The sequence below is a fragment of the uncultured Brevundimonas sp. genome (assembly GCF_963977465.1).
Taxonomy (GTDB): Bacteria; Pseudomonadota; Alphaproteobacteria; order Caulobacterales; family Caulobacteraceae; genus Brevundimonas.
In genome coordinates this window covers 111153-223581 of sequence record NZ_CAXBOQ010000004.1, presented here as the reverse complement: position 1 = coordinate 223581, position 112429 = coordinate 111153, and the positions used below count along the sequence as shown (strand labels likewise).

The 112429-nt window shown below is 66.7% G+C and carries 110 protein-coding genes, 1 tRNA gene and 2 pseudogenes (2 of these 113 only partly in view); 66 read left to right on the top strand and 47 right to left on the bottom strand.

Annotated features, from left to right (window positions below; genetic code table 11):
• The 3 genes in view from AAC067_RS10220 to AAC067_RS10210 are tightly spaced (at most 47 nt apart) and all read left to right on the top strand, a layout consistent with a single transcriptional unit that may run on beyond the window.
• Positions 1–1430 carry the 3' portion of a gamma-glutamyltransferase family protein gene (locus AAC067_RS10220; protein ID WP_339932143.1) on the top strand. 406 nt of this gene lie to the left of the window's left edge, so only the last 1430 of its 1836 coding nucleotides appear in the window; its start codon lies off the left edge, out of view; the stop codon is at positions 1428–1430.
• A gap of 47 nt (positions 1431–1477) precedes the next feature.
• Positions 1478–1768, top strand: a complete 291-nt coding sequence (locus AAC067_RS10215) for an AbrB/MazE/SpoVT family DNA-binding domain-containing protein (protein WP_339932141.1) — start codon at positions 1478–1480, stop codon at positions 1766–1768.
• Positions 1765–2178, top strand: coding sequence for a PIN domain-containing protein (locus AAC067_RS10210; RefSeq protein ID WP_339932139.1), 414 nt, complete (start codon positions 1765–1767; stop codon positions 2176–2178). The genes AAC067_RS10215 and AAC067_RS10210 overlap by 4 nt, the downstream gene beginning before the upstream one ends.
• A gap of 4 nt (positions 2179–2182) precedes the next feature.
• On the opposite strand, the gene AAC067_RS10205 is transcribed toward AAC067_RS10210, so the two are convergent.
• A complete protein-coding gene (locus tag AAC067_RS10205) occupies positions 2183–3100 on the bottom strand; it encodes an Hsp33 family molecular chaperone (protein WP_339932137.1) in 918 nt (305 codons plus the stop codon).
• 85 nt (positions 3101–3185) lie between these two features.
• On the opposite strand from AAC067_RS10205, the gene AAC067_RS10200 reads away from it, so the two are divergent.
• The 7 genes and pseudogenes from AAC067_RS10200 (at position 3186) to AAC067_RS10170 (ending at position 11048) form a co-directional block, all read left to right on the top strand.
• A complete protein-coding gene (locus AAC067_RS10200) occupies positions 3186–3830 on the top strand; it encodes a hypothetical protein (protein WP_339932135.1) in 645 nt (214 codons plus the stop codon).
• 47 nt (positions 3831–3877) lie between these two features.
• Positions 3878–4405, top strand: a pseudogene (locus tag AAC067_RS10195) (HAD-IB family phosphatase); the annotation flags it as partial.
• Between the two features lie 135 nt (positions 4406–4540).
• Positions 4541–5770 carry a phosphoglycerate dehydrogenase gene (gene serA / locus AAC067_RS10190; RefSeq protein ID WP_339932469.1) on the top strand — a complete coding sequence of 410 codons (1230 nt, stop codon included), beginning with the start codon at positions 4541–4543 and terminating at the stop codon, positions 5768–5770.
• Between the two features lie 91 nt (positions 5771–5861).
• Positions 5862–7679, top strand: a complete 1818-nt coding sequence (locus tag AAC067_RS10185; RefSeq protein WP_339932133.1) for an autotransporter domain-containing protein — start codon at positions 5862–5864, stop codon at positions 7677–7679.
• A 220-nt stretch (positions 7680–7899) separates the two neighbouring features.
• A complete protein-coding gene (locus AAC067_RS10180) occupies positions 7900–8526 on the top strand; it encodes a M23 family metallopeptidase (RefSeq protein ID WP_339932131.1) in 627 nt (208 codons plus the stop codon).
• A 138-nt stretch (positions 8527–8664) separates the two neighbouring features.
• Positions 8665–9627 carry an ATP-binding cassette domain-containing protein gene (locus AAC067_RS10175; RefSeq protein ID WP_339932129.1) on the top strand — a complete coding sequence of 321 codons (963 nt, stop codon included), beginning with the start codon at positions 8665–8667 and terminating at the stop codon, positions 9625–9627.
• Positions 9624–11048 (top strand): ABC transporter permease, encoded by a 1425-nt coding sequence (locus tag AAC067_RS10170; protein ID WP_339932126.1) that lies wholly within the window; start codon positions 9624–9626, stop codon positions 11046–11048. The genes AAC067_RS10175 and AAC067_RS10170 overlap by 4 nt, the downstream gene beginning before the upstream one ends.
• A gap of 224 nt (positions 11049–11272) precedes the next feature.
• Here the strand turns inward: AAC067_RS10170 and rpsU are convergent, their stop codons facing one another.
• Positions 11273–11539 (bottom strand): 30S ribosomal protein S21, encoded by a 267-nt coding sequence (gene rpsU, locus AAC067_RS10165; RefSeq protein ID WP_201104539.1) that lies wholly within the window; start codon positions 11537–11539, stop codon positions 11273–11275.
• Positions 11540–11772: 233 nt separating this feature from the next.
• Here rpsU and AAC067_RS10160 point away from each other — a divergent pair, with 233 nt between their 5' ends.
• A complete protein-coding gene (locus AAC067_RS10160) occupies positions 11773–12441 on the top strand; it encodes a COQ9 family protein (RefSeq protein WP_339932124.1) in 669 nt (222 codons plus the stop codon).
• Here AAC067_RS10160 and AAC067_RS10155 read toward each other — a convergent pair.
• From AAC067_RS10155 to purE, 3 genes are read right to left on the bottom strand one after another with little or no spacing between them, the layout of a single operon-like run.
• Entirely contained in the window at positions 12438–13193 is a 756-nt protein-coding gene (locus tag AAC067_RS10155) for a hypothetical protein (protein ID WP_339932122.1), read from the bottom strand. The two genes, AAC067_RS10160 and AAC067_RS10155, sit on opposite strands and share 4 nt — an antisense overlap.
• A gap of 57 nt (positions 13194–13250) precedes the next feature.
• The gene (locus tag AAC067_RS10150; RefSeq protein WP_339932120.1) at positions 13251–14324 is read right to left on the bottom strand and encodes a 5-(carboxyamino)imidazole ribonucleotide synthase; all 1074 of its coding nucleotides are present in this window, start codon (positions 14322–14324) and stop codon (positions 13251–13253) included.
• A complete protein-coding gene (gene purE / locus AAC067_RS10145) occupies positions 14325–14813 on the bottom strand; it encodes a 5-(carboxyamino)imidazole ribonucleotide mutase (protein ID WP_339932118.1) in 489 nt (162 codons plus the stop codon). It abuts the gene before it with no gap.
• 190 nt (positions 14814–15003) lie between these two features.
• On the opposite strand from purE, the gene AAC067_RS10140 reads away from it, so the two are divergent.
• Positions 15004–15579 (top strand): GGDEF domain-containing protein, encoded by a 576-nt coding sequence (locus AAC067_RS10140; protein ID WP_339932116.1) that lies wholly within the window; start codon positions 15004–15006, stop codon positions 15577–15579.
• A 17-nt stretch (positions 15580–15596) separates the two neighbouring features.
• On the opposite strand, the gene AAC067_RS10135 is transcribed toward AAC067_RS10140, so the two are convergent.
• Genes AAC067_RS10135 through AAC067_RS10125 form a run of 3 tightly spaced genes read right to left on the bottom strand, consistent with a single transcriptional unit; the run spans position 15597 to position 16924 of the window.
• Positions 15597–15821: a DUF465 domain-containing protein gene (locus AAC067_RS10135; protein WP_339932114.1), complete on the bottom strand. Its 225-nt coding sequence runs from the start codon at positions 15819–15821 to the stop codon at positions 15597–15599.
• Between the two features lie 39 nt (positions 15822–15860).
• Positions 15861–16325 (bottom strand): TIGR02444 family protein, encoded by a 465-nt coding sequence (locus AAC067_RS10130; protein ID WP_339932112.1) that lies wholly within the window; start codon positions 16323–16325, stop codon positions 15861–15863.
• Positions 16322–16924: a UbiX family flavin prenyltransferase gene (locus AAC067_RS10125; protein WP_339932467.1), complete on the bottom strand. Its 603-nt coding sequence runs from the start codon at positions 16922–16924 to the stop codon at positions 16322–16324. The genes AAC067_RS10130 and AAC067_RS10125 overlap by 4 nt, the downstream gene beginning before the upstream one ends.
• Before the next feature lie 129 nt (positions 16925–17053).
• Here AAC067_RS10125 and AAC067_RS10120 point away from each other — a divergent pair, with 129 nt between their 5' ends.
• Positions 17054–17227 carry a DUF465 domain-containing protein gene (locus AAC067_RS10120; RefSeq protein WP_339932110.1) on the top strand — a complete coding sequence of 58 codons (174 nt, stop codon included), beginning with the start codon at positions 17054–17056 and terminating at the stop codon, positions 17225–17227.
• 166 nt (positions 17228–17393) lie between these two features.
• On the opposite strand, the gene AAC067_RS10115 is transcribed toward AAC067_RS10120, so the two are convergent.
• Positions 17394–18059 carry a cell cycle transcriptional regulator TrcR gene (locus AAC067_RS10115; RefSeq protein WP_339932108.1) on the bottom strand — a complete coding sequence of 222 codons (666 nt, stop codon included), beginning with the start codon at positions 18057–18059 and terminating at the stop codon, positions 17394–17396.
• Positions 18060–18273: 214 nt separating this feature from the next.
• Here AAC067_RS10115 and AAC067_RS10110 point away from each other — a divergent pair, with 214 nt between their 5' ends.
• Positions 18274–18891 carry a beta/gamma crystallin-related protein gene (locus tag AAC067_RS10110; RefSeq protein WP_339932106.1) on the top strand — a complete coding sequence of 206 codons (618 nt, stop codon included), beginning with the start codon at positions 18274–18276 and terminating at the stop codon, positions 18889–18891.
• 15 nt (positions 18892–18906) lie between these two features.
• Here AAC067_RS10110 and AAC067_RS10105 read toward each other — a convergent pair whose 3' ends face one another.
• Positions 18907–19881 (bottom strand): NAD(P)H-quinone oxidoreductase, encoded by a 975-nt coding sequence (locus AAC067_RS10105; protein ID WP_339932104.1) that lies wholly within the window; start codon positions 19879–19881, stop codon positions 18907–18909.
• A gap of 81 nt (positions 19882–19962) precedes the next feature.
• On the opposite strand from AAC067_RS10105, the gene AAC067_RS10100 reads away from it, so the two are divergent.
• Positions 19963–20169, top strand: a complete 207-nt coding sequence (locus AAC067_RS10100; RefSeq protein WP_339932102.1) for a DUF1192 family protein — start codon at positions 19963–19965, stop codon at positions 20167–20169.
• 88 nt (positions 20170–20257) lie between these two features.
• Entirely contained in the window at positions 20258–20791 is a 534-nt protein-coding gene (locus tag AAC067_RS10095) for a DUF1465 family protein (RefSeq protein ID WP_339932100.1), read from the top strand.
• Between the two features lie 72 nt (positions 20792–20863).
• Here the strand turns inward: AAC067_RS10095 and AAC067_RS10090 are convergent, their stop codons facing one another.
• Positions 20864–22432 (bottom strand): L,D-transpeptidase family protein, encoded by a 1569-nt coding sequence (locus tag AAC067_RS10090; RefSeq protein ID WP_339932098.1) that lies wholly within the window; start codon positions 22430–22432, stop codon positions 20864–20866.
• A 142-nt stretch (positions 22433–22574) separates the two neighbouring features.
• Entirely contained in the window at positions 22575–22799 is a 225-nt protein-coding gene (rpmE, locus tag AAC067_RS10085; protein ID WP_339932096.1) for a 50S ribosomal protein L31, read from the bottom strand.
• Between the two features lie 134 nt (positions 22800–22933).
• Here rpmE and AAC067_RS10080 point away from each other — a divergent pair, with 134 nt between their 5' ends.
• Positions 22934–24784, top strand: coding sequence for an ABC transporter transmembrane domain-containing protein (locus tag AAC067_RS10080; RefSeq protein ID WP_339932094.1), 1851 nt, complete (start codon positions 22934–22936; stop codon positions 24782–24784).
• Positions 24785–24829: 45 nt separating this feature from the next.
• On the top strand, positions 24830–25180 hold the full coding sequence (locus tag AAC067_RS10075) for a hypothetical protein (RefSeq protein WP_339932092.1): 351 nt from the start codon (positions 24830–24832) through the stop codon (positions 25178–25180).
• Here the strand turns inward: AAC067_RS10075 and AAC067_RS10070 are convergent.
• The 4 genes from AAC067_RS10070 to AAC067_RS10055 form a co-directional block, all read right to left on the bottom strand.
• Positions 25177–26121 carry a glycerophosphodiester phosphodiesterase family protein gene (locus AAC067_RS10070; RefSeq protein WP_339932090.1) on the bottom strand — a complete coding sequence of 315 codons (945 nt, stop codon included), beginning with the start codon at positions 26119–26121 and terminating at the stop codon, positions 25177–25179. The genes AAC067_RS10075 and AAC067_RS10070 overlap by 4 nt on opposite strands.
• 7 nt (positions 26122–26128) lie before the next feature.
• A complete protein-coding gene (locus AAC067_RS10065; RefSeq protein WP_339932088.1) occupies positions 26129–26935 on the bottom strand; it encodes an inositol monophosphatase family protein in 807 nt (268 codons plus the stop codon).
• A gap of 121 nt (positions 26936–27056) precedes the next feature.
• Positions 27057–27623: an elongation factor P gene (efp, locus tag AAC067_RS10060; protein WP_339932086.1), complete on the bottom strand. Its 567-nt coding sequence runs from the start codon at positions 27621–27623 to the stop codon at positions 27057–27059.
• A 105-nt stretch (positions 27624–27728) separates the two neighbouring features.
• Entirely contained in the window at positions 27729–28283 is a 555-nt protein-coding gene (locus AAC067_RS10055) for a TspO protein (RefSeq protein ID WP_339932084.1), read from the bottom strand.
• A 196-nt stretch (positions 28284–28479) separates the two neighbouring features.
• Between AAC067_RS10055 and AAC067_RS10050 the strand changes: the two genes are divergently transcribed.
• Positions 28480–29361 carry a CPBP family intramembrane glutamic endopeptidase gene (locus AAC067_RS10050; protein ID WP_339932082.1) on the top strand — a complete coding sequence of 294 codons (882 nt, stop codon included), beginning with the start codon at positions 28480–28482 and terminating at the stop codon, positions 29359–29361.
• Positions 29362–29395: 34 nt separating this feature from the next.
• Here AAC067_RS10050 and bfr read toward each other — a convergent pair whose 3' ends face one another.
• Both bfr and AAC067_RS10040 read right to left on the bottom strand, forming a co-directional pair.
• Complete coding sequence (gene bfr / locus AAC067_RS10045) at positions 29396–29896, bottom strand: bacterioferritin (RefSeq protein WP_339932080.1); 501 nt, start codon at positions 29894–29896, stop codon at positions 29396–29398.
• A 141-nt stretch (positions 29897–30037) separates the two neighbouring features.
• Positions 30038–30223 carry a (2Fe-2S)-binding protein gene (locus AAC067_RS10040; protein ID WP_339932079.1) on the bottom strand — a complete coding sequence of 62 codons (186 nt, stop codon included), beginning with the start codon at positions 30221–30223 and terminating at the stop codon, positions 30038–30040.
• 121 nt (positions 30224–30344) lie between these two features.
• Here AAC067_RS10040 and thiE point away from each other — a divergent pair, with 121 nt between their 5' ends.
• From thiE to AAC067_RS10025, 3 genes are all read left to right on the top strand, one after another.
• Positions 30345–31004: a thiamine phosphate synthase gene (gene thiE / locus AAC067_RS10035; protein ID WP_339932078.1), complete on the top strand. Its 660-nt coding sequence runs from the start codon at positions 30345–30347 to the stop codon at positions 31002–31004.
• Positions 31005–31072: 68 nt separating this feature from the next.
• Positions 31073–32758 (top strand): ATP-binding protein, encoded by a 1686-nt coding sequence (locus AAC067_RS10030; RefSeq protein ID WP_339932077.1) that lies wholly within the window; start codon positions 31073–31075, stop codon positions 32756–32758.
• Between the two features lie 58 nt (positions 32759–32816).
• Positions 32817–33581: a hypothetical protein gene (locus tag AAC067_RS10025; protein WP_339932076.1), complete on the top strand. Its 765-nt coding sequence runs from the start codon at positions 32817–32819 to the stop codon at positions 33579–33581.
• Positions 33582–33849: 268 nt separating this feature from the next.
• Here AAC067_RS10025 and AAC067_RS10020 read toward each other — a convergent pair whose 3' ends face one another.
• On the bottom strand, positions 33850–35040 hold the full coding sequence (locus AAC067_RS10020; protein ID WP_339932075.1) for an acetyl-CoA C-acyltransferase: 1191 nt from the start codon (positions 35038–35040) through the stop codon (positions 33850–33852).
• Positions 35041–35226: 186 nt separating this feature from the next.
• Here AAC067_RS10020 and AAC067_RS10015 point away from each other — a divergent pair, with 186 nt between their 5' ends.
• On the top strand, positions 35227–36759 hold the full coding sequence (locus tag AAC067_RS10015) for a CHASE domain-containing protein (RefSeq protein ID WP_339932073.1): 1533 nt from the start codon (positions 35227–35229) through the stop codon (positions 36757–36759).
• Here AAC067_RS10015 and AAC067_RS10010 read toward each other — a convergent pair whose 3' ends face one another.
• Positions 36760–37596, bottom strand: a complete 837-nt coding sequence (locus AAC067_RS10010) for a thioesterase family protein (RefSeq protein ID WP_339932071.1) — start codon at positions 37594–37596, stop codon at positions 36760–36762.
• A gap of 202 nt (positions 37597–37798) precedes the next feature.
• Between AAC067_RS10010 and AAC067_RS10005 the strand changes: the two genes are divergently transcribed.
• Both AAC067_RS10005 and AAC067_RS10000 read left to right on the top strand, forming a co-directional pair.
• The gene (locus AAC067_RS10005; RefSeq protein ID WP_339932069.1) at positions 37799–38290 is read left to right on the top strand and encodes a helix-turn-helix domain-containing protein; all 492 of its coding nucleotides are present in this window, start codon (positions 37799–37801) and stop codon (positions 38288–38290) included.
• Between the two features lie 73 nt (positions 38291–38363).
• Positions 38364–39512: a zinc-binding dehydrogenase gene (locus tag AAC067_RS10000; RefSeq protein WP_339932067.1), complete on the top strand. Its 1149-nt coding sequence runs from the start codon at positions 38364–38366 to the stop codon at positions 39510–39512.
• 49 nt (positions 39513–39561) lie between these two features.
• On the opposite strand, the gene AAC067_RS09995 is transcribed toward AAC067_RS10000, so the two are convergent.
• The 7 genes from AAC067_RS09995 to AAC067_RS09965 form a co-directional block, all read right to left on the bottom strand.
• Positions 39562–41496: a S9 family peptidase gene (locus AAC067_RS09995; RefSeq protein WP_339932065.1), complete on the bottom strand. Its 1935-nt coding sequence runs from the start codon at positions 41494–41496 to the stop codon at positions 39562–39564.
• Between the two features lie 100 nt (positions 41497–41596).
• Complete coding sequence (locus tag AAC067_RS09990) at positions 41597–42169, bottom strand: hemerythrin domain-containing protein (RefSeq protein ID WP_339932063.1); 573 nt, start codon at positions 42167–42169, stop codon at positions 41597–41599.
• Positions 42162–43364: a tRNA 2-thiouridine(34) synthase MnmA gene (mnmA, locus tag AAC067_RS09985; protein WP_339932061.1), complete on the bottom strand. Its 1203-nt coding sequence runs from the start codon at positions 43362–43364 to the stop codon at positions 42162–42164. Before mnmA ends, AAC067_RS09990 begins: the two co-directional genes overlap by 8 nt.
• Before the next feature lie 123 nt (positions 43365–43487).
• On the bottom strand, positions 43488–43772 hold the full coding sequence (locus AAC067_RS09980; protein ID WP_300443519.1) for a DUF1153 domain-containing protein: 285 nt from the start codon (positions 43770–43772) through the stop codon (positions 43488–43490).
• Positions 43773–43946: 174 nt separating this feature from the next.
• Positions 43947–45404 carry a flagellar hook protein FlgE gene (gene flgE / locus AAC067_RS09975; protein ID WP_339932059.1) on the bottom strand — a complete coding sequence of 486 codons (1458 nt, stop codon included), beginning with the start codon at positions 45402–45404 and terminating at the stop codon, positions 43947–43949.
• Between the two features lie 73 nt (positions 45405–45477).
• On the bottom strand, positions 45478–46161 hold the full coding sequence (locus tag AAC067_RS09970) for a flagellar hook capping FlgD N-terminal domain-containing protein (protein WP_339932057.1): 684 nt from the start codon (positions 46159–46161) through the stop codon (positions 45478–45480).
• A 3-nt stretch (positions 46162–46164) separates the two neighbouring features.
• The gene (locus AAC067_RS09965) at positions 46165–47850 is read right to left on the bottom strand and encodes a flagellar hook-length control protein FliK (protein WP_339932055.1); all 1686 of its coding nucleotides are present in this window, start codon (positions 47848–47850) and stop codon (positions 46165–46167) included.
• A 390-nt stretch (positions 47851–48240) separates the two neighbouring features.
• On the opposite strand from AAC067_RS09965, the gene flgK reads away from it, so the two are divergent.
• From flgK to AAC067_RS09935, 6 genes are all read left to right on the top strand, one after another.
• Entirely contained in the window at positions 48241–50358 is a 2118-nt protein-coding gene (gene flgK, locus AAC067_RS09960) for a flagellar hook-associated protein FlgK (RefSeq protein ID WP_339932053.1), read from the top strand.
• Positions 50358–51278 carry a flagellin gene (locus AAC067_RS09955; RefSeq protein ID WP_339932051.1) on the top strand — a complete coding sequence of 307 codons (921 nt, stop codon included), beginning with the start codon at positions 50358–50360 and terminating at the stop codon, positions 51276–51278. Before flgK ends, AAC067_RS09955 begins: the two co-directional genes overlap by 1 nt.
• 142 nt (positions 51279–51420) lie before the next feature.
• A complete protein-coding gene (locus AAC067_RS09950) occupies positions 51421–52536 on the top strand; it encodes an ABC transporter permease (RefSeq protein WP_339932049.1) in 1116 nt (371 codons plus the stop codon).
• On the top strand, positions 52533–53336 hold the full coding sequence (locus AAC067_RS09945) for an ABC transporter ATP-binding protein (protein WP_339932047.1): 804 nt from the start codon (positions 52533–52535) through the stop codon (positions 53334–53336). The genes AAC067_RS09950 and AAC067_RS09945 overlap by 4 nt, the downstream gene beginning before the upstream one ends.
• A gap of 13 nt (positions 53337–53349) precedes the next feature.
• Positions 53350–54288 (top strand): MlaD family protein, encoded by a 939-nt coding sequence (locus tag AAC067_RS09940; protein WP_339932045.1) that lies wholly within the window; start codon positions 53350–53352, stop codon positions 54286–54288.
• Positions 54285–54899, top strand: coding sequence for an ABC-type transport auxiliary lipoprotein family protein (locus tag AAC067_RS09935; RefSeq protein ID WP_339932043.1), 615 nt, complete (start codon positions 54285–54287; stop codon positions 54897–54899). The genes AAC067_RS09940 and AAC067_RS09935 overlap by 4 nt, the downstream gene beginning before the upstream one ends.
• A gap of 18 nt (positions 54900–54917) precedes the next feature.
• Here AAC067_RS09935 and AAC067_RS09930 read toward each other — a convergent pair whose 3' ends face one another.
• The 6 genes from AAC067_RS09930 to AAC067_RS09905 all read right to left on the bottom strand — a co-directional run bounded on the left by AAC067_RS09930 (position 54918) and on the right by AAC067_RS09905 (position 60220).
• The gene (locus AAC067_RS09930; protein ID WP_339932041.1) at positions 54918–55760 is read right to left on the bottom strand and encodes a hypothetical protein; all 843 of its coding nucleotides are present in this window, start codon (positions 55758–55760) and stop codon (positions 54918–54920) included.
• 41 nt (positions 55761–55801) lie between these two features.
• Complete coding sequence (locus AAC067_RS09925; protein ID WP_339932039.1) at positions 55802–56461, bottom strand: 3-oxoacid CoA-transferase subunit B; 660 nt, start codon at positions 56459–56461, stop codon at positions 55802–55804.
• A gap of 5 nt (positions 56462–56466) precedes the next feature.
• On the bottom strand, positions 56467–57099 hold the full coding sequence (locus AAC067_RS09920; protein WP_339932037.1) for a transposase: 633 nt from the start codon (positions 57097–57099) through the stop codon (positions 56467–56469).
• Positions 57100–57170: 71 nt separating this feature from the next.
• Positions 57171–57875: a CoA transferase subunit A gene (locus AAC067_RS09915; protein WP_339932035.1), complete on the bottom strand. Its 705-nt coding sequence runs from the start codon at positions 57873–57875 to the stop codon at positions 57171–57173.
• Between the two features lie 180 nt (positions 57876–58055).
• Positions 58056–58838 carry a DUF1365 family protein gene (locus AAC067_RS09910; protein ID WP_339932033.1) on the bottom strand — a complete coding sequence of 261 codons (783 nt, stop codon included), beginning with the start codon at positions 58836–58838 and terminating at the stop codon, positions 58056–58058.
• Positions 58835–60220, bottom strand: a complete 1386-nt coding sequence (locus AAC067_RS09905; RefSeq protein WP_339932031.1) for an FAD-dependent oxidoreductase — start codon at positions 60218–60220, stop codon at positions 58835–58837. The genes AAC067_RS09910 and AAC067_RS09905 overlap by 4 nt, the downstream gene beginning before the upstream one ends.
• A 180-nt stretch (positions 60221–60400) precedes the next feature.
• On the opposite strand from AAC067_RS09905, the gene AAC067_RS09900 reads away from it, so the two are divergent.
• The 10 genes from AAC067_RS09900 (at position 60401) to AAC067_RS09855 (ending at position 71433) form a co-directional block, all read left to right on the top strand.
• Positions 60401–61438 (top strand): cyclopropane-fatty-acyl-phospholipid synthase family protein, encoded by a 1038-nt coding sequence (locus tag AAC067_RS09900; protein WP_339932029.1) that lies wholly within the window; start codon positions 60401–60403, stop codon positions 61436–61438.
• Between the two features lie 21 nt (positions 61439–61459).
• Positions 61460–61891 carry a DUF2177 family protein gene (locus AAC067_RS09895; RefSeq protein ID WP_339932027.1) on the top strand — a complete coding sequence of 144 codons (432 nt, stop codon included), beginning with the start codon at positions 61460–61462 and terminating at the stop codon, positions 61889–61891.
• Positions 61892–62003: 112 nt separating this feature from the next.
• Positions 62004–62924 carry a DUF459 domain-containing protein gene (locus AAC067_RS09890; RefSeq protein ID WP_339932025.1) on the top strand — a complete coding sequence of 307 codons (921 nt, stop codon included), beginning with the start codon at positions 62004–62006 and terminating at the stop codon, positions 62922–62924.
• 2 nt (positions 62925–62926) lie between these two features.
• Positions 62927–64201 carry a GDSL-type esterase/lipase family protein gene (locus tag AAC067_RS09885; RefSeq protein ID WP_339932023.1) on the top strand — a complete coding sequence of 425 codons (1275 nt, stop codon included), beginning with the start codon at positions 62927–62929 and terminating at the stop codon, positions 64199–64201.
• Positions 64202–65608 carry an MBOAT family protein gene (locus AAC067_RS09880; protein ID WP_339932021.1) on the top strand — a complete coding sequence of 469 codons (1407 nt, stop codon included), beginning with the start codon at positions 64202–64204 and terminating at the stop codon, positions 65606–65608.
• Between the two features lie 15 nt (positions 65609–65623).
• A complete protein-coding gene (locus AAC067_RS09875; protein WP_339932019.1) occupies positions 65624–66214 on the top strand; it encodes a hypothetical protein in 591 nt (196 codons plus the stop codon).
• A 63-nt stretch (positions 66215–66277) separates the two neighbouring features.
• The gene (locus tag AAC067_RS09870) at positions 66278–68749 is read left to right on the top strand and encodes a prolyl oligopeptidase family serine peptidase (RefSeq protein WP_339932017.1); all 2472 of its coding nucleotides are present in this window, start codon (positions 66278–66280) and stop codon (positions 68747–68749) included.
• 94 nt (positions 68750–68843) lie between these two features.
• Positions 68844–69314, top strand: coding sequence for a hypothetical protein (locus AAC067_RS09865; protein WP_339932015.1), 471 nt, complete (start codon positions 68844–68846; stop codon positions 69312–69314).
• Positions 69315–69458: 144 nt separating this feature from the next.
• Positions 69459–70163, top strand: a complete 705-nt coding sequence (locus AAC067_RS09860; RefSeq protein ID WP_339932013.1) for an NAD(P)H-dependent oxidoreductase — start codon at positions 69459–69461, stop codon at positions 70161–70163.
• A gap of 4 nt (positions 70164–70167) precedes the next feature.
• Positions 70168–71433 (top strand): alpha/beta fold hydrolase, encoded by a 1266-nt coding sequence (locus AAC067_RS09855; RefSeq protein ID WP_339932011.1) that lies wholly within the window; start codon positions 70168–70170, stop codon positions 71431–71433.
• 23 nt (positions 71434–71456) lie between these two features.
• Here the strand turns inward: AAC067_RS09855 and AAC067_RS09850 are convergent, their stop codons facing one another.
• The 5 genes from AAC067_RS09850 to AAC067_RS09830 form a co-directional block, all read right to left on the bottom strand.
• On the bottom strand, positions 71457–71924 hold the full coding sequence (locus AAC067_RS09850; RefSeq protein WP_339932009.1) for a DoxX family protein: 468 nt from the start codon (positions 71922–71924) through the stop codon (positions 71457–71459).
• Positions 71917–72708: a DNA-binding domain-containing protein gene (locus AAC067_RS09845; RefSeq protein WP_339932007.1), complete on the bottom strand. Its 792-nt coding sequence runs from the start codon at positions 72706–72708 to the stop codon at positions 71917–71919. The genes AAC067_RS09850 and AAC067_RS09845 overlap by 8 nt, the downstream gene beginning before the upstream one ends.
• Positions 72701–73597, bottom strand: a complete 897-nt coding sequence (locus tag AAC067_RS09840) for a DUF692 domain-containing protein (protein WP_339932005.1) — start codon at positions 73595–73597, stop codon at positions 72701–72703. Before AAC067_RS09840 ends, AAC067_RS09845 begins: the two co-directional genes overlap by 8 nt.
• A gap of 13 nt (positions 73598–73610) precedes the next feature.
• Positions 73611–73901, bottom strand: coding sequence for a DUF2282 domain-containing protein (locus tag AAC067_RS09835; protein WP_339932003.1), 291 nt, complete (start codon positions 73899–73901; stop codon positions 73611–73613).
• A 134-nt stretch (positions 73902–74035) separates the two neighbouring features.
• A tRNA-Lys gene (locus AAC067_RS09830) sits at positions 74036–74111 on the bottom strand.
• A gap of 194 nt (positions 74112–74305) precedes the next feature.
• Between AAC067_RS09830 and AAC067_RS09825 the strand changes: the two genes are divergently transcribed.
• Entirely contained in the window at positions 74306–74659 is a 354-nt protein-coding gene (locus AAC067_RS09825) for an Hpt domain-containing protein (protein ID WP_339932001.1), read from the top strand.
• On the opposite strand, the gene AAC067_RS09820 is transcribed toward AAC067_RS09825, so the two are convergent.
• Positions 74656–75000 (bottom strand): chorismate mutase, encoded by a 345-nt coding sequence (locus AAC067_RS09820; RefSeq protein WP_339931999.1) that lies wholly within the window; start codon positions 74998–75000, stop codon positions 74656–74658. The two genes, AAC067_RS09825 and AAC067_RS09820, sit on opposite strands and share 4 nt — an antisense overlap.
• Positions 74972–75787: a ferredoxin--NADP reductase gene (locus tag AAC067_RS09815; RefSeq protein WP_339931997.1), complete on the bottom strand. Its 816-nt coding sequence runs from the start codon at positions 75785–75787 to the stop codon at positions 74972–74974. Before AAC067_RS09815 ends, AAC067_RS09820 begins: the two co-directional genes overlap by 29 nt.
• Before the next feature lie 114 nt (positions 75788–75901).
• Here AAC067_RS09815 and AAC067_RS09810 point away from each other — a divergent pair, with 114 nt between their 5' ends.
• On the top strand, positions 75902–78151 hold the full coding sequence (locus AAC067_RS09810) for a S9 family peptidase (RefSeq protein ID WP_339931995.1): 2250 nt from the start codon (positions 75902–75904) through the stop codon (positions 78149–78151).
• A 416-nt stretch (positions 78152–78567) separates the two neighbouring features.
• Positions 78568–79836 (top strand): annotated as a pseudogene (locus tag AAC067_RS09805) (amidase); the annotation flags it as partial.
• A gap of 67 nt (positions 79837–79903) precedes the next feature.
• Here AAC067_RS09805 and AAC067_RS09800 read toward each other — a convergent pair.
• Positions 79904–80557, bottom strand: coding sequence for a peroxiredoxin (locus tag AAC067_RS09800; protein ID WP_339931993.1), 654 nt, complete (start codon positions 80555–80557; stop codon positions 79904–79906).
• 120 nt (positions 80558–80677) lie between these two features.
• Between AAC067_RS09800 and AAC067_RS09795 the strand changes: the two genes are divergently transcribed.
• The 3 genes from AAC067_RS09795 (at position 80678) to AAC067_RS09785 (ending at position 83532) form a co-directional block, all read left to right on the top strand.
• Positions 80678–81097, top strand: a complete 420-nt coding sequence (locus AAC067_RS09795) for a low affinity iron permease family protein (protein ID WP_339931991.1) — start codon at positions 80678–80680, stop codon at positions 81095–81097.
• Between the two features lie 114 nt (positions 81098–81211).
• Entirely contained in the window at positions 81212–82522 is a 1311-nt protein-coding gene (locus AAC067_RS09790; RefSeq protein WP_339931989.1) for an MFS transporter, read from the top strand.
• Between the two features lie 23 nt (positions 82523–82545).
• Positions 82546–83532 carry a helix-turn-helix domain-containing protein gene (locus tag AAC067_RS09785; protein WP_339931987.1) on the top strand — a complete coding sequence of 329 codons (987 nt, stop codon included), beginning with the start codon at positions 82546–82548 and terminating at the stop codon, positions 83530–83532.
• Positions 83533–83545: 13 nt separating this feature from the next.
• On the opposite strand, the gene AAC067_RS09780 is transcribed toward AAC067_RS09785, so the two are convergent.
• Positions 83546–84244, bottom strand: a complete 699-nt coding sequence (locus AAC067_RS09780) for a hypothetical protein (RefSeq protein ID WP_339931985.1) — start codon at positions 84242–84244, stop codon at positions 83546–83548.
• Positions 84245–84463: 219 nt separating this feature from the next.
• On the opposite strand from AAC067_RS09780, the gene AAC067_RS09775 reads away from it, so the two are divergent.
• The 8 genes from AAC067_RS09775 (at position 84464) to AAC067_RS09740 (ending at position 98297) form a co-directional block, all read left to right on the top strand.
• A complete protein-coding gene (locus tag AAC067_RS09775) occupies positions 84464–87085 on the top strand; it encodes a hypothetical protein (RefSeq protein WP_339931983.1) in 2622 nt (873 codons plus the stop codon).
• Positions 87082–87975, top strand: a complete 894-nt coding sequence (locus AAC067_RS09770) for a mechanosensitive ion channel domain-containing protein (protein ID WP_339931981.1) — start codon at positions 87082–87084, stop codon at positions 87973–87975. Before AAC067_RS09775 ends, AAC067_RS09770 begins: the two co-directional genes overlap by 4 nt.
• Positions 87976–88281: 306 nt before the next feature.
• Positions 88282–89595 carry an aspartate aminotransferase family protein gene (locus AAC067_RS09765; protein WP_339931979.1) on the top strand — a complete coding sequence of 438 codons (1314 nt, stop codon included), beginning with the start codon at positions 88282–88284 and terminating at the stop codon, positions 89593–89595.
• A 31-nt stretch (positions 89596–89626) separates the two neighbouring features.
• Complete coding sequence (locus tag AAC067_RS09760) at positions 89627–91837, top strand: TonB-dependent receptor (RefSeq protein WP_339931977.1); 2211 nt, start codon at positions 89627–89629, stop codon at positions 91835–91837.
• A 115-nt stretch (positions 91838–91952) separates the two neighbouring features.
• Positions 91953–94613, top strand: coding sequence for an ABC transporter substrate-binding protein (locus AAC067_RS09755; RefSeq protein ID WP_339931975.1), 2661 nt, complete (start codon positions 91953–91955; stop codon positions 94611–94613).
• Positions 94613–95491 carry an ABC transporter permease gene (locus tag AAC067_RS09750; RefSeq protein WP_339931973.1) on the top strand — a complete coding sequence of 293 codons (879 nt, stop codon included), beginning with the start codon at positions 94613–94615 and terminating at the stop codon, positions 95489–95491. Before AAC067_RS09755 ends, AAC067_RS09750 begins: the two co-directional genes overlap by 1 nt.
• Entirely contained in the window at positions 95488–97161 is a 1674-nt protein-coding gene (locus tag AAC067_RS09745; RefSeq protein ID WP_339931971.1) for a dipeptide ABC transporter ATP-binding protein, read from the top strand. The genes AAC067_RS09750 and AAC067_RS09745 overlap by 4 nt, the downstream gene beginning before the upstream one ends.
• Positions 97158–98297, top strand: a complete 1140-nt coding sequence (locus AAC067_RS09740) for a P1 family peptidase (protein ID WP_339931969.1) — start codon at positions 97158–97160, stop codon at positions 98295–98297. The genes AAC067_RS09745 and AAC067_RS09740 overlap by 4 nt, the downstream gene beginning before the upstream one ends.
• Positions 98298–98322: 25 nt before the next feature.
• Here the strand turns inward: AAC067_RS09740 and AAC067_RS09735 are convergent, their stop codons facing one another.
• A complete protein-coding gene (locus tag AAC067_RS09735; RefSeq protein ID WP_339931967.1) occupies positions 98323–98871 on the bottom strand; it encodes a cupin domain-containing protein in 549 nt (182 codons plus the stop codon).
• 131 nt (positions 98872–99002) lie between these two features.
• Here AAC067_RS09735 and AAC067_RS09730 point away from each other — a divergent pair, with 131 nt between their 5' ends.
• From AAC067_RS09730 to mtnP, 6 genes are all read left to right on the top strand, one after another.
• Complete coding sequence (locus tag AAC067_RS09730) at positions 99003–100451, top strand: aldehyde dehydrogenase family protein (protein WP_339931965.1); 1449 nt, start codon at positions 99003–99005, stop codon at positions 100449–100451.
• A 7-nt stretch (positions 100452–100458) separates the two neighbouring features.
• The gene (locus AAC067_RS09725) at positions 100459–101205 is read left to right on the top strand and encodes an SDR family oxidoreductase (RefSeq protein ID WP_339931963.1); all 747 of its coding nucleotides are present in this window, start codon (positions 100459–100461) and stop codon (positions 101203–101205) included.
• A complete protein-coding gene (gene leuB, locus AAC067_RS09720) occupies positions 101189–102325 on the top strand; it encodes a 3-isopropylmalate dehydrogenase (RefSeq protein ID WP_339931961.1) in 1137 nt (378 codons plus the stop codon). Before AAC067_RS09725 ends, leuB begins: the two co-directional genes overlap by 17 nt.
• Before the next feature lie 10 nt (positions 102326–102335).
• The gene (locus AAC067_RS09715; protein WP_339931959.1) at positions 102336–103619 is read left to right on the top strand and encodes an acetylornithine deacetylase/succinyl-diaminopimelate desuccinylase family protein; all 1284 of its coding nucleotides are present in this window, start codon (positions 102336–102338) and stop codon (positions 103617–103619) included.
• 11 nt (positions 103620–103630) lie between these two features.
• On the top strand, positions 103631–104185 hold the full coding sequence (locus AAC067_RS09710) for a cupin domain-containing protein (protein WP_339931957.1): 555 nt from the start codon (positions 103631–103633) through the stop codon (positions 104183–104185).
• A 163-nt stretch (positions 104186–104348) separates the two neighbouring features.
• A complete protein-coding gene (gene mtnP / locus AAC067_RS09705; protein WP_339931955.1) occupies positions 104349–105230 on the top strand; it encodes an S-methyl-5'-thioadenosine phosphorylase in 882 nt (293 codons plus the stop codon).
• On the opposite strand, the gene AAC067_RS09700 is transcribed toward mtnP, so the two are convergent.
• Genes AAC067_RS09700 through AAC067_RS09690 form a run of 3 tightly spaced genes read right to left on the bottom strand, consistent with a single transcriptional unit; the run spans position 105208 to position 107460 of the window.
• Positions 105208–105810 carry a TIGR04282 family arsenosugar biosynthesis glycosyltransferase gene (locus AAC067_RS09700; RefSeq protein ID WP_339931953.1) on the bottom strand — a complete coding sequence of 201 codons (603 nt, stop codon included), beginning with the start codon at positions 105808–105810 and terminating at the stop codon, positions 105208–105210. The genes mtnP and AAC067_RS09700 overlap by 23 nt on opposite strands.
• Entirely contained in the window at positions 105800–106492 is a 693-nt protein-coding gene (locus tag AAC067_RS09695) for a TIGR04283 family arsenosugar biosynthesis glycosyltransferase (protein ID WP_339931951.1), read from the bottom strand. The genes AAC067_RS09700 and AAC067_RS09695 overlap by 11 nt, the downstream gene beginning before the upstream one ends.
• Positions 106489–107460: a radical SAM protein gene (locus AAC067_RS09690; protein WP_339931949.1), complete on the bottom strand. Its 972-nt coding sequence runs from the start codon at positions 107458–107460 to the stop codon at positions 106489–106491. The genes AAC067_RS09695 and AAC067_RS09690 overlap by 4 nt, the downstream gene beginning before the upstream one ends.
• A gap of 155 nt (positions 107461–107615) precedes the next feature.
• On the opposite strand from AAC067_RS09690, the gene AAC067_RS09685 reads away from it, so the two are divergent.
• From AAC067_RS09685 to AAC067_RS09665, 5 genes are all read left to right on the top strand, one after another.
• A complete protein-coding gene (locus tag AAC067_RS09685; RefSeq protein ID WP_339931947.1) occupies positions 107616–108431 on the top strand; it encodes a DUF1499 domain-containing protein in 816 nt (271 codons plus the stop codon).
• Between the two features lie 88 nt (positions 108432–108519).
• A complete protein-coding gene (locus tag AAC067_RS09680) occupies positions 108520–108948 on the top strand; it encodes a hypothetical protein (RefSeq protein ID WP_339931945.1) in 429 nt (142 codons plus the stop codon).
• Positions 108945–109466 (top strand): redoxin domain-containing protein, encoded by a 522-nt coding sequence (locus AAC067_RS09675; protein WP_339931943.1) that lies wholly within the window; start codon positions 108945–108947, stop codon positions 109464–109466. The genes AAC067_RS09680 and AAC067_RS09675 overlap by 4 nt, the downstream gene beginning before the upstream one ends.
• Entirely contained in the window at positions 109467–110594 is a 1128-nt protein-coding gene (locus tag AAC067_RS09670) for an FAD-dependent oxidoreductase (RefSeq protein ID WP_339931941.1), read from the top strand. It begins immediately after the preceding gene.
• Positions 110595–110667: 73 nt separating this feature from the next.
• On the top strand, positions 110668–111216 hold the full coding sequence (locus tag AAC067_RS09665) for a peroxidase-related enzyme (RefSeq protein WP_339931940.1): 549 nt from the start codon (positions 110668–110670) through the stop codon (positions 111214–111216).
• Here the strand turns inward: AAC067_RS09665 and AAC067_RS09660 are convergent, their stop codons facing one another.
• Positions 111217–112429, bottom strand: the 3' portion of a protein-coding gene (locus tag AAC067_RS09660) for an FAD-dependent oxidoreductase (protein ID WP_339931938.1). The gene runs 209 nt beyond the window's last position; 1213 of the gene's 1422 nt are visible here — the last part of the coding sequence; the start codon falls outside the window, past its right edge; the stop codon is at positions 111217–111219.

The following is a 112429-nucleotide window of genomic DNA, read 5'->3' as shown; positions in this document are numbered from 1 at the left end:
CGGGCAACAGTCCGCGCGGCCTGTCGCTGGCGACAGCGCGGTCCAAGGCCGGGGCCGACGGCTACCTGCCCAAATACGGGGCGGTGACGGTCAATGTGCCCGGCACGGTCGACGCCTGGTGGAGCGCGCACCAGCGCTACGGCAAGCTGCCGTGGAAGGATGTGCTGCTGCCCGTCGCCGAGCTGTGCGAGGAGGGGGTGCCCATGCCCCAGCTGATCGCCTGGTATCTGCAGCGCAACATGGCCGGGTTCGATGCCTCGAGTGGGATCATCGAGGAGAACGACAACCGAAAGAAGGTCTATGCCGCCATCGGCCGGACTCCCGCCGTCGGCGAGGTGTTCGCCAATCCGCATCTGGGTCGCACGCTGCGGCTGATCGCCGAGGGCGGGCGTGATGCCTTTTATGAGGGCGAGATCGCCGATCATATCGAGCGCTATTTCCGTCGCATCGGCGGCTGGATGACCAAGGCCGATCTGGCCGCCCACAACAGCGAATGGGTCGAGCCGATCCGCACCGACTATCGCGGCGTCGACGTCTATGGCCTGGGCCCCAACACCCAGGGCCTGTCGACCAACCAGATCCTCAATGTCTGCGAACAGTTTGACCTGAAGGGTATGGGATTCCAGTCGGCCGCCTCGATCCATCATCAGGCCGAGGCCAAGCGGCTGGCGTTCGAGGACCGGGCCAGATGGTTCGCCGACGACCGCTTCAGCCGCACGCCGGTCGCGCATCTGAATTCCAAGGCCTATGCCGCCGACCGCGCGCGGCTGATCCGGCCGGACCGGGTCATGGACCGGGTCTTCCCCGGCGACGCGCCGACCCAGGGCGACACCACCTATTTCAGCGTCGCCGACAAGGACGGGATGATGGTCAGCTGGATCCAGTCCAACTATCGCGGCATGGGCTCGGGTCTGGTCGCCGATGACCGGCAGGGCAACCCGCTGGGCTTCATGTTCCAGGACCGGGGCGAGCTGTTCAACCTGACCGACGGCCATCCCAACGTCTATGCGCCGGGCAAGCGGCCCTTCCACACCATCATCCCCGGTTTCGCCTGCAAGGGCGGCGAGCCGTGGATGGCCTATGGCGTGATGGGCGGCGGCATGCAGCCGCAGGGGCAGGCCCAGATCATCATCAATATGGTCGACTACGGCCTCGACCCGCAGGAGGCCGGGGACAGTCCGCGCTGGCAGCATGAGGGCTCGTCCGAACCGACCGGCCAGCCGGCCGAGGGTGTCGGGGTGCTGTATCTGGAGACCGGCGTGCCGGCGGCGACGAAGGCGCAGTTGGAAGCGATGGGCTGGGTGCTGGGCGGTCCCAACGGCGGCTTCGGCGGCTACCAGAACGTCGTGCGTCAGCTGAACGCGCACGGGCCGTGGACCTATGGCGCGGCCACCGAGATGCGCAAGGACGGGATCGCGCTGGCGTACTGACCGGGCGTCGGCTTCAAAAGTCTTACTTTCTGTGGTAAGACTTACGCATGCGCATCACCTCAAAAGGCCAGGTCACCATCCCCATCGACATCCGCGAGCGGGCCGGCCTGCTGCCGCATACCGAGGTGGAATGGGTCATGGAGGGCGGCAAGGTGGTGCTCAGGCCAGCCGACGGACTGACACGGGGCGAGCGGATCGTGGCGCGGCTTAGCGGAGCGGCGACGGACAGGTCGATGACCGCCGATGAGATCATGGAAATGACCCGCGGCCCCTACGATGACCTGGAAGGCGGGGCCGCTGCCGGGCTGCACGAAGCACCAAAGCGGTTCGACCGGTGAGCCCCGTTCTGGTCGACAGCAATGTCATTCTGGACATCGCCATCGCTGACAGTCCCTGGCGCGGGTGGTCAGCATCGGCGTTGAGCCGGAGCGCCGAGAACCGATCGCTCATCATCAACCCGATCATCTACGCCGAGGTGTCGGTTGGTTTTCTCGAGATCGCGGACGTCGAGGCCCTGGTAGACGAAGCCGGGCTGGCCCGCGAGGACCTGCCGTGGGGCGCAGCGTTTCTGGCTGGAAAGGCTTTCAAGCGTTACCGGCGCGGGGGCGGCGAGCGGCGTTCACCCCTGCCGGATTTCTTCATCGGGGCCCACGCAGCGGTACGGCGCTATACCTTGCTGACCCGCGACGCGCGGCGCTATCGCACCTATTTTCCGAGCGTCGACCTGATCTGCCCCGACAGCGACTGAGCGCCTAAGTCGCCGCAACCTCTTCTGGGTTCAGCGCATAGACCGTCGAACAGTATTCGCAGGTGACCCGGATCTTGCCGTCGTCCTCGACCATGTCGGCCAGTTCGGCCGGGTCGAACGAGGCGAGGACCGAGCCGATGCGGTCTTTCGAACAGCGACAGACCGCCTTCAGGGGGCGGGCGTCCTCGAGCCGGACGCCATCCTCGTGGAACAGACGGAACAGCAGGGTCTCGGGCGTGATCGTCGGGTCCAGCATTTCATCGTCGGCCAGGGTCTGGAACAGGGCGCGTGAGCGGTCCCAGATCTCCTCGGTCGAGCCGCGGGCGTCGTCTGCGGCGATGATCTGGATCATGGCCCCGCCGGCGCGCCAGTGGGTGCCGGTCGCGTCCGTGATCGCACCGACCGCGAGTTTCACCTTGGTCGGGACCTGTTCGGACTGCTGGAAATAGTGTTCGGCGCACAGCGACAGGCTCTCGCCCTCGATCGGGGTGATGCCCTGGGTGCGTTCGAAGTCCGGGCCGCGGTCCAGCGTCATGATGAAGAGGCCCTTGCCCAGCAGGGTCTGGGCCCCCGGGCGGGCAAAGCCGGCCGAAGCCGCCGCGACCTCGTCCGGGTCAAAGCGGCAGAACCCGCGCATGGTGCCGTTGGTGTCATAGTCGGCGACGACGTAGCGCACCGGCCCGTCGCCCTGGGCCTGGACGATCAGCCGGCCCTCGAATTTCAGGCTCGAGCCGACGAGCGCGGCCAGGGCGCAGGCTTCGCCCAGCAAGGCCGCGACCGGCTCGGGATAGGTGTGGGTGGACAGGATAGAGTCGATCGTCTGACCGAGTCGAACCAGCCGCCCGCGCACCGGCCAGCCTTCGATCTGGAAGGCCGCAGCGATGTCGTCGACAGGAGCGGATGCGGGCGCATGATCGGTCACGGAGGGTCCTTGCAGGCGGGGTGTGGGAAGGGATGCAAGATAGGTACCTGTCTCGCCGATGATAAGGGGCACATGATATGGTGCCATGCTTGGCCGGGCGGAACCTCTGTTCGCCCGGTTCGCTCCCAGTCTCATGCGGGACCGCGGTCCCACCTACCAGCCGTATGAGGTCGGGCTCGATGAGTCCGCCGGAGACGGCCTCGATGAAGAGGTTCACTATCCAATGGTTCGACAAATCAGTGCCCTGGACGAAATTCGCAAACATCCCGGCATCACCAGCGCCGTCGTTGCGGTGCTGGCGGGGGTCGGGCTCGCCACCCTGTTGCTGAACCAGCGCTCGGGACCGACCCGGTTCGAGCAGCTGCGTGGCCGGATCAATCCGCGCGGCTGGGTCGACACCGGTGCCCTGCGCGATCAATTCGGCCATCTGGCGCGCAGCGTCCGGCAGGGGCTCGACGACGCGGGTGAACGGGCCGGTGATCTGGGTGAAGAGACCCGCGACCGGGCGGACCGCTGGTATCGCGATGCGCGACGCAGCTCGCGCAAGACGCTCAAGCGGCACGGCAAGACGGCGCGGCGCTATGCCGACCAGGCCGACGGCTATGCGCGCAGTCACGCCCGGGAGGGTGGGGCCATTCTGGCGATCATTACGATTGCGGCAGCGGTCGGGGCCGCGGCGCTGGAATCCCGCCGGTCGAACGCACCGACACGCAGTTCAACCCGGTACTGACCGCATAGACCATTGCTGCAAGTGCGAAGGTGGGTCAGGTTGACGGCATGACCAACCGACCGACCTTCGTGTTTGACTTCGATTCGACGCTCGTCGCGTTCGAATCCCTCGATGTTCTGGCCGAACTGGCGCTTGCCGGAACGACGGACGGCGAGCGGATCAGCACGGAGATCGCCACCCTGACCGACCGGGCCATGACCGGTGACATCGCCTTTGGTGAGGCCCTGCGGCAGCGACTGGCCCTGCTGCCGCTCACCCGCGAGCATGTCGCCGCGGTGGCGGAGCGCGCGACGGAGTCGATGACACCGTCGATCGGCCGGAACCTCGCGTTCTTCCGCCGCCATGCGGGACGGGTCGTCATCGTCTCGGGCGGCTTTCGCGAAATCATCGCTCCGGTGGCGGAGGCCCTGGGCGTGCCGGCGGACCGGATACTGGCCAATGACCTCGTCTATGACGCCGAGGGACGGGTGACGGGCGTGGACCCGGGCAATCCGCTGGCCGGGGCGGGTGGCAAGGTCGAGGCGTTGAACCGGCTGGGCCTGAGCGGGCCCGTCGTGATGGTCGGTGACGGCTGGACCGACGCCGAGGTCCGGCTGGGCGGGGTCGCCGACCGGTTCTATGCCTTCACCGAAGTGGTGCGGCGCGAGACGGTCGTGGCCGCGGCCGACCGCGAGGCCACGTCGCTGGACGAGGTTCTGCACGCCGAGGGTATTGCCGGTCGCTGGTCCTATCCGCGCAAGCGGATCCGCATGTTATTGCTGGAGAACATTCATCCGGCGGCGGTCGAGCGTCTGGAAGAGGCAGGCTATTCCGTCGAGAGTCTGAAGGGCGCGCTGGACGAGGAGGCGCTGATCGCCCGGCTGAAGGGGGTTCATGTTCTGGGCGTCCGCTCCAAGACGCAGGTCAGTGCCCGGGTGCTGGACGCGGCGGATCGACTGATGGCGGTCGCCGCCTTCTGCATCGGCACCAACCAGATCGATCTGGACGCCGCCGCCGACCGGGGGGTGGCCGTGTTCAATGCTCCCTATTCGAACACGCGCTCGGTGGTGGAACTGGCCGTGGGTCTGATGATCGTGCTGATGCGCGACGTGGCGGACAAGAGCGCAGCCATGCATCGCGGCGAATGGAACAAGTCGGCGACCGGCTCGCGCGAGCTGCGCGGCAAGACGCTGGGCATCGTCGGCTACGGGGCGATCGGATCGCAACTGTCGGTTCTGGCCGAAGGACTGGGCATGCGGGTGGTATTTCATGACCTGTCTGAGCGAATGGCCCTGGGCAACGCCCGGCGGATGCGGTCGCTGGACGCCCTGCTGGCCGAGAGCGACGTGGTCAGCCTGCATGTCGACGGCCGGACCGAGAACAGCGCGCTGATCGGGGCGGCCGAGCTGGGGCGGATGAAGCCCGGGGTTCTGTTGCTGAACCTGTCGCGGGGACATGTGCTGGATGTCGGGGCCCTGGCCCAGGCGCTGGGATCGGGGCGGATCGGCGGCGCGGCGGTCGACGTCTTCCCCGAGGAACCGGCGACCAATGCCGAGCCGTTCGACAGTCCGCTCAGAGGATTGGCGAATGTGATCCTGACGCCACACGTGGGTGGATCGACCGAGGAGGCGCAGGAGGCGATCGCCGAATTCGCGGCGGACCGGCTGCTGGGATATCTCAACCGCGGCGACACGACCTTCTGCGTCAACCTGCCGAATGTGCAGCTATCAGAAGTGACCGGCGCACACCGGATTCTCCATATACACCGGAACCAGCCGGGGGTTCTGGCCGACCTGAACCGGGCGCTGGCCGGGGCGGGACTCAACATTCTGGGCCAGCATCTGAAGACCGATGAGCGGACCGGTTATGTGATCACCGACGTTGATCGGGACTACGAACCTCGGGCCCTTGAGGCGGTCAAAGAAGTCACCGGAACCCTGAAGTTCCGCATGTTGCACTAGCAAGCTTACCCAACGGCATCTTGCACTGCGCGTAAAGCGGCGCAGAGTGTGTCCCAATGACCGCGTACCGACGGTTGAGGGAGGGTATTTGATGTCTCGTTTCCTGAGTGGCGCTGCGATTGCAGCCCTTACGGTGGCAGCCGCCTGTGCGGTGGCCGGTGCCGCCAATGCCCAGAGTTATGGCCGACTGGTCGTGTTCGGCGACAGCCTGAGCGACAACGGCAACCTGTATGCCGCCACCGGCAATACGACGCCGACCTCGCCCCCCTACTACCTGGGTCGATTCTCGAACGGCCCGGTCTTCACCGAGCTGCTCGGCTTCACCGCGGGTCGTTACACCGCCGGAGCACCGGTGACCGGCAGCGTCAATTACGCCTTCGGCGGGGCACGTTCGGATAGCCAGTTCTCTCCGCTCGGAATGCGCAACCAGCTGCTGGCCTATACGGGCGGCGGCGGGACCTTCGGGTCCAATGACCTGGTCAGCATCCTGGGCGGGGCCAACAATCTGCTCCAGGGCGTCGGCCCGGCGGCGGTGTCCGCCAACCCGACCGGGACCATGGGCGCGATCGCGGTCAGCGCGGCGACCGACATCACCTTCATCACCAATAGCGTGGCCGCGGGCGGCGCGGGGACCATCCTGGTCTCCAACCTGCCCCGGCTGAGCGTGACGCCGCAGTTCAACCAGGGTGCAGGCCTGCCGGCGGCACCGCTGGCCGACTACGGTGCATCGACCTTCAACGGGGCGCTGCTGACCGGCCTGATGACCACGGCGGCGGCCAATCCGAACACCAACATCATCATGATGGACCTGTTCAAGGTCGGCGCTGTGATCAGTGCCGACCCTGCCGCCTTCGGCCTGACCAATGTCCGGGACACCTGCTTCAACGGGACCGTCTGCGCCAATCCGGACTCGTATTTCTACTGGGATACAGTGCACCCGACGGCGGCCGGACATCGGATGCTGGCGGCCCTGTCGAACGACTATCTCTACTATGGCGATATCGGTGCCCAATCGACGGTGCAGGGCGAGACCGCCTTCCGCCAGCGCGAGGACATGCTGGACCTGTCCAGCGAGGCCGTTTCGGGGCACGGGGCATGGGAACCCGGAACCCGGCTGATCGTCGGAGCCCTGACCGACAGCGTGACCACGGACGCCCGGGGTTCGGTGGCCGAGGCCGAGGCTGACGGCTGGGGTGTTCGTCTGGGCCTCGACCATGTGTCCAGCCCCAACTGGCGCGTCGGCCTGGCCGGCTCGTACCGCTCGTCCGACGTTCAGGCGGGGACGATGTCGTTCGAACAGCTGAGCTACGGCTTTGACGTCTATGCCGGCTGGCGCTCGGACAATATGTTCGTCAACGCCACCGCCGGTGGTGCCATCGAGCAATACGATGATATCGAGCGGATCACCTCGCTGGCCCCGATCGTCCATACGGGCGAGACTGACGGTGGCAGCCTGGGCGCGCGCGTCCAGACCGGCGTCTGGTATGACATGGGCGGTATCGCCATATCGCCGCGTGTGGCCGTGACCTGGGTCAAGACCACCGTCAACGCCTACAACGAGACCGGTGCCGCCGCGGAATACGCCTATCAGAAGCGGGAACTGCAGGGCGTCAGCGGCGAGGTCTCGGTCCGGGCCGAAGGCGGCGGGGAGGGCATGTCCTTCTATGTCGAGGGCGGCTATCGCGATGGTCTGTCGGACAGCTTCGACCCGGTCCGGGTCGGCATCGCCGGCAATCCGGCCCAGATTCAGTCGCGTCAGTTCGAGGATCCGTTCGGCGGCTCCTTCCTGGCCTCGGCCGGGCTGGAAACCCACATGGGACCGGTCAGGATTTCGGCCGGTTATCGCGGACGTTTCGGCGACAAGGCCGAGAGCCACAGCGGGGCCCTGACCTTCAGTCTGCCGCTCTAGAGTCGACGGAATCGCAAGACCGGGGGGCGCGTCACCGCAGGGTGGCGTGCCCCTTCGTTTGTTCCACCCCTGCGACGACCTGACGCTGCTGATGCCCAAAAGTCGCCCCATGGAGTCTTAGAAGGGCGGTCTTACCGGCGTCGTTCGCCCCGGTGCGCCGCTGGCGGACCCGACGACGTCCCACCCCGCTCCCTGAGCCGAAGCCGGAGACGATGCCTCCATGCGAAGCCTGTTGCCGACCGCACGGTCGATCCTGATCCATACCGGCCAGACCGCCATCCTTGCCGGTATGGCTGTTCTGGCCATGGCCGCCGCCCCAATGAGCGCCCCCGTGGGCGATGCTGCGGCTATCGCTACCGAGACTCCGGCGCTTGCGCCCATTCAGGCCGTGGCCGAACCGGCGGGGCCGGTGACGCGCAAGCTGCTGTTCAGTGCCCCGGTGCGCGGCTACGGGGTCAATTCGCCGTTCGGCCTGCGCAAGCTGGCCGGGGAGGCCCGGGCCCGGGCTCACAAGGGCGTCGATATCGCCGCCCCCAAGGGCACCGGCGTTCAGGTCGCGGCCGAGGGTCGGGTCCTGCGCACCGGCTATGACGCCAGCGGTTTTGGCAACTTCATCGAGGTCAGCCACCCGAACGGCATGACTAGCCTGTACGGCCATCTGAGCCGCATCGACGTAGCCTCGGGCATGACGGTTGAGCAGGGTCAGCGCATCGGCCTGGTTGGTTCGACCGGCTATTCGACCGGTCCGCACCTGCATTTCCAGATCGAGCGCAGTGGCCGGATGGTCGATCCGTCCCGCGTCGTCGGGCGGTCGTTCGACGTGGTCGTCAAGGCCGCCAAGGCTTGATCACGGCCGGTGCCTGTCTCCGCCTTGCCCTCGTGGCGGGATCAACCCGACGTATCAATCTGACGTTGCAGGGTCCTTTCCGGTAGCGATATGCGTGCCGGGCTTGCTAGGTTGGCCGTCACGTTCCCTGGAGGCGATATGACGGCGGCACTGACGCTCGACGGACTGAGCAAGCGATACGGCGATTTTCACGCGGTGCGCGATCTCAGCTTCCAGGTCGAGAAGGGTACGATCTGTGGCTTTTTGGGCCCCAACGGGGCGGGCAAGACCTCGACCATCCGCATGATCCTGGGCCTGCAGTCGGCCAGTGCCGGGCGGATCGACATCCTGGGCTCGAACGACGGGCGCAAGGTGCGGGATCGGATCGGTTTCCTGCCGGAGGAGCGCGGTCTCTACAAGAAGATGACGCCGGTCGAGGCGATCGCTTTCTTCGGTTCACTGAAGGGGCTGCCGACCGGCGAGGGCCGCAGGCGCGCCCGCGAGATGCTGGACGCCCAGGGATTGGGCGAGTCCAAGCGCAAGAAGATGAAGGAGCTGTCCAAGGGTATGTCCCAGAAGGTGCAGCTGATCGCCGCCGTGGTGCATCGCCCCGAGTTCGTGATCCTGGACGAGCCCTTCTCGGGACTGGACCCGGTCAACCAGCAGGGGCTGGAGAGCATCATTCGCGATCTGGCCGCCAACGGGGCCACGGTCCTGTTTTCGACCCATGTGATGCAGCACGCCGAACGGCTGTGCGACAAGGTCGTGCTGATGGCCCGGGGCCAGAAGGCGTTCGAGGGCTCGGTGACCGAGGCGCGGGCGACCTCGCGCCGGTTTCTGGAGCTGGAGGGGGCGATCGCGCCGCATCAGGCCGCCGCCCTGCCGGGCGTGGCTCATGTCGACACGGTTTCGGACGTTGACGGGGTTCGGGTGCTGAAGGCGCAGCTGACGCCGGGCGGCCAGGGTCAGGATGCGCTGAAGGCGGCGTTCCTCGGCGGGCTGGACGTGCGCCGCTTCGAGTTGCGCGAACCCAGTCTGCATGACGCCTTTATCGATCTGACCGGTGACAATCCCGACCAGGACCAGTCGGTGAAGGCCGACGGGGTGGAGTTCAGCCGATGAAACGCATCCTGTTGATCGCGCGCCGGGAATACGGCGCCTATGCCCGCACCGTCGGCTTCTGGCTATCGCTGCTGGCCTTTCCGATGTTCGCCGTACTGGGCGGGGGCATTCCCCTGCTGATCAAGTCGTCCGAACCGGTCAACGAGGTGGTGCTGATCGAGGAGGGGCCGGCGGCGACCGGTCTGGCCGCGGCGGTGCGCGAGGCCCTGCAGGCTGACGTCGACCGACGCGCCGCCCAGGCCGAGGAGGCGGCGCAGGCTGCCCGGGCCATGGTCCCGGCGGGTACCGAGACCGGGCCGGAGGCCGCAGCGGCCAGTCCGATGATGAACAGCGCCGGGGCCAGCGCCGTGGCGGCCCTGGGCCGGTCGCGTATCCGGCTGGTCGAAACCCCCGCCGACCTGGCGGCCGCGCCGCCTGGACCCGAGCAGGACGCCGTGATGAATCGCTATCTCGGCGATGACACTCCCAAGGCCGAGCGGCTGGATGGGGTCGTCTTCCTGACCCGGGTAGACGGGCAACCCGCCGCCCGGGTGTGGACCGCCCGGACGACGAACAACACGATCGAGAGCTTCGTGAAGCGATCGCTGCGTACGGCCAACAGCCGCCAGGTGTTTGAGGCCGCCGGCATCGACCCGGCCGTGGTGGCCGAGACCGAGCGGTTCGAGCCCAAGGTCACGGCCTTTTCGCCCCGATCGGTCGGGGGCGGCGAAGTCTCGTTCCGTGACCGCGCCCCCGCCTTCATCGGCCTGGCCTCCGGCTTTATCCTGTGGTCGCTGATCATCACCGGGGCCTCGATCCTGCTGAACAGCGTGATGGAGGAGAAGTCGAACCGAATCCTGGAGGTCCTGCTGTCCTCGGCCTCGGCCACGGAAATCCTGACCGGCAAGGTGCTGGGTGTGGCCCTGCTGACCCTGACGGTGATGGCGGCCTGGGGCGGAATCGGCGCGGTCAGCCTGATATCGTTTACCCCGGACCGGGCGGGTGACATTGGCCAGGTGCTGCTGCACGGCGGTCTGCTGGGCTATTTCGCGGCCTATATGGTCGGCGGCTATCTGATGTACGCGGTGCTGTTCGCCGCCATCGGGGCCTTCTGCGAGACGCCGCGCGACGCCCAGACCCTGATGGCCCCGATCATGATGATCCTGGTGGTACCGATTCTGGTCATGCAGATGGCCCTGAACACGCCCGATGCCCCGGTGGTCCAGATTCTGTCGTGGGTGCCGTTCTTCACCCCGTTCCTGATGCTGGCCCGACTGCATGCCGATCCACCGATGATCGAGATCATCGGCACCATGGGCGGCATGTTCGTCACCGCCCTGTTCATGGTCTGGGTCGCCGGTCGCGCCTTCCGCGCCGGAGCCCTGTCGGACATCAAGCTGAGCTGGAAGAGTTTCGCCGGGGCGGTGAAGGGAGGACGGTAGGTCCTTCCGTCTCCTCCCCATCCTTGATGGGGAGGGGGACCGCGAAGCGGTGGAGGGGCTGTTGAAGTCGCTCGATCGCGTCTGAAGCGACATCCCCTCCGTCACGGCGCAAGCGCGCCGCGCCACCTCCCCATCGCTTCGCGACAGGGAGGAGACAAGCGCACAAGGAAAAGGCCGCTCCGGTTGCCCGGGGCGGCCCTTGAAATCCTTGGGTGGCGTTCGCTCTAGGAGCGGTTGCCGCCGCCGGCAGCACCGGGACCCGGCACGCGGGGCTTCGGAGGCGGCAGGAGGCCTTCGCGCTGCATACGCTTGCGCGCCAGCTTGCGGGCACGACGGACAGCCTCGGCCTTTTGACGGGCGCGCTTCTCCGACGGCTTCTCATAATGCACGTGGCGCTTCATTTCGCGGAAGCTGCCTTCGCGTTGCATCTTCTTCTTGAGGGCTTTGAGCGCTTGATCGACGTTATTATCGCGAACGAAAATCTGTACCAGGGTTATCTCTCCTTTGGCCGCCCGCCGCGTCCTTTCGAAGGGAGACGGGCAGACAAATAAAATCGTGTACCGTCGAGCATGGCCCACGGGTGAAGGCGGGCTGATACACGAGCGGGTCCACACTGTCCAGATCGTCGCGGCGGGATATCGTGGCTCGCGAACCACGCCCGGACGGCCTATTCTGTGGGCTGGAGACCGTGAATTCATTCTAGTCGAAGGCCGTTGGGCGCGCCATGACCGCATCGCAGACATTGCCCCCCGAGGGCAACTGGGCCGACCGGATGGAGCAGGCGGTGCTGGACTCCGCCGTCCGTCTGGCCCCGAAACAGGGATGGAATGCGGCCATGGTGCGGGCCGCCTGTGCCGCCGAGGGCCTGTCGCGCGGGGACGAGGAACTGCTGCTGCCCAATGGCGCGCGCGATCTGGCCGTCCTGTTGTCGCGCCGCCACGACGCCCGGGCCCTGGCCGAACTGGCCACGGTCGAGGCCAAATCCCTGAAGATGCGCGAGCGAATCGCCCGGGCCGTGTCGGCGCGGATGGAGGCCGGGGCCGCTGATCTGGAGGCCACGCGCCGCTGCGCCGCGTTCCTGGCCCTGCCGATGAACGCGGACCTCGGGCTGAAGCTGGCGTGGGAGAGCGCCGACCACCTGTGGCACTGGGCCGGAGACACGGCCACCGACTGGAACCACTATTCCAAACGGACGATCCTGTCGGGCATTCTTATTCCTGCGCTGACCATGCGCTGGTTCGACGGACGCGAGGCGGCAGAGGCGTTCGTGGCGCGCCGCATCGAGAACGTCATGAGCTTCGAGAAATGGAAGGCCGGCAAGGATTTCGACGCCCCGATGAAGCGGGTGACCGAGATGCTGAGCCGGATGCGCTACGGGGCGAAGGTCGACTAAAGTCGAGAAATGGCTCGTTCGATCGGATCATAGCCGAGCTTCCCGTCGATAAAATTCCAACCGGCAAACATCTCCCATATCAGGGAGCAGAGTGGTTTGCTTTCATCGTATCCAGCGCCGTAGCGCTCGATACGCGCGATGAAAGCGCTCGACCGGACAAAGAAATTGTACGTCTGAACGTCATCGAGCCGATGGCTATCTACGATCCTCTCAAGCGCTCGGGAGATGATCTTCAGATTGAAAACGATCTCCTCATACTCGGGTGTGCGATAGCTCATTTCGTTCTGGAACGCGTAGAATCCCTCATCTGCTTGCGAGCCATCCTCGAACATCGCTCTGAATCCCTCGATTGTTAGGGCTAGGTCCACCGTAGCGGAATCGGCTTGGAGGTCTTTTCGTCCTCCCTTTTGGCTTGCGTGCACTACGGCGAATGCAATGTTTCGCTTGGCTTCGGAATACGTGCTTTTCAGGCCATCTCGTAGCAACCTGCGACGCCGACGTTCAACGCGCTCTGTCATAACGTAATAGAATACAAGTGATGTAAGGCCCCCTGTGCCAATTGACAGGGCCGCACTCAAACCATGCTCATACTGGGGCGCGGCGAACTCATGCTGCCACAGCGGAAATATTAAAGCGCCAATCGTCAACGTGAGGAACGTACCAAGCAACGCCCACTCTGGAGCTTTGTTGGCAATGACTCTGACGACGGCTTTCCAGTTACGTTGAAATGCCTTGGGTATGTGCTTCCACATGCTGCGTCCCACGATCAAATGACGTTCCGCCGCGAGCTTATGGAAAATTCGGCTTGGTCACAGCGGCTTGACCCGGTTCACGTGCGCCATCTTGCGGCCGGGGCGGGCCTCGGCCTTGCCGTACAGGTGCAGGCGGGCGTCGGGTTCGGCGGCCAGGGCCGGCCAGGCATTGACGGCCTCGCCCAGCAGATTGGTCATCTCGACGCGGGCGTGGGCCGTGGTCGGGCCCAGCGGCCAGCCGGCGACGGCGCGGATATGCTGTTCGAATTGATCGCAGACACAGCCGTCCTGGGTCCAGTGGCCGGTGTTGTGCACGCGCGGGGCGATCTCGTTGACCAGCAGGGTGCCGTCACCGTGGTCGAACAGCTCGATGCCGATGACCCCGACATAGTCGAGGCCCTCCAACACGGCAGTGGCGATGGCGCGGGCGCGGGCGTCGGTTTTCGCATCGACCGAGGCCGGGGCGACGGTGGTGGCGAGCACGCCACCGGCATGGTGGTTTTCGCCCAGCGGATAGACGGCGACGCTTCCGTCGCGGCCACGGGCGGCGATGATCGACAGTTCGCGGGTGAAGTCGGCCTTCGCCTCGAGGATGGCGGGGACCTCGCCGATGTCCTTCCAGGCGGCGGCGGCCTGTTTGGCGGTGCGGATCCAGGCCTGGCCCTTGCCGTCATAGCCGTCGCGGCGCGTCTTGAGCAGGGCGGGCAGGCCCAGCCGGGTCACGGCGTCGTTCAGGTCGTCGAGGCTGTCGACGGCGGCGAAGGCGACGGTGGTGGCCCCGACCCTGTTGAGGAAGGTCTTTTCCACGACCCGGTCCTGGGCCGTGGACAGGGCCGTGGGGCCGGGCGCGACCAGGGCACCGCCGCCGGCCAGAACCTCGACCGAGGCGGCGGGGACGTTCTCGAACTCGAAGGTCACCAGATCGCAGACGCGGCCCATGACATTGAGGGCCGTGGGATCGTCATAGGCGGCGACGATCTGGCCGCGCGAGACGCGTCCGGCCGGACTGTTCTCTTCCGGGTCCAGAATCACGACGTCGAAGCCGAGGCGGGCGGCGGCCTGGGACAGCATCCGGCCCAGCTGGCCGCCGCCGAGAATGCCGAGGGTGGAGCCGGGCGGAAGCGGGGCCACTCAGTCCTCGACCGTCTCGTGGACGGATTCGGTCAGGGCCTCGCGGTAGCTGGCGAGGCGACCGGCCAGGGTGTCGTCCGACAGGGCAAGGATCTGGGCGGCGAGGATGCCGGCGTTGGTGGCACCGGCCTCGCCGATGGCCAGGGTGGCCACGGGCACGCCGCCGGGCATCTGGACGATGGACAGCAGGCTGTCGAGGCCGCTGAGGGCTTTCGACTGGACCGGTACACCCAGCACCGGCAGTTCGGTCATCGCGGCGGCCATGCCGGGCAGGTGGGCGGCCCCGCCGGCCCCGGCGATGATGACCTTGAAGCCCGCGGCTTTTGCCCCCGCGGCGAAGTCGAACAGGCGTTTTGGGGTGCGGTGGGCGCTGACGACCTTCGCCTCCCAAGCCACGCCGAGGCGGTCGAGGGTTTCGGCGGCGCGCTTCATCGTCGGCCAGTCCGAGCGGCTGCCCATGATGATCGCCACGGGCGCTGTCGTCGCCATATCGCCATTCTCCCCGGGCCCGCCGGGGGCGGACCAGACTGCGGAAGGGGGCGCGAGGGGGTCGGAACCCCCGGGCTCACGCTCCGGGAAAGAGGCCGGTTACAGCACACGCGTTGCGCCCGCAACCGAGCGCGATAGCATGGGGGTCGGTCGCGGCCACTGAGTCGCGCCCCCGGGAGTTCTTCTGACCGTGAGCCAGACGGCCGCCAAACTGTCCGACGGGGACCTGAATACCGAGATCGCGCGCCTGCGCGCGGAGGTCGAGGCCCTGCGTCTGCGGGCCGAGGCGGCCGAGGCGGCGGCGGACACCGACGTGCTGACGCCGGTGCTGAACCGGCGCGGGTTCGTCGGGGCGATGAACCGGACCATGGCCTATTGCCAGCGCCACGGGGTGCCGGCGGTGCTGCTGTATCTCGATCTCGACGGCTTCAAACGGGTCAATGACGAGCTGGGTCACGCCGCCGGGGACGCCGCCCTGGTGCAGGTGGCCGAGCTGATGCTGACCAATCTGCGCGAATCAGACGCCGTCGGACGGCTGGGTGGCGACGAGTTCGGTCTGCTGATGCTGAACGCCGGGGTCGAGGAGGGGCGTGAGAAGGCCCGCAAGCTGGCCGCGGCGATGGCGGACAAGGGCTTTACCTGGGACGGGACCCGGGTCGACCTGGGTGGCTCGTTCGGGGTGCGCGGCTGGACCGATCACAGCGACGCAGAGGTGTGGCTGGCCGAGGCCGACGCCGCCATGTGGCTGCGCAAAAAGGCGCGCTGAGCCCCGCCAGCGGCGGCTCAGGCGATGATGTCGGGCAAGATGCGGTTCTCGACCTTGGCGATCTCGTCACGCAGCAGCAGCTTCTTGCGCTTGAGGCGGGCGATGCGCAGCTGATCGGGAATCGGTAGATGGCCGAGGGCTTCGATCGAGGCGTCGAGGTCGGCGTGTTCCGTCTGCAGGGTCTTGAGCCGCGCCAGCAGGGCGAGCTGCTCCTCGTTCAGATAGGGTAGGTCATCGTTCATGGTTCGGCCCCGGCGTCGTTGCTTATAACCGAGCACGGCTCAAGCCGGAAGCCGCTCGGCCAAACGGACCAGGGCCGGACGCGGCGTGACGGTGCCCCAGGCCCGGGCAGCCGCGGCGAGCGCGGCGATCGGCGGCTGCGGCGCGGCGTCCGGTGCGGGGGCGAGGGCTTCCAGTGCCGCCAGCAGCTGTCGTTCGGCATCGAGCTCGACAGCCTTGACCTGGGTACGAATGGCCTCGCGGGCCGGGTTGTCGATGTCGGGGATTGCGGCCTTGAGCGTACGCCGCACGGCGCGCAGCGGGGCCACGGCGGCGAGGTCCCAGGCCCGGGCGGTGTCGGCGGCGGCCTCGACCGTCTCCTCATCCGGGCGGCGGCCGGTGGCGGCGGTCCAGGCGGCCCACAGCAGCAGGGGGACGTTCTGTTCGTGGACGTCCTGCAGGGTCAGGCAGGTCTCGGATACGCCCTCGGTGCCGTAGGCGCGCACGGCCCAGTCCCACAGGCTCATGCCGGGGTCGGGCCCTTGAGGCCGTCCCAGCGCCGCACGGGGGCCCAGTCGAGGCCGAACAGGTCCAGCGCGCGACCCACCGACTGGTCGACCATCTCGGCGATCGATTCGGGACGGGTGTAGAAGGCGGGCAGGGGCGGGGCGATGATTGCGCCCATTTCGGCCAGGGCGGTCATGGTGCGCAGATGGCCCAGGTGCAGCGGCGTCTCGCGCACCATCAGCACCAGCGGGCGGCGCTCTTTCAGGGTCACGTCGGCGGCGCGGGTCAGCAGGGTCGAGGTCACGCCGGTGGCGATCTCGCCCATGGTGCGCACCGAACAGGGGGCGATGATCATGCCCAGGGTGCGGAACGAGCCCGAGGCGATGCTGGCCCCGACGTCGGTCAATTTGTGCACGACGGTGGCCTTGGCCGACAGGGCGTCGGCGCTGAGGTCGGTTTCCTGGGACAGGGTCAGCAGGGCGGCCCGGGTCACGACAAGGTGACTTTCAACCCCGAGTTCGGCCAGGGCGTCGAGCACCCGCGCGCCATGGATCACGCCCGATGCGCCGGAAATCCCGACCACGATGCGCGGCGGGTCGGTTTGTATGGCTCCGTTCACATCTTCGGCCAATTCGGGGTCCACGGTTTGTGTGTCTGGAGGGTCGGCGGAGTCACCCATTTGTGATTCCACACCCGTCTCCGTCAGGCGTTGATTGTGTGTGATCCCTTAGACATGGAGGCGCAAGCCATGACGATTGAGGCTCGTATTCGCGAACTGGGAAATCGGCACCGTTCACTGGATGAGATTATCCAGCGCGAACGGATCCACCCGTCGGTGGATTCACTACAGATACGGGAACTCAAGACGCGGAAACTGAAGCTCAAGGAACAGATCACCAGTCTGGAGGCGCGAACGGGTTAGGCCCCCGCATCTCCGGAAAACAAAAACGGCCCCGGGAGCGATCCCGGGGCCGTTGTTTTGTCCTCCCCGATGGGGGAGGCGGATTGTCGGCGGAGCCGGCGAGACGGAGGGGGCAGCCCCCTCCACCGCTACGCGGTCCCCCTCCCCCGATGGGGGAGGAACAAAGTCAGTCCTTGGGGCCGAACACCGAAGCGGCGGTCGGCTCGGCACCGCGACGCTCGCGCGCCTCGGGCACGAACTCGGGCTCGGCCGGTTCGGCCTCGACCGGCTGCATGGTGGCCCCGCCCTTCTTGGCGTCGTCCTTGGCCTTCTTATCGGCGGCCTTCTTGACCAGTTCGTCGAGCGCCAGCTGGCCGACGAGGCCGAGCGTCACCGGGTCGACCGGCTTGATGTTGGCGCTGTTCCAGTGCGTGCGGTTGCGCACGCTGTCGATGGTCGACTTGGTTGTGCCGAGCAGTTTGGAGATCTGGGCGTCGGTGACTTCCGGATGGTTGCGCACGAACCACGAAATGGCGTCCGGACGGTCCTGACGGCGTGAGACCGGGGTATATTTCGGGGCCTTCTTGCCCCCCTTCATCAGTTCGGCATGGCGGCTGACCACAGCGCTCATCCGATAGGTGTCGTCGGCCTGGGCCTTGTCGAGCTCTTCGCGGCTCAGCTGGCCGTTGACGAGCGGGTCGGCTCCACGGATGTCACGCGCCACGTCGCCGTCAGCGATGCCACGAACCTCGAGCGGGTGCAGGCCGCAGAAGTCGGCAATCTGGTCGAACGAGAGGGAGGTGTTGTCCACCAGCCAGACCGCGGTGGCCTTGGGCATCAGGATATCGGTCATGAACGCGTTCCGGTTCTTGTCTTTTCAGCCCGGTCGCCGGGCTCTGGATACGACGGCGCCCGGCCTTTCGACCGGGCGTGTATGCTCATGATATAGGCTGTTTCGCGGGAAAAGAAAACGAAGACCGACAGGATCATACAGCCAAGGTTCATCTCAGGGGCCTGATGTTGGTCTGACCGCCGCGATCCGTGGCCGCAAACAGATGGAGGACCCAATGTTGATCTCGAGCCTCGCCGCCCTGGCAGCCATGGTTGCCGTGCCCCAACAGGCCGCGCCGTATAACTATCAGGAGCCGCAGCGGGTCTCGCCGCGCGGCAGCTACAGCCGCAGCTGCAGCGGCGACTACGTCAATCAGGGCCGGCTGTATGCCGACTGCCGCGACCGTCGCGGCAATGTGCGCGGGACCTCGATCGAGTTGAACCGCTGTTCCAGCCACGACATCAGCAACGACGACGGCCGGCTGGTTTGCGGCCCGGTCCGGGGCGAGTACGAGGACCGTCGTGGCGGCGGTCGGGGCGATCGCCGGGATGACCGTAATGACCGCGACAATGGCGGTGGCTGGGGGCGCGGCGGCCAGAGTTCGATCACCGTCTATCGCGACGCTGATTTCCGCGGGGCCTCCTACAGCTTCAACGGTGAGGTCGTGAACCTGGGCAATACCGAGTTCAACGACGTCATCAGTTCGATGCGGTTCCGCGGCGAATGGGAGGTCTGTACCGACGCCTATTTCCGTGGCCAGTGCCAGACCTTCAGCGACGATGTGCGCAACCTCGATCGCTGGGGCATGAATGACCGGATCTCGTCGCTGCGCCCGGTGCGCGGCCGCCGCTGATTCCGGGCAGCGCCTCTAGCTGACTGTCAGCACCACCTTGCCGACGTGCTCGCCCGTCTCCAGCCGGAGGTGGGCGAGAGCGGCCTCGGCCAGGGGGAAGGTGGCCTCGACCGGCGGGCGAACCGCGCCCGAGGCGATCCACGGCCAAACTGTAGCCTCCACAGCAGCGATCAGCCGGGCCTTTTCGTCGGCGGGACGGGCGCGCAGGGTCGAGCCGGTCAGGACGATCCGTTTCATCATCACCCGGGCCAGATCGATCTCGGCCCGGTTGCCGGACAGGGTGGCGATGGCCACCCAGCGCCCGAACGGCTTGAGCGCCTCGAGATTGAGGGCGGCATAGTCGGCCCCGACCATGTCCAGAACCACATCGACCCCGCCGAAACCGGCGATGGCGGCGGCCATGTCGTCGCTGCGGGCGTCGAGGCTGAGGTCGGCCCCGAGGGCGCGGGCGGCGGCGGCCTTGGCCGGTCCACGCGAGGTGGCGATGACGCGGGCCCCGGCCGCCCTGGCCATCTGGATGGCGGTGACGCCGATGCCGCTGGTCGCGCCGTGGATCAGCAGGGTCTCATCCGCCTTGAGGCCGCCGGACTCGAACACATTGGCGAACACGGTGCAGACGGTTTCGGGCAGGGCCGCGGCCTGGATCCAGTCCAGAGCGTCGGGGACGGGCAGTGCGTGACGGGCGTCGACCGCCGCATATTCAGCATAGCCACCACCGCCCAGCAGGGCGCAGACGCGATCCCCGACCGACCAGCGCGAGACGCCGTCGCCGACCTGATCCACCTCACCGGCGACCTCGAGGCCGAGAATGTCCGAGGCCCCGGGCGGGGCCGGATAGCGACCGAGCCGCTGCAGGATGTCGGGACGATTGACGCCGGCGGCACGGACGCGGATGCGAATCTGGCCCGCGCCGGCGACCGGATCGGGCCGATCGACCATGATCAGGGCGGTCGCGGGGCCCGATCCACCGGTGATTTCCACTGCCTTCATCTGAACCGTCCCGCTCTTGCAATCGTTCGTGTGTCAGCGTTCAGATAGGGGTTCGCGCGGTCCATGGCCAAGGAGGCGACGATGAGTCTGGAAGAATTGGAGCCCCGTCCGCAGCGTGGGGCAACCCTGACGGCGCTGGCGCGCGAGGATCTGGACCTGTTCTCGGTCGAGGAGCTGGGCGAGCGGGTCGAGGCGCTGGAGGCGGAGATCGCCCGGGCGCGCGCGGCCATGGAGGGCAAGTCCTCACGCAAGAGTGCCGCCGACGCCCTTTTCAACTTCCGCTCGTAGCCGCGCGTGCCCCGTGGCATGACCATTGCTGGTCTGACATTGATGGCCCCGATATGGGCCGACAGTGATACGGACGCCTGTGCTTTCCATGAGTGTATTTGAGTTGATGGCCAGCGACGACAACATCCTTTCGACCTCGGGCCGCAGCCGCGCTGCGGTTGTCGACGGATTCGCGCGTTCGGAACTGTTCGACCGAACGTTCCGTGAAGGCATGGAGCTGGTCGAGGAGACCGCCGCCTATCTGGACGGCGACGGACGGCGGGAATCCAAGATGCTGTCGCGAGCGGTGGCCCTGGCCTATGCGGGCGAGAGCATGAAACTGACCACCCGGCTGATGCAGATCGCCTCGTGGCTGTTGATCCAGCGCGCCGTGCGTGAGGGCGACATGGCCTCCGAGGCCGCCTGCGAGCCGCGCTACCGGCTGAACGAGCCTAAGGCCGAGATCGACCCGACCCATCCCGAACTGCCGATCGCCCTGATCGAGTATCTGGTCCGGGCCGAGAAACTGTTCGGCCGCGTCCTGTATCTGGACCGCCGCATGTATCTGGACGGCCCCGAGGAAGAGGCCGAGAACGCCGTGCTGAGCCAGATGGGCAAGCTGGAAGCGGCGTTCAGGCTTTAGGCTAAAACCCGGTCGTCGCTGATCAGACCGTCATCCTCGGGCTTGTCCCGAGGATGACGGGCAGTCAGGGCTCTACGGCCCGACGTCGTTGGCTATGCGGGCCCCGTCATTGACCGGCTTGGGCAGGCTGACGGCGATGCCGAGGGCGGCGGCCAGCTTTTCGTCGCGGCCGTAGACGTCCTCGCGGAAGGCGACGCGACCCTGGCCGTCGACGAAGGCAGTCCAGTACAGCAGGCGGACGGTGATCTCGCGGCCGGTCTGGATGCGTTTGGTATCGCGGCTGTCCTGGGCGGCGTCGAATTCCGCCAGCAGCATCGGATCGGGCGACAGCAGCAGGCGGGCGAATTCGACCGCGCCCTGAACCCGAACACAGCCGTGGCTGCGCTGACGCATCGACAGGTTGAAGGCCGATTTGGACGGCGTGTCGTGCAGGAAGATGGCGTAGCTGTCGCGCAGCTCGAACTTCACATAGCCGAGTGCGGCCGTGGGTCCGGCGCGCTGGATCACTGTGCCGTTGGACATATACATGTTGTTGGCGGCCAGATAGCCGGGGCCGCGCGGCAGGATCTCGTTGCGGGCGATCGAGGCCGGGACATACCAAGGCGGGTTGGCCACGACCGAGGCGAACGGCTTTTCAAGGCTGGGCGTCTGGTTGGCCGGCGAGCCGACGACGACGCGGTTGGAGTGAACCGGCTTGCCGTCCTTCCAGTAGACCATGATGGCGGCGGCGGTGTTGACCTCGATCCGCTCGGGCGCGAGGTCGCGCTTGAGCCAGCGGCGGCGTTCCAGGTTCAGGGCGATCTGGCGGGCCCGATCCTCGGCCGAGGCCGACAGGGAGCGTTGGGTTCCGGTACCGATGCGGGCGTCGGCTGCCAGGCCGTGCCGGGTCTGGAAACTGCGCACGGCTTCCTGGAGCTCAGGGCCGTAGAAACCTCCGGCCAGGGCCAGGCGGGCACCGGCGGCGGCGCTGAGGTCACCTTCGGCCACCAGGCGGCGGATCAGCGGCTGGATGCGGGCGTCGCTGGTGTCAGGCTCAATTGTCGGCCCGGCGCTGAACACGGGCCAGCCCCCGTCGAGGATCAGGCGGCGGTAGCGGACATAGCCGGCGGACAGGTTGGTATAGCCGATGTCGGTCGGGGCCAGACCCGCGTACCAGTCGACCAGCGTGTTGCGAGTGATCGAATCGGCCATACCGCCGGGCAGGTCGACCCGGTTCTTCTGCATTTCCCACAGATCCTCGACCGTCTCGGGCCGGACACGGCCTTCGGACAGGACGCGGGCGTAACCGAGGGCGGCAACGGTGGTGCGCATCTCGGCCGTGGCCGGATCGGCGGCTAGGGCGGGGAAGTTGAAGAAGTCCGCCGGCGACAGGCCGTGTCGTTCGGCCCGGCTCGCGGCGGTCTGCAGGGCACGCAGGCGCTCGGCATTCCAGACCGGACGCCAGCCGGTGCGCTCGTAGAAGGCGCGGACGTCGCCCTGGAAGGCGGCGGGCAGGCGGGCCAGCTGATCGTTGAAACTGTCGTAGAAGGCATTGGTGCCGGGGGTGAACGGCTGCATCGGCACCTGTGCCAGCGCTGCCGTGCCTGCCGCCGTGCTCATGGCGGTTGCCGCCACGCCAAGTCCCAATTGCCGTCGATTCATTTCAGTCGCTCTGGTTCGATCCGGCGTTGGACACGGTGTCCACGCCCCAGGATCGAACGGGTCCATGCTATCGACGTTCCGGACAAACAAAAAGCGCCGGTCCCGAGACCGGCGCTTTTCGTGGCCCTGAAGCCGCAGTCCGCTACTTCTTGATGAAGCCGCCGAACTTGTTGTTGAAGCGCGAGACGCGACCGCCGCGGTCCAGCAGGTGCTGATTGCCGCCGGTCCAGGCCGGATGGGTCGAGGGATCGATGTCCAGGTTCAGCGTCGCGCCTTCCTTCTGGTAGGTCGACCGGGTCTGGTAGGTCGAGCCGTCGGTCATCACCACAGTGATGAAATGGTAGTCGGGGTGCGTGTCCGCTTTCATGGTCGTCGTCCGGTCTCTGCGCGATGACGATGCCGACCGTCGGTGCGCGTCAATGAGAAAACCCGCCGAAGGCTCCAGCGGGAAGAAGGGGCGGCGTTTACACCGGGGGGCGTTCCGGGGCAAGAGGCGGGCGCATGACCCAGTCTCCGCCACCCATCGCCCCGTCGTTTGAAGCCGAGGGACGGCCCGGGGCCGGAGCGCTGCTGGTCGAGCAGATCGGGGAGGCTGCGGGCAAACGGGCCAAGGCCCGGAGCGTGCGGCCACTGGGGCGGTTGCTGCCCTATCTGATGCGGCACAAGGCCCATGCCGCCATCGCCGTGTTCTGGCTGCTGCTGTCCACGGCCGGGTCCCTGGCTCTGACCGGGACAGCCCGGGGGGCCATCGACAACGGCTTCGAGAATGCCGGTCGCGACCTGAACCTGTGGTTCCTGGTGCTGGGGGCCAACGCCCTGTTCCTGGGGCTGGCGACGGCGTTTCGCTATTTCTACGTGACCAAGACCGGTGAGCGGGTCATCGCCGACCTGCGCACCGGCCTGTTCGACCGCATCCTGACGCTGGACCCGTCCTTTTACGCCCGGATGCGTACGGGCGAGGTGCTGTCGCGGCTGACGACGGACATCGCCCTGGTCGAGACCCTGTTGACCACCTCGGTGTCGTTTGCGCTGCGCAACGCCCTGACCATGGTGGGCGGGACCATCCTGCTGTCGGTGGTTAGTCTGAAGCTGACCGGGCTGGTGCTGCTGACCGTGCCCTTCCTGCTGGGGCCGTTGTTCCTTTTCGGGCGGCGGGTGCGCAAGCTGACGGTCCGGGCCCAGGACGAGTTCGCCGGGGCCGTGGGCTTCGCCGGCGAAAGCGTTGACGCCATCGAAACCGTCCAGGCCTTCGGGCGCGAGGCCAGTGCCATCGCCCGCTTCGGCGCGGCGGTGGAACGGGCCTTCGACGTCTCGCTGATCCGGATCAAGGCCCGGGCCCTGATGACGGCGATGATCATCGTGGTGATGTTTGGGGGGGTGACCCTGGTGCTGTGGCTGGGGGCCCAGGACGTGATCGCCGGGCGGATGACACCGGGGGCGTTGCTGCAGTTCGTGCTGCTGTCGGTGTTCGTCGCCGGGGCCGTGGGGGCGCTGGGCGAGAGCTGGGGCGATGTGCAAAAGGCCGCCGGGGCGATGGAGCGGATCGACGAACTGATGCGGGCCGTGCCCGAAATCGCCGCTCCGGCACAGCCGCGGGTCCTGCCTGAGCCACCGCGCGGCGAGGTGTCGATGTCTGCGGTCGATTTCGCCTATCCGGGGCGGCCGGACCTGGCGGCGTTGAAGGGCTTCAGCCTGACGGTACGGCCGGGCGAGACGGTGGCCCTGGTGGGGCCGTCGGGCGCGGGCAAGAGCACCGTGTTTCGCCTGTTGCTGCGCTTCTACGATCCGCAGACGGGCACCGTCTCGGTCGACGGGGTCGATGTGCGCGAGGCCGATCCGGTGGCCGTGCGTCGCCGCTTTGCCTGGGTGTCGCAGGAAGCGCCGCTGTTCTCGGGCTCGGCGCTGGAGAATATCCGCTTCGGGCGTGAGGCCGCGACCGAGGACGAGGTCCGGGCCGTGGCCGACAAGGCCCAGGCCCTGGGGTTCATCGACGCCCTGCCGGAAGGATTCGGCACACCGCTGGGCGAGCGCGGCAAGAGCCTGTCCGGCGGGCAGCGGCAGCGGCTGGCCATCGCCCGGGCCCTGGTGCGCAACGCCCCGATCCTGCTGCTGGACGAGGCCACCAGCGCGCTGGACGCGGGCAATGAACAGCTGGTGCAGCAGGCGCTGGATGCGGCCATGGAAGAGCGCACCACCCTGGTCATCGCCCACCGTCTGGCCACGGTGCTGCGCGCCGACCGGATTGTGGTGATGGAGGACGGAGCCGTGGTCGATCAGGGTACCCACCTTGAACTGATCGCCCGGGGCGGCTTGTATGCGCGTCTGGCGGAGCTGCAGTTCCGCTCGGACTGAACCTGGCTTGCCACGATCATTGGCGAGCCCAGCCTGAGGATACTGATGTCTGCCCTGATCCTGATGAGTCTGATGCTGTCCGTGCAGTCGCCGGCCAGTGCTTCCGACCTGCAGGCCGCGTTCTCGAACACGCTGGTGTCGACCTATCCCGACGGGCGCACAGCGCGGTTGTGGCTGGCCGAAGGCGGTCGGTTCGAAGGGCAGGACCGGCGCGGCGGGCGTAATTCCGGTGTCTGGCGGGTGCGTGACGGTAAGCTGTGCCTAAGTCAGCGGCGGCCCCTGCCGATGCCGGGCCAATTCTGTACGCCGATCGTGCGCGTTGCGGTGGGCGGCAGCTGGACCGCCCGGGCCATGACGGGCGAGACGATCCGCGTCACCCTGGTGGCGGGTCGCTAGCGGCCCGCGACAGCCACCGCAGTGGCCGGGAAGTCGCTGAAGGCGGCGTCGAGGCCGTAGTCGCGAAAGGCGGTCAGCCAAGCCGTCAGGTCGGCGGCACCCGGCGGCAGGAACAGCGGTTCGGCGCGGAAGGTCCAGGCGGCCACCTTGAGGCCGACAGCATGGGCGTCGGCGATCAGAGAGGTCTGCGACCGGTCCAGATCCGGTGCGATCATCGCCGTCTCGACCCCGATCCAGCCCGCATAGTCGGAGATGGTCGCCAGACCGTCGGGCGTAGCCATGGCGGCATAGGTCAGGTCCGGGCGGTCCACCGGTCCACCGGCGACGCTCATCAGTTGCAGCAGGGGGGCGTCGATGCGCGCGGCGAGGCGCTGCAGCGGGCCGACCTCGAAACACTGGATCAGGATGGGCGCATCGGTGCCGGTCAGGGCGTTGGCGTCCAGCACGGCGACGAAAAGGTCCTCCATCGCCAGACCGGCGGCGGCAAAATGCGTCGGGTGCTTCAACTCGGGGCAGACGCCGATCGTACGGCCGGTGCGCAGCGATCCGGAACGGGCGATGTCGATGACCTGCTGGAAGGTCAGGATCGGTTCCTGACCGTCGAAGGCAGAATTGGCCGGGCGCAGGGCGGGCAGACGTTCGCGGGCACGCAGGCTCTGCAACTCGGCGAGGGTAAAGTCCTCGGTGAACCAGCCGGTGACGGTCTGACCGTCGACGGTGCGGGTCGTGAGGTGATCGGCGAATTGCGGGCGGTCGGCGACGTCGGTGGTGCCGCCGATCTCGTTCTCGTGGCGGACGATCAGAACGCCGTCGCGCGACACGACCAGATCGGGCTCGATAAAGTCGGCCCCCTGGTCGATGGCCAAATCATAGGCGGCACGGGTGTGTTCGGGCCGTTCGCCCGAGGTGCCGCGATGGGCGATGACCAGTGGCGACGCCATCCGCCGGTCAGGTGGCCTGGAGGATCTTCCGCAGCTGCGGATGGATCTCGCTGTTGGAAGCGATGATCTGCTTGCCGGACATCGGGTCGCCATCGCTGTCGATGGTGGAGACGATGCCGCCCGCCTCGGTGACGAACAGGATACCCGCAGCCACGTCCCAGCGCTGCAGGTTGCGCTCATAGTAGGCGTCGAAACGGCCGGCGGCGACCCAGGCCAGGTCGAGCGCCGATGAGCCGAGGCGGCGAATGCCGGCGACGCGCTGGCCGACGGCGTGGATGTCCTTGATGGCCTGGCCGTGGCCGGTCTTGCCGATGAAGGGCAGGCCGGTGGCGATCAGGCTCTCGGTCATGTCGCGACGACCCGAGCAGCGAATGCGCTGGTCATTGAGGTAGCAGCCCTTGCCCTTCTCGGCCCAGAACAGCTCGTTGGCGACGGGGTTGTAGGTGACGCCGGCGACGATCTCGGATGTGCCGTCCGGCGCGCGCCGTTCCAGCCCGACCGTGATGGCGAAATGAGGAATGGCGTGCATGAAATTGGTGGTGCCGTCGATCGGATCGACCACCCAGGTGTGGCTCTTGTCGGTGCCCTCCATCATGCCGCGCTCCTCGCCGAGGAAGCCGTAACCGGGGCGGGCCTTCATCAGCAGTTCGTAGAGGGTGTCCTCGGCCTTGACGTCGGCGGCGGTGACAAAGTCGCCCGGTCCCTTGCGCGAGATCTGCAGCTGCGAGACCTCGCCGAAATCGCGCAGCATCGGGCGGGCGGTCTTGCGGACCGCATCGAGCATGACCGAGACGAGGGCGGAGGCGAGAGCCATGGGGAATCTCCTGGTCCGAAGGTCCTGAAAAGGCGGTCAGCCCGGACAGACGGAGAAGTTCAGGGGACGCGCGGCGGCGTCCCCGGGACCCCGGCCTGTGGCCGGGGGTAGCGGGTCGGGATCAGTCGGCGCGGCGGACGTATTCGCCGGTCGAGGTGTCGACGACGATCTTCTCGCCGACGCCCATATAGGGCGGGATCATGATGCGCACGCCATTGTTGGCGATGGCCGGCTTGTAGGAGGACGAAGCGGTCTGGCCCTTTACGGTGGGCTCGGTCTCGACGACTTCAAGATTGACCTGATCGGGCAGGGACAGGCCGATGGGCCGGTCCTCGTGCATTTCGATGGTCACCTTCATGCCGTCCTGCAGGTAGGCGATGCGATCCTCGCCGACCCAGTCCTTCTGCAGTTCGATCTGTTCGTAGTTCACGTCGTCCATGAACACGAGGGCGTCGCCCTGGGCGTACAGATAGGAGAACTCTTTCTGCTCGAGCGTGACGCGTTCGACCTTGTCTTCCGAACGGAAGCGTTCGTTCAGCTTGTTGCCGGTCTCGAGGTTCTTGGCCTCAACGTTGGCGAAGGCCCCGCCCTTGCCGGGCTTGACGTGGCTGGCCTTGGTCACGACCCACAGACCGCCGTTGTGCTGCAGGACCATGCCGGGCTTGATGGTGTTGCCGTTGATTTTCATGGGGTCTCAAATAGGGCTGGGCGCGGCGACCAGACCGTCCGGCGCGCGCGATAATCGAGCGCTGTCCCTAGAGGAAGCGGCACCATCCGGCAAGGCGGCGGACGTTCAGTTCGCGGTTCGGTTCTCATCTCCCGATCGGCCCTGCAGCTTGTTGGCGAGGCGGACCCGGCCGCCGATCGGTGACGCCAGCTTTCCGGCACCGACGTCGAGTTTACGCGCTTCGTGGGCGAAGGCGGCGGCGAGACCGGCCGAGGACATGGCGGCGGCGATCTGGAGGCCGCGTCCCGCCGGGCGCAGGGCAATCCACACCGCATTGACCGCCTGGGCCGCGGCCCAGAGGCCAAGCGCTTGTTTGCGGCCGGGGCGGGACGGCGCGTTCCAGACCCTGAGTGCCGACAGGGTCGTGACCGAAAATACCGCCGGCAGCACCAGACTGATCGGGCCGCGCGGCCGTTCGGTGACCGGACCGTCCTGATGGTCGTTTGCCGGGTCACGCCGCAGGGGACGCAAGGCACCGGTGGCGAAGGCGGTGGCCAGCAGGGCAAAACCGGCCGTGACGGCGATCCCCAGGGCGACATGGCCGGGACCCCGATGTTCGGCGTTGAGAAAATCGGTGGCGGCGTCGCGGACGTCGTCCAGCGTTTCGTCGATCGTGGTCATCACTCGTCCTTCAGCATTTGATCGAGGAATGAGCGGGAGCGGGCGTCAGTTCCCGGATTCAGCCCGGATCTCCGTTGGGACCAGCCCGCCTCGACGTCGGGCAGCGACTCTGGCCGCCGTAAGCGGAGCCTGCTTACATCAGGTTGTGAGTCGGGGGGTGTGCACGTTGCCGAGCCCTCTATCGTCGGACACGTCCATGACCTTGCGCAGACTCTCGCAGTTCGTCGCCATCGCTCTGGCGGCGCTCACTTGGTGGGCCTTGGTGTCGCGAACGGGAGCCGTGGAGCCCGAATCTGCGATGGAAATCAACGCCACGTTGGCCGCGGTGGTAGCGGCCGTCTTTGGCTTGTCGTTCGTCGCCCTGCGTTTCGCGACCGCCGGCTCGGCGATCTACTGGAGCGGAGACGCGGGGCCCCGGCAGGTCGGGCGGATCGGACTCATGATCGCAGCCGTAGTGGGGCTTCAGTTGGGTGCGGGTAGGGTTCTCAACATGTTCGGCATGCTCGATCCATTGTCGGCGATTGCCATCTATCTTCTGGCCTGGACGATGGTCCCCGCAGCCTTTTTGCAGTTCGGTCTCGTCAAATGGCCAACGCGCCTGCGCTCCGCGTCGAAACTCAGACTGTTCCTGGCCGGCGTGGTGGGTGTCGGTGTCGCCGCGGCTTGGAGCTACGCAGCCTACTCCGCCGAGGCTGTTGCCCCGATTAGCTCGCCGGTCGGGGAGCTGGCCGTCACATTGGCGGCGCTGGTCGTCGGTGCCACGGCCGAGGAAGTCGTCTTCAGGGTGCTGTTTCTGACCGCCTTGCTGCACCTGCCCGTATCACGCTTTCAGGCCGTCTTCCTGTCGAGCGTCGCCTTCGGGTTGATGCACGTTCCCTTTGCCCTGGCGGAGCCGATCGTTCACGCGGACTGGCCCAGGCTTCAGGTCGTGGCCTTCGAATATGCGCCCAAGTTCCTGATGCAGACGTCGCTTGGCCTGTTTCTGGGCGTGCTCTGGTTGCGAACCGGGTCGCTCGTCCTCATCGCGCTGAGTCACTTCATTTGGAACGTCGGAGTCACGTTGGCCACCGGCTTGTAGAGTAGCGGCGGCACCCCGCCGATCTCGACGCCGACTACTGCCCCGTGGCGCTCTTGTCCGGGGCGATCTCGGTCATGGCCGACTGCAGATAGTTCTGCTCGCCCAGCTGTTCGATCAGCTTGTGCTGGGCCTCGAGGAAGTCGATGTGCTCCTCGGTGTCGTTGAGGATGCGCATCAGCAGGTCGCGGCTGACATAGTCCCTGGCCGCCTCACACTGGGTCACGCCGGCCATGGTGGTCTCACGACCGGCCAGTTCCAGCTTCAGATCGGCGGCGAGGCATTCGAAGGCGGTCTCGCCGATCTTCAGCTTGTGCAGGTCCTGCAGATTGGGCAGGCCGTCGAGGAACAGCACCCGCTTGATCAGCATGTCGGCGTGCTTCATCTCGCCGATCGATTCATCGTAGATGATTTGGCCGAGGTGTTTCAGGCCCCAGGCCTCGAACATCCGGGCGTGCAGGAAATACTGGTTCACCGACGTCAGCTCGTTGGTGAGGACCGCATTGAGCGTGCGGATGATCGCGGGGTCGCCCTGCATGGCTCGGCTCCTGTTGGCGGCGGCGATGAGTCGTCGCGTTTCGCCGTTTCATAACACGGCAAAAGGCCTTGTGTTCACTTGCGAACACTTATCGCTGACATTGAAATTGCGAGTAAAAATCGCCCGCAACTGGGCCCAGGCCTATTCGGCCGCCATGGCGAAGGCCTGCCGGCTGTCCTGGATCATTTCGCGCATTTCGCAGACGCATCTGGCGCACTGAACGGCACACTGGTTGTTGGCGAAGATGTCGCGTGGGCGGGTGGCCCCCGCCTCGATGGCGAAGGCGACGTCACGCTGGCGCAGGCCGTTGCAGTTACAGACATACACGGAAGGCGAATCCCGTCGGGTGTTGATAATGGTTCTCTATAGCACAAATAGAGGCGACTGCAACTCGTTCGCATCGCACGGCAGGCGTTGACGCGCGCCGCCGATTGTCCCAGCGAGACCCATGGCCCGCACTCCCCAGATTCCGTCCCGTCCGCCCTGTCGCCTGTACCTGATCACCCCGCCGGCGATCCTTGATCTCGATGCCTTCGCGAACGCGCTGGAGGCGGCTCTGGGCGGCGGAGACGTTGCGGCGCTGCAGCTTCGGCTCAAGGACGCCGACGACGCGACGGTGCTGGCGGCGGTGGAGCGGTTGGGGCCGGTGGTCCGGGCCCACGGCGTGGCCTTGATCCTCAATGACCGGCCTGACCTGGCCCAGCGCAGCGGCTGCGACGGGGTTCATCTCGGCCAGGGTGACGCGTCGGTGGCCGAGGCCCGTCGTCTGATGGGGCCGGACGCCATGATCGGCGCCACCTGTCACGATAGCCGCGAACTGGCCATGGACGCGGCCGAGGCGGGGGCGGACTATGTCGCCTTCGGGGCCTTCTTCCCGACCGCGACCAAGGCGACGACCCATCGTCCCGACCCGGAAATCCTGACCATCTGGCAGGAGACCGTCGAAATTCCCTGTGTGGCCATCGGCGGGATCACCGCCGCCAATGCGGGAGACCTGGCGCGGGCCGGTGCGGATTTTGTGGCGGTCAGTGCGGCGGTCTGGAGCCATCCGCAGGGACCGGCGCATTCGGTCGGGGAATTTGTGGCGGCCCTGGCGGCGGACGCCTGAATTTCAGGGGATATTAGTGAAGCTTGTGCATGGTTGCAGGCTGAATTGGTGTGCCGAGACCTGACCTGATGACTGCGAGCCCCGCGGCCCCATCCGCTGACCCTGCCGGAAAGGTGCCGGTCGCCCCCCGATCGGCCATTGCCGGGCGCAGCAGCGCAGCTGCGTTCTTCGCCGAGCCGCTGGCCCCGATCTTCGCGGCCGTTGGTGTGGTCATTCTGGTGGTTCTGGCGATCGAGTTCTCGCGCTCGGCGGGTCTGGTTGCGGCCCTCTGGGGGGCTGGGGGCCTCGCCGTGGTCGTGTGGCTGCGCAATGCCCGGGGACCGATGTATGACCTGTGCTTCGGCAGCCTGATCACGGTCGGCGTCATGGCGGGCGAGTTGCTGGCCGGCAATTCGACCTCGCTGGTCATCATGTTCACCGTGGCCAACATGATCGAGATCGTCGGGGCGGTGTTGCTGGCACGACGCTTCGCGCCCAGCCTGAATCTGTCCAGTGTCGAGGGCACGAGCCGTTTTCTGATCAGCGCCGCCGTGGTGGCACCGATCCCCGCGGGTCTGTTTGCCGCGGGTATGCTGGAGCTGATGTCCGGGCCCGGATTCGCCTATGCCTTCGGCACCTGGTGGCTGGGCCACGCAATGGGGATCGCGGTTATCGGGTCCTTCGGCCTGGCGCTGACCCGTCGCAACCTCGTGCTTATCGCCCGCCCGATGAAGATGCTGGAGACGCTGGTTCTTCTGGGTGTGTTGACCGGGGTCAGCGTCGCCATCTTCTCGCATCTGAGCCTGCCGCTGGGGTTCATTGTCCTGCCGATCCTGCTGGTGATCGCTGTGCGCCTGAGGGTGCTGGGCGTGACGGCGGCCTTGCTGATCGTGACCATTCTAGCGGTCGGCGGCAGTATGGCGGGCTTCGGGCCCTATGCGGCGCGGTTCCAGGGGGCCGACCGGGCCCTGATGGCGCAGATGTTGGTGCTGCTGGGCTATATGCCGGTTCTGCTGGTCGCCGCCCTGCTGGAGGAACGCGACCGGCTGGCCGACCGCGCCAGGGCGGGCCAGGCGCGGGCCGAGCGGGCGTCCGAGGCCAAGTCGCGGCTGCTGGCCAATGTCGCCCATGAGGTCAAGAGTCCGGTCGGCGGCATCATCGGTATCGGTGAGCTGTGGCAGACCGGTCAGCTGGGTCCGATCACGCCGGTTCAGGCCGAAATGGCCGAGATGCTGGTCAAGACCGCGCGTCAGGTCGAGGCCCTGTCCCACGATCTGCTGGATGTGGCCCGGGCCGAGTCCGGCGCGGTCAAGGTCGAGTTGCGGCCCACCGATGTGCGCGGGGTTCTGGAGGATGTGCGCCGTGCCGTGGCCCTGCGACCGGAGTCGCGCGACATGCAGCTGGAGCTGGACTGTGTGGGCGACGGCCTGGTGGCGCTGGCCGATTCCCAGCGTCTGGCCCAGGTGGTCGCCAATCTGGCATCCAATGCCGTCAAATATGGCGCGACGGCCGGGACGGTGATCTTCCGGGCCAGCCGGGTCCACGATCTGGTCCGCATCGAGATCATCGACAACGGACCGGGGTTGTCGGTCGAGAAACAGGCGCAGCTGTTCGAGCCGTTCAACCGGCTGGGGCTGGAGCGGTCGACCGTCGAGGGGCACGGCATTGGCCTGGCCCTGGCCAAGCGGCTGACCGAACTGCAGGGCGGCACCATCGGTGTGACGTCGCAGCCGGGTGAAGGGGCCACCTTCTGGATTGAGTTGCCGACGGCCTGACCGGGTCCGGACGCGCCGGGGCCTTGCGATCGCCCCGATCCGGAGCGAAGGTCGGGTCATGAAAATTCTCGCTTCCGCCACCGTCCTGTTGTTGCTCGCCACCCCGGTGGCCGCCCGGTCCCAGGATGCGACCGTATCGTCGCCTCAGACGCCTTCGGCCTCCGACCTGACCCGGGCCCTGAACGGCGGGCCGCCGTTGGCTACCCCGACACCGACACCGACACCGACACCGACACCGGAGCCGGTTCCTGTGCCGGTTTCGGCTCCGGTTCCGGCCCCTGCGGCGACTCCTGCGCCCGTTGCCATCCCGGCTGTCGTGCCGACGGCCGCCCGGATGACGACCACGCCGGCTCCAGCGGTGACCCGGCCGGCGGTCCCCGCCACCGCGCCGGCCCCGTCCGTGCCGGCCCCCTCTGTTCCGGATGTCGTGGCGCCCGCTGAACCGGCAGTCCCGACCTATCGTCCGCTCGACGCGGCGGCGCGCGCGGCCCTGCCGTTCCGCCTCGACCTGCCCCAGGGATTCGAGCTCGACACCGGCCGCCCGGGCCCGGACTTCACCATCTATTCGGTGCGGCACGACGGTACGCCGTTCGTGATGATCTATGCCGGCCCGGCGTCGCAGTTTCCGATCTATGACGGCCAGATGGCCGAGGTGGCGGGTCGGGCGTCGGTGGTGGTGACCGAGGCCGACGGACGCCATGCGCTGGAGCATCTGTTCCAGCGCGCCACCGCGCCGCGCGAGATCCATGTCTGGGTCGCCAGTCTCGATCCGGCTGATCGCGCTGTGGCCGAGCGCATCGCCCAGTCGGTCGACCTGCGCTAGACGGCCAAGTCACTTTCCGGCTTGCCGGATACGTGACCAGCTGTAAGTTTGCGACTCATTCGCATTTGCGGGGAGTCTGCGATGATCCTGTTGTTTACCGGCTGTCGGGCCATGGCCCGGTTGATGGCTTCGGACTCCGTCAGGGGGCCGCGCCCTCGCAGTCAGGCCCCTTCGCCGCGGCATCTCGCCAGCGTCCGTGACCCTGCACCCAAGCGAGTGCGGCCGGATTGATGTCCCCGGTCCGTACAGGTTCACACCACGAGTGGGCTCAGACCAGTTCGACGGCCACGGCTGTGGCCTCACCGCCGCCGATGCACAGGGCGGCCATGCCCTTCTTGCCGCCACGGGCCTGGAGGGCCGAGAGCAGGGTGGCCAGGATGCGCGCGCCCGAGGCCCCGATCGGGTGACCCAGGGCGGTCGCGCCGCCGTTCACATTCAGCCTGTCGTGCGGGATGTTCAGCTCCTGCATGGCGATCATGGCCACGACGGCGAAGGCCTCATTGACTTCCCACAGGTCGACGTCCTCGACCGACCAGCCAGCCTTGGCCAGCGCCTTCTTCATGGCCGGGACCGGAGCGGTGGTGAACAGGCCCGGCTCGTGGGCGTGGGCGGCGTGGGCGACGATGCGGGCGACGACCGGCAGGCCGAGGGTTTTGGCGGTGGATTCCCGCATCATCACCAGGGCGGCGGCTCCATCGGAGATGGAGGAGGCGTTGGCAGCGGTGATGGTGCCGTCCTTCGAAAAGGCGGGCTTCAGATTGGGGATCTTGGCCGGATCGGCCTTGCCGGGCTGTTCGTCGACGCTGACCGTCTCGCTGCCCTTGCGGGTCTTGACCTCGACCGGGGTGATCTCGGCCTCGAAGGCTCCGCTTTCGATAGCGGCGCGGGCGCGGGTCAGGCTCTCGATGGCATAGGCGTCCTGGGCTTCGCGGGTGAACTGGTACTGGCCGGCGGTGTCCTCGGCAAAGGCTCCCATCAGCTTGCCGGGCTCATAGGCGTCTTCCAGACCATCGAGGAACATACTGTCGGAAATGACGTCGTGCCCGATGCGTGAGCCGCCGCGGTGTTTGGCCATCACGTAGGGCGCGCCGGTCATCGACTCCATGCCGCCGGCGACGATGACCTGGGCCGTGCCGGCCAGCAGGGCGTCGTGGGCCATCATCGTGGCCTGCATCCCCGAGCCGCACATCTTGTTGACGGTCGTGGCCTCGACATGAAGACCGAGCCCGGCCCCGATGGCGGCCTGTCGGGCGGGGGCCTGGCCGAGACCGGCGGGCAGGACGCAGCCCATGAAGATCTGTTCGATCTTCGCCGGATCGATTCCGGCGCGCTCGACTGCGGCGCGCACGGCAGTGGCCCCCAGTTCCGTCGCCTTGACGCCGGACAGGGCCCCCTGAAAGCCGCCCATCGGGGTGCGGGCGAAGGAACAGATGACGACGGGATCAGTGGCTTGGGTCATGGGGGTCCTGAGAATACGGATCGCAGCGGGTTAGCGCCTCACCGGTATCCGGGCAAGCGCGTGAACGGTGACGCGGGCTTCTGGTGCGAGGCCGGGCTGATGCTGTAGAGGTAGGCGGCGGGGGGAACATCGCAAGTGCCATCGAACACGCGTAGATTTCGGCCGACTCCCGCATTGTGGATCGCGGTGCTCGGCATTGGTCTGACGCTGGCCCTCGCCGCATGGGCGGAACACAGTGGTTCAATCCGTCAACATGAGCGTTTCGAGCGCCAGGCGGATGTCATTCTCGCCGCTGTCGAGAGCCGCCTCGATACCCATGTTGCCTTGCTGCGGGCCACCGTGGGCCTGTTTTCCGCCAGTGAGGACGTCACGCCGGAAGAGTTCCGGGATTTCGTCGGGTCCCTGACGCTGGCCGAACGCTACCCCGGTGTTCAGGGGATCGGTTATTCTGCCTGGCTCGACGGACCGGACGTCCGGGCCCAGGTTCAACGCTTTCTGCCGGCCGATGTTCACCCTTGGCCGAAGGCCGAAGATGCCGAAAGTGTCATTCTGCTCCTGGAACCCCAGGGACGACGCAACCATGCGGCGCTGGGCTTTGACATGTATTCGGAGCCGGTCCGTCGCGAAGCGATGCAGCGGGCGCGGGCGCAGCGCGTACCGGCGGCCACTTCGGCGGTGACTTTGGTGCAGGAATTGGACGCTGTAAGGCAGCCGGGTTTCCTCGTCTACCTGCCCTTGTTCGACGCGAGCGGCGCATTCCGCGGCTGGATCTACGCGCCGTTCCGGGCCCAGGACTTCTTCGACAACATCTTCGTCGGGCCGGGCGCTCTTGAAGGTCTGGAGGTCATCATCCGGGACGGCCGCGCCGACGGTGCCGTGTTGTGGCCCGGGGGGACAGCCCAAAGGCCCGTTCAGGCTTCGGGTCAGCGTCTATCGACCGTTCAGGAGCTGCCGTTCGGTGGGCAGAGCTGGCACATGGAGATTTCCGCACCCATGGGCCTGGGACACCGCCTGGTTCCATTCGGAATCCTCGCGGCGGGGCTTTTTCTCACGACCTTGCTGAGTCTGGCGTGGCATTGGCAGGAACGGCTGCTGCTGGCGGCTCAGCAAGCGCGCATGCGTTCGGATCTGCTGCTGAAAGAAGTGAACCATCGCGCCGCCAACAGTCTGCAGCTGGTCGCGTCCTTCGTCTATCTGCAGGCCCATGCGATGACGGATCAGAAGGCGCGGGCGGCGCTGGTTGAGACCCGTGCCCGTATCCTCGCGGTCGCCCGTGTGCATCAACGCCTTTACTCGGATGACTCGGTCGAGGGCGTAGAGCTCAAAGCCTATATCGAGACCCTGACCGAGGGGCTGGGCGATGTCTTTGAGGCCGGTGGCCGATCCCTGAGTGTTGAGGCGACGGAGGCCCGGGTCGACACTGATCGCGCGATTTCGGTCGGTGTGGCGCTGGTAGAACTGGTCAGCAACGCGGCCAAATACGCCTATTCTGAAGATGCACCGGGCGCGATCCGGGTGCGGTTGCTCCGGGAGCAGCAGTGTTTGCGGCTCGAGGTCGAGGACGATGGGGTCGGGTTCGATCCGGCCACCGAGGCCAAGGGGTCCGGCCTTGGCATGAAGATCGTTCACGCGATGGTCGAGAAGCTCGACGGGGAGCTGGTGATCAAGCCGCGGTCGCCGGGCACGCAAGTGTCCGTGATCTTTCCGGCAACGGTGTAGTCAGCGGCCTGGCATCAGTTTCCGGCGCTGGCGCACAGCCGCCAGGGGCCGGCCGTCAGGCGCGAAGGCGACCCCGTCTTCGACCGCCCAGCCGCCGCCCAGGTCCATGGTACGAAACTCGAAGAAGGCCCAGCCGTCGGGTGAGGTTTCCGGCGTCAGGTCCCCGAACAGGTCGGCGCGCAGGTCGACACTGGCCGAGATGGTCGGTGGGCCGGGCAGGGCGGTCCAGTAGGTCGGATAGACCCCGTCCAGCAGGAACAGCAGCCGCGCCTCATCCAGAGGGGCGGCGTCTGCGGTGCGCATCCACACGCGCAGCACCGGGCTTTCGGGCGGGTTGAGGCCGAACAGGCGCGGCCCGGATTCAAACCTGTGCTCGATGTACCGGGTGAACCAGGGACCGAACATGGGATTCAGCGGGGTCGGTTCGATCCGGTCGACCGGCACGGCGGCGGCGACCAGCGGCGTCAACTCGGGGCCGGCGACGTCACGGCCGAAGGTGGCCAGGGCCTGCAAGGCCGGCCGGTCCGGCTGACCGGCGGCGACGCTGGCATAGGCGATGTTGCGCCCCCCGCGCAGCAGGGTCGGGACGAAGGCAATGGGTTCGAAGCGGGCTGCGGCCAGATACTGGACCGTCAGGCTGCGCAACGGGGTTTCGATACCCAATCCCTGTCGAGTCGCAGCCGCCGCCAGAGCCGCCATCAGGCCGCCGAACGGTGCCCCTTTTTCCGGCGGCATCGCCTGGGAGGCGTTGGAGAAGGCACCAGTGAGTGCCGCGACCAGCCTGCCGTCGTCATCGGGCGTCAGGGCCAGGGCTTGGGACAGGGTCTGGTCAGTCATGGAATCCGCGGGGCAGGAGAGGCGAAAGGCGGGCGGAAGGCCGGCGGAGGATCGGCAGGCTTCCGCCCGAAGTCGAGGGATACAGCAAACACGTTCAATGCCGGAACAGCGAAGATGTGTCCGTACTTAAAGAAAACTGTCATAGTGAGTTTAGATTGGCAACCCTCTTGCCAAAAGGATGACGCGGGGTCACCTTCCCTGCATGGGCCGTACCGCAGACTATTCCCGACAGAGCTGTTCCATCGCTGCCACCCTGGAGGTGATCGGTGATCCGTGGACGCTGCTGGTCATTCGCGACGCCTTTCAGGGCGTCAGTCGTTTCGAACAATGGCAGGAGCGGCTGGGCGTCGCCCGCAACGTTCTGGCCGCGCGGCTGAAGACGCTGGTGCAGCATGGGGTGCTGGAGCCGAAACTCTATTCCGAACGTCCGCCACGCAATGAATATGTGCTGACCGCCAAGGGCAAGGACCTGTACGCCGTACTGGTGACCCTGCACGCCTGGGGCAGCAAACATGTCTATGGCGACACCGATTCCGGCATCGACCTGGTTCACAAGACCTGCAGCCAGTCGCTGGACCCGAAGATCGCCTGCGGCTGTTGCGGCGAGATCGTCAAGCCGCGCGACGTCGTTCTGACCCGGGTCGAGAACTGCGCCACCGTGGGCGACGTCATGCCTCGCGAAGACGCGGCCTGACCACGCCCTGACCGGCTGCGGCCGGTTCCATCATCCCGACCACCCTGCCGGTTTGCCCGGCCAAGGAGCTCCCATGACCAATTCCCTTTCAAGCTACGGCCTTCAACTGCGCAGCCTCGTGCGCAAGTCCGGTGAGCTGGAACTGTCGCTGGCCACGGTCGAGGTGGCACCGCCGGGTCCGGACGAGGTTGTCGTGCGCATCGAGGCGGCACCGATCAATCCGTCGGACCTGGCCCTGCTGGTCGGGGCGGCCGATATGGACACGGCGACGATGTCAGGCCCGGCCGGCAATCCCGTGACCACGGCTCAAATTCCGGCCGCCGGCATGCGAGCCATGGGCGGACGGCTCGACGAGTCGATGACCGTCGGCAATGAAGGCGCGGGCACGGTGGTCGCCGCCGGCAGCTCGGAAACGGCCCAGGGCCTGATGGGCCGGACGGTCGCCCTGTTCGGCGGGTCGATGTTCGGCCAGTACCGCACGGTTCGGGCCGATACCTGCCTGCCGCTGCCGGCCGATACGACGGCGGCAGAGGGGGCCTCGTGCTTCGTCAATCCGCTGACCAGTCTGTGCATGCTCGAAACCATGCGGCTGGAGGGACACACGGCCCTGGTGCATACGGCGGCGGCCTCGAACCTCGGCCAGATGCTGAACAAGGTCTGTCAGGCCGATCGCGTCGATCTGGTCAATATCGTGCGCAGCGAGGCCCAGGCGGAGCTCCTGCGCGGGATCGGCGCGCGCCACATCTGCGACTCGACCAGCCCGACCTTCATGGCAGACCTGATCGCGGCGCTGGTCGAGACCGGGGCGACGCTGGCCTTTGACGCCATCGGTGGCGGCACCCTGGCCGGGCAGATCCTGACGGCGATGGAGGTGGCGGCCAACAAGACGGCCACGACCTACAGCCGCTACGGCTCCACCGTGCACAAGCAGGTCTACATCTACGGCATGCTGGACTCGGGCCCGACGACGCTGAACCGCGCCTTCGGCATGTCCTGGGGGGTCGGCGGCTGGCTGCTGCCGCCCTGTCTGGCCCGGATCGGCGGCGAGCGGGCCCAGGCCCTGCGACTGCGGGTGGCGTCCGAGCTGAAGACCACCTTCGCCAGCCACTATGTGGCGGAAATCTCGCTGGCCGACACCCTGAACCCCGAGATCATCGCCCGCTACAACAAGCGGGCCACGGGCGAGAAATACCTGATCAACCCGAGCCTCGACGCCGGGTAGGGACTGTCGGCCGACCGGGCAGCCGATGGCTACCCGGTCGGTCGAACGTCTATTTGCGCACGTAGCGGTCGAGGAAGGTCAGATAGGCCTCCTGGGCCGTGATGCGGTTGTCGCGGCGGCGGAAGCCGTGGCCCTCGTCCGGGAACAGGACGTATTCAACCGGTACGGCGTTGGCGCGGACGGCGGCGACCAGCTCGTCGCTCTCGACCTGCAGTACGCGCGGGTCGTTGGCCCCCTGGACCACCAGCATCGGTCGCCGGATCTTGTCGGCGTGGAACAGGGGCGAGATGGCGCGATGACGTTCGGCATCGGTGGCGGGGTCACCCATCTCGTCGAACAGGGCGTCACGCTGTGGTCCCCACCAGGCCGGAATCGACTCCAGCGTCCGCACCCAGTTGGTGACGCCGAAGATGTTGATCCCCGCCTCGAAGGCGTCCGGATGGAAGGCCAGGGCTGCCGCGGTCATATAGCCACCGTAGGAGCCACCCATCACCGCCACCTGGTCGTCGGCGACCCAGTCCTGGTCGCGAAGCCACTGGCCGCCGGCGACGATGTCGCGGAGATCGGCCTCGCCATGGGCCTTGTCGTCGAGATGGAAGAAGGTCTTGCCGTAGCCTGACGAGCCACGGTTGTTGGCCGCCAGCACCGCATAGCCGTTGTTGACCAGGTGCTGGATCATGGCCGAATAGCCGCGTCGGCTCTGACCGCCGGGACCGCCGTGAACCAGGACGATCGCCGGCACCGGATGGGCGGCATCGGCCCGGTGCGGGCGATACAGGACGCCGGGCACCTGAACCCCGCCCTCACCGGCGTAGCGGACGATGGTGGCCTCGACCAGATCGGCCTCGTCGATGGCGGGGTTGAGTGCCCGGGTCAGACGGCGCGTCTGGCCGGTGGCCAGATCGGCGACGAACACGTCGCTGGGTGAGGTGTCGGACGCGACGGTAAAGGCCATCCGGGTTTCGTCGGCATTGAAGCGGACGCCGCCGACATCGCCGTCCGGTCGCCCGGTCAGGCGGACCGGCCGTCCGGTCGTGGTGTCCAGTATGGTCAGTTCGGTCGAGGCGTCGGCGTTCAGGGCGGAGACGCGATAGCGGCCCGACGGGGAATAGCTGACATAGGCCACGTCCCAGTCGGCCTGGATCAGCGCCGTACGCTCACCCGTGGCCAGGTCGTGGGCCCACGCCTGGGTCCACTCCCCCCGCTCGTCGCTGGCCATGACCAGGGTCCGGCTGTCGCGGGTGAAATCATAGACGTCATAGGCGACATTGCCGGTGTGGGCGGTGATCAACACCGGCTCGCCGCCGGTCTGGAGATCGGCCAGATAGATGTCGGAGTCGGCGCTTGTGACCGGCTTGGCCATGGCCACCCAGCGGCCGTCCGGCGATACGGCGGCGATGATCATGCCCGGGTTTTCGAAGATCAGGCGGTTCTCATAGGTGGCGGTGTCATAGGCGTGGAGGTCGAATACCTCGGGATCGCGTGCGTTGGAGGTGATCCAGAAGGTGGCCCCGTCGCCGCTGAAGCCCATCAGGTCGGCCTTGACCTTGTCGCCCGGCGTCAGATCCCGGACCGATCCGTCCAGTTCGCGCACGAAAACATGGGTCAGTTCGTCCCCGCCACCGTCAGCGGTCAGCAGCACGCGACCGTCATTCGGAAAATAACTCTCGGCATAGGTGGCCGATCCGGTCGAGGCGCTGAGCGCGACCGACTCGCCGCCGTTGATCGGCAGGGCATAGGCATTGAAGACACCGGTCGCGTCCGAGGAGATCAGAATCGACTGACCGTCGGCCGAAAACGCCAGACCGGACGGACTGGCCATGCCGTAGCTGGTCGTCTGATAGAACTGGGCGGCGCTGTAGGTTGGTGTGGTCTGGCTGGCGGTGGCCACGGCAGCCGTCTGGGCCTGGGCAGGATGGGCGGCCAATGGCGCGGACAGAACAAGTGTCAGCACGGACGCCATACAGGCGGTAGTTGGTGTCATCGGAAATCCCTTTTGAACGATGGCGTTAACGGTCTGAGGGCGGCGGACGTCCGTATGGATGCGACCTGTCCGGAATTTAATCAAACCGAGGTCGGCGAAATCAGCCTGCGGGATCGCCGTGCAGGGCGATCAGGGGGATGACGATGTCCTCCTCGTCGTCGAGGTGGCGCAGCAGAGGCGAGGTAATGACGTCGAGAACATCCGCCAGCCGGTCCGCTTGGTCGGCGACATCGAGAGCTTTGCCGCTGACGGCTTGGTGAAAGCCCAGGCCGCTCTGGAACAGGGTCTCCAGATGACCGTGGATGTCATCGTGGTCGCGGTCCAGCAGATCGAGGCCGGGGATGATGCGGGGCTCGAGCTTTCGCATGGCCGGGAAATAGTGGCCGGTTTCAATGCGGTGATGGCCGTCGAGATGCTGGAGGAAGGCCTGCAGGGCCGGGATCAAGACGCGGTGCAGCCCGGCAGGGTCGAGCGTGCGATTGCGCCACTGTCCCGCCAGACCGGTCATATGGGCCTGATGCTCACGGAAACCGGCGTGCATCTGCAGCCAGTGGGCCGCCGTCGGGTGCAGGGCCGTGGTCCAGCGGTCGCGGGGAAAGCCCTCGCGGAGGTACAGCAGGTCAGACGGCAGGCCGGTGCGCTCGGCCAACGTCTGGCCGGGTGTCTCAGACAACGGCGGTGGTGGTCTGGATGAAGCCGCCGCCCAACAGGCGATCGGGATCGGCCGGATCATAGAGGGCGCAGGCCTGGCCGGGAGCCACGCCTTCCTCGCCCTCAGCAAACATGACCGAAATGACGCCGTCGACCAGCGCCAGTCGGGCCAGTGACGGTGGTCGGGTCGAGCGGACGCGGGCCAGTACCGGGGCCCCGGTCGCGGCGGCGGCCTCGATCGTCGGCTCGTCACCGAGCCAGTTGGTTTCGTCCAGCGTCAGGGCCGCGGTCAGCAGGGCTTCGCGCGGGCCGACGATGACACGGCGGTTGTCCGGATCCAGCTTCGTCACGAACAGGGGTTCGCCCACCGCGACGTTAAGGCCGCGGCGCTGGCCGATCGTATAGTCGGTGATCCCGGCGTGGGTGCCCAGCACCCGACCGTCCATATGCACGATGTCCCCGGCCTCACGGCCCTGCGGCCGCAGCTTGTCGATCAGGGTGCGGTAATCACCCGACGGCACGAAGCAGATGTCCTGGCTGTCCGGCTTGGCGGCGATCTTCAGCCCCAGTTCGGCGGCGACGCCGCGCACCTGGGGTTTTTCGAGGTCGGCCAGCGGGAAGCGCAGATAGTCGAGCTGCGTCGGTGTGGTGGCGAACAGGAAATAGGACTGGTCACGCGAATGGTCGATCGCCTTGCGCATCTGGGCCCGACCGTCCGGGCCCACGGCGCGACGCACATAGTGGCCGGTGGCCATGGCCTCGGCCCCAAGATCGCGGGCGACGTCGAGCAGATCGCGGAATTTGACCGTCTGGTTGCAGCGAATGCAGGGCACCGGCGTCTGGCCGGCCAGATAGGCATCGGCGAACTGGTCGATCACGGCGTCGCGGAAACGGCTTTCGTAATCCAGCACATAGTGGGGAATGCCCATGGATTCGGCGGCCAGACGCGCGTCATGGATATCCTGACCGGCGCAGCAGGCCCCCTTTTTCTTCAGGGCCGCGCCGTGGTCATAGAGCTGCAAGGTGACACCGACCACATCATAGCCGGCCTTGTGCAGCAGGGCCGCGACTACGGTGGAGTCGACGCCGCCGGACATGGCCGCGACGATACGCGCACCGACCGGCAGGCCAACCGCCGCGCGTGCAGCCTCGATCGCCCCGTCCATGTCGGCGGGGGCGAAGGTCGGGACCGGGCAGGTAGGCTCAAGCAACGTCATGGGCCCCATTTAGGATGAAAGCGGTGCGAATTCGAGGCCGGGGCGAGATCCGGCCCGGAAACGGCAACGACCGCCCCCGTTTCCGGGAGCGGCCGCTGTCTTCGGGGGAGAGTTGGGCGGGGACTAGCCCCGGTAGTGCTGGATGCGCGTGGTGCGCAGACCCTGCATGCCCCATTTGTCGATCGCTTTCTGCCAGGCGAGGAATTCCTCGGCCGTCAGACGGTATTGCGTCAGGGCATCGTCAAGGCTGAGCAGCCCGCCGCGAACGGCAGCCACCACTTCGGCCTTGCGCCGGATCACCCACCGGTCGGTGGATGGCGGCGGCAGATCACCCAATGTAAGGGGCGTACCCGTTGGTCCGACCACGTATTGTTCGCCTTTACTGTTAAGGCGTCGCTCTTGCAGCATGGGCTTAAGCCTCATTCACCAATCACCATCTGAGATGTGAATGTAGCCCGGCTCAGCTAAAGGCCGTTTAAGGGTCGTGGTGAAGGAAAGAATAAAATCCTTTCCTCCACTGATGACTGTGCGGCCAAAGGTAAAGCGACGATTCATTGAATCTAACGATCAGTTACTTGCGGATCAGCGTTTGATGCTGATCAGTTCGGCGAGCATCTCGTCGGCGGTGGTGATGATTTTCGAGGATGCCGAATAGGCCCGCTGGGTGGTGATCAGGCCGGTGAATTCGGCCGAGAGATCGACCGTAGAGGCTTCCAGCTGCGAAGCCCCGATCAGGCCCGCGCCGCCGCTGCCGGCCCCCTTCAGGTTGAACGTGCCCGAGCTCTGGGTCACCCGGAAGGCGTTGCCGCTGACCTGAGACAAGGTGTCGGGGCTGGTGAAGGTGGCGAGGGCGACCAAGGCGATTTGCCGGGTCACGCCGTTGTCGAAGATGGCAGTGACATAGCCCTTCTCGTCGATCTTGATCTCCGACAGGTTGCCGAAGGCGGTGCCGTTGGTCAGCGTGGCCTGGACGACCGAGGCGCTGTCGTACTGGGTCAGGCCGCCAGCCGAGTTGGCGAGCTCAAAAGCCACGGTTTGATTGTCAATGCCCAGAGTGGGGGACCAGTTGAAGGCACCGGCACCGGGCGCGGGCCCGTCCGACGCTCCGAAATTCAGGGAGGCCACCGAGGCGTCGGGGAACAGGGCTTCGCCCGGGGCCATGGCCAGCATGGCGTTGACGTCGAGACGACCGTCCTGGGTAAAGGCGACCAGACCGGATTTGAGCTGACCGTTCGACAGGCCGGCACCGGTGACGACGTCGCTGGCAGGGATGGCGCGGATTTCGGCGTACCACTGGTTCGGCACATCGCTCTTCAGGAACGACAGGGCGACAGTTCTCTGACCACCCTTGGAGTCGGAGACCGGAATGGTCAGTTCGAAATCGGCCTTGACGCCGGTGCCGGTGTCCGGATCCCACATCGACATGGAGTTGGTGGCCGGATCATAGGCGTTCGGGCCCGCGGGTGAGAGCGCGGCGTCCGATGCCGCGACCGAGATCGGCTGGCTGGAGCGCAGGTTGGCGTTCAGTTCGATACGGGTGGTGGCCTCGGCGGTACCGCCGACCGAACCGACGTTGATCGTCTTGAGCCGGGTCAGGTCGGAAGGGTCGAGGTTGATATTACCGCTGCTGTCGATCGGCCAGCCCTGCAGATACAGGCCGGCGGTGTTCTTCAGAAAACCGTTGTTGTCGACCCGGAAGGCCCCGGCACGGGTGAACAGGCGGGTGTCGGCCGGGGTCAGGTCCTCGGCCTTTTCGGTGACCACAAAGAAGCCCTGACCGGCGATGCCCAGGTCAGTCGAGGAGGTCGTACGCTGCAGCTGGCCATTCTGGCTGGTGAAGTGCCGGGCACTGGCCATGACGCCACCGGCAGAATAGCCGGCCCCGCTGCTCTGGCTGTTGACCACGGTCGCGAACTCACCGGACGTGCGTTTGTAGCCGATCGTGTTCACATTCGCGATATTCTGGGAAATGGCCGCAAGCGCGGCGGCGTTGGCAGTCAGGCCGGACACGCCGGCCAGCAGGGCGCTATTGATGCTCATGACTTGGAACTCCGGAAAGTAGCGATTTCAACTGGGTGAGAGGAAGGGCACGTTGAGTTGACAGGGGACTGGCTCATGACGTGCCGACCGGTGTGGCAGCACGCTCCTGGAGCGCGATCACGGAGGACAGCGGCAGGATGGAGTTGCCGACGGTCAGATAGGGTTCGCCGTTGTAGAGTTCGACGCCGGTGATGCGACCGCGGACCAGGGTTTGGCTGGTGACCGTCTCGTCGGATCCGGTCTTGGCGGTGACCCTGAGGGTATAGACGCCGCCATCGGGCAGCTGCCCCCCGGCGGTGGTCTTTCCGTCCCAGACGAAGTCGTGGGTTCCCTCGGTGCGGTCCGGGGCCGGTCCGCTCCAGACGACCCGGCCGCCACCGTCGAGGACATCCAGCTTGGCGGTCGCGGCGTCGGTGGCCAGTTCATAGCTCCAGGTCGCCTTGCCGGCGTCCAGTTTCATCGCGGACCAGGCGGCGGTGGTGTCCTTGCCAATATAGTTGGCGGCACCGGACAGGCCCCCGCTTTGCTGGGCGGCCAACAGGCTGGTGAGTAGGTCGTTGGTCAGCAGTTGTTGCTCGACGCCCGACATCTGGGTCAGCTGGCTGGTGAACTCATTGGAATCCACTGGTGACAGCGGGTCCTGGTTCTTCAACTGCGCGGTGAGCAGGGTAAGGAACGTCTCGAAATTGGTGGCCATGGCGGTCCGACCGGCGTCCGTGCGGTCGGTGGCTGAGGCGGCGGTGACGGCACCTACCATCGGTCAGACTTTCATATCGACGCGGTCAGGCGTCAGGGAGAGGGACATCCAACGCGGTGCCGTAACCGGGGCGGCCGCGTCGGTTTCATCGGAAAGGCGGGAGGCAGCGGCAAAGGCACGACCCTGGCGGCGGTCGAAGGCCTCGCCGGACGAGCGGTCGCGCTCAGCGAACTGGAACGCGTCGTCGGCAAGATGGAAACCGGCCTCTTCGAGCTGGCGGCGCAACTCGTCGACGCGGCCCTTCATGTCGAGGGCGGCGGCCGGATTGTCGAAGGCGAGTCGGGCGGCAAGACGGCCGTGCTCATCGATGTCGAGGCTGACATCGACCCGCCCGAGCTTGTCGGGGGTCAGGGCCATTTCGAACCGGGTCGAACGGGCGTCCAGTCGGCGAATGATCTGGGCCGCCAACTGGGCTGTGGCCTCGACCGCGGCGTTGGAGAGGTTGGACAGACTGTAGGTCTGCGATGCGGTGCCGGCCTGGGTGACCGGAGCGGGCGGGGCCTCGACCGGCGGTTGGTCGACGGGTGACTTCACTGTGACGTCAGGCGCATTGGCGACCGGGATCACCGGGGCGGCGATGGCTGATGCCGGCGGCCGATCCGACAGCGACGCGACCTCGGACACGGTCGACGTCCCGCTCACTGAAGGCGCAGCGGCGACCGTTGCCGTGCCGGTTGCCGTGACGGCGGAGGTGGGGGACGAATTCGAGGGTCGGTCACCGGTCGCCCGGACGCTGTTGGATACGGTTCCGGTCCGGTCGGTGAGGGGACGGACGGGCGGCGGGGTGACGGCCGGTGCCAGCGCAGCCATGGCCGCTGCTGTGGCCTTGGCTCCGGCGGCTGTAACTGCGGGCGTGGCCGGTTCAGCGGCTGTACCGGCGGTGGACGCGGTTTCCGTACCCGGCAGTATCTGACGATCGGCGGTCTTGCCCGAGGGCGGCACGGGGACGGTGCCCGGCAGGATTTGCGGTCCGTCGGTCTTGGCAGAAAGGCCCGGCAGAACCTGTGGTCCGTCGGTCTTGGCGGAAGGACCCGGCAGAACCTGCGGCCCCTCGGACTTGGCGGAAACGCCGGGCAGAACCTGGGCGACGTCGGTTCCTTTGGCAGAGGCGACCGGTTCCGGTGCGGGAGCGGTGTCGACCGGGCCAGGCAGGACCTGGGGCCCGGCTGTGCCCTTGTCGGCGGTCTGCGGACGTTCCGCCGGTGTCTCGACCTGCGGCGCGACCGTAACGGGTGGCGAGCCGGGCAGGACCTGGGGCACATCAGCCCCCTTGTCGGTCGGGGTGGCCGGCAGCACCTGGGCATCGTCGGCGGTCTTGACGTCGACATCCACGAGCAGCGGCAACGCTTCTTCGGAAGTTTTGGCCGTGGCGGATGAGGTCGTTTCCGAGGCCTTTTCGACTGCGATCGCGACGACCGTGGCCTCTACGGCGGGGGGCGTGTCGTCCATGGCAGGGGTAGTGAGCGCGGTGGCGGCCATCGCGCCTGACGACGACGGGGGCGAACCGGCCCCGGTCCGGGTCAGCGATGTGTCGTTCTTGCCGGTGGCGCGGACCTGTTCCGGGTCGCTTTTCATCGCCTGCCCCAGCATCCGGTCGAAGCCGGAGTCACCATGGGCGTCGACCGCTTTCGAGGCGGAACCCGGCGCGGGGGCCGGGGAGACAATGGAAAGGAGACTTTCAGCGGACATGGGTGCCAGTGGCCTGGATACGTCGGCGCCTGCTGCGCCCAAAGGTTCGGAGGGTGGGTCGCAAGTCGCGGGCCACCTCGAAAAAACGCCCTAACCAACGGAAAATGCTGTGAAAGCATGTTTGTGTGGTGCCCGGCAATCCAAGGTCCCGCAGTCAAATCTTGCCGCGCCGTGACGTTTTTTGCCCGGCTGGCCCGGCCAGCGATCCGGGGGTGGGCGACTGGCCCGTCCCTTGCGCTCCATATCGGGTATGAACGCGGTAACAATCGTGATGCCCAATGTATTCAATGAACTAGCTGGATCGTCGCGCGATCTGGCCGGGCAAAAAGCGCACGTCGGCTGGCAGGGATTGCCGAGTGGCGTGGCCGTCATGTCATCGGGAGTGCTCTGATGTCACTGAACGCCATCATGAACACGGCCTCGTCGGGCCTGACTGCGGCGCAGGCCCAGTTGCGTGTGGTCTCGGACAACGTCTCGAACGTCAACACGCCCGGCTATGTGCGCAAGATCGCCGACCAGGTCGCCGTTTCGAACCAGGGAATCGGGGCGGGCGTCGATGTGGCCCGGATTCGTCTCGCCACGGACCGCTTCCTGCAGGCTGCGAGCCTGAACTCGGGGTCGGACGCGGCGCGCCAGGGCGTACGTTACGAACTGTACGACCGGATACAGTCCCTGTTCGGCGATCCCGGTGGAGCGGGTTTCTTCTCCCAGGTCGATGACATCTTTTCAGCCTTCGCCGCCGGTGCCGAGGATCCGGTGTCGTCGCCGCGTCGCCAGGAGGCCCTGTTCAAGGTCCAGGCGCTGTTCGACGAGGCCAATCGCATCTCGGGGCAGATCCAGTCCGTGCGCGAGGATGCCGATGGCCGGATCAAGAGCGCGGTCGAAACCGGCAACTCGCTGCTGGAACAGATTGAGGCGCTGAATATCGAGATCTCGCGGGCTGCCGCGGTTTCCGGGGATTCCTCAGGGGCCGAGACCGCCCAGGCCGCGCTGATCACCCAGCTGTCGTCGCTGATGGATATCCGGGTTTCGGTCCGGGCGGTCGGCGGGGTCTCGATCCGCACCGGCAGCGGTGTCCTGCTGGCCGGACAGGGTCATGCGAAGCTGGAATACAGCCGGGCCGGCTCGGTCAATGCCGAGACCGCCTTCAGTGAGATCTGGGTAACCGAGCCGGGCGGCCAGAAGCGCCCCCTGCTCGACAGTGTGGTGTCCGGCGAGATCAAGGGCCTGGTTGAACTTCGCGACACCGAAGCCCCCGAGACGGCGGCGCGGCTGGGCGAGATGATGACCCGGATCGCGGATGAGCTGAACCGTGCCCACAATGCCAACAGCGCCGTTCCGCCGCCGTCGACCCTGACGGGCCGCAACGTCGGTCAGTCGCTGGAAACGGCTCTGACCGGATTTACCGGCAACACGACCATCGCCGTAACCAACGCCGCCGGAGTCATTCAGGCGCGGGCCGACATCGTGTTCTCGGGCGCGTCCATGACCATCAACGGGTCGGCGGCGACGCCGGCCAACTTTCTGGCCGTGCTGAATACGGAACTGGGTGGTGCGGCCACGGCCAGCTTCAACGGCGGCGTTCTGAGCGTCTCGACCACGAGCCCGAACGGCGTCGCCATCGCCGATGATGCCGCAGCGCCCAGCGACAAGGCGGGTCGAGGCTTTTCCCATTATTTCGGGCTCAATGACCTCGTCACCAGTGATCGCGTGGCCCTGTACGATACCGGGCTGACGACGGCGTCGCTGCACGGCTTCACGGCCGGCGAGACGGTGGACTTCCGCTTTGTGGACCCCAACGGCTCCAAGCTGCGGGACCTGACGGTAACGGTCCCGGGCGGAGCCGGAACGGTGGCCGACCTGCTTACGGCCCTGAATGATTCCGCGACCGGCGTCGGACGGTACGGGACCTTTACGCTGGATCCGACCTCCGGTGCCCTGACCTTCAAGGGACTGGGCAGCCCGCCACCGGCGATGTCGGTGATCAATGACAAGACGACCCAGGTGCCGTCGGGCGTGTCCCTGACCGAACTGTTCGGGATCGGCACCGGGGTTCGGACCTCGCGCGCAGACGGTTTCACGCTGAGGACCGATATCAACAGGGACCCGTCGAAACTGGCCCTGGCCCAGCTGAACCTGTCCGCCGCGCCGGGGTCGGCTGCCCTGGCGAGCGGTGATGGGCGCGGGGCCCTGCTGCTGGCCGACGCCGGTCAGCGGACGGCCCGGTTCGAGGCAGCGGGCAGTTCGTCCGGTGGGTCGATCAGTGTGTCGCGCTACACCTCTGAACTGGCCGGCGAGATCGGGGGCAAGGCCAAGCTGTCGAAAAGTCGGTCCGATAGTGCCTCGGCGCTGCAGAACGAGGCGACGGCGCGCCAGATCGCTTTCGAAGGGGTCAATCTCGACGAGGAACTGGTGCTGATGACGACGTATCAGCAAGCCTTTAACGCTTCGGCGCGCCTGATCCAGGCCGTCAAGGACATGTATGACGTCTTGCTGGGGATGGTGTGATGACGAGGGTATCGACCGCCGGAAACTACCATTCAGCCCTGGCGGAGCTGATGAACACCCAAGTGCGCGCCCAGGACGCGCAGAAACGCATCTCAACCCAGAAGGTGGCGACGGACCTGACCGGGTTCGGCCGCAGTTCGGAAACCCTGACCGCCCTGAAATCGATGCAAAGCCGCATCCAGGGTTTCATCAACACCGGCGAAACCGTTTCGGCGCGACTGGGTGCCCAGGATCTGGCCTTCGGGCGGATTGCGGACGGGGCCGGCGGCGGTCGGCAGGCGATTGCCGACGCTCTGGCGTCCGGCCGCATCGACGGCCTGATGCAACAGCTGCAGAACGAGTTTCAGGTCGCCCAGGACGGTCTGAACGTCAAGCACCAGGGCCGCTACCTGTTCGCCGGGGGCAGTGTCGAGACGGTTCCGGTCGTGTCCATGACGTTGGCTGACCTGGCCGCCGCCCCCTCGGTCGCAGACAGTTTCGTCAACGACAGCCTGAAACAGACCTCGCGCCTCGACGAGGGCTCGCGCATGGAAACCAGCTTCCTTGCCAACGAGATCGGTACCGACATGTTCCAGATTTTCCGCGACATCCAGACCTATCACGGGACCACGCCCATCACCGATCCGATGAGTGATGCGACACGGGACTTTCTGACCAGTCAACTGACCCGGTTCGACAGCGCCCGGTCGAAGATTACCGATATGGCCGCGCGCAACGGGGCGATGCAGAACCGTGTCGACGGCATCCTGAAATCGCAGAACGAGCAAAAGACGTCGCTTGACGAGTTGCTGTCGACCAAGACCGACGCGGACATGGCCCAGGCGATCACCGATCTGCAGCTGTCGCAGGTGGCGATCCAGGCCTCGGCCCAGGTCATCAGCCAGCTGAGCCAGGTCTCATTGCTGAACTATCTGAACTGAACGTGGCGGCGGTTCCGCACCCGGCAGGCGGGCCGCAGGTACCACCGGGGGTCGTGGCCGAACGGTAACGCCCGGCGAGCGTTCATGTCTCGCCCGCAGCAAAGAGCATGGGCAAAGCCCGAAGCCCCGTCTAGTGAGAGACATGGCCAGCGCGGATTTCCAGATCGACGACGACGAGGGCGGACCGGTGCTTCGCCTGAGCGGTGACTGGACCACGGCTGGTCTGGGCCGGGCCTCGCGGCGTCTGGCGAACGCCCTGAAAGACCGGACGCCGTCGCGCCTGGACCTCGACGAAATGGGACGTTTCGATACCGCCGGGGCGCTTGCGATCGTCCAGGCCACCGGATCTCTGCTCCCCGGTTCCGTCTGGGCCACACGCCCGGAGGCCGGCCGCATCTATGCGATGGTGGAGCGGCTGGAACGCGAAAGCGTCGAGCCGCGCAAGCGCGCCGATGGATTTACCCGGGCCTTTGCCAAGATTGGCCGAGGGGTAGAGGACATCGGCCACGAGGCGGTGATGTCGCTGGCCTTTCTGGGCCGGCTGATGGTCGCCACGGGGGCCGCCCTCAGCAATCCGGGCCGTATCCGCTGGCCCGCCTGGTTCAGCCAGGGCGAGCGCGCCGGACTGGACGCCCTGCCGATCATCGCCACCACCAATTTCTTCGTCGGGGCCGTGATCGCCTTCCTCGGGGCGGACCTGCTGACCCAGTTCGGGGCCGGCGTGTTCACCGTGCAGCTGATCGGGGTTTCGGTGCTGCGGGAATTCGCGGTGGTTATCACGGCGGTGCTGCTGGCGGGCCGTTCGGCCTCGTCCTTCGCGGCCGAGATCGGCTCAATGCGGATGAACCAGGAAATCGACGCCATGCAGGTGATGGGCGTCAATCCGTTTCAGGCCCTGGTTATTCCCCGACTCGCGGCCATGCTGGTGATGCTGCCGATCCTGACGTTTGTCGGCATGGTCTCAGGCCTGTTCGGGGGGATGCTGGTGACATGGACCCAGCTGGGGCTGGGCCCATCCTTCTTCCTGCAGCGACTCGCCGACACCCCCGACATCGGCACCCATATGGGCGTGGCGATGATCAAGGCTCCGGTGTTCGCGATCGTCGTGGCGGCGATTGGCTGCCGTCAGGGCATGTCTGTCGATGGCGATGTCGAATCCCTGGGGCGGCGGGTCACGGCTGCGGTGGTGCAGGCCATTTTCGCCATCATCGTGCTGGATGCCGTCTTCGCGATGATCTTTATCGAGTTGGGTTGGTGACCGTGCCCGTCAACAAACCGCCTGCCGCGGACAGGTCGCCGGAAGTCCTGATCGAGGTTCGCGGCCTGTTGAGCCAGTTCGGCGAGCGGGTCATTCATGAGAACCTCGACCTCGATGTGATCAAGGGTGAGGTTCTTGGCGTCGTCGGCGGATCGGGGGCAGGCAAGACGGTGCTGCTGAACACCATCCTCGGGCTCAAGGAGCCGGACGGCGGCACTATCCGCATCTTCGATCATGACATCACCCAGATGACCAAGGGCCAGGCCGCCGAGATCGAACAGCGGACCGGCACCCTGTTCCAGCAAGGTGCCTTGTTCTCGGCCCTCACCGTGCTGGAGAACGTGGCCTCGCCCCTGGTCGAGCACACGCGACTGCCGCGGGAAATGATCCGGGAACTGGCGGAGATGAAGATCGCCATGGCTGGATTGGGGCCGGAAGCCCACCATCTGAAGCCTGCGGAACTGTCGGGCGGGATGCGCAAGCGGGTCGGCCTGGCGCGCGCCCTGGCGCTGGACCCCGAGATCCTGTTCCTTGACGAGCCGACGGCCGGGCTGGACCCGATCGGTGCCGCGGCGTTCGATGCCCTGATCCGGAACCTTTCGGACGATCTGGGCCTGACCGTCTTCATGATTACCCACGATCTCGATAGCCTTTACGCCATCTGTGACAAGGTGGCGGTGCTGGCCGACAAGCGTGTGATAGAAAAGGCCACGGTGGCGGAGCTGGAAGGTTCCGATCATCCCTGGATCAAAGAGTACTTCCTTGGGCCGCGCGGACGCGCCGCCACGAAGGCCGCCTGAGGAGAGCGGAGCGATGGAACGAGACGCCCACTACGCCGCCGTCGGCATTGCCACGATCGCCCTGCTGGCGGCGCTGGCGGTGTTCGCCATCTGGCTGGCCCGCCTGCAGTTCAACAATGACTACGACGTCTATGACATCGTCTTCTATGGCCCCGTACGCGGGCTGACGGAGGGCGGCGACGTCAATTTCAATGGCATCCGTGTCGGCGAGGTCACCGACCTGAATCTGGATCCCAAAAACAGCGACGAGGTCATCGCCCGCATTCGCATCGATGCCACCACGCCGGTGCGGGTGACGTCGCGCGCGCAGCTCGAGCCGCAGGGCATCACAGGCCTGAACTACATCCAGATCACCGCCGGAACCCCGGCCAGCGCCCTGTTGAAGACCCAGTATCCGGACAATGTTGTACCGCTGCTGCAGAGCCAGCCGTCACCGATTGCCGAACTGCTGTCAGGATCGGGTACGGTCCTGGCCCAGACCGTGGATGCGCTGAACCGTATCAACCGGGTGCTGTCCGACGACAATATCCGCTCGTTCTCGACCAGCCTGAAGAACGTCGAGTCGCTGAGCACCGAGCTGGAAGCCCGCAAGGGAATGATCGAGCAGCTGGAACAGTCGCTGACGAAGGCCAATGCCGCGATTGACGAGTACCAGAAGCTGGGGGCCAGCCTGCGCGTCCTGGTCGACGGCGATGGTCGCGAGGCCGTCGGCAACATCAACCGGGCTACCGCGGACGCGCGGACGGCCCTGGCGTCGATCAACCGCACCGCCAATGCCCTCGAGGGCCCGCTGGGCGATGTCGCCAGCGAAGGCGTGCCGCAGCTGATGCAGGCGATTCAGGGGCTCGAGGATGCGACGGACTCGCTGCAGAGCCTGATCGACGAGGTTCGTGCCAGTCCGCGTGACTTCATCGGGCGTCCCCCCTCCACCGAAATTGAGGTCCGGCCATGATCGGCATGTTTGTTCGTCTGTCGGCCGTCACGGCCGTGATCGCGGCGTTGGCCGGCTGTTCGCTGCTGTCGACGCCGGATCCGGTGCAGCTCTACCGCTTCGGAGCCGGTGCCGAGGTCGGCGAGGGGCCGGCTCTGGCCGCACCGGTACAGGTGTCGCTGCGGCGGATCGAATTCCCGGCGGCGTCGAAGGGCGACCGGATGCTGGGCATTACCGGGTCTGAGGCGGCCTACATCGCCGGGGCTCGCTGGGTTTCGCCGGCCGAGGATCTTTACGCCCAGAGCCTGCACGAAGCCTTCCTGTCGCAGGCGACCCGGGTGCGGTTGATCGCCCGCCGCGAACTGACCCCGACCACGCGAACCCTGGACATCGACGTCCGCACCTTCGAGTCCCGCTACGAGCAGCCGGGAGCCGCGCCGCTGGTCGTGATCTCGGCGACGGCGCGCATGCTGCGCCTGCCGGAGCGCACGGTTGTGTCGGAGCGGACCTTCACGGTCTCGCAACGGGCGTCCGAGAACCGGGTGTCCAGCATCGTCGCGGCCTTCGACATCGCCACGCGCGACCTGAACACCCAGATCGTCGGCTGGACCGAGGCTTCCGTCGGCGGCTAGGTCGCGCCGCACCTTGGTCTAGAGCGGGCGGCGCAGCGCCTCGATACGGGCGGCGATCTCGACCCGTCGGGACCGGGCCGTGTCCAGTTCGGTCAGGGCGCTGTCGATCCGGGCCAGCAGGGCGTCACGCGTGCGCGCCAGCCGCGTCTGATCGGGCCGGACCCGTTTCGGGCGTCGTCCTGCCAGACCCAGTCCGTCCTTCCAGTCGTCGCGCCAGCTGTCGATACCCTGACGGCACAGCGCCAGACTCTCGACCAGCCGGGCATCGGTGTTTTGAACCCGGCGGATCAGGGGCAGGGTCCGCAGGGCGGCCTCACGTCCGGCAGCCAGGGCGGTGCCGCGCTGCTGCAGTGGTGACGGCTCCCCTGCCGGCGCGGCCGGAGTGAGGCGGCCAAAGACAGCGCTGAGGTGTGTATCCAGATCGCCGACAGCCTCGCGCAGACCGTCCCAGGCGTTGTCCAGAGCGCCGTTGCGTCGGGTCACGCCCTCAATCCGCTCGGCCATATCCTTGGCCACATCGGCGAGGCCGGCGGTCGCGGCGGCGAAACGGCCGCGGAAATTCTTGAGCCGACGACCCCGGCTGTCGAATAGACCGCCCAGACCCTTGCGTGTTTCCAGGGCCGCGGGGGTGAGGTCCTGCAGAACCGAGCGGGCATGGGTCAGCTGGGCCGCAGCCTCGGTCAGGTCGCCGGTACGCACCGCGCCGAGCGCGCGCTCCAGCCGATCGAGGGCGGCGGCGCGCGCCGGCTCGGCGAAGGCCTCGGGGGGATCGGTGTCCAGCGTCGCGGCGGCCGCCGCCACGCGGGCGGGATCGGGCAGGGGCGCGCCGCCCGTTACGCGGTATGAGCCGTCAGCCGCCATTGTCACCCTCCCTTGTCCGACCTCGAGGTCGGTCGGGAAGACTATGCCAGCGACTTCAGCTTTTCGGAAATGGTATAGCTTGCCTCGGTCTTCGCCTCGACCTCGTCCAGGGTCACGCCGTCAACCAGTTCAACCAGTTCCAGCCCCGCGCCGTCCGGCTTGACGTCGAACACGCACAGGTCGGTGATGATGCGGCTGACCACCCCCGTGCCGGTCAGCGGCAGGGTGCAGGCCTTCAGCACCTTGGACTGGCCGTGCTTGTTGGCGTGATCCATCACCACGACCACGCGCTTGACGCCGGCGACCAGATCCATGGCCCCGCCCATGCCCTTGACCAGCTTGCCGGGGATCATCCAGTTGGCGATGTCGCCGTTCTGGGCCACTTCCATGGCCCCGAGGATCGACAGGTTGATGTGGCCGCCGCGGATCATGGCGAAACTGTCGGCCGAGCTGAAATAGGCGCTCTCGTCGATTTCGGTGATGGTCTGCTTGCCGGCGTTGATCAGGTCGGCGTCGACCTCGTCGTCATAGGGGAAGGGCCCCATGCCGAGCATACCGTTCTCGGACTGGAGCGTGACCTCCATGCCCTCGGGAATGTAGTTGGCGACCAGCGTCGGAATGCCGATGCCGAGGTTGACGTAGAAGCCGTCCTGCAGCTCTTGCGCGGCGCGTTCGGCCAGTTGTTCGCGGGTGCGGGGCATGGGGGTTACCTGTCCGAGTGAAAAGGATCGCGGACCTTCAGGTCCGCGGGTTGCCTGGTGGACGCCAGCGGACCTGAAGGTCCGCGGTCCTGTGCGGCGCTGCTGAAAGGCCAGTCTTCCGGCTGGCGGCAGAGACGGGCCTTGACGGGATTGGCTTCGATGTAACGGATCGTGCCGATCAGCTGCGCTTCGTTGCGGGTGTAGCGGTCGAAATAGTCAGCAGCCCAGAACGGGCCGCTCCGGTCGAGCCGCCGGTTGATCATTCGTGCGGTGTAGGCCTTCCAGGACTTCACGACCGCTCCAAGCGGCCAGCCTTCCCTCTGCCTGATGAGGACATGGACATGGTTTGGCATCACACACCATGCGAGCAGGTCGTAGCGCTCGCCGTCGAACTGGCGCAGCGCGTCGGCGACAATGGCTGCACAGTCGGGGATCGCCAACCAACGCGGGCCTGCCCCGCTGTCGAGTTGCTCATCGACGGCCGCCTGATAGTCAGCGCCGCCGGTATCGGCCTTGAGCCGTCGGATGACCGACGCGGGCAGGGTCCCATGCAGGCGGAACGTGACATGCTGGACCACGGCCGCCGCATCCAGATGCGGCAGGTAGCGCCGTTGGTGCCATCCCTTGTGTTCGTTCATAAGACCTTCGCCTTGCGGACCTGAAGGTCCGCGCTCCTTGCTATCCTGCGGACCTGAAGATCCGCGGTCTGTCAGACGGCCTCCCGCTGGCGGACGGTGCGCTGTTCGATGCGCTTTTCGGACACGGTCTGGACGATGCGGTCGATATAGATGCCGGGGGTGTGGATGCCGTCCGGATCCAGTGAGCCGGTGGGCACGATCTCCTCGACCTCGACCACGGTGACCTTGCCGGCCGTCGCCATCATCGGATTGAAGTTGCGGGCGGTCTTGCGGAACACCAGATTGCCGCGCTCGTCGGCCTTCCACGCCTTGATGATCGACAGGTCGGCGAGCAGCCCCGTCTCCATGATGTAGCGCTCACCACCGAACATGCGCTCTTCCTTGCCCTCGGCCACCAGCGTGCCGACACCGGTCTTGACGAAGAAGGCCGGGATGCCGGCTCCACCGGCGCGGATGCGTTCCGCCAGCGTGCCCTGGGGGTTGAACTCCAGCTGCAGCTCACCGGCCAGATACTGGCGCTCGAACTCCTTGTTCTCGCCGACGTAGGACGAGATCATCTTGGCGATCTGTTTGGTCTCCAGCAGCTGGCCGAGGCCGAAGCCGTCGACGCCGGCGTTGTTGGAGATGACGGTCAGACCCTTGGTGCCGCTGTCACGCAAGGCGGCGATCAACTTCTCGGGGATGCCGCACAGGCCGAAACCGCCGGACATGACGGTCATGCCGTCGAAGGTCAGGCCTTCGAGAGCGGACGCCGCGTCGGGGAAGATCTTCCGCATCGCTTCCTCATATTTTCACCGCTCGATGAATATCGGCGGCCCTAGTCCGTCCGTAACGCGGGGGGCGGCCCGGAGCAAGGCGGTCCGGTCGCGAAAAACAGGGTCCACTGAGTCCACTGGGTCCACATTGGCCGGGCCGCTGCCCTGAACGATCTGGCGCGATCCTAGCGGGGGACTGCGTCAGGAGCGGGCGTGGCCCACGGTCACCGGTTGTTTCGGTGGCGGACCACGGTCGCGATAGCGGGCCCCCTTGAGCATCATTTTCGCCGCTTCCCAGTGGATGCCGACGGTGACCTTCCAGGTCAGCAGGGGGTGGGTCAGGAAGGCGCGCAGCAACTGGTCGTCGGTCAGGGGGCGCCGTCCTCCGGCGAAACTGGCCGTCAGGACCGGCGTGTCGCCGCGACGGACCGCGACAACCACCGATACGCCCTCGGCCGGAGGGCGGACCGTGAAATCATAGGTCAGGTCCATGTCCATGAAGGGCGAGACGAAGAAGGCCTTGTCGGCCGTCTGGTGGATCGGGCCCGGCGTATCGACGGGCCGGGCCACGAGATAGCTGTGGCGTTCACCGAAGGTGTTGGTGACTTCGTACAGCAGGGCCGCCACCCCGCCGTCGGGCCGATGGCAGAAATAGACGCTGATCGGATTGAAGCCATAGCCCAGGATACGCGGCATGGTCAGCATGCGGATCGGGCCACCGTCGATCTCAATCCCGGCCGCGGCCAGATGCGCCTCCACCTGCTGGCGCAGGGGACGACCTGAGCGGTCACCGTGGTCGGCGGCGCGCCAGCTCATCAATCCGAACCGGCCCCGGGTCAGCAGGCGCAGGCGGGCCAGGCGGGTCTCGACGTGGTCGAGGTCCAGCAGCAGCATATAGACGCGGTAGCCGAGGGCGTGGCGGATGGTGCGGACCCGGGTGTGTTCGACCCGGCCGACATAGAGGGCGCTGTGATCCGCCGTCACGCCACCCGGTCCAACAGCCGGTCGATCGCGAGCGGTGAGGCCGCGATGCTCTGCAGGGGAATGCGACCGCTTTCATTGGCGACGGTCCAGGGGCGACGGACACCGCCCAGTTGCTCGGCCACGGCCAGACCGGCCTGGAGACCATCCTCGTGGAAACCCGAACCGAACCACGCCCCGGCGAACCAGACGTTCCGGCGACCTTGCAATGACCAGAGCTCGGCCTGGGCGGTGACGGCAGCAGCGTCGAACACGGGGTGCTCGTAGTCCCATTCGCCGATGATCAGGCCGGGGTCGGGTTCGCGCGCCGGGTTCAGGCTGACGAACAGGGGCGGGCCAGGCAGGCTCTGCAACTCGTTCATCCAGTAGGTGACCCCGCCCTCGCCGGCGCGGTCCGAATAGCCGAGATGGGTCCAGGCGGCCCAGGCCTTGCGCCGTTTCGGCATCAGGCTGGTGTCGCGGTGCAGGATCACCCGGTTGGGACGATATGGAATGGCCCCCAGCAGGCGGCGGTCGTCGGCCGAGGGAGCGTCCAGCAGGGCAAGGGCCTGGTTGGAATGGGTGGCGATGACCACGGCGTCGAACCGTTCCAGGCGGCCGTCGTCGAAGCGCAGCGCGGCTCCGTCCAGCCCGCGCACGACCCCGGCGATGTCGGCGCCGGTAACGACCTGTCCGGTGAAGGCGTCGGCGAGACGGTTTACATATTCGCGACTGCCCCCGTCGACCGTGCGCCAGGTCGGCTTGAGATCAAGCTTGAGCAGGTTGTGGTTCATGTAGAAGCGGATGAAGGAGGCCGCGGGATAACCGGCCATCTGCCCCATCGAGCAGGACCAGATCGCCGCCGCCTGGGGCAGCAGATGGGCCTCACGAAACAGGGCCCCATAGCCACCGCGGGCCAGATACGCTTCCAGGGTCATGCCGCTGAGTTCGAGGGCGGGCAGGTCGCGCGGGGCCTCCTTCTGGAAGCGCAGCAGGTCGCCGATCATGCGCCAGAATTTGGGGCTGGCGTAGTTGCGCTTCTGGGCGAACAGGGCGCGCAGGCCGTGGCTGGAATATTCGAAGGCCCCGTCGTCGATGGAGACGGCGAAGGACATATGGGCCGGTTTTGTCGGCACCCCCAGATGCTCGAATAAGGCGGTCAGATTGGGATAATTGGCCTCGTTGTAGACGATGAAGCCGGTATCGACCGCGATCGGACCCGCTGGAGAGGGGGCCTCGACCGTGTGCGAGTGGCCGCCCAGCCGATCGGCGGATTCAAACAGGGTCACCGTGTGCTTCTGTGACAGCAGCCAGGCCGCCGAGAGGCCTGAGATGCCGGAGCCGATCACGGCGATCCGTTGGCCGGGAGCGGCGACGGGGGTTTCGGCGACGAGATGAGGGCTCATGGGGGCTCCGTGGCGGTCAGATCCACAGCTACGGGGCCAGAGCCGACACGGATGTCATCCGTCCGACCTTCAGCTTCGTATTTGCAAAGGTTCAACCGATGCAACGGCGGAGTCCCCCGGGACGTTCCGCAGGCCCGGGCGATCATGACGTCTCCTCAGGCCCCTTATTCCGGAATGCCCATGTCCCTCGCCAATGCCGCCATTCGCAAACTCCAGGACGCGCCCTTTCCCGACTTCATCGCCCGCCCCGCCATCGACAGTCTGGTCAGTGAAGCGCGGCGGCGGCTGGATAGGGAGGGGCCTCATAACGAGGCGGCCTTCGCGGCGGGGATGGGCCAGCGGGCCATCGCCGAACACACGACGGCGGCCAATGAACAGCATTATGAGCTGCCGCCCGAGTTCTTCGAGATCTGCCTCGGCAGCCGGTTGAAATATTCCTGCGGCCTCTATCCGGAGCCGGAGACGACCCTGGACGAGGCCGAGGAGGAAGCTCTGGCGGAGACCTGTGCCCACGCCGCTCTGGCCGACGGCCAGAGGATTCTGGAACTGGGCTGCGGTTGGGGGTCACTGAGTCTATGGATGGCCGAACACTATCCGCGGGCACGCATCACCGCCGTGTCCAACAGCCACGGTCAGCGCGGCCATATCGAGGCCCAGGCGGCAGCGCGGGGCCTGACCAATCTGACCGTGATCACCTGCGACATGAATGATTTCGACCCGCAGCTGGCCGGGCAGGGGCGTTTCGACCGCATCGTCTCGGTCGAAATGTTCGAGCATATGGCCAACTGGCGCACCCTGCTGGAACGCGCCCGGGGCTGGCTGAAGCCGGACGGGCGGATGTTCATCCATGTCTTTACCCACCGCGACGCCCCCTACCGGTTCGATCACACCGACAGCGAGGACTTCATCGCCCAGCATTTCTTCACCGGTGGGGTCATGCCGAGCCGCGGGCTGATCCGGCAGTTCCCCGACCTGTTTTCGGTTGAGCAGGAGTGGTTGTGGAGCGGCACCCATTACCAGCGCACGGCTAATGACTGGCTGGCCAATATGGACGCCAACGCTGACCGGGTGATGGAGCTGATGCAGGCCACCTACGGCACCGATGCGGCGCTTTGGCGGCGTCGCTGGCGGCGGTTCTATCTGGCCACGGCCGGCCTGTTCGGTAATGACGAGGGCCGCACCTGGGCCGTCAGCCACTATCGCCTCAAGCCGGCCTGACCGGCGTTCAGGAGGACCACCATGATCCGCTTCATCCTCGCCTATCTGGGGGCCGGACTGACCTTCGCCGCCATCGACGCCGTTTGGCTGACGACCATGACCGACCGCTTCTACAAGCCGTTGTTGGGGCCGATGTTGGCCGCCGAGCCGGACATGCGGGCGGCTGTGGCCTTCTATCTGGTGTCGATCTTCGGCATGGTCTTTCTGGCGGTGCTGCCGGCGTTGAAGGCCGGATCCTGGCGTCGGGCGACGCTTAACGGGGCGGTGCTGGGGTTTGTCGCCTATGCAACCTACGACCTGACCAACCAAGCGACGCTGGCCCAATGGTCGACCCAGCTGACCATTGTCGACCTGTGCTGGGGCACGGTGCTGACTGCCGTTTCGTCCACCGGCGGCTATTTCGCGGCCCGTCTGACCGGACCCGGAAAGGCCCGAAACGGCGTCGGTCATTAACCTTTTTGTTCGCTTGCGAGGGGCAGGCAGTGGCGGTGGCGCGCCAATGCGCTAGAAAAGGTACCCTGAGGATGGCTTAACCACGCCATCGGTCGAATGTCGGGGGACGGACGTGCGTGCAGGCATCAACGCTTTGACGGTGGCCTTTGTGGTCGGCGTGCTGGCCGGGCTGGTCCTGACGCCCGATGGTCGTGCCTGGCTGCGCCAACCGACGTTGATGCTGGGCGGCTCGGCCAATGCCTCGGCCCCCGCCACGGTTCCGGTCGAGCCTGCGCTGCCGGCCGCTGTGGTTGACGTGCGACCGGCGGTGACGCCGCTGACCACGCGGATGGCCCAGGGACAGCTGAGGATCGGCGTGTTCGGCGACTCCATGGCCGATGGCCTGTGGGCGGCCCTGTACCGCGACCTGAACAGTGTCTCCGGCGTATCGGTTACCAAATTCAGCGAGGTTTCGACTGGCCTGTCCCGTTACGACTACGTCGACATCCAGGCCAAGACCGCGCGCCAGCTGGACGAACAGCCCATGGACGTGGCTGTGGTCCTGTTCGGCACCAATGACGCGCAGGGCATCAGCCTCGACGGCGAGGTGCATCCGTTCGGCACCGACGGCTGGAAAACGGCCTATGCGAAGCGGGTCGATGACCTTGTGGCCCTGCTGCGCAGTCGCGACATTGCCGTCTACTGGGTCGGCCTGCCGCGGATGAAGCGCGAGGGCTTCGACGCCAAGATGAGCCTGATCAACGGGGTCGTGGCTGAGCGGATGGCGGCGCTGGACGTGCCCTATATCGACACCGTGCCCCTGACCGCCAATGACGCGGGCGGCTATGAGGCCTATCTGCCGACCGACACCGGACGCCGCACCCTGATGCGGGCCAATGACGGGATCCACATGTCGATGGCCGGCTATCTTCGCATCGGCAATCCGGTCGCGGCGACCCTGAAGCACGATGCCGGACTGGACAGACCCCGGCCTGAGGCGGTGAGCCCGGGTCTGGTGTCCGCTGCGACCCCGCCCGTTTCACCCGCCGCCTGAGGATGAGGACCGGCTCCGCCCTGACGGCGGTCGTCCTGGCCCTGGCCCTGGTAGGGCCCGCACTGGCCCAGTCGGCCTATGTGCCGCGAACGGGGCTTGCTGCCGGTACTGCGGTCTGTCCTGGAGGCCTGTGTCAGGTCGAGGCTCTGGAAGGGTTGTTCGAGGCGCTGGCAGCGACCGAGGCCGGGCAGCGGGAACGGCCGGTCCACATCCTGCAGATCGGCGACAGCCATACGGCGGGGGACCGGATCACTGGCGCGCTCCGGGCCGCGCTGCAGGTGCGGTTCGGTAACGGCGGCCGCGGGGCCCTGCCGCCGGGGATTCCCTATGACGGCTATGCCCCGCTGCAGGTGCAGGTCGAGGCCCGTGACTGGACGTTGACGCCGGAACCGCTGGTTACGACCGGGGGCTACAGCCGCTTCGGAGTCGGTCTGGCTGGAATCCAGGGGATCCGCTACGGGCCCGATCCGGCCCTGACCGTGACGGCGGAGCCGGGCGGACGACCGCGAGTATTGGGCCTGTGCGGCCGGGCCGGGCCGGGGGCGGGAGCAATCCGCGTCAGTATGGCCAGTGGCGAGGGGGTAGCCGATTTCGCGGCACCCGAGGCTGGCCCTGTGTGCCGCGAAATCGGCCTGCCGACGGCGGCGGAGTCCATCCGTCTGACTCCGGTGGGGCCGGGCGTGCCACTGTATGACCTGTGGCTGGCGACCGGTCGGCCTGGCGTGGTCGTCTCCAACCTCGGTGCCGTCGGGGCGACACTGCGCGATCTGGCGGCGCGCGACGAGGCGGTGACGGCGACCGAACTGGCCTATTGGCGGCCGCAGTTGATCGTCCTGGCCTTCGGCACCAATGAGGGGTTCGACGACGCGCTGAACCGGGTCACCTATGAGGCCCTGCTTCGGGGCGAGATCGCGCGGATGCGGCGACTGGCTCCGGCGGCGTCGCTGCTGTTGATGGGCGCGCCCGACGCCGAACGGACCGGCCCTGCCGGAGGCTGTAGTGCCGACGGCCTGCGCCGTCCGCCGCCGTCGCTGGCGGTGGTCCGCGATGTGCAGCGCCGGGTGGCCGCCGACATGGGTGTGGCGTTCTGGGACTGGCACGGGCGAATGGGCGGCGACTGTTCAGCGGACCGACTGGCGCTTATGGCCGAGCCGCACATGCGCGGCGACCGTGTGCATTTCACCACGATCGGGGCCGACTGGATCGGTGGCGTGTTCGCCGCGGACCTGACGGCGGCCTTTGACGGCTGGAAGATCACGAAGGGGCAGGGCGACTAGATGCTGTTCCCTACGCTGGCCTTCGGCGTCTTCTTTCTGTTCGTCTATTTCACCAGCTGGTCGCTGGATCGCGAGAACGGTCGGCGCAAGCTGTTCCTGCTGCTGGCCAGCTGGTTCTTCTACGCCCAGTGGGACTGGCGTTTCGTCGGACTGCTGATCCTCAGCGCCATCCTGAACTGGGGCGTGGCGGCCCTGATCGCACGCAGTGACAGCGACGGTCGACGCAAATGGCTGGTCGGGCTGGGGGTGGCCTTCAACCTGCTGGTGCTGGGATTCTTCAAATACTACGGCTTCTTCATCGAACAGGCGGGCGAGCTGCTGAGCCAGTTCGGCTGGGGCCGGGACTTGCCGCTGCTTCAGGTGATCCTGCCGGTGGGGATCAGCTTCTTCACCTTCCAGGGCATCAGCTATGTCGTCGATGTCCACCGTCGCAAGACGCCGGTGGCGCGCTCGCTGCTGGATGTGATGCTGCTGATGAGCTTCTTCCCGCATCTGGTTGCGGGACCGATCGTGCGGGCCTCGGATCTGTTGCCGCAGTTCGACCGGACGCCACGGTTGACGCGGGCGATGGCGACCCACGGGATTCTGCTGATCGTCTGGGGCTTGTTCAAGAAGACGGTGATCGCCTCGGAGCTGTCGGTCCGTTTGGTCGACCCGGTGTTCTTCGATCCCACGGCGTACGGATCGCTGGACATGATCGCCGCCGTCTATGGCTATGCGGTCCAGATCTATTGCGACTTCTCGGCCTATTCCGACATGGCCATCGGCACCGCGGCCCTGCTGGGCTATTCGTTTCCGCGCAACTTTGATCAGCCGTACCGGGCGGGGTCGTTGCAGTCGTTCTGGCGGCGCTGGCACATCAGCCTGTCCAGCTGGTTGCGCGACTACCTGTATGTACCGCTGGGCGGTGGGCGTAAGGGACTGATCTCGTCGAGCATCAACGTCTTCATCACCATGGTTCTGGGCGGGCTGTGGCACGGCGCAGCCTGGACCTTTCTGGCTTGGGGCGCGCTGCACGGCGGCGTCCAGGTGGTCGAGCGGATCGGCCGGGCGGCCTTCGGCGACCGGCGAGTCATTCATCCGGTGCTCGGCGTGCTGATCACCTTCCATATCGTCTGCCTGGGGTGGATTTTGTTCCGGGCCGAGAATTTTGACCTGGCCATGCAGGTGCTGACGGGTCTGGGGCGCTGGTGGCAGCCGACGGTGATGCTGACGCCGCTGCTGCTGACCTTGATCGTCGGCGGTCTGGCGATGCACTGGCTGCCGCCGCGCGCCATCGAGGGCATGGCCGAGCGGTTGAAGACAGCACCGTCTTTGACGTTGGCGCTGTTGCTGGGCGTGGCCTTCCTGCTGGTCGAGGCCATACGTCCTGACGGCGTCGCTCCTTTCATCTATTTCCAGTTCTGAGGCGTTGGTAGAAAAATGACCGACGATCACGACCCCCACGACGAGACAGACCCCCGGCCGGATCCCTTTCCGGTGCCGGACCCCGAGTCGCCCTTTCCGCCGCTGGAACAGGGGCGTACCGCTTGGGAACATCCCGCTCCCCTCGTTGAGGCGAAGCCCGAGCCCGAGCCCGAGCCTGAGCCTGAGCCCGTGTCAGTGCCGGCTGACCCCGCCAGTGACTGGAACGCCGGGGCCGACGCCCATGACCTGCCGACGCTGGAGCACAGGCTCAGTGCCCTGCAGCGGTTTGCCTTTCCCCCCGCCCCGCCGCTGGACGACGAAGGCGTGGCGGCGCGTGACCGGCGCTGGACCAGCCGGACCCTGGTGCTGCTGACGGCCTTCATGCTGGTGTTCAATACGGCGTCGCTCCAGAACTGGTCTCGACAACAGGCTCCCGGCTGGGTGAGTTCGACGGTGCAGCAACTGGCCGATGTCTGGGCCGAACAGGTCGCGCAGCTGGGTGCGGATCAGCCGCGGGCGGCGATCCGTGAAACCTATGAGACGGCCCGGGACCAGCGCTTTATCGGCCAGACTCCGGCGGCGGAGACGACCACTTTCACGCCTTGACCGATCCGCGAACCCGTTCATAGCTAGGCGCGCCAGCGCGTGCCGGTGACGGGGGATTCGACCATGCGTAAGCGGCTTCTGAAACAGGCTCTGCCTGCGTTTGTCCTGTTGCTGTCAGTACCGGGACTGGCGCTGGCCCAGACCGCGGACGGCCTGACCTATCAGCAGCCGCCCGCGCCCATACCCGACATTCTCGACACGCGGCCGACGCCGCTTTCCAGCCTGAGTCCGGACCACGAGACTCTGGTCCTGTTCGAGCGCTCAAACCTGCCGTCGATCGCCGAGCTGGCCGAGCCGATGCTGCGGCTGGCCGGCTATCGCATCAATCCGCGCAACAACGGCCCGGCCAACAGCCGGGTCACCTGGCTGACGGGACTGAGTTTCCAGCCGGTCACCGGCGGTGCGGCGCGTCCGGTGGCCCTGCCGGCCGGAGCCCGGTTCACGTCACCGGACTGGTCGCCGGACGGACGATCCGTGGCGCTGCTGATGGACCAGCCGACCGGTCTGGAGCTGTGGGTGGCCGATGTGGTCAGCGCCCGCGCGCGCCGACTGACGGGGCCGACGATCAATGCCACGACCGGATCGGGTCTGGACTGGCTGCCTGACAGCTCGGGGCTGGTGGTCGAGACCGTTCCGGCGGGCCGCGGGACGGCCCCCGACGTAAGCCGCCCCCCGTCGGGCCCGACGGTCGAGGAAAGCATGGCGCGGGCCGCTCCGGTCCGGACCTATCAGGACCTGTTGGGCAACGCCGGCGACGAGGCGTTGTTCGATCACTATTTCACCTCGCAACTGGTTCATGTGCCGCTGCAGGGCGCGACCCGACCGATCGGCACGCCGGGCGTGATCCTGGGCACGTCGGTGTCGCCCGACGGACGCTACCTGCTGCAGACCGTGGCCCGGCATCCCTACAGCTATGTCGTGCCGGCGGCCCTGTTCCCGGCCGATGTGGTGGTTACGGACCTGAGCGGCCGGATCGTGCACCGGGTCGCCGATCTGCCGTTGCGCGATGATATTCCCTCGCCGTTCGACGCGGTGGCGACGGGCCCCCGGTCCGTTCAGTGGCGTGCTGATGCACCGGCGACCCTGGCCTGGACCGAGGCCCAGGACGGCGGCGATCCCCGTACGCCCGCAGAGGTACGGGACCGGGTCTTCACCCTGGCCGCCCCGTTTACGGCGGCACCGACGCCGCTGATCGATCTGGGCGAGCGCTATGCCGGGATCACCTGGGGTCGGGATGACGTAGCCCTGGTCTCCAGTCGCTGGTTCAACACCCGGCACGAGACCCGCTATCTGGTTGATCCGTCCCGGCCGGGTCAGGGGCGGGTGCTGGTGGAGCGCAACTATCAGGATCGCTACAATGACCCCGGTGCGGCGGCGACCGAGCCGAACGCCGCCGGACGGCCGGTGATGCAGTTCACCGCCGACGGCACCAGGGTGCTGATCGAGGGCGGCGGGGCGACCCGGGCCGGCCAGTATCCGTTCCTGGGCACGCTGGATCTGGCCACGGGACAGACCGAACGGCTGTGGACCTCGGCCGATGGCGAATACGAGACTATCGTCGGAATTCTGGACGACGGGGGACGACGGCTGGTGACCCGTCGAGAGACCCGGCTGGCCCCGCCCAACCTGTATGTTCGCGATCTGGACGGCGCGGCCCCGACGGCCCTGACCGCCTTTACCGATCCGGCACCGCAGCTGGCCGGCGCGAGCCGGCAACTCATCACCTATCGTCGGGATGACGGGGTGCAACTGTCGGGAACCCTGTATCTGCCGGACGGCTATGACAAGGATCGGGACGGGCCGCTGCCGTTGCTGATGTGGGCCTATCCGGCCGAGTTCACCGACGCCGCAGTGGCCGGTCAGGTAGTCGACACCGCCAACCGCTTCGTCCGGCCGGGCGGATCCAGCCACCTGTTTCTGCTGACGCAGGGATATGCCGTGCTGGACAATCCCGCGATGCCGATCATCGGCCGCGACGGGGCCGAGCCGAACGACACCTATATCGAACAACTGACGGCCAACGCGCGGGCGGCGGTAGAGGCGGTGGTAGCGCTGGGCGTGGCTGACCGCGACCATCTGGCGATCGGCGGGCACAGCTACGGGGCCTTCATGACCGCCAATCTGCTGGCGCATACGGATCTGTTCCGCACCGGCATCGCCCGCTCGGGAGCCTACAACCGCACCCTGACGCCGTTCGGGTTCCAGGCGGAACAGCGCACCTACTGGCAGGCGACGGAGACCTATACGGAGATGTCGCCCTTCACCTATGCCGACCAGGTCAATGAGCCGATCCTGTTGATCCACGGCGAGGCCGACGACAATTCGGGCACCTATCCGGTTCAGTCGGAGCGCTTTTATGCCGCGTTGAAGGGGCAGGGGGCCACGGTGCGCTATGTCGTTCTGCCGCTGGAAGCCCACGGCTACCGGGCCCGCGAGTCGGTCGGCCACACGCTGTGGGAAATGACCCGCTGGCTGGACCTCTATGTCCGGGATGCGCCACCGCGCGCCATACCGGACCCGGCGGGAGGGCACTAGGCTCCGTTCCGGGCGTTAGGTGTCTGTAACGATTTGGCCCGGCCCGCGAATAGTGGATGTCCGGCGGCAGGCCGAACATTTCCGGGAGACTGACATGCACACCGAAATCCAGGCCGAGACACCGCGTGGTGCCGATCTGAAAGCCGGCGCCCTGGCCGGCATCATCGCCGCCGCCGTCTTTATGATGATGGAAATGGGACTGGTGGCCATGGCCGGGCAAAGTCCCTGGGGTCCGCCCCGCATGATCGCCGCGATCGTCATGGGCGAGGGCGTGCTGCCGCCGCCTGCCAGCTTCGATCTGATGATTCTGATGGCCGCGATGGCGGTGCATTTCATGCTGTCCATCGTGATTGGCGTCGTGTTCGCCAAGGGGGTGCGGCGGCCGGGTCTGGCGATGGCCCTGATGGCAGGTGCCGCAGTCGGACTGGGTCTTTACGTGGTCAATTTCTACGGTTTCACGGCGATCTTTCCGTGGTTTGCCATGGCGCGTAACGCGATCTCGATTGTGTCGCATCTGGCCTTCGGCATGGTTCTGAGCCTGTCGTATCGCGCCCTGACACGATAGCCGCTCCCGGTCATCGGCCGCCCGCTGATCGCGGGCGGCCGATTCCGGTCCCCGGAGCCCGGGGTGGCGTCGGAAGCGTTACCCGGAGCCCGGCTTTGTCCAGTGCGTGCGCGCGCCGCCGCCTCTCCCGAAAGGAGAACCCCCATGATCCGCTATGATGATCTGAGTGCCGTCTTCATCAATACCAGTCTGAAGCGCTCCAGCGAGACGTCACACACCCAGACCCTGATGGATGTGGCCATCACCATCATGGAGACCCAAGGGGTCAAGACCACCACCCTGCGCGCCGCCGATCTGGACATCCCGCCCGGGGTCCAGCCCGACATGACCGAACATGGCTGGGACAGCGACGGCTGGCCGGCGGTGCAGAAACAGGTGATGGACGCCAACATCCTCGTCATCGGCACGCCGATCTGGCTGGGTGACAAGTCGTCGATCTGCACCCGGGTGATCGAACGGCTGTACGGCTATTCCGGCAAGCTCAACGACAAGGGCCAGTGGGCCTATTACGGCCGGGTCGGTGGCTGCATCGTCACCGGCAATGAGGACGGCATCAAACACTGCGCCATGAACATCCTCTATTCGCTGCAGCACCTTGGCTATGTCATCCCGCCCCAGGCCGACGCCGGCTGGATCGGCGAGGCTGGACCCGGACCGTCCTATGGCGATGACGGCAAGGTCGGGCTGGATAATGAATTCACCCAGCGTAACACCACCTTCATGGCCTGGAACCTGATGCATATGGCCCGCATGCTGAAGGACGCCGGCGGCATCCCGGCTCACGGGAACCAGAAGTCCGCCTGGGACAAGGGCGAGCGTTTCGATCACCCGAACCCGGAGTATCGCTAGACCTATGGCCAGCACCGAATTCAACTTTTCCAATACCGGCGGTCGGGAACTGTCCGGTGTGCTTGAGCGCGGGGACGGGCCGGTGCGCGCCTGGTCCGTGTTCGCCCATTGTTTCACTTGCGACAAGACCTCGCTGGCGGCGACGCGCCTGAGCCGGGCGCTGGCAGAGCAGGGCATCGGCGTGCTGCGCTTCGATTTCACCGGCCTCGGCGAAAGCGAGGGCGAGTTCGGACGAGGCCTGTCCGGCGACGTTCAGGACGTGGTCTGCGCCGCCGAGGCGATGGCGGCCGCCGGTATGACGCCGCAGCTGCTGGTCGGTCACAGCTTCGGCGGTGCCGCGGTGCTGGCCGCGGCCGGCGAGCTGGACAGGATCAAGGCGGTGGCCGTGATCGGGACCCCCTTTGACGCCGAACATGTCCTGACCCACATCGATCCGGGGCTGAAGGACACCCCGGCGGGACAGCGGGTGCCGGTCGAGATCGGCGGGCGCGGTTTCGAGCTGGGGGCCGACTTCGTTCGCGACATCCAGGGCCAGAACCAGAAGACGCGGATCGAGAACCTCGGCCGCGCCCTGCTGGTGCTGCATTCGCCGGTCGACGAGATTGTCTCGATCGACAACGCCTCGGGTATCTTTCTTGCCGCGCGGCACCCCAAGAGCTTCGTCTCACTGGATCACGCCAACCACCTGCTGACCCGCAAGGCCGATTCCGACTATGCGGCGTCAGTGGTTGCGGCCTGGGCCAGCCGCTATCTCGATCTCGCCCCCGAAGCGGTCGAAGCGCCGGTCCAGGGCGTCCGCGTCGAGGAGACTGGTGCCGGGAAATTCCAGGTGCGGGTCGTGACGCCATCGGCCACCTTCCTCGCCGACGAGCCGGTCAGCGTCGGCGGTCTGGACTCAGGGCCGACCCCCTACGATCTGCTCAGCGCCGGTCTGGGGGCCTGCACGGCCATGACCTGCCGCCTCTATGCCGAGCGCAAGAACTGGCCACTGGAGCGGGTGGTGGTTGAAGTCGGCCATACGGCCAAGACGGCGTCGGAGCCGGACCGGTTCGTGCGCAAGATCGCCTTCCAGGGCGAGCTGGACGAAGCCCAACACGTTCGGCTGCTGGAGATCGCCGACCGCTGTCCGGTGCACCGCACCCTGACCGAGAGCGCGGTGGTCGAAACCGAACGCCTGCCTGATGATCAACCCGACGAGGGGGTCGAGACCAACACTGAGGACCATCTTCATCGCATGGAAGAGGTCTGCGCTGACGCGAACGGCGCATAGCGGGTCAGCCGCCGGTCGCCGGCTCAGGGCAGTCTGAGCAGGCGATCGACACTGACGGATCCTGCGCCGTAGCGGACCAGGTAGAGCAGCAGGCCGGCCCAGGTCAGGTGGGTGGCCCAGGCCCCTGGATAGACAAAGGTCTGGATCACCAGGGTCATGCCCAGCAGCCCCAGGGCTGAGAGCCGCGTCGCCAGCCCCAGCACCAGCAGGATCGGGAACAGATGTTCCGCCCAGGTCGCCATATGGGCGGCGAGGTTGCTGGGGATGAAGGGCACGCGGTATTCTTCGGCAAACAGATAGTAGGTGCCGTCGGTGATGTGCAGCACCCCGTCGACCTTGGTCCGGCCCGACAGGAAGAAGACCGAGGCAATGCCGAAACGCACGACCAGGCCGAGCAGCCAGGGCGGGATCAGGGTTTCGACCAGATGGGTGAACCGGGCGATCAGGGTGGCGATACCTGTCGGGGGCGCGACGGTGGTGGTGTCAGTCATGGGGCGGGGTCTCCGGTTGCAGCGGGGACAGGGCCCCCATGGTCAGCAGGCTGGCGAACAGGGTGCCGAGGTCGAGACTCGGATCGCTGGCAAAGGCGTCCTGGGCGGCCTGACCCAGGGTGTCGCCCCGGCGGCAGGCCTTGAGAAAGGTCCATTGCGGGTGTGACAGGCGGTGCGAGGTCACGGCCCCGGCGGGGCGCACGATCAGCAGACCTTCGGGCCGCTCTTCCCAGACGGCGTCGGACGCGTCGCCGTCCGCGCGGTTGGCGCACCAGATCGTCGGTACGGTCCAGTCGAACCAGAACAGCTGGGCCGAGGGATGCAGGCCGGTGCGGGCGGTGAACAGGCGGGCCGGGGACAGATGAGCGGTATCCCGGCTGGACAGGGACGGGGCGTCGGGCGCGCGGTGGGCCTGGCTCCAGGCCAGGTCGAGCCGGGCAACCGGGGCCAGATAGGGCAGGTCCTGCGCCGGCGGGAAGGCCGCCAGCCAGTCGGGGAAGGCCAGGCCATAGTCGTCGAGCACGGCGGAGGTCGGTGGCGCGGTTCCGGCAAAGGCGAGGGCAGCCTGGCGGAACCAGTCTGTCCCGACCAGGCGTTCGATTGTGGGGAACAGGCCGGACAGGGCGTCGACGCGAGCCTTGGCCACGGTGTTGCGATAGACGGCCAAACCGGGCCGAGCCGAACCGGCATCCGGCAGCCAGGCGTCCAGCGCCCGGTCATCACCGGCCAGCATCGCGTCGAAGGCGGTCTCGAAGGTGTCGGCTTCGGTCACGGCGTCACGCATGGCGGACCTGCGCCGGTGTGGTCATCAGGGCGGCGGCACGGTCCCGTTCGGCCATCAGGTCTTCGAACGGCGGCACATTGCCGTCGCGCTCGATCAGGGTCGGGCGCGGGCCGACCTTGTCCAGGGTGTGGGCATAGAGGGTCCAGACGGACTCGGCGACGGGGGCGTCATGGCTGTCGATCAGCAGGGCCTGACCCTGCTGCGGATCGGGGGTGTGTCCGGCCAGATGGATTTCGCCGACGGCCGCTGCGGGCAGGGCGTCGATATAGGCGCGGGCGTTGGTCCCCATGTTGTTGGCGGTGACATGGACATTGTTGACGTCCAGCAGCAGACCGCAGCCGGTGGCGGCGACCAGTTCAGACAGCAGGTCCGTCTCGCTCATCTCATGGCCCTGCAGGTCGAGATACAGGGACGGGTTCTCGATCAGCACCTGCCGGCCGAGCGCGTCCTGGGTACGGGCGACATTGTCGACGATGCGCTGTAGCCGGGCGCGGGTGCGGGGGAAGGGCAGCAGGTCAGGATGATAGGTGGTGTCGTGACGGGACCAGGCCAGATGTTCGGACACGACGAAGGGCTGGAAGCGATCGATCAGGCCCCGGAGACGGGCCAGATGGTCGGAATCGGGGGGGGCGAAACCCGCCAGGGACAGGCCGACGCCATGAAGCGACAGCGGCCTGTCCCGGCGGATCGCCTCGAGCCAGGCGAGCCGGGGCCCGCCTGTGACCATGTAGTTCTCGGCGTGAACCTCGAACCACAGACCGGTCGCCGACGCCGCCAGGGCGTCTTCGTAGTGCCGGGCCTTCAGGCCCAGGCCCGCAGTTGGACCGTCACCGCCGGGGGGGAGCGGGACGGGTTCGACCGGGAGCGTGGCGACCGGTTGCAGGGTCATCGAGGCGTCGGGGTCAGCGCGAGACCGGCGTCAGCGAGCCGTTGCCCGCGGGCGTCCGGATCGAGGCGCAGGTGCCGGCCGGAACCAGTTTCCAGGCATTGCCCTGGTAGTCACGGACCGAGGTGCCGGCGCAGGTGGTGCCGGGACCGGCGGCGCAGTCATTCTTGCCGGCGAGGGCGACACCGTAACATTTCTCCATCGCGGGGGCGGTCGACTGGCCACTGGTGTTGGCATGGGCGATGCCGGCACCGGCGACGAGGGCCAGGGCGCTGGCACCGGCGAGAGTCATTTGGGTGGGGGACATAAGGGGCTCCTTGGGATGGTGCGGTCGTCTTGACCGGACACCCTCCCATTCGTCGGAGCTTCGCCATGGTTACAGTGACGGTTCAGATTGTTGAGGGGCGGGACCGTTAGGGAGCGCGCACTCAAGGGGGACGATGGTGGGTGATGTAGGGTTCGAACCTACGACCCGCTGATTAAGAGTCAGCTGCTCTACCAACTGAGCTAATCACCCGAACCGATCGTCACGCGCCCCGTTAAGCGGGCGTTTTGCCTCGGCCGGAGCTGTCTGGACAGGTCTGGCCGGAGGCCGGTCGTACTAAGGGCTCAACTGTTACAGTGCAAGTATGGATTTCTCCTGAACGCGCGCTGGCCTACCGTCAGCTTGGGAATCAGGGACACTGTCGGGTGCCGGGGGAGACGACGATCATGGCGAGACGGGACCTGTCGGGGGCGGTCGACTTCAGCGTGCTGGAAGGCATGATCGGCGGTGACGACGCGATCGGCGAGGAGGTTCTGGGCCTGTTCGTCCAGCAGGCGGCGATGTGGTCACCGATGCTGGATGTGCGCGAGGACGGCTGGCGCGACGGGGTGCATACGATCCGCGGCGCGGCGGCCGGGATCGGGGCCGGAGCCCTGGCTTCGGCCTGTGCGGCGGCCGAGGCGGCGGAGAAGACCGAGGCCCCGCCCTTGCTGGACCGGGTCCGTGACGCGCTGGACGACGCCCTGGCCGATGTCGCCGCCTATCGGCACGAACTGATGCTGAGGTCGCTGAAGGGCTAGCTGCGGGTCCGGTCCCAGACGCTCAGCTCATGGGCGATGCAGCGGTCGATCAGGGTCCGCCACACGGGCTCGGCGATGGCGGGCGACAGGCCGGCCTGCCCGGACGCTGCCAGGACCTTGGCCACCACGTCTTCGATGCGGGCGTCGTCATGGACCACGTCGCGGCTGGGCTTGATGCGGGCGGCGGCGTCCATATAGCGCTGGCGCTCGGCCAGCAGGGTGACGAGGGCGCGATCGAGGGCGTCGACGCCCTGACGGACCTCGGCCATAGAGGCACAGGCTTCCGGCGCGGTGCGCGGATCGATCGTGACGCTATCCGACAAAGGCGCGCTCCAGCACATAGTCGCCCGGTTCGGCGTTCGAGCCTTCCTTCAGGCCAAAGGTTTCCAGCAGGGCTGCCGCCTCCTTGATCATGGCCATCGAGCCGCACAGCATGACGCGGTCGCGTTCCGGTGAGAAGCCGGGCGGCAGGCCGAGGTCGGCGAACAGGGCCCCGGAGGTAATGCGGTCGGTGATACGGCCCGGGGTGTCGAACGGCTCACGCGTCACGGTCGGATAGTAGACCAACCGGTCGCGCGCCTCGTCGCCGACCAGCGGGTCGTCGTGGATGCCCGCGGTGAGGAAGTCGCGATAGCTCAGGTCGGCGACATTGCGGACCGTGTGGCAGACCACGACCTGACCGAAGCGTTGATAGGTCTCGGGATCGCGGGCCACGGCCAGCCACGGGGCCAGGCCGGTGCCGGTGCCGATCAGGAACAGACGCTCACCGCCGGTCAGGGCGTCCAGCACCAGGGTGCCAGTCGGCTTCTTGCCCATCAGGACCGTGTCGCCGGGCTGGATCTTCTGCAGGCGCGAGGTCAGAGGACCGTCGGGCACCTTGATCGACAGGAACTCCAGTTCCTCGGCCCAGGTCGGTCCCGCGATGGAATAGGCGCGCAGCACCGGCTTGCCGCCGTCTTCGCCCGGCAGGCCGATCATCACGAACTCGCCCGAACGGAAGCGGAAATCGTCAGGCCGTTCGAGGGCGAAGCTGAACAGCTGATCAGTCCAGTGGCGTACCCACAGGACCTTCAGGTCATGAAAGGCGGACGCCTTGGCCGGGGCGGGCGTGAGGGTGGTGTCGGTCATTGCGCCCTAACTAGGCGGTTGGACGGGCGAGGAAAAGGCAGGGACCGCAATCAGGGCAAGCGGTCGCACCGAATCCGGATGACGGTCGCCGCAAGCCCGGCTAGCCTCGCGGCCATGCGTACCCTTTTGCTTGCCTCCACCTTCCTCCTGGCCGCCGGATCGGCCGCCGCCCAGTCACCAGTGGGAGGGACCGAAATCCTGACGCCCGAGCGGGTGTTCGCCAATCCGTCGCTGGCCGGGCCGGTGGCACGGGGGGTGAGCCTGTCGCCCGACGGAGAACTGGTGGCCTTCCTGCGCTCACGCGCGGATGACGTCGATGTGCTGGACCTGTGGGCTGCCCCGACCGGCGACGGCGAGCCGTTCAAATTGATCGACGCGCGGGCGCTGGTGCCGGACGCGGGCGAGCTGTCGGAGGCCGAGAAGGCGCGGCGCGAGCGGATGCGGATCAGCCAGCGCGGGGTGGTCGACTATTCGTGGGACGAGCAGGGGCGCTATATCCTGGCTCCGCTGGAAGGCGACGTGTTTCTGGCCAGCCGATCGAACGGCGCGGTGCGTCGGCTGACCGAGACCGAGGCTGACGAGATCGACGCCAAGGTTTCGCCCCAGGGCAACTATGTCTCGTTCGTCCGCGATCAGGATCTGGTCGTCTATGACCTGGCCACCGACAGCGAGACCGAGGTGACCACGGACGGTGACGGCCTGATCACCTGGGCCACGGCCGAGTTCATCGCCCAGGAGGAGATGGATCGCGACACCGGCTACTGGTGGAGCCCGGACGAACGCTACATCGCCCTGCAGCGCACCGACGAATCGACGGTCGACGTGATTCCGCGCCTCGATATCACCGGTGGCGGGGCCCGGGTGATCGAGCAGCGCTATCCGCGCGCCGGCCGGCCCAATGCGGTGGTCGACCTGTATGTTCATGACCGCCAGACAGGGCAGCGGATCAAGGTCGATCTGGGCACGAACAGCGACATCTATCTGGCCCGGGTCAACTGGTCGGCCGACGGCCGGACCCTGTATGTGCAGCGCGAGAGCCGTGACCAGAAGACCCTGGACTTGCTGAGCGTCGACCCGGCCACGGGCGCGTCGCGGGTGATCCTGACGCAGACCTCGAGGGCCTGGGTCTCGCTGAGCCATGACTTCAAGGTGCTGGAGAACGGCAATTTCATCTGGTCGTCGGAGGAAAGCGGCTGGCGACACCTGTATCTGTATGATCGCAATGGCCGGCGGCTGCGGGCGATCACGCGCGGCGAGTGGCCGGTCAAGAGTCTGAACGGCGTCAACCAGGCGACGGGCGAGGTCTATTTTACCGCCTCGATGCGCGACGGCCGTGAGTTACCGATCGAACAGCAGTTGTTCCGGGCCAGCCTGAACCGGACGGCGACGCCGGTGGCCGTCACCCCGGCGGGCGGCTGGTGGAGCGCCTCGGTCAACAAGACCGGCACCGCCTTCGTCGGCAACTATTCGGATCCGGACACCCCGTCGCAGTCGGGCCTGTACCGCGCCGATGGCAGCTTCGTGCGCTGGATCGAGGAAAACCGGCTGGACGAGAGCCACCCCTTCTTCCCCTATGCCGGACGCCAACAGGACCCGACCTTCGGCACGCTGGACAGCCATGGCCAGACCCTGGTCTGGCAGATGACCACCCCGCCGGGCTTTGATCCGTCGAAGAGGTATCCGGTGGTGATGCAGGTGTATGGCGGGCCGTCAGGCGGCGGGGTCAAACGGGCCTGGCAGAGCGCCAACAATCAACTGTTGACTGAGGCTGGATATATCATCTTCCGGCTCGACAACCGCGGCGAGGGTGACCGGTCGACGGCCTTCAAGCAGGCCCTGTATCTGACCATGGGGCAGCCGGAGGTAGAGGATCAGGTACTTGGGGCCAACTATCTGAGAACGCTGCCCTATGTCGACGATGCGCGCATCGCCATGATGGGCTGGTCCTATGGCGGCTTCATGAGTCTGATGGCCCTGACCGAGCCAGCGATGGGGCTGACCTCGGCCATCGCCGGGGCCCCGCCGACCGAGTGGAGTCTGTATGACACCCACTATACCGAACGCTTCATGTCGACGCCGGAACTGAACCCCAATGGCTACGCCGCCTCGGACGCGATTCCGCGGCTGGAAAACATGACCGGTCGGCTGCTGCTGATGCACGGTATGGCCGACGACAATGTCATCCTCGAGAACTCGACCCGCGTGATCGATGCGCTGCAGAGCCGCAGCATGCCGTTCGAACTGATGCTCTATCCCGGCCAGCGCCATGGGGTGCGTGGCAACGAAAGGCAGCTGCAACAATGGCGCACCTATCTGGACTTCCTCGACCGCACGATCGGGTCACGGGCTGTCAAGGTTCAATAGACCCGCTATCCCCCGCGAGAGCCGGGGCCCAGTTCTTTCGCTACGCATAGCGCCCGGGATCACAGCCAATGCAAACTCCTACCTTCCCGATACCCAAAAGCTTGGGTCCCGGCTTTCACCGGGATGAGCGGAGGTGGGGAGCGGCCACCGCCCTCTTGTTTGCGCTGATTGCCGCCCCCGTGTTGGCACAGGATGCCTCACCGGAAGTTGAACCAGCGCTGGAAGCGGCACAGGCGCAGTGCGGATATTTGCCGCATGAGGTTTCGACCGAAGCCTTGGAAGATCGCGGGACGGCTCTTCAGGTTCTCGCGTTCTATCAATGCGTTGGTGACGCTGTGACGGATCGGGCAATCATTCGCTGGACGGTGCCCGGCCCAATTGAATTCTGGTCACGGCGACAGCGAAACATCCGGGACCTGCCCATCCTGTTGAAAGACAATATCGAGACGCGCGACATGCCGACCACGGCGGGTTCACTGGCCCTGGTCGACAACGCGCCGGGCCGCGACGCGCCGCTGGTGGCGCGGCTGCGCGAGGCGGGAGCCGTCATCTTCGGCAAGACCAATCTGTCGGAATGGGCCAACATCCGCTCGTCCAACTCGATCAGCGGCTGGAGCGCGGTCGGGGGGCAGACGCGCAATCCCTATGATCCGGAACGCACGCCGTGCGGCTCATCGGCGGGCAGCGCGGTGGCGGTGGCCATCGGCCTGGCCCCGGCAGCGATCGGCACCGAGACCAACGGCTCGATCGTCTGCCCTGCCTCGGTCAATGGCGTGGTCGGGTTCAAGCCGACCGTGGGGCTGGTGTCGCGCACCCACATCGTGCCGATCAGCCATTCGCAGGACACGGCCGGGCCGATCACCACCACGGTCGAGGACGCGGCCATCGTGCTGACGGTGATCGCCGGGAGCGATCCGCTGGACCCGGCCACGGTCGAGGCCGATGCGCGCAAGGTCGACTATCGCGCGGCGCTGGACGCCAACAGCCTGCAAGGGACGCGGATCGGAGTGATGCGTTTCCTGCTGTCCAGTTATTCGGACGAGACCCAGGCGGTGTTCGAGACCAATCTGCAGGCGCTGCGCGACGCCGGGGCCGAGCTGGTCGAGATCACGGAGGGGCCGGACATCCGGGCGATCAGCACCGCCGCGCGCCAGGTGTTGATGACCGAACTGAAGGTCGATCTGAACGCCTATCTGGCGTCGACCGATCCGCACCAGGTGCCGACCCGCACGCTGGCCGATCTGATCGCCTTCAACGCCGTCGAGCCGCGTGAGACCGTGCTGTTCGGGCAGGAACTGTTTCTTGTGGCGGAGGCCACCAAGGGACTGGCCGATCCGGCCTATATCGAGGCGCGGGCCAGTTCGTTTCGGATGGCGGGACCCGAGGGCATTGACCGGATGATGGCGGAAAATCGCGTCGTGGCCCTGATTGCCCCGACGACCTCGCGGGCTTGGACCAATGACCCGGATGATGATGACCGCTCGCAGGGGTCGTCCAGCTCACTGGCGGCGGTGGCCGGTTATCCGCACCTGACCGTGCCGATGGGATTCGATCGCGGCATGCCGGTCGGGATCAGCTTCATCGGCGGCAGGTGGGATGATGCGCGTATCCTGTCGCTGGGCCATGCCTATGAGCAACGGACCCATGCGCGGCGCGCACCGGACGTCGGGACCGTGGCCCCGTAGCCGCGTCTGCGCGCATGAAAAAGCCCCGGCGCGACGGCCGGGGCTTGATCCGTTGCCGACCGGCCGATCAGCCGGGCGCTTTGACCGTGCGCAGATAGGGCAGCTTGACGTCGACGTCGCCGAACTTTGCCTTGGCATCCTCGGTCGAAACCGACAGGGCGACGATCACGTCCTGACCGGGCACCCAGTTGGCCGGCGTGGCCAGGGGCATCCCGTCGGTGGCCTGCACGGCGTCGAGCGCGCGCAGGATCTCGGCGAAATTGCGCCCCACCGCCATCGGATAGGACATGGTCAGCCGCACCTTCTTGTCCGGGCCGACGATGAACACCGTGCGGACAGACGCGGAGTCCGCCGCCGTGCGCCCGTCGGGCATATAGGCGTCCGCGGGCAGCATGTCGTACAGTTTGGAGACGTTGAGCGAGGTGTCGTCGATGATCGGAAAGTTGGCCGGCGCGCCGGCGACCTTTTCGATATCGGCTTTCCATTTCACATGGTCGTCGACGCTATCGACGGAAACGCCGATCACCTTGGTGTTGCGCTTTTCGAACTCCGGGGCGAGCTGTGCCACGGCACTGAATTCGGTGGTGCAGACGGGGGTGAAGTCCTTGGGGTGGGAGAACAGGATCGCGTAGCTGTCGCCGACCCAGTCGTGGAACTGGATCTCGCCCGCGGTCGAGGCGGCTGTGAAATCGGGAGCAATATCGTTGATGCGCAGACCCACCGGGCAATCTCCTGTCAGCAAAAAATCCATGGTCGTTCCCGGATATAGGTATTTCATCCGCGCCCTTCCAGACCGGGCGGAACCCTGAATCGGTCAAATCGTTGGGCGAATATGGAGAAGATGTTCATCCGCATGGCCAGCGCCACCGCCCGGATAGCGGGCAAGCCCTGGACCTTTCTGGCCTGTCTCGGGATCGTTGTGATCTGGGCGGCTTCGGGCCCGGTGTTCGGGTTCAATGAGACCTGGCAGCTGGTGATCAATACCGGCACGACCATCGTCACCTTTCTGATGGTCTTCCTGATCCAGAACACCCAGAACCGCGACGCCTCGGCGATGCACGCCAAGATGGACGAACTGCTGCATGCGGTGCGTGGGGCGCAGGAGCGGTTCATCGGTATCGAGCATCTGACAGACCACGAGCTGGCGATCATCCTCGCTGAAGTCGAGGCGCGGGCCCGGAAGAGCCATGCGGATCCGGATCCGGACCCGGCAAAGTCCAGTCCGACACGCGGGCGCCGTGGCAAGGCAGCAGAGTCCTGAACGGTCGGGATGCCGATGGTCGCTGAGGGGTAGACAGGTCGACGATTCTCGCCCCATTGCACTGGGGGGGATTCCAAAAGTGATTGATATATCGACGGTATCGGCAGACCTTTCGTGACGGGGAGAGGGGAGGTCGACGTTCGCTCGACCGGTCCCCGCCTGGTGGTGCTGCTGGGACTGGCGCATTTCGCTGGCTATGCCGACCGCGCCATTCCCGCCGTGTTCGCGCCGGGACTGAAGGCAACCTTCGCCCTGAGCGATGCCCAGCTGGGTGCGCTGCAGGGGGGGCCGTTCGTTCTGAGCTATGTGCTGGCGACCCTGTGGGCCGGGCGGCGCACCGCACGGCAGGTCCGGCCAGGCACCTATGTCGGTCTGTGCATCCTGCTCTGGACCGCCGCTGCGGTGGCCTTTGCCCTGGCGCCCGACTATTCGACGCTGCTGGGTGCCCGGATGGTGTTCGGCGTCGGTCAGGCTGCTTTCGCCCCGGTCGCCCTGGCGATGCTGGCCACGGCCGCCCCGATCGCCGCTATCCAGCCAGTCGGCATCTTTACCGCCGGTTCGGCCACCGGAAGGAGCGGCGGTATGCTGTTGGGCGGACTGGTGCTGACTCTGGCTGCCGCGACCGGACTGACGGCGGTGATCGAGCCGTGGCGCATCGCGGCCCTGTTGATGCTGGTCCCCAATCTGCTTCTGGCGGTCAGCTTTCTGGCGCGGCGGACGTCGGGACCCGCGCCGGCTCCGGCCGGTGGCGGACTGGCCGACGCCCTGCGCTGGGCAGCCGGCCGGCCGTGGACGCTCACACTGTATATGGTCGCCGCCTGCGGCATGGTGATGATGGTCCAGTCACTCGGCGCGTGGAGTCCCTCCATCATCGGGCGTCAGTTCAGCATGGGTCCAGCCGCCGCCGCGGTGCTGGTGGGGGCGGTGACCCTGCTGGCGGCCCCGACCGGTCATTTGCTGGCCGGACGGAGTGCCACCGCCGGTCAATTCAGGGCACACGGGCCGGGTCTGGCCCTGGGGGGCAGCGCGGCCCTGGCGATACCGTCGGTGATCGGACTGAGCCTGGCTCCGACACCGGCTCTGGCCGCGGTCTGTCTGGTGGCCCTGATCGTCGCCAGCGGGTTCGGTGCGGCGATGGCCCTGATCGGTCTGCAGGGCCTGGCACCGCCCCGGCTGCAGCGTGGCATGAACAGCGGGTTTCTCGTGCTGGTAACGATATTCGGAACGGCGGCCGGTCCCCTGATCACCGGAGCGGTCAGCGACCGGATCGCGTCGAATGGTCTGGCGCTGGGTCTGGCCCTGGCAATCGTGGTGACGAGCGCGGGCCTGATCGTGATCGCTGCTGCCCTCGCCGGTTCCGGCGGCTGGATGCGCCTCACCGCCGACATCCGGGCCGGTGCCGTCGCGCCGGATCACCTGAAATAGTGTTTCCTGAATTGACGCCCCTCATGCCCGACCAGTTCCAGTTTTCGAGCGCCGGCCTCACGGAAAATGAGGCCTTCGGCAAATACGTCCGGCTGTACAGCGGCGGCTCCGACGTCAGCCGGGGCGAGGGCAGTTTTCACGCCCGGGTGCGGGCGTGGCGGATGGACAATCTGCTGCTGTTCGAACGGAATCTCTCGGGCGTGATACATGCCCGGTCCGGCCGGGCGAATACCGACGGCTTCGACCATATCGTCATTACCCTGGTGCTGGCGGGGCAGGTCGTGGGCGGTGCGGACAGCGGTTTCATCGAAGCGGAACCGGGAGACATCTATCTGACCGATACGCTGCGCCCGTCGCGCACGGCGTTCCACAATGCCCACGTCCTGACCGCGAGCGTCGCCCGCACCCTCGTCGGGGTGGCCCTCGGGAGCCACGCCGGCCTGCATGGGCGGGTGCTCAAGGCTCCGGAGAATCTGGTGCTGGCCGACTTCATGCAGTCGCTGGCCCGTCACGGCGATCTGCTGCGCCCGGAGGTGCTGGCCAGTTTGGGGCGCGCCTTCATCGATGTCCTGTCCTCGGCCACCCTGGTCGATCGGCCTGGCGGGGGCGAGGCCCGGCGCAAGGACTTTGTGCGCCGGGAAACCGTCAAGCGCCATATCCTCGACAACCTCGGCCATCCGGATCTGTCGGTGGAGTCGATCAGCAAGGCCACAGGCATCTCGCGCTCCGGCCTGTATCGGTTGTTCGAGATGGAGGGGGGGATCGCCGGACTGATCCTGGACCGACGGCTGGAAGCGGTCCGCGGCGCGCTCGACCGACGGGCCGGGACGACCCTGGACGGGTTGGCGACACAGTTCGGCTTTTCGAACGCAACGGCGATGGGCCGGTCGTTCACTGAGGCCTACGGCGTGTCTGCCCTGACCTATCGCAAGGCCGTTGCGGCCACCGCGCCCGGTGACAGCGATGACAGTCAGCGTCGCTGGGAGAGTTGGCTGATCGAGATTACCTGAGACGACGGAAAGGCTAGCCGCCCGTCACATAGATTGTGCAGGTCGAGGAGTCGCCGGTCAGGGGATTGGCGAAGGAGACCACCTGGGCCACGGGGTTCGCGAATACGTGGCCGAGCAGTTCGAGAAACGCTGCGTCGGGCGCGTCGTCGGACCAGAGGGCGAAGACCCCGCCGGGCGTCAACCAGGACTTCATCCGCGTCAGGCCCTCGGCCGTATAGAAGCGCGCATGGGCGGGATTCAGCAGCCGGTACGGCGAATGGTCGATGTCCAGCAGGATGACGTCCCACAGACCGCCTTCGGTCGGGTCGGTGTCGAACAGGCTGAAGAAGTCGACGTGGGTCAGGATGCAGCGGGGATTGGTCCCGAGGCTCTCGCCGATCGGCACCAGCCCTTCGCGGTGCCAGTCGATCACCGCTTCGATCGCATCGGCGACCTCAACCGAAGTTACCCGGGGGTCGGTCAGGGCTGCTTGGGCCGTATAGCCGAGACCCAGACCGCCGACGAGAACCTTCAGCTCGGTGCCACTCGCCCGGGCCAGGCCCAGCGTGGCCAGCTCCGTCTCGCCGACCGTGAACAGGCTGGACATCAGATGTTCTTCGCCGAGGATGACCTCGACCACGTCCTGATCCAGCGCCGAAACCCAGCGACGCCGCAGGATGATCGGCCCCATGGGGGTGACGCGATAGTCCAGTTCCTCGATCAGACGCGACAAACAACGACTCCTGGCGACAGATGTGGGCCGTCACCATCGACCATCGATCCGCGCGATGCACGTGCTGATCGAACGAAACCCGGGGCGGGACCACGTTTGACGAGGGATGATCCCGATATTGCCGAGCGCCCCGAAACTGCTAGGCAGGGAGGATGACACCGACGGTCGGAATATCGGGGCGCGAACCGTGCCCCCGACCAGTCGAAAAGGCCCGCGCCCGTGAGATTTGCCACCGCCCTGACACTGGCCCTGTTTCTCATCACGTCCGCGGGCGGGGTCCAGGCGACACCGCGCGTGGACCCGAACCTTCTGGTCACTCCGCCGGCGAGCGAAGCGCCGGTACTCCCCGCTGAAATCACGGCAGAAGCGGCAGAGCAGCAGGCCCGTCTGGACGCGGCTCACCGGGCCCGGTTGGCCGCCCAGCGCCAGATCGAAACCGAACAGCGCGAGTTGGCGACCTATGGGGAGTCCCTGGCGGCGGCCGGGGCGGCGCTGGATGCGGCGGCACAGCGACATGCCCTCGAGACCGAGGCGGCTCTGGGGCTGCGCCAGCAGGCGCTGGAAGCGCGCAGCGACCCCGCGATGGCTGATGCGGTTTATGGCGACCTCCGGGCCGAGTTGCGGGCCACGCGCCAGCGTCTGGGGGCCACGCTTGACGCCATGCAGGGGCAGGCCGATCTGGCACCCGTGCCGTCCGCCTCTGTCGATGCGCTGGCACCCGGTGTCGAGCGAACCGCCGTGCGGGCGCAGCGTGGCGTGCTCGAGGCGCGACGGGCGCAACTGGTCATCCGACTGCACGACGGCAACCGGACCGAGGCGCGCCTGCTTCTGGCTCGTCTGACCACGCTGAACGAGGCCCGTCTCGATCTGTTGCCGCATCTGTCAGCGGGCAAGCGTCGGGCGACGACGGGCTTTACCCCGGCAGGCTGGAATCAGGTGTCGGCGGAGTTCGAACACCTGGTGCTGATCGTCCGCTACCATGCCCATACGCTGGTGGAGGCGACGCGATCGGGGGTGATCGGGCGGGATATCTTGTCTGCCAGCGCCCTTCTGGCGGCCTCGACCCTGTTGTGGATCCTCGTCCTGGCCGGTTTCGCCCTGTGGCGCGCGACGGCCCGACGGGTCCTGCCGCTCTGGGAGCAGGGTCTGCAGGAGAAGCACCGGGCGACGCTGCGGTCGACGCCCGACCCGCGTCTGTGGGGGCTGCGCCTGTTCATTGCGGTGCGCGGCCCGCTGGAATGGCTGATCATGCTGTCCGCGCTGCGGGCGTCACTGCCCGCCCATGTGCAAAACCTGCTGGAAGTGGAAATCATCGGGCTGGTCGTCGGTTGGACGCTGATTGCGGCTGTGGCCTCGCGGTTGCTGGATGCCTTGCTCGGGGCCGGCAATGACCGGTTGGGCCGGCGGGCGCGCGAGCTGGGCCCGTTGCGCCTGCGGTCGATGCGGCTGGTGAGCAATGTTGTCGTCGGCTTCATCCTGGTGCTGACCTTGACGGCCAAGCTGGTCGGCGAGGGGGCTTTCCACAACTGGGTGGCCTCGACCGGCTGGCTGGCGGCGCTGCTGACCGTGCTGATCCTGATTATCTGGTGGCGAGGCGAGGTCTTCGAACAGCTGGATCGCCATCGTCGCCCCAATGCGCTGCAGCGCTGGGTGCTGGCCAATCGTACGGGACGGACTGCCGCTGTGGCGGCGGTGCTGGGGACCGCCGATGTGGTGATCCGCAGTGTCAGTCGAACGATCCGTACGGTCGGCAGTCGTTTCATCTCCGTCCGGCGCACCCTGGCCTTCCTGTTCCGACAGGAACTGAGCCGTGCCGACCGCAATACGGTCTCGGACCTTGTCCCTCTGCCGGAAGACGCGTTCGCCAACCTGTCACCCGAGGTGCATGGCGAAACCTGGGTCGCGACCCGGCTGGAACCGATGCTGGATCTGCTGGCCCAGCGCAGTGGGGGTGGCCTGGTCGTCCTGGTCGGTGAGCGTGGCTCGGGCAAGACTGCGGCGCTCCGGCAGCTGCAGCAGCGAATGGACGGAGCCCGGCTGGTGAAGGCTGATGAGCTGGACCCGGCGGCCGCGGGCCGCCGTTCGCCGTCGCGCGCCCGCGCCCAAACGGTCGTTCCTGCGGTAATGCTGGTCGACGATCTGGAGGCCCTGGTGCGGTTCGACGTCGGCGGCCTGTCGGCGCTGGATACCTGTCTGGACCTGGCCCGTGAGACCGCCGACCGGACCCTGTGGGTGCTGGCGATCGACAGCGCCGTCTGGGACCTGGTTTGTCGTCTGCGCAGTGTGTCCACGGTATTCAATACGGTGATCGAAGTCCCGCACTGGACCGATATGGCGATCGCCGAACTGTTGCAGGCCCGGGTCGCTGAGGCGGGAATCACGCCCGGCTACGACCGAATGATCGAGGATCTGACGGATCTCGACGACATCGATCGCCGGGAAGCGGTGGAGGCCAAGAATGCCGCCTTCATGCTGCTGTTGTGGGATGCATCAGACGGCAATCCGGGGGTCGCCCTGCATCTTTGGCGCTCGGTGCTGGGCGTGGCTGCGGACGGTACAGTCTTCGTTCGTCCGTTGGATCCGGTGATCGAGGCGGCGATCGAGCGTTTGCCGCTGGAGGCCCTGTTCATCTACCGGGCGGTGCTGCGACAGGCCGGGGCCAGACCGGCGGAGATCGTCGCGGCCACGCGCCTGCCAGCCGCCACGGTTGCGGATGTGCTGCGATCCGGCGTCCAGACGGGACACCTGCTCATCCGCGACGGCGGTCATCATGTGTCCTGGGACTGGTACCGCGCGTTGACCCGTAGTCTGGTCCGTCGCCATCTGGGGAGCATCGCATGATCCGCCGTGTCGCACCTGTCCTGCGCCCTATAGTGCCGGGGGCCGGGCTGGCGCTTTTTGCCGCCGGTTCCGCGCAGGCCCAGGACCAAGTCGACATCAGCCAGCTGGCCGGATTCATCCAGTGGGGCGGGGTGGCCGCCTCGGTCGTCGTTTTTGTTCTGGCCCTCGTCCTGCTGCGCGGGCTGGAACATCTGTCGAAAATCCTGTGCGAGCGTTTCGTCAGCCGGCGGCCGACGATCCAGATGGTCGAATCGGCTGCGCGCTTCATCGTCTATCTGATCACCATCATTATCGCCGTGCGGCTGAGCCTGAGGATGGACGCCACGGCCCTGACCGTCATCGGTGGGGGCCTCGCCTTCGCGGTCGGTTTCGCCATGCGCGATCTGGTGGCGGCGGTGATCGCCGGGATCACCATCATGTTCGACCGGCCGTTCCAGGTCGGCGACCGGGTCGAGTACGCGGGCCAGTATGGCGATGTGGTCAAGATCGGTCTGCGCAGCGTTCGGATGAACACGCTGGACCACAACGTCATCACCATTCCCAACAACAAGGTGCTGACCGACGTCACCTCCAGCGGCAACTACGGGGCCCTGGAGATGCAGGTCCCGTTCGAGATGGTGATCGGCCCCGATGAGGACCTGGAGCTGGCCATGACCCTGGTGCAGGAGGCCTGTCTGACCAGCCCCTATGCCTATCTGGACGAGCCCGCTCCGGTGCTGGCCAAACAGGTGCTGGAGGGCAATTTCGCGCTGATCCGCATCACCGCCCGCCCCTATGTATTTGAGGCCAGGCACGAGAAGAGTTTCGAGACCGATGTGACGCTGCGGGTGCGGCGCGCCTTCCGCGAGCACGGCATCGCCGGTCCGACTGTGGTCCTCGCCCGGGTCTGACCGAAACTCCCCCGGAACCATGGCGCGTGAGCTCTCCACCAAAATCAGAGACGGGGGATTCAGCGCAGCCTGCCCGACGGCCTGAGGTCGCGGTCCCGACTGCGCCGAGGCAGGCGAGCCGACCTGCCGCACCAGTGCTGTCAGCGATGTCCGTAGGCAGATGATCCGAAATCGATGCGACTGATCGAAATTCTAATCGCTCTCAGAAATAAAACAGCTATATCAGTGCCATAGCTTTGCAAAGAAATAGGCTTGCGGGTCGGAGGAAGCGGGCCGTCTAATGTTGTCACGAGGAAGGGGGCCACGATGCAGAACGGAACGATCGACCTGAACGCCTTCTGGATGCCCTTCACGGCGAACCGGGATTTCAAGCAGACTCCGCGTCAGTTCGGCTCGGCTGGGGGGATGCACTATTACACGCCCGACGGCAGTCCCGTTCTGGACGGAACGGCGGGGCTGTGGTGCGTCAACGCCGGGCATTGCCGCACGGCCATCGTCGATGCCATCGCTCACCAGGCCGCGACGCTGGACTATGCGCCGACGTTCCAGCTGGGCCATCCCAAGGTCTTCGAACTGGCGACGCGACTGGCCGACCTGTTCCCGGGCGACATCAACAGGGTGTTTTTCGCCGGGTCGGGCTCGGAGGCGGTCGATACCGCGCTGAAGATCGCGCTGGCCTATCATCGTGCCAACGGTCAGCCCGAGCGCACGCGGTTCATCGGCCGCCAGCGTGGCTATCACGGCGTCGGCTTCGGCGGGATTTCTGTGGGCGGGCTGGACAACAACCGGCGCGGCTTCACGCTTCTGCCCGGTGTCGATCATCTGTCGCATACCCATAACCTCGAGCATGCGGCATTCACCCGCGGTCAGCCCGAATGGGGCGCGCATCTGGCCGATGAGCTGGAAGAGCTGATCGCGCTGCGCGGGGCCGAGACCATCGCCGCCGTCATCGTCGAGCCGCTGGCCGGATCGACGGGGGTGCTGGTGCCGCCGGTTGGTTATCTGGAGCGACTGCGCGAGATCAGCGAACGCCATGGGGTGCTGCTGATCTTTGACGAGGTCATTACCGGCTTCGGTCGTCTGGGCGCGGCGACCGCCGCCGAACTGTTTGACGTGACCCCCGACATGATCGTCTGTGCCAAGGGTCTGACCAACGGGGCCGTGCCGATGGGCGCGGTCGGGGTGCGCGACTTCGTGCACGATACCATCGTCGACGCCAGCGAGGGCGGCATCGAATTCTTCCACGGCTACACCTATTCCGGTCATCCGCTGGCCGCGGCTGCGGGCCTGGCCACGCTGGACGTCTATGCCGATGAGGGCCTGTTCGACCGCGCCGCCGGTCTGGCCTCGTTGTGGCAGGAGCAGGTGCATGGGCTGGGTAATGTTCCGCATGTCATCGACATCCGAAATCTGGGGCTGGTGGCGGGGATCGAGATGTCGCCGCGTCCCGGCGCGCCCGGCGCGCGGGGGACCGAGGTCTTTCACACCTGTTTCGATCAAGGCGTTCTGGTTCGCGTGACGGGCGACACGATCGCCCTGTCGCCGCCCCTGATCGTCACGCCCGACCAGATTGCGCAAATGCTCGACTGTGTTTCCGACGCAATTCATCAAACCAACTGACCACCACGTCCACAACGAGGGGAAGATTGCTATGAGACAGTATCTTTTAGGGGCTTCGGTTATCGCTCTTGCGGTCGCCGCCTCGACCACTGCCATGGCGCAGACGGCACCCGCCGCCAGGCCCCAGGTAGCAACCGCAATCGACGACGTCATCGTCACCGCCCAGCGGCGGGAACAGGCGGCACAGGATGTCGGTATCGCGCTCAGCGTGCTGTCGGGTGAGGAGCTGACCAATCGGGGCATCACTAACGTCAACCAGTTGCAGACCGCCACACCGAACCTCGAGATCGAGCCGGCGTTCGGCGGCGGCGCGGCCCAGTTCCGCCTGCGCGGGGTCGGTTTTCAGGACTATGCCTCGAACAACTCGCCGACCGTAGGCGTCTACGTCAACGAGGTTGCCTATCCGGTTCCGGTGATGACCCAGGGACTGATCTTTGACATCGATCGGGTCGAGGTTCTGCGCGGACCGCAGGGGACGCTCTACGGGCGTAACACTACCGGCGGGGCCATCAGCTTTGTGACCCGCAGGCCGACCGAGGTCATGAGCGCCGGGATCAAGGGTGAATACGCGACCTTTGATGCCGTTCAGATCGAGGGTTATGTCTCGGGCCCGATCAGCGAAAACGTTAAGGGCCGGCTGGCCGCCATGACCCAGCAGGGCGGTGGCTTCCAGTACAATCGCGATACCGGGGAATCACTGGGCGATGCTGATCGCACCGGATTGCGGGGTCTTCTGACATTCGAACCGACTGCCGACCTGTCGTTCACCCTGGATGTGCACGGTGGCATCGACAAATCCGAGAACGAAGGTCTGTATCTGCTCAGCCCGCTGGTCACGCGTCTGGGTGGGCCGGGCTCCGTCACCATTCCCGCCGACATCGATCACCGGGCGACCGGTTGGGGCCTGTCGCCCCGCTTCGCCGCCGAGACGGGGCGCGACATCAACGCCAAGCCCGGTCGGGACAATTCATCGTGGGGCACGTCCCTGAACGGCCACTACGATTTCGAAACGATGCGCCTGACCAGCATCACCAGCTATGAAACCCTGGATCGTAGCGAATACGGTGACTGGGACTCCTCACCCTCGGTCGAGGCAGACACATTCTTCGCGAGTGACGTTTCGGTCTTTTCGCAGGAGTTTCGACTGTCGTCGGATGCCGATGGGCCGCTGAATTGGGTTGCCGGCGTCTATTATTCGAAGCAGGAGCTGGACGAGCGGTACTCGTCGGACTTCATCGATATCTACGGCACCTATGGTCAGGTGGCCTATGCCCAGGAAGTTGAGTCCTACAGCATCTTTGGTCAGGCCGAATACCAGTTCAGCGACGAGTTCAAGGTGATCGGCGGCCTGCGTTACGAAGAGGAGACGCGGAGCCTTGAGGGGTTCGGTACAGCGTTCGGTGGTGCCACGGCCCTGCCGCCGACGTCAGTCGATACCGAGATGACCCCATTGACCGGCAAGGTCGCGCTTGAGTTTACGCCCAGCGACAACCTTCTGATCTACGGATCGTTCAGCCGCGGTGCCAAGTCTGGCGGTTTCACCACCTACAACACCGGCAGTGCCAGCGGCATCGAGCCGTTTCGACCGGAAATCCTTCTCGCCTATGAGGTCGGGTTCAAGGCGGATCCGACGCGGTCGTTCCAGCTGAATGGCGCAGCCTATTTCTACGACTATACCGACCAGCAGGTGCTGTCAGCGGTGTGGGGGGTCAACGGTCCGGTCGGCAAATTTGCCAACGTGCCGTCGTCGGAAATCTACGGGGCCGAGCTGGAAGGCACCTGGCGGCCCGTCCCGAATCTGCGGATCACCCAGTCGATCAGCTACAAGCACGGCGAATATACCGAGTTCTTCGATCTGGATGTCCCTGCTTCGCGACTGGCCAATGCAGCCGTCTTTGTCGACAAGTCGGGCGTTGAAATCCCGTTCCCGGCGGTCAGCTATGGCGGTTCGGTTGGCTATGACTGGATGGTGGATAGCCTGGATGTCATGGCCGAGGTCAACTACAGCTTCCGCGACGAATATCCGTCGTGGCTGGGTGTGAAATACGACGTGCCGTCCTACTGGCTGGTCAATGCCAGTGTGATGATATCGCCGCAGATCGGACCGTGGTCCGCCGCCCTGTTCGTTCGCAATCTGTTCGACCAGGAATATGACCTGACGCGCAACTTCTTCACCTCGGCCGATATCGCCCAGCCGGGCCGGCCGCGTACCTTCGGCGTGCGTTTGAGCTATCAGTACTGAGACAGTCGCGGCGGCCCGGTTATCCGGACCGCCGCCTGTGCCCGCACCGGACACCGGCCGTTGGCCGGTGGTCGGCGCGTGCTGGATAGTCGGGCTGTCGAGAAGAAGGTCGGAGATGAGTACCGCTACCGCAACCGCCACCACTTCGCCTGATCGGTCCGGACGCCGTCGGATGGGTCTGGGTCGGCGACTGCTTGCCGCCGCGGGAGTCGGTGTGGCGGTGCTTATCTGTGCGTTCGGCAGTCTGGCTTCCGCCCAGACTCCGTCGGCTGTGTCCGGTCCTCCGCCAGCTCTGGAAGTCTCGCCCACCGGCGACCGGCTGGTGCTGGGTCTGCCGCTGGAGCCGCCCAATCTCGACCCGACGGTCGGGGCGGCGGCGGCCGTGGACGAGGTTGTTTACGGGAATATCTTTGAGGGGCTGACGCGGATCACCGCCAGCGGCCTGCCGGCACCCGCACTGGCGCTGTCATGGGAAGTGTCGCCGGACGGTCTGGCGTGGGTGTTTCACCTTCGCCCCGGCGTCCGGTTCCAGGACGGGACTCCCTTCGACGCCAGCGTGGCCAAATTCTCGCTAGACCGGATCACGGCACCCGGGTCGACCAATGCCCAAAAGGCGCTGTTCGAACCGATACGGGCAGTGACGGTGATCGATCCGCTGACCCTGCGCATCAGTCTGAACCGTCCGGTGGCGGCTCTGCCGTCCCTGCTGGGATGGGGCGACGCGGTGATGGTGGCCCCCGGATCAGCGGCGACCAATGCGACCAATCCGGTCGGTACAGGTCCCTATCGTCTGTCGAGCTGGCAGAAGGGCGCGGCGCTGACCCTGACGCGCAATGACGACTATTGGGGCAGCGTTCCGCGTATCGGCGCGGTGGTGTTCCGCTTCATCAGCGATCCCAGTGCCGCCTTCGCCGCGATGAGCGCGGGCGACATCGACGCCTTTCCCAACTATCCAGCACCGGAAAACGTGGCCCAGTTTCGCCGTGACCCGCGCTTCAAGGTCATGGTCGGGGCCTCGGAGGGCAAGGTGATTCTGGGCATCAACAACCGGATCGCGCCGTTCAACGACGTCCGGGTGCGGCGCGCGATTGCCCATGCCGTCGACCGGCAGGCGCTGATCGACGGGGCCATGTTCAGCTTCGGCGAGCCTATCGGCAGCCATTTCGCCCGGCAGGACGCCGGCTATGTCGACCTGACCAATCTGTATCCGCATGATCCGGCGCGGGCCCGCGCTCTGCTGGCCGAGGCCGGCTATCCGAACGGCATCGATGTGACGCTGAGGTTGCCGCCGCGGCCCTATGCCCGACGCAGCGGCGAGGTGCTGGCGTCGCAATTGGCCGAGGCCGGAATCCGGGTGAAGATCGAGAATCTGGAATGGGCCCAGTGGCTGGACCAGGTGTTCAAACGCCACCAGTTCGACCTGACGATCGTCGAGCATGTTGAGCCGATGGATTACGACATCTATGGCCGCAAGGACTACTATTTCGGGTACGACAATGCTGCCTTCGACGCCCTTCTGGCGCGGCTGAACGCGGCCCCGGATGAGGCGACTCGGCTGGCGCTGCTGGGCGATATCCAGCGCAAGATCGCCGATGACTCGGTCAATGCCTTCCTGTTCCAGTCGTCGCGCATCGGCATCTGGAAAGCCGATCTGAATGGCCTGTGGGTCAATGCGCCCATTGCCGCCAATGTGGTCGCCGGGGCCTGGTTCGAGGGCGCTTCGGGGACGGCGGCGAAAGGCCCGACCGCGCCGCGGGACGGGCTGCCGTGGGGCTGGTTGTCGCTGGCCGCTGCCGTGGCCCTGCTGGCCTATGCGACGCTTCGGTTCGGGGCGGCCTATGTGGCGAGCAAGCTGGCGGGTCATGCCCTGACGCTGGCGGCGGCGACCGTGGTCATCTTTCTGCTGCTGCAGGTCGTTCCGGGCGATCCGGCGGCCTATATGATGGGGCTGAACGCGAGCCCGGAGGCGGTCGACGCCCTGCGTCAGCAGATGGGTCTGGATGGCTCGATGCTGGATCGCTACCTCGGCTGGGTCGGCGGCATGTTCAGCGGGAATTTCGGTGTCAGCTACACCTACCAGTCGCCGGTCGCCTCGCTCATCGTCGAGCGGTTCCAGGTCTCGGGGCCGCTGGCCCTGCTGGCCACGATCATGTCGCTGGTGGTCGCGATTCCGATCGGTCTGATCGCCGCGAGCCGTCGCGGCTCGGCCGTGGACATGGGTCTGATCGGGGTGACACAGGTCGGGGTGGCCCTGCCCAATTTCTGGATCGCCATGCTGCTGATCCTGGCCTTCTCGGTCAATCTGGGCTGGTTCTCGGCGGGCGGCTTTCCCGGCTGGGAGGCCGGGTTCTGGCCGGCACTGAAGGCGCTGATCCTGCCAGCCGTAGCCCTGGCCGCTCCCCAGGCGGCGATCCTGGCGCGGGTGCTGCGGACCGCTCTGCTGGATACGATGAACGAGGACTATGTGCGCACAGCCCGGGCGAAGGGACTGAGCCAGTCGCAGGCCCTGTGGCGGCATGCGCTCCGGAACGCGACCATTCCGCTCCTGACCATTCTGGGACTGCAGTTTCCGTTCCTTTTGGCGGGCGGCATCATCATCGAGAACGTCTTCTCCTTGCCGGGTCTTGGGCGGCTGGTGTTCCAGGCCATCACCCAGCGTGACCTGATCGTGGTGCAGGGCGTGGTGGTGGTTCTGGTGTTCGCCGTGGTGGCCGTCGGCTTCCTGATTGACCTGGCCTATGTCGCCGTCGATCCGCGTTTGAGGGGCCGCCGCTGATGACCGTACCTGTTGTCGAGACGCCCGAGACTGCCGCACCCGTCGGAAAGGCACCGCTGCGTGTGCCGCCCGCCCTGATCGTGGGCGGCGCGATGACGTTGTTTACGGTCGCCGTCGCCTTGATTTCGCTGGTCTGGACGCCGTTTGACGTCGAGGCGATCCGCATCGGCGACAAGCTGCTGGCACCGTCGGCTGCGCACTGGATGGGCACCGACCATTTCGGGCGCGATGTGCTGTCGATGGTCATGGTCGGATCGCAGACCTCGCTCGTCGTGGCCCTGGTCGCGGTCGGTATCGGGGTCGGGGTCGGCGTGCCGCTGGGCCTGGCGGCAGCGGCGCGCGGTGGGCTGGTTGATGACGCGGTGATGCGGACCAACGATTTGATCTTCGCCTTCCCCGCCCTGTTGCTGGCCGTGATGATCACAGCCGTGTTCGGAGCCGGGGCCATCAATGCCGTGATCGCCATCGGTATATTCAACATCCCGGTCTTCGCCCGCGTCAGCCGGGGCGCGGCGCTGAGCCTGTGGACGCGCGACTATGTTCTGGCGGCGCGCACAGCGGGCAAGACCTCGGGGCAGATTTCGCGGCAACACATCCTGCCCAATCTGACCAGTCTTCTGGTCGTGCAGGCGGCGATCCAGTTCGCCCTGGGCATCGTCGCTGAGGCCGGGCTGTCCTATGTCGGTCTGGGGGCCCAGCCGCCGATACCGAGTTGGGGCCGGATGCTGGCCGAGGCCCAGACCATGATCGGTTTCGCGCCCTGGCTGGCGATCTTCCCCGGCGTGGCCATCGTGTTTGTGGTGCTGGGCCTGAGCCTGACCGGCGACGGTTTGCGTGATGCCCTGGATCCGCGCGTGCGGCGGGAGCGTGGCGCATGAGCCCGACCCTGACCCCAACCCTTGCGATCCGCGACCTGAACGTCTCCATCGGTGACATCCCGATCTTGAAGGGGGTGTCGTTCGATGTCCCGCCGGGACAGGTGATGGGGCTGGTCGGCGAATCCGGATCCGGCAAGTCGATGACGGCGCTGGCGGTCATGGGCCTGTTGCCACCGCGATCCGAAGCCTCGGGCGATATCCGCCTGCAGGACGTGGCCGTGCCCTATGCCGACGATGCGGCGATGCGGTCGGTCCGCGGGCGCGAGGTCGGGATGATCTTTCAGGAGCCGATGACGGCCCTGAATCCGCTGATGTTGATCGGCGATCAGGTCGCGGAGACGATCCGCATTCACACGAAGGCGACGCACAAGGCGGCGCTGGCGACCGCGGCGCGGATGCTGGAGCGGGTCGGTCTGCCCAACGACCTGTTCCCGCTGAGTCGCTATCCGCATGAGTTGTCGGGCGGTCAGCGGCAGCGTGTGGCGATCGCTATCGCCATCGCCCTGACGCCGAAATTGCTGATCGCCGACGAACCGACGACGGCACTGGACGTGACCACCCAGGCCCAGATCCTTGAGTTGCTGAAGACCCTGGTTCGCGAAGACGGCATGGGCATGATTCTGATCACCCACGACCTCGCCGTCGTCGCCGAGACCGCCGACCGGGTGGCGGTGATGAAGTCGGGCGAGATCGTCGAACAGGGCGAGGTCGGTCGAATTCTGGCCAACCCGGCATCGGGTGGCATGGCCCACCCCTATTCCCGGCGGCTTCTGGCCGACGCCACCCATGCGCCCGTGCGACGCTCGAAGCCCCGTGAGGGGGCACCAGTTCTGGTCGTGGACGGCATCGTGCGTGAATATCCCGGGGCCAGTCGCCTGTTCGGCCGAAGTGCACCCAAGCGGGCCGTGGACGGGGTCAGCTTCTCGATCCAGCCGGGCGAGAGCGTTGGCCTGGTCGGGGAGTCCGGTTGCGGCAAGTCGACCCTGTTGCGCACGGTCCTGGCGCTCGACACGCCGCAGGCGGGGTCCGTGCGGGTCATGGGCGAGGATTTCACGAACGCACGTGGGGCCGCCCTGAAACGTCTGCGCCGTCATGTGCAGGTGGTGTTCCAGGACCCCTATGGCAGTTTCGATCCGCGTTGGCGGGTCGAGCAGCTGGTGGCCGAGAATTTCCACCTGCTGGACGAACGGCCCGACCGGATCGAGGGGCGACGGCGGGTCGAGGCCATGCTGGATCAGGTGGGTCTAAGCCCAGCGGATGCTGACCGGTTTCCGCATGAGTTCTCGGGCGGGCAGCGGCAGCGCATCGCCATCGCCCGGGCCTTGATCACCAATCCGTCGATTATCGCGCTGGATGAGGCGGTGTCGGCGCTGGACGTGTCGATCCGCGCCCAGGTGCTGGACCTGTTGGCTGATCTGTCCGACCGTCTGGGCCTATCCTATCTGTTCGTGACCCATGACCTGACGGTGGTGCGGGCGATCACCGATCGGCTGATGGTGATGCAGGGCGGCCGGATCGTCGAGACCGGGACGACCGAGACCGTCTTCACCGCGCCGGCGCACGACTATACCCGCAGCCTGCTGGCGGCGACGCCGGACCTGGCGCGCAATATTCTGGCCCTCGACGACTCGCGGGCACCAATTTCGACATCACAGGAGACTGAGCGATGAACCGTAGAACCATGCTGGGATCGATGGCGCTGATCGGGGCCGCTGGCTCCCTGGCCGGCCGTGCCGCCGCAGCCGCACCGGACGTTGTCGGACCGAACGCCCCCGCCGTGACGATCGGCGGGACCGGTCGCCTGAACCTGATCACCGACGTGCCCGGTCTCAAGGTCGGTCAGGCTCAGGACGCCGGGGCGCGAACCGGCGTGACCGTCATCCTGGCCGACACACCGGCGACGGCGGCGGTTGATGTGCGCGGTGGCGGACCGGCCAGCCGCGAAACTGACGTGCTGCGGCCCGAAAATCTGGTGCAGCAGGTCGACGCAATCGTGCTGTCGGGTGGCTCGGTCTATGGTCTGGGCTCGGGCGACGGCATCACCGCCTGGCTGGGCGCGCAGGGCAAGGGATTCGGCTTCGGCCCCAAGGTCGCGGGCATTCCGTTCTCGCCCATCGTGCCGACGGTCAGCCTCTATGACCTGGCTAATGGCGGCAACAAGGAGTGGGGCACCGAGCCGCCCTACCGGACGCTGGCCGTACAGGCGGCGGAATCCGCTTCATCCCAGTTCGATCTGGGCACGGCGGGCTGTGGCTACGGGGCCAAGGCCGGATCGCTCAAGGGCGGCGTCGGCTCGGCCTCGGCGGTGCTGAGCACCGGCTATACGGTCGGGGCCATCGTCGGCGTCAACAGTGCCGGCTCTGTGGTCGCGCCCGGTGGCAACACCTTCTGGTCGGCTCCCTACGAGATCGACGGCGAGTTCGGCGGACTGGGATCCAGTGGCCTGTCAGCGGCGGGCGACGAATGGGGCGCAGCCAAGCCCAATCCGCGTGCCGGCGAGAACACCACCATTGCCCTGGTCGCCACCGATGTGGCCCTGACCCGGGTCGAGTGCCAGCGCGTCGCCATCATGGCCCAGGACGGCATGGCGCGCGCCATCCGCCCGTCGCACGCCCCGTTCGATGGCGACATCGTCTTCTGCATCTCGACCGAGAAGCAACAGATCCCCGAAGGCGCGATGCGTCAGTTTGTGGTGGCCCAGATCGGCGCGGCCGCGGCGGACGTGCTGGCCCGTGCCATCGCCCGCGGCGTCTATCATGCCACGAACTGGGACGGCGTGACCGGTGAGGCCTGGAGCGACCTGTAGACAAAGACCCAGCCGCGCCGCCCGGTCAGAAACTGGGCGGCGTGCAGGCGCTGACGACGCGGCAGGGTTCGGTCCCGACGCAGCGGAAGCGATGCGGTTTCTGGCTCTCGAAATAGTAGGCGTCGCCGGGTCCCAGGACCCGGCGTTCGCCGTCCACGGTAACCTCCAGCCGCCCGCTGATGACTACCGCCCCTTCCTCGCCGTCGTGCATCAGGGGGACCCGACCGGTGTCGGCACCCGGCTCATAGGTTTCGCTGAGAATCTGCAGGCTGCGGCCGAACATGGTCTCGCCGACCTGACGGTAGGAGATCGGACCCTTGCCGATCTCGGTCAGTTCATCGACGCCGTAGAAAAAGCGCGACGGGGCGTCGGGTTCTATGGCGAAAAACTCAGCCAGACCGATGGGGATACCATCCAGGATTCGTTTCAACGCCCCGATCGAGGGGTTCATGCGGTTGGCCTCGATCAGGGATATGGTCGAGTTGGTGACCCCCGACAGGCGGGCCAGTTCACGCTGTGACAGGTCCTGCCGCTCGCGGACGAAGCGCAACCGGGTTCCGACATCGACACTCATGGGGTGGCTTCCTGTTGCGGGTGTTGCGGATCGGACAAATGATGACGGTTCGATCGCATGAATTCAATGGCTTGAGGAAGTTCAGAAAAGGACTTGTTGTGTCTGACGCAATGGAGCCCAATCGCGGTCCAATGACTTTTCGTATTCCAGCACCCCAAATTCTGATCGACGGCCAGTGGCGTGATGCTGACGCCGGGCAGACGCTGCCGGTCGAGGATCCCTCGAGCGGCGAGACCTTCGCCCACATCGCCGCCGGAACCGCGCGCGATGTCGATGCTGCGGTGGCCGCAGCGCGCGCGGCGCTGGCGGGTGAGTGGGGGGCGATGCCGGCGTTCGAGCGCGGCCGGGTCCTGGCGCGCATCGGCCATGCCGTGCTGGAGCAGATTGACGATCTGGCCCACCTCGAGGCCCGCGACGTCGGCAAGCCGCTGAAACAGGCACGGGCTGACGTTGTGGCCTTGGCCCGGTACCTGGAATTCTACGCCGGTGCCGCCGACAAGATCCACGGCGAGACCATACCGTTCCAGGCCGGGTACACAGTCTACACCCTGCGCGAGCCGCACGGGGTGACGGGCCACATCATCCCATGGAACTATCCTATGCAGATCATCGGCCGGTCGGTGACGGCGGCGCTGGTCATGGGCAATGCGGCGGTGCTGAAGCCGGCCGAGCAGGCGTCGCTGACATCAATGGCCTTCGCCCGGATCGCGACCGAGGCGGGCCTGCCGGCCGGGGCGCTGAACGTGGTGACGGGGCTGGGGGCGGTCGTCGGCGCGGCCCTGGCCGGGCACCGCGACGTCAACCATGTGTCCTTTACCGGCTCGACCGGGGTCGGGGTGGAAATTCAGAAGGCGGCGGCAGACAATGCTGTGCCGGTCACGCTGGAGCTGGGCGGCAAGTCGCCGCAGATCGTGTTCGACGATGCCGATCTGGACAAGGCGCTGCCCTTCCTCGTCAACGCGGGAATCCAGAATGCCGGCCAGACCTGTTCGGCGGGTTCGCGCATTCTGATCCAGCGCGGGGTCCATGACCGGCTGCTGGCAAAATTGGTCGAACGCTATCAGACGCTGACGGCCGGACCGGCCCTGGCCGATCACGATCTCGGCCCGCTGATTTCCGCCAAACAGAAGGCCATGGTCTCGGCCTATCTGGAGCTTGGGCGGCAGGAGGGTCTGATCGTCGCCGAGGGGCGGGTGTCACCGGACGCGCCCGCCGACGGTCACTACGTACCGCCGACCCTGTTCGCCAATGTGACACCGGATCATCGTCTGGCGCAGGAAGAGATCTTCGGACCCGCCGTCGTCGTCATTCCGTTTGACACGGAAGACGAGGCCGTGGCCATCGCCAACGGCACGGCCTTCGGGCTGGTGGCCGGGGTCTGGACCGCCGATGGCGGACGCCAGATGCGGATGGCCAAACGCCTGCATGCCGGACAGGTCTTCCTCAACAACTACGGCGCGGCCGGCGGTGTGGAACTGCCGTTCGGCGGTGTCGGCAAATCGGGCCACGGACGCGAGAAGGGGTTCGAGGCGCTGTACGGCTTCTCCACCCTCAAGACCGTCGCGGCCCATCACGGTTAGGATGACCATGAAACTGCAAGGCAAGACCGCGATCGTGACCGGAGGGGCTTCCGGCTTTGGGGAGGGCATTGTGCGCCGTTTCGCGGAGGAGGGCGCGCGCGTCGTCGTCGCCGATCGCAATGGAGAGGCGGCCCGGGCGCTGGCGGAAGAGCTGGGTGATGCGTCGCTGGGTCTTCGCGTCGACGTGGCCAATGCCGCCGATGTCGTAGGCCTGGTCGAGCAGACCCTGGAGCTGACCGGGCGGCTCGACATCCTGGTCAATAATGCCGGGGTGGGACACACGCCCCAGCCGATGGAAACCCTGTCGGAAGAAGAATTCGACCGCATCTTTTCGGTCAATGCCAAGGCCATCTATCTGCTGGCGCGTGAGGTCGTGCCGGTGATGAAGTCGGCGGGCGGCGGCGCGATCCTGAATATCGCCTCGACCGGCGGGGTCAGTCCGCGACCGAACCTGACCTGGTACAATGCCTCCAAGGGCTGGGTGATCACCGCGACCCGGGCCATGGCGGTCGAACTGGCCGCGTCGCAGATCCGGGTCAATGCGCTGAACCCGGTGGCCGGCGAAACGCCGCTGCTGAAGACCTTTATGGGCGAGGACACACCCGAGGTCCGGGCCAAATTCCTGTCGTCGATCCCGCTGGGCCGGTTCTCGACCCCGGCCGACATGGGCGCGGCGGCGGCCTTCCTGTGTTCGGACGACGCCTCGATGATCACCGGCGTGGCGCTGGAGGTGGACGGTGGCCGCTGCATCTGACGCCAAAACGTTTCGCGTTCTGGTCCTGCCCGGCGACGGCATAGGGCCCGAGATCGTCAGCCAGACCCTGAGGGTGATGCGCTGGTTCGAGGCGACACAGGGTTTCCGCTTCGAGGTCGTCGAGGGTCTGGCCGGGGGCGCGTCGATCGATGCGACCGGCGAGCCGATCACCCAGGCGGTGGTCGATCAGGCCGTGGCCTCGGACGCCGTGCTGTTCGGGGCGGTCGGGGGACCGAAATGGGACGCCCTGCCGCGCGCCCGGCGGCCCGAGATGGGCATACTGAGGCTGCGTCAGACGATGGACCTCTACGCCAATCTTCGCCCCGCAGTGTGTTTCGACGAACTGCTCGACGCCTCGGCGGTAAAGCCTGAGCTGATCGCCGGTCTGGATATCATGATCGTGCGTGAGGCGACGGCGGGGGTCTATTTCAGCCTGCCGCGCGCCACCGAGACCGGTCCCGACGGCCAGCGCCGCGCTTATGACACTCAGGCCTATACCGAGGCGGAGATCGCCCGGGTCTGCCGGACGGCCTTTGAGCTCGCCCGCGGTCGCAGCGGCCGGGTCTGTTCGGTCGACAAGGCCAATGTGATGGAGACCGGGGCGCTGTGGCGGACGGTGGCGACCGAGGTCGGGGCCCAATATCCCGACGTCGCGCTGAGCCACATGTACGCCGACAATTGCGCCATGCAGCTGGTACGACGGCCCAAACAGTTTGATGTCATCGTCACCGACAATCTGTTCGGCGATATTCTGTCCGACGCCGCCGCCGCCCTGACCGGGTCGCTGGGGCTGTTGCCGTCGGCCTCGCTGGCCGGGCTGGACAATCCGGGCCGCAGCCGGGCGCTGTATGAGCCGATCCACGGCTCCGCACCCGACATTGCCGGAACCGGCAAGGCCAATCCGATCGGCACCATCCTGTCGTTCGGCATGGCCCTGCGGCATTCGTTCAATGCGCCCGAGGCGGCCGACCTGCTCGAGCTGGCGGTGCGCCGGGTCGTGGCGTCGGGCGTGCGCACGCCGGATATCGCCGCGCCCGGCGTCGACGCGGTCTCGACCATTGAGATGACCGATGCGGTGCTGACCGCCCTCGATACCCTTTCGCCTGACACCAAAAAATGAGGTTCGACCGATGAGCACCCGCGATTTGACCGAGCTGATGGACAGCATCGCAGGACGGACCGAGGAATTGGTCGCCCTGACCCAGGATTTGATCCGGTTTCCGACTGTCAACCCGCCGGGCGAGGCCTATCGCCCCTGCGCCGAATACATCGGCGACCGGCTGAGGAAGCGCGGCTTCCAGGTGGAATATGTGCGCGCGCTCGGTGCACCCGGGGACTCCGACCAGTATCCGCGCATCAACGTTGTTGCGCGTCGCGAGGGATCGCGCCCCGGGCCCTGCGTGCATTTCAACAGCCATATCGATGTGGTCGAAACCGGCGCGGGCTGGACGGTTGATCCGTTCGGCGGCGAGGTGAAGGACGGCAAGGTCTATGGCCGTGGGGCCTGCGACATGAAGGGCGGGCTGGCGTCCTCAATTATCGCGGTCGAGGCCCTGGTCGATTCCGGTCTCGACCTGCCCGGTGCGCTGGAGATTTCCGGCACGGTCGACGAGGAGTCGGGCGGTTATGGCGGCGTGGCCTATCTGGCCGAGCGCGGCTGGTTCTCGAAGCCGCGCGTCGATCATGTGATCATTCCCGAACCGCTGAATGTCGACCGCGTGTGCATCGGCCACCGGGGCGTGTGGTGGGCCGAGATCGAGACCAAGGGGCGGATCGCCCACGGCTCCATGCCCTTCCTCGGCGACTCCGCCATCCGCCACATGAATGCGGTGATGCAGTCGTTCGAAGACAAGCTCTATCCGGCCATGGCCCTGCGCCATTCGGACATGCCGGTGGTGCCCGAAGGGGCCCGGCAGTCGACGATGAACATCAACTCGATCCACGGTGGCCAGGGCGAGGCGTTCGAGGGACTGCCCGCGCCGTGCGTCGCCGACTCCTCACGGATGATCATCGATCGTCGCTTCCTGATTGAGGAAAGCCTTGAGGACGTCCGGGGCGAGGTCGTGGCTCTGCTGGACGAACTGGCGGCAACCCGGCCGGAGTTCAAATACCATATCAAGGACCTGTTCCAGGTCGCGCCCAGCATGGCGGACCGCGACGGTCCTGTGGCCAGCATCACGGCACGCGCCATCGAGACGGTGCTGGGGCGCAAGGCCCAGTTCGTCTGCTCGCCGGGCACCTATGACCAGAAGCACGTCGACCGGATCGGCAAGCTTAAGGACTGCATCGCTTACGGGCCGGGCGTCCTCGATCTGGCGCACCAGCCCGACGAATGGGTCGGCATCGACGACATGGTCGCGGCAGCCCAGGTGATGGCGCGTGCCGCCTACGGCCTGTTGCACGGGGAGCGCTGAGGCGGGACACAGTGGAGCACGTAGACAATATCGTCGGCCCCAAGCTGCAGCTATTGAGGGCCAAGCTGGGACTGAGTCAGCGCGCCCTGGCCAGAAAGGCGGGGGTGCCGTCCAGCACCGTTTCCCTGATCGAAAGCGGCAAATCGAGCCCGTCGGTCGGCTCGCTGAAACGTCTGCTCGACGCCGCCGGCCTGTCGCTGGGAGAATTCTTCAGCCAGGAGTCAGATCTGCGGCCGAAGGTGTTCTTCCGCAACGAAGAGCTGATGGAAATATCCAAGGGCGATGTCTGTTACCGGCAGCTGGGACACGGCCAGCCGACCAGCCTGCAAATTCTCCACGAGACCTATCAGCCGGGTGCGGACAGTGGGCGGGTACCGCTGTCGCATGAGGGCGAGGAAGGCGGGCTGATCATCGCCGGTCGGCTGGAAGTGACAGTCGACGATCAGATCCGGGTGCTGAAAGCGGGGGACGGTTATCTGTTTTCCAGCCAGTTGCCCCACCGGTTCCGCAATCCCGGCCGTGAGCCTTGCGTGGTCGTCAGCGCCTGCACCCCACCGTCCTTCTGACCTCGTCGCGATGATCGCTGACCGGTACCCCGGCGCGAAAGACTCATCGGCGCTGATCGATCATGGTCCGTCGACACCGCCTTCAGGATGTTGGAGATGAGTCTGTCCTGCGGGACCCGGGCGAAGTACCAACGACTGCGACGGCTCAAAGAGGACAGGCGGCATGAAGGATTGGGTGATCGGCGTCATCGGTGGATCGGGGCTGTACGACCTTGACGGCCTGACCGACCGCAAGACGCTTCGGTTGGAGTCCCCGTGGGGCGCGCCGTCTGATGATCTGGTGACCGGTACGCTGGATGGAGTCCGTCTCGTCTTCCTGCCCCGCCATGGACAGGGGCACCGCCTGCCGCCCGGGGATATCAACGCCCGCGCCAATATCGATGTGCTGAAGCGGGCCGGCTGCACCGACCTGATCTCGATCTCGGCAGTGGGATCGCTGCGTGAGGAGCTGCCGCCCGGGACCTTCGTCGTGGTCGATCAGTTCATCGACCGGACCGTGGCGCGACCGTCATCCTTCTTCGGCCCCGGCCTCGTCGCCCATGTATCGTTGGCCGATCCGGTCTGTCCGGTGTTGTCGTCCGCTGCCGTGACCGCAGCGCGGGCGGCGGGAGCGACGACGGTCGAGGGCGGCACCTATCTCGCGATCGAGGGGCCGCAGTTCTCGACCCGGGCCGAGAGCGAGCTGTTCCGCAGTTGGGGTTGTTCGGTGATCGGGATGACGGCGATGCCCGAGGCGCGTCTGGCGCGTGAGGCGGAGCTGCCCTACGCCAGCGTCTGCATGGTCACCGACTATGATTGCTGGCGTGAAGAGACGGCCCATGTCGAGGTGGCCGAAATTCTGGCCACGATGCGGGGCAATGCCGAGACGGCGCGGCGCATGCTGGGCGAACTTGTGCGTGCCCTGCCCCAGACCCGGCCTGTCTCGCCGATCGACAGCGGGCTGGACCGGGCGGTGGTCACCGACCCTGCGGTTCGGGACCCGGCGCTGGCGGCGAAGCTGGCGGGTATTTGTCCGCGGCTGTTCAGCCCCGCCGCGAACCGCTGAGATAGCGCCGCAGCGAGGGGCCGTCGTCGATGTCTTCCTGCACCCGCAGCAGGGCCGTCGCGCGCGCACCCATCGCCGCCATGGTGTCGGTCAAGGCATGCTCAGTCGACCAGCGAACCCTGGCAAACGGCAGATGCTGGCGCGGCCGACGGCGCAGGCCGATCAACCAGTAGCCGCCGTCGCGCGCCGGACCGAACACGGCGTCGTGGGCCCCCAGTGCGGCGAAGGCGTCGGCCACATCCTGACGCGTCACGGTCGGGGTGTCGGCCCCGAGGATGACCACCGGCCCCGGCGGCAGGGTGCGGACCACGCGGTCCAGCCTGTCGCCGAGATTGCCTGGCCCCTGGGCGATCACCCGGGCCGGCGCGGCCCAGCCGGTCGGTCGATCCGGCGAGACGGCGAGCCACAGGGTCCAGCGCGGATCGGTGCCGAGTGTGCGACGGAGGCGGTCCAGCGAGGCTCGCGCGAACCTCAGTGCCTCCAGATCGCCGACGTCGGCGGCGAGGCGGCGCTTGCCCACGCCGTAGCGGGGTTGGCGCGCGAACAACACCAGATGCTGCCCGGTCGGATCAGCGGCCATAGAGGGTCGCGATCCGGGTCGGGGGCACGCCCAGGAAATAGAGGGCGAGGCAGCGCAGATTGCGGGCGGTCTGGCGGATCCAGCCGCGCCGCCGCCAGCGCTCGGCCGAGGTCTCGGCGGTGCCGTCGAGCAGACAGAGGCGTCGCCGGCCCAGTCGGCGCACCAGATCGACATCCTCCATCAATGGCAGGGTGGCGAACCCGCCGATCGCCGCGTAGAGGTCGCGATGGATAAGCAGGCCCTGGTCGCCGTAGGGCAGGGACAGCAGGGCGACACGGAGCCGGACTGCCCGCTCCAGCACCCGCGCCTGCCAGGCCGGATCATCGAGCTTGAGGCGGAAGACGGCGGCGCGGGCTCCGGCATCCGGTCGCGTGACATAGGCAGCCACGGCCGCCCATGCGGCATTATCCAGCCGGGTGTCGGCGTGCAGGAACAGCAGCCACGGCGCAGTGGAGGCCTCGGCCCCCAGGGCCAACTGCCCCCCCCGTGCGGGTGCTGAAGACAGGATGCTGGCACCGTGGGCGGCAGCGAGGACTTCGGAGCCATCGGTCGAACCGCCGTCGACGACGATGACCTGATGCACAGGAGGAAGCGCTTTCAGGGTTTCGGCCAGACGCGGGCCGCCGTTGAGTACGGGGATGATCACGTCCAGCGCTTCCAGTGGGGGGCGGGACGTCGTCATGCGGCGCTGCAACTGGCACCCCCCAGAACGCAGAACTGGGCACAGAAGGGATGGTTGAGCTGGACCGCCCCGGAGGCGTCCTCGAGCGTCCGCCCCAGTTCGAACTGCGGGTCATGGGGCGTCAGGGTGCAGGCGACGACGGCGGCCTCGACCGCGCCCTTGCGGCGCACGATCATCCGGCTGGTGGCGCACATCATCTGCTTGGGTGCCCGGTCGAGAATGGCCCAGCAAGCCTCGGTGATTTCCGGCACGGCGCGGTCCGCCTCCATCTCGGGAAACAGCACCAACGCCGCCGGGTCGCCGGCATCCACGGGTAGGCCGCGCGACTGGAACAGATCAGCATAGGCCGCCCGCGCCGCCGCCTCGGTTTCGTCGGCCAGTCGGCGACCGGCGATGGCGATGCGCAGATCGCGCGCGGCCAGCCAGTCCAGACCCTTCCAGGCGGTGTCCCACGATCCGGCCCCGCGCTCGGCGTCGTGGACGGTCCCGCTGTGGTGATCGAGGCTGACGCGAAAGGTCAGCCGCTCGCGGTGGGCGGCGGCCAGATCGGCCAGCCGGTCACCCCAGCGCACCATCGGTCGCATGGCGTTGGTCAGGACCAGCGCCTCGTGTCCCGCCCCCAGGGCCAGCTCGAGCATCGTCAGGATGCCGGGGTTCATGAACGGCTCGCCGCCGGTGAAGCCGATCTCCCGGGTCGGCAGGCACGTATCGGCGATCTCGGCCAGATAGGGGGTCACGTCCTCGACCGTCAGATACGTCAGGGCGTCATTGGTCGGCGAGCTCTCGATATAGCAATTGGCGCAGGCGATATTGCAGAGCGTGCCGGTGTTGAACCACAGGGTCTCGAGCTGCGTCTGCGCCACCGACGCCCGGCGCGATCCGTCAGCTGTGACGAAGGGGTCCTCGAAACGGCCGGGGCCGGCGATGTCGCGCCGGGTGGCGAAGGGCGATGCGGTCAGTGTCGTCATGATGTCCCTTGTGACAGTCGCGGTGCACGCCTCCCAGCGTCTCGTGTCTAATATTCGTCAGAGGGGCTCGGAAGGTTTCAGGTCCTCGTTAAAAGGCAGATGCTGGCGCGCCGGCGGATAACGTGGAACGCTGCGGGGGCACAGGGGAACTGACCATGTCCGGACGATCGAAATTCGCGGGCCTCGCCCTGACCGTGTCGCTGCTGGTGCCGGTCTGGTTCATGGTCGCGGCCCTGGGGGTGAAGTTCGGACTGTGGCCATGGCGGCTCGGCCTCGGCGTGTTGATCGTACAGTGGGGGCCGCGCCTGCTGATCGCCTCTGCGGTGATCGCGGTGGTGGCGTTGATCGCCGTGCTGATCCGCAGGCCGCGCCGCGGATGGCAGGCGGCCGTGATCGCCGTGCTCATTCCACTCGTGGGTTTTGCCTATATGGGCTGGGTCCGGTCCCAGTCGGCTGATATCCCGCCGATCCACGACGTCGCCACCGATATCGTCGACCCTCCGGCACCGAGTGCGCGCCTGTTGGCCCTGCGGACGGCAGAGGAGGCCAATCCCGTGCTGGACATGACCGTGCCCCTGACCACCGCGGACGCCTATCAGGGACCCCGCTTCGCCCGTTTCGGCGAACGGAGCCTGGGTCAGGTCGGGCAGGAGGCCTATCCGGCGGTGCGGACGGTCGAGGCCAGGGTCACGCCCGCCGCGGCCTTTGCGGCGGCCCGCAAGGCGGCTCAGGACACGGGTTGGACACTTGTCACTGAAGAAGAAGCCGGCGGTGTGATCGAGGCGACCGCCGAGACCTTCTGGTTCGGCTTCAAGGATGACGTCATCATCCGGGTGCGTCCGACACCCGACGGTGCGGGTTCCCGGATCGACGTGCGTTCAATTTCCCGTGTCGGACTGAGTGATCTGGGTGCCAACGGTAAACGGATCGAGGCCTATCTCGCGCGGGTCTCGGCCGAATTGGCAGCCTGAGGTACCGACGTGCTCGCTGCGATGTAACCTTTGATCCCTGTCCGACGAATAGGCCCCGTGGCCGTTCCCGGCCGATGATGGAGACCTCATGAGCCCGACCGTTCGTCATCTTGATCTGTCCCTTTTGCTGCTGAGGCTGGGCGTTGGCCTGGTCATGGCCATGTGGACCGCCGACAAATTCATCAATCCGGCGCACAGCGGCGCGGTTCTGCAGAACTTTTACGGCCTGCCCGCATTAGGGTCAGAGGTGTTCGTCGTCTTCGGCGTTATCCAGGCGGTGATCGTTCTGCTGTTTGTCACGGGAACGTTTCGCACCCTGTCCTACGGTGCCGTGCTGCTGATGCACGCCGGATCGACCTTTTCGTCGTGGAGACAATATCTCGACGGCTTCGACAACCTGCTCTTCTTCGCCGCATGGCCAATGCTGGCGGCCTGTATCGCCCTGTTTTTGCTTCGCGCCCATGACCGGCTCCTGTCTGTCGATGCGCTGCGCCAGAGTCGAATGTTGACCGCATGACCACCGCCTCCGTCCGCCTGCCCGCCGCAAGTCCTTTTCCCGCCCTGACCTGGTCCAGGACCGACGGAGGGTCTCTGAACCCCGCCGCCATGGAAGGCTGGCGGCTGCTGGTGATCTATCGCGGTGCTCACTGCCCGCTGTGCCGCAGCTATCTGAAGACCCTCGAGCGGCTGCAGGCCGGTTTTGCCGAGGCGGGGATCGCCGTCGCAGCCCTGTCCTCGGACCCGGGAGAACGCGCGAGCAAGGAGGCGTCCGAGGAGGGTTGGACCTTCCCCGTGGGTTACGATCTGAGCCAGGCGGAGATGCGGCAACTCGGCCTCTATGTCTCGTCGCCGCGCTCACCCGAGGAGACCGACCGCAATTTTGCTGAGCCGGGACTGTTCGTCATCAATCCTGAAGGGGCGATCCAGATCGTTGATGTTTCCAACGCGCCTTTTGCCCGACCGGACCTTGAAGGGCTGTTGAACGGATTGAAATTCATCATCGCCAAGGACTATCCGATCCGCGGAACGGCCTGAATGCGCACCCGCCGACTGGTCCTGGTCGGTGCCGGCCACGCCCATCTGCATCTGGTTCGGCAAGCCGCTCAGCTCTGCGAGGTGGGACTGGAGGTGACGTTGATCGCGCCACGCCGGTTCCAGTATTCCGGCCTTGCCAGCGGCGTCCTGTCGGGCGCGCTGGCGGTCGAGGCGGCCGAGATCGATGTGGTGGCGCTGGCGTCGGCGTTCAGGGTTCGTCATCTGTCGCAGCCGGTCACGGCGATCGACCGGACGGCCCGGGTACTGACGCTGGCGGGAGGGGCCACCGAGCCCTTTGATCTGTTGTCCCTGAACATTGGCAGCGTGGCGGCGGACCCGTACCAGCTGGCCACCCAGGCCGGGGTCTGGCCGGTCAAGCCACTGGCGAACCTGTTTGCCCTGCGCACCCGCATCGAGGCGGACAGCGCCCGCGACGGAGCCTCACCCCGGATCGTCGTCGCCGGCGGGGGTCAGAGCGCTCTCGAGATCACCGCCAGTCTGTGCGGCCTGCAGGAGCGGCAGGGCGTTCGTCCGGACGTGACCCTGGTCGCACCCGCCTTCGGTGCGACCCTGCCGCCGGCCGCGCTGGCCCGGCTGACGAAGAGTCTGGCGGCGCGCGGCGTTGCTTTTCGGTCCGACACGGTAGTCGGGCGGGAGCCGCAAGCCTGTTGTCTGGCAGACGGTGGGGCCTTGCCCTGTGATGTTCTGGTACTGGCGGCCGGTCTCGCCGCTCCGCCATTGATCGCTGACCTGGCCCTGCCGGTGGATGAGAGCGGACGGTTGCTGGTGGCTCCGACCCTTCAGTCCGTGGACGATCCGACGATCTTCGCGGCCGGAGACTGCGCCGTGATCCGTGACCATCCCCGACCGGCTGCAGGCGTGTTCGGTGTCCGCGCCGCGCCGGTGCTGCTCGACAACCTCACCGCCTTGAGTATGGAGCGCCCCCTGCGATCCTGGCGGCCGCAGCGGCGATGGCTGTCGATCATGGACCTCGGCGATGGGCGGGGTCTGGCTATCCGGGGCGGGTTTTGGTCGTTGGGCAGGACATCACTTCGGCTAAAGCGTTATCTTGATCTCGGTTTTGTCCGACGCATGCGCGCCGATCCGGTTCCGCGACAGGAAACATGACCGTGCCCGACTGTTTTGACCCCGCAGCCTTGATCAAGGCCTGCACTGATGTTGACCAACCCGGAGACCACCGATGAGTTTCTTCCCCTCGCTGGGCCCCGATGCGGCCGTGCGCAATGCCATGACCCTGAACCCGGAGGCGTCGCGACTGTTGATCGCCTTTCACACTGCCGTGCTGCGCGGACCGTCGCCGCTGAGCGAAGGCGAACGGGAGCTGATTGCGGCCTTCGTCTCGGGCCTCAACGCCTGCAACTATTGCCACGGCGTCCACGCCGCCACGGCGCGGGCCTTTGGCGTTGATGAGACCCTGCTGACCGAACTGGTCAACGACCCCGACTGCGCCGCCGCCGACGCGCGGATGCAGCCGCTGTTCCGTTTCCTGCGCAAGCTGACCCTGACGCCGTCGAAGATGGTCCGGGGCGATGCCGAGGCGGTATTCGCCGCCGGCTGGGACGAACGCGCCCTGCATGACGCCATCACCACCGCCGCCCTGTTCAACTTCATGAACCGCTACGTCGAGGGCCACGGGCTGGTGCTTGACGACTCGGATCTGGCTGCCCGTGGCGAAGGGCTGGCACGGGACGGCTACGCGCCGCTGGAGGCCTGGCTGCCCAAGCCCTGATCAGGCGAACCGTTTCAGGACCGACACCAGTTTGCGCGTTCGATCGGAGAACAGGGCCGGCGTATACCACTGGCCGGCGAGGCGTTTGCCGATCTCGCCGCGGGTCGGATAGGGGGCGATCATGCTGGTCAGCTGGCTCAGCTTCAGGCCCGCCGACAGAACCAGCGACCAGAGCTGGATATGGTCACCGGCGTGACGCCCGACCAGGGTGACGCCGAGGACCTTGCCCTTTTTGGTGGTGATCAGCTTGCCGAAACCGCGGGTGTCGCCCTCGGCGATGGCCCGGTCGTTCTCGGCGAAGTCGAAGGTCTCGACGCGGATGTCGTCGCCGTGAACCTTGCGGGCTTCGACCTCGCCGAGACCGATGGAGGCCAGTTCCGGATCACAATAGGTGACGCGCGGGACCTGCAGGGCGTCGGCGTCGACGGGCAGGGCGAACACGGCGCGCCTGACCAGCAGCGAGGCGTGGGCTCCGGCCAGATGGGTGAACTGCCCTCGACCGGCGGCGTCGCCCACGGCGTAGACGCGCTTGTTGCTGCTGCGCAGGGATTTGTCGGTGACGATGCCGTTGCGGTCGGTGGTGACCCCGGCCTTGTCGAGGTCCAGGCCGTCCAGCGAGGGCTTGCGACCGACGGCGACGAGCAGATGGGAGCCTGAGACTGTGCGGGTCTGACCATCGCACTCGATCGTCAGTGTCGGCCCGGCCTCGACCCGGGTCGCCTTGCAGCCGGCCATCACCTCGACCCCGTCCGCGCGCAGCTGGGCCAGCACCACGGCGGCGGCGTCGGGATCCTCGCGGCCCAGCAGGGCGTCGGCCTCGATGATCACCACCTCGGAGCCCAGCCGCCGGAACGCCTGACCCAGCTCGACGCCGATCGGGCCGCCGCCGAGCACGATCAGGCGCTCAGGCAATTTCTTCAGGTCAAACAGGCTCTCGTTGGTCAGATAGGGGACGGTGTTGAGGCCGGGAATCGGCGGCACGGCGGCGCGTGATCCGGTGGCGACGACGATCTTGCGGGCCCTGACGCGGACACTGTCGCTGACGAGCGTGCGATCATCGGCGAAACGGGCGGCCTCGCGCACGACATGGACACCGAACCCCTCGAAGCGGGACTGGCTGTCATTGGGGGCGATGGCGGCGATGGCGGCGTGGACGTGGGCCATGACCTTTGGGAAGTCGACCGAAACGGCTCCAGTCGAGACGCCGAGGGCA

Bases quoted from the DNA above. Each gene is read 5' to 3' on its own strand.
- AAC067_RS10215 (WP_339932141.1), top strand. From the start codon at position 1,478: ATGCGCATCACCTCAAAAGGCCAGGTCACCATCCCCATCGACATCCGC.
- AAC067_RS10200 (WP_339932135.1), top strand. From the start codon at position 3,186: ATGCTTGGCCGGGCGGAACCTCTGTTCGCCCGGTTCGCTCCCAGTCTC.
- AAC067_RS10185 (WP_339932133.1), top strand. From the start codon at position 5,862: ATGTCTCGTTTCCTGAGTGGCGCTGCGATTGCAGCCCTTACGGTGGCA.
- AAC067_RS10180 (WP_339932131.1), top strand. From the start codon at position 7,900: ATGCGAAGCCTGTTGCCGACCGCACGGTCGATCCTGATCCATACCGGC.
- AAC067_RS10175 (WP_339932129.1), top strand. From the start codon at position 8,665: ATGACGGCGGCACTGACGCTCGACGGACTGAGCAAGCGATACGGCGAT.
- AAC067_RS10170 (WP_339932126.1), top strand. From the start codon at position 9,624: ATGAAACGCATCCTGTTGATCGCGCGCCGGGAATACGGCGCCTATGCC.
- AAC067_RS10160 (WP_339932124.1), top strand. From the start codon at position 11,773: ATGACCGCATCGCAGACATTGCCCCCCGAGGGCAACTGGGCCGACCGG.
- AAC067_RS10155 (WP_339932122.1), bottom strand. From the start codon at position 13,193: ATGTGGAAGCACATACCCAAGGCATTTCAACGTAACTGGAAAGCCGTC.
- purE (WP_339932118.1), bottom strand. From the start codon at position 14,813: ATGGCGACGACAGCGCCCGTGGCGATCATCATGGGCAGCCGCTCGGAC.
- AAC067_RS10135 (WP_339932114.1), bottom strand. From the start codon at position 15,821: ATGAACGATGACCTACCCTATCTGAACGAGGAGCAGCTCGCCCTGCTG.
- AAC067_RS10130 (WP_339932112.1), bottom strand. From the start codon at position 16,325: ATGAGCCTGTGGGACTGGGCCGTGCGCGCCTACGGCACCGAGGGCGTA.
- AAC067_RS10120 (WP_339932110.1), top strand. From the start codon at position 17,054: ATGACGATTGAGGCTCGTATTCGCGAACTGGGAAATCGGCACCGTTCA.
- AAC067_RS10115 (WP_339932108.1), bottom strand. From the start codon at position 18,059: ATGACCGATATCCTGATGCCCAAGGCCACCGCGGTCTGGCTGGTGGAC.
- AAC067_RS10110 (WP_339932106.1), top strand. From the start codon at position 18,274: ATGTTGATCTCGAGCCTCGCCGCCCTGGCAGCCATGGTTGCCGTGCCC.
- AAC067_RS10105 (WP_339932104.1), bottom strand. From the start codon at position 19,881: ATGAAGGCAGTGGAAATCACCGGTGGATCGGGCCCCGCGACCGCCCTG.
- AAC067_RS10100 (WP_339932102.1), top strand. From the start codon at position 19,963: ATGAGTCTGGAAGAATTGGAGCCCCGTCCGCAGCGTGGGGCAACCCTG.
- AAC067_RS10095 (WP_339932100.1), top strand. From the start codon at position 20,258: ATGAGTGTATTTGAGTTGATGGCCAGCGACGACAACATCCTTTCGACC.
- AAC067_RS10090 (WP_339932098.1), bottom strand. From the start codon at position 22,432: ATGAATCGACGGCAATTGGGACTTGGCGTGGCGGCAACCGCCATGAGC.
- rpmE (WP_339932096.1), bottom strand. From the start codon at position 22,799: ATGAAAGCGGACACGCACCCCGACTACCATTTCATCACTGTGGTGATG.
- AAC067_RS10080 (WP_339932094.1), top strand. From the start codon at position 22,934: ATGACCCAGTCTCCGCCACCCATCGCCCCGTCGTTTGAAGCCGAGGGA.
- AAC067_RS10075 (WP_339932092.1), top strand. From the start codon at position 24,830: ATGTCTGCCCTGATCCTGATGAGTCTGATGCTGTCCGTGCAGTCGCCG.
- AAC067_RS10070 (WP_339932090.1), bottom strand. From the start codon at position 26,121: ATGGCGTCGCCACTGGTCATCGCCCATCGCGGCACCTCGGGCGAACGG.
- AAC067_RS10065 (WP_339932088.1), bottom strand. From the start codon at position 26,935: ATGGCTCTCGCCTCCGCCCTCGTCTCGGTCATGCTCGATGCGGTCCGC.
- efp (WP_339932086.1), bottom strand. From the start codon at position 27,623: ATGAAAATCAACGGCAACACCATCAAGCCCGGCATGGTCCTGCAGCAC.
- AAC067_RS10055 (WP_339932084.1), bottom strand. From the start codon at position 28,283: ATGACCACGATCGACGAAACGCTGGACGACGTCCGCGACGCCGCCACC.
- AAC067_RS10050 (WP_339932082.1), top strand. From the start codon at position 28,480: ATGACCTTGCGCAGACTCTCGCAGTTCGTCGCCATCGCTCTGGCGGCG.
- bfr (WP_339932080.1), bottom strand. From the start codon at position 29,896: ATGCAGGGCGACCCCGCGATCATCCGCACGCTCAATGCGGTCCTCACC.
- thiE (WP_339932078.1), top strand. From the start codon at position 30,345: ATGGCCCGCACTCCCCAGATTCCGTCCCGTCCGCCCTGTCGCCTGTAC.
- AAC067_RS10030 (WP_339932077.1), top strand. From the start codon at position 31,073: ATGACTGCGAGCCCCGCGGCCCCATCCGCTGACCCTGCCGGAAAGGTG.
- AAC067_RS10025 (WP_339932076.1), top strand. From the start codon at position 32,817: ATGAAAATTCTCGCTTCCGCCACCGTCCTGTTGTTGCTCGCCACCCCG.
- AAC067_RS10020 (WP_339932075.1), bottom strand. From the start codon at position 35,040: ATGACCCAAGCCACTGATCCCGTCGTCATCTGTTCCTTCGCCCGCACC.
- AAC067_RS10010 (WP_339932071.1), bottom strand. From the start codon at position 37,596: ATGACTGACCAGACCCTGTCCCAAGCCCTGGCCCTGACGCCCGATGAC.
- AAC067_RS10005 (WP_339932069.1), top strand. From the start codon at position 37,799: ATGGGCCGTACCGCAGACTATTCCCGACAGAGCTGTTCCATCGCTGCC.
- AAC067_RS10000 (WP_339932067.1), top strand. From the start codon at position 38,364: ATGACCAATTCCCTTTCAAGCTACGGCCTTCAACTGCGCAGCCTCGTG.
- AAC067_RS09995 (WP_339932065.1), bottom strand. From the start codon at position 41,496: ATGACACCAACTACCGCCTGTATGGCGTCCGTGCTGACACTTGTTCTG.
- mnmA (WP_339932061.1), bottom strand. From the start codon at position 43,364: ATGACGTTGCTTGAGCCTACCTGCCCGGTCCCGACCTTCGCCCCCGCC.
- AAC067_RS09980 (WP_300443519.1), bottom strand. From the start codon at position 43,772: ATGCTGCAAGAGCGACGCCTTAACAGTAAAGGCGAACAATACGTGGTC.
- flgE (WP_339932059.1), bottom strand. From the start codon at position 45,404: ATGAGCATCAATAGCGCCCTGCTGGCCGGCGTGTCCGGCCTGACTGCC.
- AAC067_RS09970 (WP_339932057.1), bottom strand. From the start codon at position 46,161: ATGGTAGGTGCCGTCACCGCCGCCTCAGCCACCGACCGCACGGACGCC.
- AAC067_RS09965 (WP_339932055.1), bottom strand. From the start codon at position 47,850: ATGTCCGCTGAAAGTCTCCTTTCCATTGTCTCCCCGGCCCCCGCGCCG.
- flgK (WP_339932053.1), top strand. From the start codon at position 48,241: ATGTCACTGAACGCCATCATGAACACGGCCTCGTCGGGCCTGACTGCG.
- AAC067_RS09955 (WP_339932051.1), top strand. From the start codon at position 50,358: ATGACGAGGGTATCGACCGCCGGAAACTACCATTCAGCCCTGGCGGAG.
- AAC067_RS09950 (WP_339932049.1), top strand. From the start codon at position 51,421: ATGGCCAGCGCGGATTTCCAGATCGACGACGACGAGGGCGGACCGGTG.
- AAC067_RS09940 (WP_339932045.1), top strand. From the start codon at position 53,350: ATGGAACGAGACGCCCACTACGCCGCCGTCGGCATTGCCACGATCGCC.
- AAC067_RS09935 (WP_339932043.1), top strand. From the start codon at position 54,285: ATGATCGGCATGTTTGTTCGTCTGTCGGCCGTCACGGCCGTGATCGCG.
- AAC067_RS09930 (WP_339932041.1), bottom strand. From the start codon at position 55,760: ATGGCGGCTGACGGCTCATACCGCGTAACGGGCGGCGCGCCCCTGCCC.
- AAC067_RS09925 (WP_339932039.1), bottom strand. From the start codon at position 56,461: ATGCCCCGCACCCGCGAACAACTGGCCGAACGCGCCGCGCAAGAGCTG.
- AAC067_RS09920 (WP_339932037.1), bottom strand. From the start codon at position 57,099: ATGAACGAACACAAGGGATGGCACCAACGGCGCTACCTGCCGCATCTG.
- AAC067_RS09915 (WP_339932035.1), bottom strand. From the start codon at position 57,875: ATGCGGAAGATCTTCCCCGACGCGGCGTCCGCTCTCGAAGGCCTGACC.
- AAC067_RS09905 (WP_339932031.1), bottom strand. From the start codon at position 60,220: ATGAGCCCTCATCTCGTCGCCGAAACCCCCGTCGCCGCTCCCGGCCAA.
- AAC067_RS09900 (WP_339932029.1), top strand. From the start codon at position 60,401: ATGTCCCTCGCCAATGCCGCCATTCGCAAACTCCAGGACGCGCCCTTT.
- AAC067_RS09895 (WP_339932027.1), top strand. From the start codon at position 61,460: ATGATCCGCTTCATCCTCGCCTATCTGGGGGCCGGACTGACCTTCGCC.
- AAC067_RS09885 (WP_339932023.1), top strand. From the start codon at position 62,927: ATGAGGACCGGCTCCGCCCTGACGGCGGTCGTCCTGGCCCTGGCCCTG.
- AAC067_RS09880 (WP_339932021.1), top strand. From the start codon at position 64,202: ATGCTGTTCCCTACGCTGGCCTTCGGCGTCTTCTTTCTGTTCGTCTAT.
- AAC067_RS09875 (WP_339932019.1), top strand. From the start codon at position 65,624: ATGACCGACGATCACGACCCCCACGACGAGACAGACCCCCGGCCGGAT.
- AAC067_RS09870 (WP_339932017.1), top strand. From the start codon at position 66,278: ATGCGTAAGCGGCTTCTGAAACAGGCTCTGCCTGCGTTTGTCCTGTTG.
- AAC067_RS09865 (WP_339932015.1), top strand. From the start codon at position 68,844: ATGCACACCGAAATCCAGGCCGAGACACCGCGTGGTGCCGATCTGAAA.
- AAC067_RS09860 (WP_339932013.1), top strand. From the start codon at position 69,459: ATGATCCGCTATGATGATCTGAGTGCCGTCTTCATCAATACCAGTCTG.
- AAC067_RS09855 (WP_339932011.1), top strand. From the start codon at position 70,168: ATGGCCAGCACCGAATTCAACTTTTCCAATACCGGCGGTCGGGAACTG.
- AAC067_RS09850 (WP_339932009.1), bottom strand. From the start codon at position 71,924: ATGACTGACACCACCACCGTCGCGCCCCCGACAGGTATCGCCACCCTG.
- AAC067_RS09845 (WP_339932007.1), bottom strand. From the start codon at position 72,708: ATGCGTGACGCCGTGACCGAAGCCGACACCTTCGAGACCGCCTTCGAC.
- AAC067_RS09840 (WP_339932005.1), bottom strand. From the start codon at position 73,597: ATGACCCTGCAACCGGTCGCCACGCTCCCGGTCGAACCCGTCCCGCTC.
- AAC067_RS09835 (WP_339932003.1), bottom strand. From the start codon at position 73,901: ATGTCCCCCACCCAAATGACTCTCGCCGGTGCCAGCGCCCTGGCCCTC.
- AAC067_RS09825 (WP_339932001.1), top strand. From the start codon at position 74,306: ATGGCGAGACGGGACCTGTCGGGGGCGGTCGACTTCAGCGTGCTGGAA.
- AAC067_RS09820 (WP_339931999.1), bottom strand. From the start codon at position 75,000: ATGTGCTGGAGCGCGCCTTTGTCGGATAGCGTCACGATCGATCCGCGC.
- AAC067_RS09815 (WP_339931997.1), bottom strand. From the start codon at position 75,787: ATGACCGACACCACCCTCACGCCCGCCCCGGCCAAGGCGTCCGCCTTT.
- AAC067_RS09810 (WP_339931995.1), top strand. From the start codon at position 75,902: ATGCGTACCCTTTTGCTTGCCTCCACCTTCCTCCTGGCCGCCGGATCG.
- AAC067_RS09795 (WP_339931991.1), top strand. From the start codon at position 80,678: ATGTTCATCCGCATGGCCAGCGCCACCGCCCGGATAGCGGGCAAGCCC.
- AAC067_RS09785 (WP_339931987.1), top strand. From the start codon at position 82,546: ATGCCCGACCAGTTCCAGTTTTCGAGCGCCGGCCTCACGGAAAATGAG.
- AAC067_RS09770 (WP_339931981.1), top strand. From the start codon at position 87,082: ATGATCCGCCGTGTCGCACCTGTCCTGCGCCCTATAGTGCCGGGGGCC.
- AAC067_RS09765 (WP_339931979.1), top strand. From the start codon at position 88,282: ATGCAGAACGGAACGATCGACCTGAACGCCTTCTGGATGCCCTTCACG.
- AAC067_RS09760 (WP_339931977.1), top strand. From the start codon at position 89,627: ATGAGACAGTATCTTTTAGGGGCTTCGGTTATCGCTCTTGCGGTCGCC.
- AAC067_RS09755 (WP_339931975.1), top strand. From the start codon at position 91,953: ATGAGTACCGCTACCGCAACCGCCACCACTTCGCCTGATCGGTCCGGA.
- AAC067_RS09750 (WP_339931973.1), top strand. From the start codon at position 94,613: ATGACCGTACCTGTTGTCGAGACGCCCGAGACTGCCGCACCCGTCGGA.
- AAC067_RS09745 (WP_339931971.1), top strand. From the start codon at position 95,488: ATGAGCCCGACCCTGACCCCAACCCTTGCGATCCGCGACCTGAACGTC.
- AAC067_RS09740 (WP_339931969.1), top strand. From the start codon at position 97,158: ATGAACCGTAGAACCATGCTGGGATCGATGGCGCTGATCGGGGCCGCT.
- AAC067_RS09735 (WP_339931967.1), bottom strand. From the start codon at position 98,871: ATGAGTGTCGATGTCGGAACCCGGTTGCGCTTCGTCCGCGAGCGGCAG.
- AAC067_RS09730 (WP_339931965.1), top strand. From the start codon at position 99,003: ATGACTTTTCGTATTCCAGCACCCCAAATTCTGATCGACGGCCAGTGG.
- AAC067_RS09725 (WP_339931963.1), top strand. From the start codon at position 100,459: ATGAAACTGCAAGGCAAGACCGCGATCGTGACCGGAGGGGCTTCCGGC.
- AAC067_RS09715 (WP_339931959.1), top strand. From the start codon at position 102,336: ATGAGCACCCGCGATTTGACCGAGCTGATGGACAGCATCGCAGGACGG.
- mtnP (WP_339931955.1), top strand. From the start codon at position 104,349: ATGAAGGATTGGGTGATCGGCGTCATCGGTGGATCGGGGCTGTACGAC.
- AAC067_RS09700 (WP_339931953.1), bottom strand. From the start codon at position 105,810: ATGGCCGCTGATCCGACCGGGCAGCATCTGGTGTTGTTCGCGCGCCAA.
- AAC067_RS09695 (WP_339931951.1), bottom strand. From the start codon at position 106,492: ATGACGACGTCCCGCCCCCCACTGGAAGCGCTGGACGTGATCATCCCC.
- AAC067_RS09690 (WP_339931949.1), bottom strand. From the start codon at position 107,460: ATGACGACACTGACCGCATCGCCCTTCGCCACCCGGCGCGACATCGCC.
- AAC067_RS09685 (WP_339931947.1), top strand. From the start codon at position 107,616: ATGTCCGGACGATCGAAATTCGCGGGCCTCGCCCTGACCGTGTCGCTG.
- AAC067_RS09680 (WP_339931945.1), top strand. From the start codon at position 108,520: ATGAGCCCGACCGTTCGTCATCTTGATCTGTCCCTTTTGCTGCTGAGG.
- AAC067_RS09675 (WP_339931943.1), top strand. From the start codon at position 108,945: ATGACCACCGCCTCCGTCCGCCTGCCCGCCGCAAGTCCTTTTCCCGCC.
- AAC067_RS09670 (WP_339931941.1), top strand. From the start codon at position 109,467: ATGCGCACCCGCCGACTGGTCCTGGTCGGTGCCGGCCACGCCCATCTG.
- AAC067_RS09665 (WP_339931940.1), top strand. From the start codon at position 110,668: ATGAGTTTCTTCCCCTCGCTGGGCCCCGATGCGGCCGTGCGCAATGCC.